This window comes from Methylocystis sp. H4A (assembly GCF_015709545.1).
Taxonomy (GTDB): domain Bacteria; phylum Pseudomonadota; class Alphaproteobacteria; order Rhizobiales; family Beijerinckiaceae; genus Methylocystis; species Methylocystis silviterrae.
Genome location: NZ_JADNQY010000027.1, coordinates 150,838 through 263,212, shown reverse-complemented (window position 1 = coordinate 263,212; position 112,375 = coordinate 150,838). Strand labels below are relative to the sequence as shown.

At 61.7% G+C, this 112,375-nt stretch carries 117 protein-coding genes, 2 tRNA genes and 1 pseudogene (2 of these 120 running past the window's edge); 68 read left to right on the top strand and 52 right to left on the bottom strand.

Going from position 1 to position 112,375, the window contains the following annotated elements:
* A protein-coding gene (locus IYW40_RS15940; RefSeq protein WP_196401285.1) for an alpha/beta hydrolase crosses the window boundary here: on the bottom strand, positions 1-774 show its 5' portion. Its footprint begins 192 nt before the window's first position; 774 of the gene's 966 nt are visible here — the first part of the coding sequence; the start codon lies at positions 772-774; its stop codon lies off the left edge, out of view.
* Positions 775-1,074: 300 nt separating this feature from the next.
* Here IYW40_RS15940 and IYW40_RS15935 point away from each other — a divergent pair, with 300 nt between their 5' ends.
* Entirely contained in the window at positions 1,075-1,413 is a 339-nt protein-coding gene (locus IYW40_RS15935; RefSeq protein WP_196401284.1) for a rhodanese-like domain-containing protein, read from the top strand.
* Positions 1,414-1,440: 27 nt separating this feature from the next.
* On the opposite strand, the gene coxB is transcribed toward IYW40_RS15935, so the two are convergent.
* Together coxB and IYW40_RS15925 are read right to left on the bottom strand one after the other, a co-directional pair.
* On the bottom strand, positions 1,441-2,415 hold the full coding sequence (coxB, locus tag IYW40_RS15930; protein WP_196401431.1) for a cytochrome c oxidase subunit II: 975 nt from the start codon (positions 2,413-2,415) through the stop codon (positions 1,441-1,443).
* 10 nt (positions 2,416-2,425) lie between these two features.
* Entirely contained in the window at positions 2,426-3,580 is a 1,155-nt protein-coding gene (locus tag IYW40_RS15925) for a c-type cytochrome (protein ID WP_196401283.1), read from the bottom strand.
* Between the two features lie 294 nt (positions 3,581-3,874).
* Between IYW40_RS15925 and IYW40_RS15920 the strand changes: the two genes are divergently transcribed.
* From IYW40_RS15920 to IYW40_RS15905, 4 genes are read left to right on the top strand one after another with little or no spacing between them, the layout of a single operon-like run.
* The gene (locus IYW40_RS15920; RefSeq protein WP_246720844.1) at positions 3,875-4,615 is read left to right on the top strand and encodes a class I SAM-dependent methyltransferase; all 741 of its coding nucleotides are present in this window, start codon (positions 3,875-3,877) and stop codon (positions 4,613-4,615) included.
* A gap of 54 nt (positions 4,616-4,669) precedes the next feature.
* A complete protein-coding gene (locus tag IYW40_RS15915) occupies positions 4,670-5,347 on the top strand; it encodes a transaldolase family protein (protein ID WP_196401281.1) in 678 nt (225 codons plus the stop codon).
* 57 nt (positions 5,348-5,404) lie between these two features.
* Positions 5,405-5,833, top strand: coding sequence for a hypothetical protein (locus IYW40_RS15910; RefSeq protein ID WP_196401280.1), 429 nt, complete (start codon positions 5,405-5,407; stop codon positions 5,831-5,833).
* A gap of 10 nt (positions 5,834-5,843) precedes the next feature.
* The gene (locus IYW40_RS15905) at positions 5,844-7,457 is read left to right on the top strand and encodes a GMC family oxidoreductase (RefSeq protein ID WP_196401279.1); all 1,614 of its coding nucleotides are present in this window, start codon (positions 5,844-5,846) and stop codon (positions 7,455-7,457) included.
* Positions 7,458-7,478: 21 nt separating this feature from the next.
* Here the strand turns inward: IYW40_RS15905 and IYW40_RS15900 are convergent, their stop codons facing one another.
* Positions 7,479-8,588, bottom strand: a complete 1,110-nt coding sequence (locus IYW40_RS15900; RefSeq protein WP_196401278.1) for a glycerol dehydrogenase — start codon at positions 8,586-8,588, stop codon at positions 7,479-7,481.
* Positions 8,589-9,038: 450 nt separating this feature from the next.
* Here IYW40_RS15900 and IYW40_RS15895 point away from each other — a divergent pair, with 450 nt between their 5' ends.
* From IYW40_RS15895 to IYW40_RS15865, 7 genes are all read left to right on the top strand, one after another.
* Entirely contained in the window at positions 9,039-9,686 is a 648-nt protein-coding gene (locus IYW40_RS15895; protein ID WP_196401277.1) for a heme-binding beta-barrel domain-containing protein, read from the top strand.
* Positions 9,687-10,091: 405 nt separating this feature from the next.
* A complete protein-coding gene (locus tag IYW40_RS15890) occupies positions 10,092-16,679 on the top strand; it encodes a hypothetical protein (protein ID WP_196401276.1) in 6,588 nt (2,195 codons plus the stop codon).
* Entirely contained in the window at positions 16,640-18,412 is a 1,773-nt protein-coding gene (locus tag IYW40_RS15885) for a hypothetical protein (protein ID WP_196401275.1), read from the top strand. Before IYW40_RS15890 ends, IYW40_RS15885 begins: the two co-directional genes overlap by 40 nt.
* On the top strand, positions 18,409-18,942 hold the full coding sequence (locus tag IYW40_RS15880) for an SCO family protein (RefSeq protein WP_196401274.1): 534 nt from the start codon (positions 18,409-18,411) through the stop codon (positions 18,940-18,942). Before IYW40_RS15885 ends, IYW40_RS15880 begins: the two co-directional genes overlap by 4 nt.
* Entirely contained in the window at positions 18,939-20,171 is a 1,233-nt protein-coding gene (locus IYW40_RS15875; protein WP_196401273.1) for a hypothetical protein, read from the top strand. Before IYW40_RS15880 ends, IYW40_RS15875 begins: the two co-directional genes overlap by 4 nt.
* A gap of 17 nt (positions 20,172-20,188) precedes the next feature.
* Positions 20,189-22,894 (top strand): caspase family protein, encoded by a 2,706-nt coding sequence (locus tag IYW40_RS15870; protein WP_196401272.1) that lies wholly within the window; start codon positions 20,189-20,191, stop codon positions 22,892-22,894.
* 11 nt (positions 22,895-22,905) lie between these two features.
* Complete coding sequence (locus IYW40_RS15865; protein ID WP_196401271.1) at positions 22,906-24,792, top strand: hypothetical protein; 1,887 nt, start codon at positions 22,906-22,908, stop codon at positions 24,790-24,792.
* A gap of 314 nt (positions 24,793-25,106) precedes the next feature.
* On the opposite strand, the gene IYW40_RS15860 is transcribed toward IYW40_RS15865, so the two are convergent.
* From IYW40_RS15860 to IYW40_RS15755, 22 genes are all read right to left on the bottom strand, one after another.
* Positions 25,107-25,472: a HypC/HybG/HupF family hydrogenase formation chaperone gene (locus IYW40_RS15860; RefSeq protein WP_246720843.1), complete on the bottom strand. Its 366-nt coding sequence runs from the start codon at positions 25,470-25,472 to the stop codon at positions 25,107-25,109.
* 22 nt (positions 25,473-25,494) lie between these two features.
* Entirely contained in the window at positions 25,495-25,722 is a 228-nt protein-coding gene (locus IYW40_RS15855) for a hypothetical protein (RefSeq protein WP_175093187.1), read from the bottom strand.
* Position 25,723: 1 nt separating this feature from the next.
* Entirely contained in the window at positions 25,724-26,314 is a 591-nt protein-coding gene (locus tag IYW40_RS15850) for a HyaD/HybD family hydrogenase maturation endopeptidase (protein WP_196401270.1), read from the bottom strand.
* 3 nt (positions 26,315-26,317) lie between these two features.
* A complete protein-coding gene (gene cybH, locus IYW40_RS15845; RefSeq protein WP_196401269.1) occupies positions 26,318-27,037 on the bottom strand; it encodes a Ni/Fe-hydrogenase, b-type cytochrome subunit in 720 nt (239 codons plus the stop codon).
* 10 nt (positions 27,038-27,047) lie between these two features.
* A complete protein-coding gene (locus tag IYW40_RS15840; protein WP_196401268.1) occupies positions 27,048-28,919 on the bottom strand; it encodes a nickel-dependent hydrogenase large subunit in 1,872 nt (623 codons plus the stop codon).
* 23 nt (positions 28,920-28,942) lie between these two features.
* A complete protein-coding gene (locus tag IYW40_RS15835; protein WP_196401267.1) occupies positions 28,943-30,025 on the bottom strand; it encodes a hydrogenase small subunit in 1,083 nt (360 codons plus the stop codon).
* 215 nt (positions 30,026-30,240) lie between these two features.
* Positions 30,241-31,692: a nickel-dependent hydrogenase large subunit gene (locus IYW40_RS15830; RefSeq protein ID WP_196401266.1), complete on the bottom strand. Its 1,452-nt coding sequence runs from the start codon at positions 31,690-31,692 to the stop codon at positions 30,241-30,243.
* The gene (locus IYW40_RS15825) at positions 31,689-32,696 is read right to left on the bottom strand and encodes a HupU protein (RefSeq protein ID WP_196401265.1); all 1,008 of its coding nucleotides are present in this window, start codon (positions 32,694-32,696) and stop codon (positions 31,689-31,691) included. Before IYW40_RS15825 ends, IYW40_RS15830 begins: the two co-directional genes overlap by 4 nt.
* Positions 32,693-34,075 carry an ATP-binding protein gene (locus IYW40_RS15820; RefSeq protein ID WP_246720842.1) on the bottom strand — a complete coding sequence of 461 codons (1,383 nt, stop codon included), beginning with the start codon at positions 34,073-34,075 and terminating at the stop codon, positions 32,693-32,695. The genes IYW40_RS15825 and IYW40_RS15820 overlap by 4 nt, the downstream gene beginning before the upstream one ends.
* Positions 34,062-35,504, bottom strand: a complete 1,443-nt coding sequence (locus IYW40_RS15815) for a sigma-54 dependent transcriptional regulator (RefSeq protein ID WP_196401264.1) — start codon at positions 35,502-35,504, stop codon at positions 34,062-34,064. The genes IYW40_RS15820 and IYW40_RS15815 overlap by 14 nt, the downstream gene beginning before the upstream one ends.
* A gap of 29 nt (positions 35,505-35,533) precedes the next feature.
* Complete coding sequence (gene hypE, locus IYW40_RS15810; RefSeq protein ID WP_196401263.1) at positions 35,534-36,586, bottom strand: hydrogenase expression/formation protein HypE; 1,053 nt, start codon at positions 36,584-36,586, stop codon at positions 35,534-35,536.
* The gene (hypD, locus tag IYW40_RS15805; protein ID WP_196401262.1) at positions 36,583-37,728 is read right to left on the bottom strand and encodes a hydrogenase formation protein HypD; all 1,146 of its coding nucleotides are present in this window, start codon (positions 37,726-37,728) and stop codon (positions 36,583-36,585) included. The genes hypE and hypD overlap by 4 nt, the downstream gene beginning before the upstream one ends.
* Positions 37,725-37,955, bottom strand: coding sequence for a HypC/HybG/HupF family hydrogenase formation chaperone (locus tag IYW40_RS15800; RefSeq protein ID WP_196401261.1), 231 nt, complete (start codon positions 37,953-37,955; stop codon positions 37,725-37,727). The genes hypD and IYW40_RS15800 overlap by 4 nt, the downstream gene beginning before the upstream one ends.
* Entirely contained in the window at positions 37,946-40,228 is a 2,283-nt protein-coding gene (gene hypF, locus IYW40_RS15795; RefSeq protein WP_196401260.1) for a carbamoyltransferase HypF, read from the bottom strand. The genes IYW40_RS15800 and hypF overlap by 10 nt, the downstream gene beginning before the upstream one ends.
* Positions 40,229-40,233: 5 nt before the next feature.
* The gene (hypB, locus tag IYW40_RS15790) at positions 40,234-41,169 is read right to left on the bottom strand and encodes a hydrogenase nickel incorporation protein HypB (RefSeq protein WP_196401259.1); all 936 of its coding nucleotides are present in this window, start codon (positions 41,167-41,169) and stop codon (positions 40,234-40,236) included.
* Positions 41,169-41,510, bottom strand: coding sequence for a hydrogenase maturation nickel metallochaperone HypA (gene hypA / locus IYW40_RS15785; RefSeq protein ID WP_196401258.1), 342 nt, complete (start codon positions 41,508-41,510; stop codon positions 41,169-41,171). The genes hypB and hypA overlap by 1 nt, the downstream gene beginning before the upstream one ends.
* Positions 41,503-42,588, bottom strand: a complete 1,086-nt coding sequence (locus tag IYW40_RS15780; protein WP_196401257.1) for a nickel-dependent hydrogenase large subunit — start codon at positions 42,586-42,588, stop codon at positions 41,503-41,505. The genes hypA and IYW40_RS15780 overlap by 8 nt, the downstream gene beginning before the upstream one ends.
* Positions 42,589-42,598: 10 nt before the next feature.
* Positions 42,599-43,123, bottom strand: coding sequence for a [NiFe]-hydrogenase assembly chaperone HybE (gene hybE, locus IYW40_RS15775; protein ID WP_246720841.1), 525 nt, complete (start codon positions 43,121-43,123; stop codon positions 42,599-42,601).
* Positions 43,107-43,325: a rubredoxin gene (locus IYW40_RS15770; protein ID WP_196401256.1), complete on the bottom strand. Its 219-nt coding sequence runs from the start codon at positions 43,323-43,325 to the stop codon at positions 43,107-43,109. Before IYW40_RS15770 ends, hybE begins: the two co-directional genes overlap by 17 nt.
* On the bottom strand, positions 43,322-44,179 hold the full coding sequence (locus tag IYW40_RS15765) for a hydrogenase expression/formation protein (protein ID WP_196401255.1): 858 nt from the start codon (positions 44,177-44,179) through the stop codon (positions 43,322-43,324). The genes IYW40_RS15770 and IYW40_RS15765 overlap by 4 nt, the downstream gene beginning before the upstream one ends.
* Positions 44,180-44,182: 3 nt before the next feature.
* The gene (locus tag IYW40_RS15760) at positions 44,183-44,620 is read right to left on the bottom strand and encodes a hydrogenase accessory protein (protein WP_196401254.1); all 438 of its coding nucleotides are present in this window, start codon (positions 44,618-44,620) and stop codon (positions 44,183-44,185) included.
* Positions 44,621-44,824: 204 nt separating this feature from the next.
* Positions 44,825-45,007, bottom strand: a complete 183-nt coding sequence (locus IYW40_RS15755) for a hypothetical protein (protein ID WP_196401443.1) — start codon at positions 45,005-45,007, stop codon at positions 44,825-44,827.
* A gap of 652 nt (positions 45,008-45,659) precedes the next feature.
* On the opposite strand from IYW40_RS15755, the gene IYW40_RS15750 reads away from it, so the two are divergent.
* Positions 45,660-45,836, top strand: coding sequence for a hypothetical protein (locus IYW40_RS15750; RefSeq protein ID WP_196401253.1), 177 nt, complete (start codon positions 45,660-45,662; stop codon positions 45,834-45,836).
* Here IYW40_RS15750 and IYW40_RS15745 read toward each other — a convergent pair.
* The 7 genes from IYW40_RS15745 to IYW40_RS15715 all read right to left on the bottom strand — a co-directional run bounded on the left by IYW40_RS15745 (position 45,831) and on the right by IYW40_RS15715 (position 54,397).
* Positions 45,831-45,907: transfer RNA gene (locus IYW40_RS15745), tRNA-Met, on the bottom strand. The two genes, IYW40_RS15750 and IYW40_RS15745, sit on opposite strands and share 6 nt — an antisense overlap.
* A gap of 512 nt (positions 45,908-46,419) precedes the next feature.
* Positions 46,420-49,602: a CusA/CzcA family heavy metal efflux RND transporter gene (locus tag IYW40_RS15740; RefSeq protein WP_196401252.1), complete on the bottom strand. Its 3,183-nt coding sequence runs from the start codon at positions 49,600-49,602 to the stop codon at positions 46,420-46,422.
* Positions 49,599-50,975, bottom strand: coding sequence for an efflux RND transporter periplasmic adaptor subunit (locus tag IYW40_RS15735; protein ID WP_196401251.1), 1,377 nt, complete (start codon positions 50,973-50,975; stop codon positions 49,599-49,601). The genes IYW40_RS15740 and IYW40_RS15735 overlap by 4 nt, the downstream gene beginning before the upstream one ends.
* Positions 50,972-52,168, bottom strand: a complete 1,197-nt coding sequence (locus IYW40_RS15730) for a TolC family protein (protein WP_246720840.1) — start codon at positions 52,166-52,168, stop codon at positions 50,972-50,974. Before IYW40_RS15730 ends, IYW40_RS15735 begins: the two co-directional genes overlap by 4 nt.
* 38 nt (positions 52,169-52,206) lie before the next feature.
* Positions 52,207-52,737, bottom strand: coding sequence for a FixH family protein (locus IYW40_RS15725; protein ID WP_246720839.1), 531 nt, complete (start codon positions 52,735-52,737; stop codon positions 52,207-52,209).
* A gap of 49 nt (positions 52,738-52,786) precedes the next feature.
* Complete coding sequence (locus tag IYW40_RS15720; protein ID WP_196401249.1) at positions 52,787-53,110, bottom strand: hypothetical protein; 324 nt, start codon at positions 53,108-53,110, stop codon at positions 52,787-52,789.
* 438 nt (positions 53,111-53,548) lie between these two features.
* A complete protein-coding gene (locus tag IYW40_RS15715; RefSeq protein WP_196401248.1) occupies positions 53,549-54,397 on the bottom strand; it encodes a sterol desaturase family protein in 849 nt (282 codons plus the stop codon).
* A 979-nt stretch (positions 54,398-55,376) separates the two neighbouring features.
* On the opposite strand from IYW40_RS15715, the gene IYW40_RS22295 reads away from it, so the two are divergent.
* A complete protein-coding gene (locus tag IYW40_RS22295) occupies positions 55,377-56,699 on the top strand; it encodes an adenylate/guanylate cyclase domain-containing protein (protein ID WP_196401247.1) in 1,323 nt (440 codons plus the stop codon).
* Here IYW40_RS22295 and IYW40_RS15705 read toward each other — a convergent pair.
* Positions 56,676-57,284, bottom strand: coding sequence for a TIGR04282 family arsenosugar biosynthesis glycosyltransferase (locus IYW40_RS15705; RefSeq protein WP_196401246.1), 609 nt, complete (start codon positions 57,282-57,284; stop codon positions 56,676-56,678). The genes IYW40_RS22295 and IYW40_RS15705 overlap by 24 nt on opposite strands.
* A gap of 2 nt (positions 57,285-57,286) precedes the next feature.
* Positions 57,287-57,955, bottom strand: coding sequence for a TIGR04283 family arsenosugar biosynthesis glycosyltransferase (locus IYW40_RS15700; RefSeq protein WP_196401245.1), 669 nt, complete (start codon positions 57,953-57,955; stop codon positions 57,287-57,289).
* A gap of 186 nt (positions 57,956-58,141) precedes the next feature.
* Between IYW40_RS15700 and IYW40_RS15695 the strand changes: the two genes are divergently transcribed.
* From IYW40_RS15695 to IYW40_RS15665, 7 genes are all read left to right on the top strand, one after another.
* Positions 58,142-59,140, top strand: coding sequence for a radical SAM protein (locus IYW40_RS15695; protein ID WP_196401244.1), 999 nt, complete (start codon positions 58,142-58,144; stop codon positions 59,138-59,140).
* Complete coding sequence (locus tag IYW40_RS15690; protein WP_196401243.1) at positions 59,137-60,564, top strand: FAD-dependent oxidoreductase; 1,428 nt, start codon at positions 59,137-59,139, stop codon at positions 60,562-60,564. The genes IYW40_RS15695 and IYW40_RS15690 overlap by 4 nt, the downstream gene beginning before the upstream one ends.
* Positions 60,561-61,256: a TVP38/TMEM64 family protein gene (locus IYW40_RS15685; RefSeq protein ID WP_196401242.1), complete on the top strand. Its 696-nt coding sequence runs from the start codon at positions 60,561-60,563 to the stop codon at positions 61,254-61,256. The genes IYW40_RS15690 and IYW40_RS15685 overlap by 4 nt, the downstream gene beginning before the upstream one ends.
* A 33-nt stretch (positions 61,257-61,289) precedes the next feature.
* A complete protein-coding gene (locus tag IYW40_RS15680) occupies positions 61,290-61,865 on the top strand; it encodes a carboxymuconolactone decarboxylase family protein (protein ID WP_196401241.1) in 576 nt (191 codons plus the stop codon).
* 868 nt (positions 61,866-62,733) lie between these two features.
* A complete protein-coding gene (locus tag IYW40_RS15675) occupies positions 62,734-62,886 on the top strand; it encodes a hypothetical protein (RefSeq protein WP_196401240.1) in 153 nt (50 codons plus the stop codon).
* A 164-nt stretch (positions 62,887-63,050) separates the two neighbouring features.
* Positions 63,051-63,908, top strand: coding sequence for a DUF547 domain-containing protein (locus IYW40_RS15670; RefSeq protein ID WP_196401239.1), 858 nt, complete (start codon positions 63,051-63,053; stop codon positions 63,906-63,908).
* 184 nt (positions 63,909-64,092) lie between these two features.
* Positions 64,093-64,692, top strand: coding sequence for a DUF3047 domain-containing protein (locus tag IYW40_RS15665; protein WP_196401238.1), 600 nt, complete (start codon positions 64,093-64,095; stop codon positions 64,690-64,692).
* Positions 64,693-64,979: 287 nt separating this feature from the next.
* Here IYW40_RS15665 and IYW40_RS15660 read toward each other — a convergent pair whose 3' ends face one another.
* Both IYW40_RS15660 and IYW40_RS15655 read right to left on the bottom strand, forming a co-directional pair.
* Entirely contained in the window at positions 64,980-65,561 is a 582-nt protein-coding gene (locus tag IYW40_RS15660; protein ID WP_196401237.1) for a carboxymuconolactone decarboxylase family protein, read from the bottom strand.
* 16 nt (positions 65,562-65,577) lie between these two features.
* Positions 65,578-65,793 (bottom strand): 4-oxalocrotonate tautomerase family protein, encoded by a 216-nt coding sequence (locus tag IYW40_RS15655; RefSeq protein WP_196401236.1) that lies wholly within the window; start codon positions 65,791-65,793, stop codon positions 65,578-65,580.
* 42 nt (positions 65,794-65,835) lie between these two features.
* Between IYW40_RS15655 and IYW40_RS15650 the strand changes: the two genes are divergently transcribed.
* From IYW40_RS15650 to IYW40_RS15615, 8 genes are read left to right on the top strand one after another with little or no spacing between them, the layout of a single operon-like run.
* Positions 65,836-66,303, top strand: a complete 468-nt coding sequence (locus IYW40_RS15650; RefSeq protein WP_348644291.1) for a helix-turn-helix domain-containing protein — start codon at positions 65,836-65,838, stop codon at positions 66,301-66,303.
* Positions 66,304-66,340: 37 nt separating this feature from the next.
* Positions 66,341-66,925, top strand: coding sequence for a sigma-70 family RNA polymerase sigma factor (locus IYW40_RS15645; protein ID WP_246720838.1), 585 nt, complete (start codon positions 66,341-66,343; stop codon positions 66,923-66,925).
* A complete protein-coding gene (locus IYW40_RS15640; protein WP_196401235.1) occupies positions 66,922-67,608 on the top strand; it encodes a DUF1109 domain-containing protein in 687 nt (228 codons plus the stop codon). Before IYW40_RS15645 ends, IYW40_RS15640 begins: the two co-directional genes overlap by 4 nt.
* A 45-nt stretch (positions 67,609-67,653) precedes the next feature.
* Positions 67,654-68,706 (top strand): methyltransferase domain-containing protein, encoded by a 1,053-nt coding sequence (locus IYW40_RS15635; protein WP_196401234.1) that lies wholly within the window; start codon positions 67,654-67,656, stop codon positions 68,704-68,706.
* A gap of 38 nt (positions 68,707-68,744) precedes the next feature.
* Positions 68,745-69,557 carry a phosphate ABC transporter substrate-binding protein gene (locus tag IYW40_RS15630; RefSeq protein ID WP_210327317.1) on the top strand — a complete coding sequence of 271 codons (813 nt, stop codon included), beginning with the start codon at positions 68,745-68,747 and terminating at the stop codon, positions 69,555-69,557.
* Entirely contained in the window at positions 69,514-70,392 is an 879-nt protein-coding gene (pstC, locus tag IYW40_RS15625) for a phosphate ABC transporter permease subunit PstC (RefSeq protein ID WP_196401232.1), read from the top strand. Before IYW40_RS15630 ends, pstC begins: the two co-directional genes overlap by 44 nt.
* On the top strand, positions 70,385-71,272 hold the full coding sequence (gene pstA / locus IYW40_RS15620) for a phosphate ABC transporter permease PstA (protein WP_196401231.1): 888 nt from the start codon (positions 70,385-70,387) through the stop codon (positions 71,270-71,272). Before pstC ends, pstA begins: the two co-directional genes overlap by 8 nt.
* Positions 71,269-72,132, top strand: a complete 864-nt coding sequence (locus IYW40_RS15615; RefSeq protein WP_196401230.1) for a phosphate ABC transporter ATP-binding protein — start codon at positions 71,269-71,271, stop codon at positions 72,130-72,132. The genes pstA and IYW40_RS15615 overlap by 4 nt, the downstream gene beginning before the upstream one ends.
* Positions 72,133-72,163: 31 nt before the next feature.
* Here the strand turns inward: IYW40_RS15615 and IYW40_RS15610 are convergent, their stop codons facing one another.
* The 3 genes from IYW40_RS15610 to IYW40_RS15600 are packed head-to-tail and all read right to left on the bottom strand — an operon-like array spanning position 72,164 to position 74,855.
* On the bottom strand, positions 72,164-72,871 hold the full coding sequence (locus tag IYW40_RS15610; RefSeq protein ID WP_196401229.1) for a glycosyltransferase family 2 protein: 708 nt from the start codon (positions 72,869-72,871) through the stop codon (positions 72,164-72,166).
* Entirely contained in the window at positions 72,868-74,250 is a 1,383-nt protein-coding gene (locus IYW40_RS15605; RefSeq protein WP_196401228.1) for a hypothetical protein, read from the bottom strand. The genes IYW40_RS15610 and IYW40_RS15605 overlap by 4 nt, the downstream gene beginning before the upstream one ends.
* Positions 74,250-74,855: a rhodanese-like domain-containing protein gene (locus IYW40_RS15600; RefSeq protein ID WP_246720837.1), complete on the bottom strand. Its 606-nt coding sequence runs from the start codon at positions 74,853-74,855 to the stop codon at positions 74,250-74,252. The genes IYW40_RS15605 and IYW40_RS15600 overlap by 1 nt, the downstream gene beginning before the upstream one ends.
* A 159-nt stretch (positions 74,856-75,014) precedes the next feature.
* Here IYW40_RS15600 and IYW40_RS15595 point away from each other — a divergent pair, with 159 nt between their 5' ends.
* Entirely contained in the window at positions 75,015-75,842 is an 828-nt protein-coding gene (locus IYW40_RS15595; protein ID WP_196401226.1) for a TIGR04282 family arsenosugar biosynthesis glycosyltransferase, read from the top strand.
* A gap of 2 nt (positions 75,843-75,844) precedes the next feature.
* Here IYW40_RS15595 and IYW40_RS15590 read toward each other — a convergent pair whose 3' ends face one another.
* The 8 genes from IYW40_RS15590 to IYW40_RS15555 form a co-directional block, all read right to left on the bottom strand.
* Positions 75,845-76,639, bottom strand: coding sequence for a YiiX/YebB-like N1pC/P60 family cysteine hydrolase (locus IYW40_RS15590; protein WP_196401225.1), 795 nt, complete (start codon positions 76,637-76,639; stop codon positions 75,845-75,847).
* Positions 76,640-76,669: 30 nt separating this feature from the next.
* Complete coding sequence (locus IYW40_RS15585; RefSeq protein ID WP_196401224.1) at positions 76,670-77,449, bottom strand: putative DNA-binding domain-containing protein; 780 nt, start codon at positions 77,447-77,449, stop codon at positions 76,670-76,672.
* Positions 77,446-78,291 (bottom strand): DUF692 domain-containing protein, encoded by an 846-nt coding sequence (locus IYW40_RS15580; protein ID WP_196401223.1) that lies wholly within the window; start codon positions 78,289-78,291, stop codon positions 77,446-77,448. The genes IYW40_RS15585 and IYW40_RS15580 overlap by 4 nt, the downstream gene beginning before the upstream one ends.
* Before the next feature lie 75 nt (positions 78,292-78,366).
* Positions 78,367-78,627 carry a hypothetical protein gene (locus IYW40_RS15575; protein ID WP_175095241.1) on the bottom strand — a complete coding sequence of 87 codons (261 nt, stop codon included), beginning with the start codon at positions 78,625-78,627 and terminating at the stop codon, positions 78,367-78,369.
* Positions 78,628-78,777: 150 nt separating this feature from the next.
* On the bottom strand, positions 78,778-79,692 hold the full coding sequence (gene mtnP / locus IYW40_RS15570) for an S-methyl-5'-thioadenosine phosphorylase (protein ID WP_348644290.1): 915 nt from the start codon (positions 79,690-79,692) through the stop codon (positions 78,778-78,780).
* A gap of 661 nt (positions 79,693-80,353) precedes the next feature.
* A complete protein-coding gene (locus IYW40_RS15565; protein WP_196401221.1) occupies positions 80,354-80,995 on the bottom strand; it encodes a pyridoxamine 5'-phosphate oxidase family protein in 642 nt (213 codons plus the stop codon).
* A 32-nt stretch (positions 80,996-81,027) separates the two neighbouring features.
* The gene (locus tag IYW40_RS15560) at positions 81,028-81,516 is read right to left on the bottom strand and encodes a nuclear transport factor 2 family protein (RefSeq protein ID WP_196401425.1); all 489 of its coding nucleotides are present in this window, start codon (positions 81,514-81,516) and stop codon (positions 81,028-81,030) included.
* A gap of 69 nt (positions 81,517-81,585) precedes the next feature.
* Positions 81,586-82,131, bottom strand: coding sequence for a peroxidase-related enzyme (locus IYW40_RS15555; protein ID WP_196401424.1), 546 nt, complete (start codon positions 82,129-82,131; stop codon positions 81,586-81,588).
* 126 nt (positions 82,132-82,257) lie between these two features.
* Here IYW40_RS15555 and IYW40_RS15550 point away from each other — a divergent pair, with 126 nt between their 5' ends.
* Positions 82,258-83,166 carry a LysR family transcriptional regulator gene (locus IYW40_RS15550; RefSeq protein WP_196401220.1) on the top strand — a complete coding sequence of 303 codons (909 nt, stop codon included), beginning with the start codon at positions 82,258-82,260 and terminating at the stop codon, positions 83,164-83,166.
* 125 nt (positions 83,167-83,291) lie between these two features.
* Here the strand turns inward: IYW40_RS15550 and IYW40_RS21915 are convergent, their stop codons facing one another.
* Positions 83,292-83,534, bottom strand: a complete 243-nt coding sequence (locus IYW40_RS21915; protein ID WP_246720836.1) for a GDCCVxC domain-containing (seleno)protein — start codon at positions 83,532-83,534, stop codon at positions 83,292-83,294.
* A 502-nt stretch (positions 83,535-84,036) separates the two neighbouring features.
* Between IYW40_RS21915 and IYW40_RS15540 the strand changes: the two are divergent.
* A pseudogene (locus IYW40_RS15540) lies at positions 84,037-84,423 on the top strand (helix-turn-helix domain-containing protein); the annotation flags it as partial.
* 550 nt (positions 84,424-84,973) lie between these two features.
* Here the strand turns inward: IYW40_RS15540 and IYW40_RS15535 are convergent.
* Positions 84,974-85,049, bottom strand: a tRNA-Phe gene (locus IYW40_RS15535).
* Between the two features lie 600 nt (positions 85,050-85,649).
* Between IYW40_RS15535 and IYW40_RS15530 the strand changes: the two genes are divergently transcribed.
* Genes IYW40_RS15530 through IYW40_RS15520 form a run of 3 tightly spaced genes read left to right on the top strand, consistent with a single transcriptional unit; the run spans position 85,650 to position 89,026 of the window.
* Positions 85,650-86,657, top strand: a complete 1,008-nt coding sequence (locus tag IYW40_RS15530; protein ID WP_196401217.1) for an ABC-three component system protein — start codon at positions 85,650-85,652, stop codon at positions 86,655-86,657.
* Positions 86,654-87,145: an ABC-three component system middle component 2 gene (locus IYW40_RS15525; RefSeq protein ID WP_196401216.1), complete on the top strand. Its 492-nt coding sequence runs from the start codon at positions 86,654-86,656 to the stop codon at positions 87,143-87,145. The genes IYW40_RS15530 and IYW40_RS15525 overlap by 4 nt, the downstream gene beginning before the upstream one ends.
* Positions 87,146-87,148: 3 nt before the next feature.
* Positions 87,149-89,026, top strand: a complete 1,878-nt coding sequence (locus IYW40_RS15520) for a hypothetical protein (protein ID WP_196401215.1) — start codon at positions 87,149-87,151, stop codon at positions 89,024-89,026.
* 254 nt (positions 89,027-89,280) lie between these two features.
* On the opposite strand, the gene IYW40_RS15515 is transcribed toward IYW40_RS15520, so the two are convergent.
* Both IYW40_RS15515 and IYW40_RS15510 read right to left on the bottom strand, forming a co-directional pair.
* Positions 89,281-89,556, bottom strand: a complete 276-nt coding sequence (locus IYW40_RS15515; protein ID WP_196401214.1) for a hypothetical protein — start codon at positions 89,554-89,556, stop codon at positions 89,281-89,283.
* A gap of 84 nt (positions 89,557-89,640) precedes the next feature.
* Positions 89,641-90,294: a S24 family peptidase gene (locus IYW40_RS15510; protein WP_196401213.1), complete on the bottom strand. Its 654-nt coding sequence runs from the start codon at positions 90,292-90,294 to the stop codon at positions 89,641-89,643.
* A gap of 57 nt (positions 90,295-90,351) precedes the next feature.
* Here IYW40_RS15510 and IYW40_RS15505 point away from each other — a divergent pair, with 57 nt between their 5' ends.
* The 33 genes from IYW40_RS15505 to IYW40_RS15355 form a co-directional block, all read left to right on the top strand.
* Entirely contained in the window at positions 90,352-90,717 is a 366-nt protein-coding gene (locus IYW40_RS15505; protein ID WP_348644298.1) for a helix-turn-helix domain-containing protein, read from the top strand.
* Positions 90,718-90,846: 129 nt separating this feature from the next.
* On the top strand, positions 90,847-91,053 hold the full coding sequence (locus IYW40_RS15500; RefSeq protein ID WP_196401211.1) for a hypothetical protein: 207 nt from the start codon (positions 90,847-90,849) through the stop codon (positions 91,051-91,053).
* Positions 91,050-91,901, top strand: a complete 852-nt coding sequence (locus IYW40_RS15495) for a ParB N-terminal domain-containing protein (RefSeq protein WP_196401210.1) — start codon at positions 91,050-91,052, stop codon at positions 91,899-91,901. The genes IYW40_RS15500 and IYW40_RS15495 overlap by 4 nt, the downstream gene beginning before the upstream one ends.
* Before the next feature lie 3 nt (positions 91,902-91,904).
* Complete coding sequence (locus tag IYW40_RS15490) at positions 91,905-94,022, top strand: DDE-type integrase/transposase/recombinase (RefSeq protein ID WP_196401209.1); 2,118 nt, start codon at positions 91,905-91,907, stop codon at positions 94,020-94,022.
* 117 nt (positions 94,023-94,139) lie between these two features.
* Entirely contained in the window at positions 94,140-94,946 is an 807-nt protein-coding gene (locus tag IYW40_RS15485; protein WP_196401208.1) for an ATP-binding protein, read from the top strand.
* Entirely contained in the window at positions 94,943-95,581 is a 639-nt protein-coding gene (locus tag IYW40_RS15480; protein ID WP_196401207.1) for a hypothetical protein, read from the top strand. The genes IYW40_RS15485 and IYW40_RS15480 overlap by 4 nt, the downstream gene beginning before the upstream one ends.
* Positions 95,578-96,027: a transcriptional regulator gene (locus IYW40_RS15475; protein WP_210327316.1), complete on the top strand. Its 450-nt coding sequence runs from the start codon at positions 95,578-95,580 to the stop codon at positions 96,025-96,027. Before IYW40_RS15480 ends, IYW40_RS15475 begins: the two co-directional genes overlap by 4 nt.
* Positions 96,020-96,433 carry a hypothetical protein gene (locus IYW40_RS15470; RefSeq protein ID WP_196401206.1) on the top strand — a complete coding sequence of 138 codons (414 nt, stop codon included), beginning with the start codon at positions 96,020-96,022 and terminating at the stop codon, positions 96,431-96,433. Before IYW40_RS15475 ends, IYW40_RS15470 begins: the two co-directional genes overlap by 8 nt.
* On the top strand, positions 96,430-97,284 hold the full coding sequence (locus tag IYW40_RS15465; protein ID WP_196401205.1) for a helix-turn-helix domain-containing protein: 855 nt from the start codon (positions 96,430-96,432) through the stop codon (positions 97,282-97,284). Before IYW40_RS15470 ends, IYW40_RS15465 begins: the two co-directional genes overlap by 4 nt.
* Entirely contained in the window at positions 97,262-97,795 is a 534-nt protein-coding gene (locus IYW40_RS15460) for a host-nuclease inhibitor Gam family protein (protein WP_154451596.1), read from the top strand. Before IYW40_RS15465 ends, IYW40_RS15460 begins: the two co-directional genes overlap by 23 nt.
* A complete protein-coding gene (locus IYW40_RS15455; protein ID WP_196401204.1) occupies positions 97,792-97,989 on the top strand; it encodes a hypothetical protein in 198 nt (65 codons plus the stop codon). Before IYW40_RS15460 ends, IYW40_RS15455 begins: the two co-directional genes overlap by 4 nt.
* Positions 97,986-98,180, top strand: coding sequence for a hypothetical protein (locus tag IYW40_RS15450; protein WP_196401203.1), 195 nt, complete (start codon positions 97,986-97,988; stop codon positions 98,178-98,180). The genes IYW40_RS15455 and IYW40_RS15450 overlap by 4 nt, the downstream gene beginning before the upstream one ends.
* A complete protein-coding gene (locus IYW40_RS15445) occupies positions 98,177-98,875 on the top strand; it encodes a regulatory protein GemA (RefSeq protein WP_196401202.1) in 699 nt (232 codons plus the stop codon). The genes IYW40_RS15450 and IYW40_RS15445 overlap by 4 nt, the downstream gene beginning before the upstream one ends.
* 100 nt (positions 98,876-98,975) lie before the next feature.
* Positions 98,976-99,197 carry a hypothetical protein gene (locus IYW40_RS15440; RefSeq protein WP_196401201.1) on the top strand — a complete coding sequence of 74 codons (222 nt, stop codon included), beginning with the start codon at positions 98,976-98,978 and terminating at the stop codon, positions 99,195-99,197.
* Complete coding sequence (locus IYW40_RS22155; protein ID WP_281432888.1) at positions 99,194-99,319, top strand: hypothetical protein; 126 nt, start codon at positions 99,194-99,196, stop codon at positions 99,317-99,319. The genes IYW40_RS15440 and IYW40_RS22155 overlap by 4 nt, the downstream gene beginning before the upstream one ends.
* On the top strand, positions 99,303-100,106 hold the full coding sequence (locus IYW40_RS15435) for a hypothetical protein (RefSeq protein WP_196401200.1): 804 nt from the start codon (positions 99,303-99,305) through the stop codon (positions 100,104-100,106). Before IYW40_RS22155 ends, IYW40_RS15435 begins: the two co-directional genes overlap by 17 nt.
* Positions 100,103-100,519, top strand: coding sequence for a hypothetical protein (locus IYW40_RS15430; RefSeq protein ID WP_196401199.1), 417 nt, complete (start codon positions 100,103-100,105; stop codon positions 100,517-100,519). Before IYW40_RS15435 ends, IYW40_RS15430 begins: the two co-directional genes overlap by 4 nt.
* A 107-nt stretch (positions 100,520-100,626) precedes the next feature.
* Positions 100,627-101,607: a hypothetical protein gene (locus IYW40_RS15425; protein WP_196401198.1), complete on the top strand. Its 981-nt coding sequence runs from the start codon at positions 100,627-100,629 to the stop codon at positions 101,605-101,607.
* 97 nt (positions 101,608-101,704) lie between these two features.
* On the top strand, positions 101,705-102,442 hold the full coding sequence (locus tag IYW40_RS15420; RefSeq protein ID WP_196401197.1) for a hypothetical protein: 738 nt from the start codon (positions 101,705-101,707) through the stop codon (positions 102,440-102,442).
* Between the two features lie 12 nt (positions 102,443-102,454).
* Positions 102,455-102,583 carry a hypothetical protein gene (locus IYW40_RS22150; RefSeq protein ID WP_281432887.1) on the top strand — a complete coding sequence of 43 codons (129 nt, stop codon included), beginning with the start codon at positions 102,455-102,457 and terminating at the stop codon, positions 102,581-102,583.
* Positions 102,584-102,679: 96 nt separating this feature from the next.
* A complete protein-coding gene (locus tag IYW40_RS15415; RefSeq protein ID WP_124739737.1) occupies positions 102,680-103,081 on the top strand; it encodes a hypothetical protein in 402 nt (133 codons plus the stop codon).
* A gap of 2 nt (positions 103,082-103,083) precedes the next feature.
* Positions 103,084-103,377 carry a hypothetical protein gene (locus IYW40_RS15410; RefSeq protein WP_246720835.1) on the top strand — a complete coding sequence of 98 codons (294 nt, stop codon included), beginning with the start codon at positions 103,084-103,086 and terminating at the stop codon, positions 103,375-103,377.
* A gap of 1 nt (position 103,378) precedes the next feature.
* Positions 103,379-103,957, top strand: a complete 579-nt coding sequence (locus tag IYW40_RS15405) for a phage protein Gp27 family protein (protein WP_196393210.1) — start codon at positions 103,379-103,381, stop codon at positions 103,955-103,957.
* Positions 103,954-105,579: a hypothetical protein gene (locus tag IYW40_RS15400; protein WP_196401195.1), complete on the top strand. Its 1,626-nt coding sequence runs from the start codon at positions 103,954-103,956 to the stop codon at positions 105,577-105,579. The genes IYW40_RS15405 and IYW40_RS15400 overlap by 4 nt, the downstream gene beginning before the upstream one ends.
* Entirely contained in the window at positions 105,573-107,255 is a 1,683-nt protein-coding gene (locus IYW40_RS15395) for a DUF935 family protein (protein WP_196401194.1), read from the top strand. Before IYW40_RS15400 ends, IYW40_RS15395 begins: the two co-directional genes overlap by 7 nt.
* A gap of 64 nt (positions 107,256-107,319) precedes the next feature.
* A complete protein-coding gene (locus IYW40_RS15390; RefSeq protein ID WP_196401193.1) occupies positions 107,320-108,531 on the top strand; it encodes a phage minor head protein in 1,212 nt (403 codons plus the stop codon).
* Positions 108,532-108,896: 365 nt separating this feature from the next.
* Entirely contained in the window at positions 108,897-109,850 is a 954-nt protein-coding gene (locus tag IYW40_RS15385) for a phage protease (RefSeq protein ID WP_196401192.1), read from the top strand.
* A 30-nt stretch (positions 109,851-109,880) separates the two neighbouring features.
* Complete coding sequence (locus IYW40_RS15380; RefSeq protein ID WP_196401191.1) at positions 109,881-110,261, top strand: hypothetical protein; 381 nt, start codon at positions 109,881-109,883, stop codon at positions 110,259-110,261.
* A gap of 23 nt (positions 110,262-110,284) precedes the next feature.
* Positions 110,285-111,247 carry a capsid protein gene (locus tag IYW40_RS15375; protein WP_196401190.1) on the top strand — a complete coding sequence of 321 codons (963 nt, stop codon included), beginning with the start codon at positions 110,285-110,287 and terminating at the stop codon, positions 111,245-111,247.
* Between the two features lie 8 nt (positions 111,248-111,255).
* Positions 111,256-111,468, top strand: coding sequence for a hypothetical protein (locus IYW40_RS15370; protein WP_196401189.1), 213 nt, complete (start codon positions 111,256-111,258; stop codon positions 111,466-111,468).
* Positions 111,469-111,571: 103 nt separating this feature from the next.
* A complete protein-coding gene (locus tag IYW40_RS15365; protein WP_196401188.1) occupies positions 111,572-111,805 on the top strand; it encodes a hypothetical protein in 234 nt (77 codons plus the stop codon).
* A complete protein-coding gene (locus IYW40_RS15360; RefSeq protein WP_196401187.1) occupies positions 111,805-112,272 on the top strand; it encodes a phage protein Gp36 family protein in 468 nt (155 codons plus the stop codon). The genes IYW40_RS15365 and IYW40_RS15360 overlap by 1 nt, the downstream gene beginning before the upstream one ends.
* A protein-coding gene (locus IYW40_RS15355) for a phage virion morphogenesis protein (RefSeq protein WP_196401186.1) crosses the window boundary here: on the top strand, positions 112,272-112,375 show its 5' portion. It continues 382 nt past the right edge of the window; 104 of the gene's 486 nt are visible here — the first part of the coding sequence; it begins with the start codon at positions 112,272-112,274; its stop codon lies beyond the right edge, outside the window. The genes IYW40_RS15360 and IYW40_RS15355 overlap by 1 nt, the downstream gene beginning before the upstream one ends.

Below are 112,375 nucleotides of genomic sequence, written 5' to 3'. Positions count from 1 at the left end.
CAAGGATGCGGCCGCGGCGGCGTCATCTTTGAGCGCCCGATAATAGTTGAATCCCGCCGTCATGCCGCCCTCCGAGGCGTAATGTTTGGCGAATTCTGCGATCGCGGCGTCTGGGACCGCGTCCTTCTTGTGGGACCAGGCGCGGATCTGCGCCGCGATATAATCGCGCTCGCGGCCCTTGGTCAGCATTTCCGGAAAATCTGGCGCCATGTGAAATCCGTAATGCCAGGCGCCGCCGCGCAACGCATCCATGTTCTCCGTGCCCGGAACCAGGCAATCCACCAGGACGAGCTTTTCGACATGCTCAGGGTGAAGATGGGCGAGCATGAAGGCGGCTTTCCCGCCCATATCATGGCCAACGACATGGGCGCGCCCCCCGGCCGTCTGGTCAATGAGCGCTCGAACGTCGCCAGCGATGGTTTGCTTGTCATATCCCGCGGCGGTTCGTTCGGACAGGCCGAGGCCGCGCAGATCGGGGGCGATCAGCGTAAACCGCGAGCAGAGGCGCTCCATCGTGGAGCGCCACGCAAACCAGGTCTGCGGCCAACCGTGAAGCAAGACCACGTTAGGGCCGACCCCGACGCGCACATAATGCAGCTTGACGCCATTGACTCGCGCGAAGAGGCTCTGGCCGCCATTGGGCGCCAGCGCGCCGTCTTGGTAATCCACCGCGCCCGGCGAACTCGTCTCGCTTGTCGTCGGCGAAGCGGTCGCGGCTGCGCCGGCCGCGAAAGTCGACGCTCCAAGAAGAAAGGCGCGGCGTTCCATGCTCATGATCCGTGTTTCCTATGAATAGGGACAATGGAGAGGATTAAGTCTCGGCAACCTAAAATGCCCGCCATGAGCAACATTTAAAAGTCAGACTTTTTTCGTGTGGCGGCTGGCCCGGCGGAGCGGCGCGCCAGCCAACCGGATCGTTTCTGCGCTGAAGAGTCGAGGACAACAAATGGCGCCCCAAACATGGTATAGATATTGCGCGTCATCAGACCGCAAATTAACAAGTTGGTCGCAGGGATTTCGGTTGGGCAGCGCCCAGGCATCTTACGCCGGCCATATCGGAGGGGGTTAAACGTCATGAGCGCAGGCAATCAGTTCAATGACATCAGTCTGGAAGAGTTGAAGTCAGGACTTGCATCAGGGCGGGTCTTGCTTGTCGACGTGCGAGAGGCTGACGAATATGCGGCGGGCCATATCGCCGGCGCGATTTTCAATCCGCTGTCGAAATTCGATCCGAGCCAGCTGCCGATCGCAGGCGAGGGCCAGCAAGTGGTCATCTATTGCCGCTCCGGCAAGCGTTCGGTGTCTGCGATGGAACAGGCGCGGCTCTTGGGCCGTCGCGACGCCAATACGCATTTTGGCGGTGGCATCCTCGCCTGGCTCAACGCCGGCGAACCTGTCGTCCAGGGCATGTAAAAGACGCGCCCGGACGGCGGCGCAGCTTCAACGCAGGCTCGCGAGATAGCGCGACAGGGCGAGCAGTTCGCTTTCGCTGAAGATGTCAAAGGCCGGCATCAGATTGCCGGGCTTGATGTCTTGATTATGCGTGATCCATCGCGCGATGGAGGCTTCGTCCGTCGCGAGGATCGCGGCGCCAATCGAGATCCTGCCGCCCACATGCGTAAGATCGGGTCCGAGCCGGCCGGCCGCAGGCGTTCCGCGGATTGTGTGGCACGCGCCGCAGCCGTGCGAAAGAAACAGCGCCTTGCCCTCTCGCGTCTCCTGCGTTGTGGGCTCCTGCGCAGGCTGAAACTCCCGTAATCGCCATTCGTCATATTCATTCTGCGGCATCGCCACGACGTTGAACGCCATCAGCGCATGCGCCCCGCCGCAATATTCCGCGCATTGGCCCCTGCTCACGCCAGCTGTCTCGGCGCTCAGCGTCAGCGCGGTCTTGCGGCCGGGAATCATATCGAGCTTGCCGGCCAATCTCGGCGCCCAGAAACTATGGATGACATTGTCGCTCGTGAGTTCGATCTCGACCGCGCGGCCGACCGGAATGCGCAATTCATTTGCGCTCTCCACCGCCGACGGGCCGTCCCGGTAGATGACGCGCCACCACCAGCGCTCGCCCGCCACCTCTATTCCAACCGGACTCGCCGCCATCTTTCCCGGCCCCGCGCCGAGCATAACCAGTCCGTAGACGAGGAGCGCGGAGAGCGTGACGACGGGGAAGATCAGCCCGCCGGCAAGCACGACAGTATCGCCGGCCAGGAACGCCCGGCGGCGCGGCGGCGCAAATAGCGCGATCGCCGTCAGGAGAGTGACCACGAGCATGATCGCGCCGCTTCCCGCGACCATGACCCAGAAGAGTTGCGCAATATGTTGCGCCTGCGGTCCGGTCGGCGCGAGCGTCGATTGAACGCCCTCGCATCCCGCAAGCATAAGGCACGCTGGAGCGGCGCGCGCGATGTGCAAGGATCGCTGTCTATCGCGCACGGCGGCCTCCACGACGAGGCGGTGGGGTCCGTTCTGACTTCTCCGGCGTTGTCCCCGCGACGCTGGCGAAATAGGCGGCGACGTCTTGCGCCTGCGCGTCGGTCAGACGCGAAGCGATCGTCCCCATGATCGCTCCATATCCCGACTTTTTCCTCAGTCCGCGTTTCCAGATTTCGATCTGGCCGACGATATAGGGCCCGTATTGACCGTCGAGCTTTGGAAAGGACGGCGCGCGTGTGTCGCCGTGGCAAACCAGACAGGGCGGGACGCCCGACTCCGCGACTCCCTTTGTCGCGATTTCTTTGCCGCGGGCGATCTGATCGGCGTTTGACTCTATCGGCGGCCCGCTTGGAGCGAGGTTCGGCGCGCCCGCGTAATATGCGCTCAGCGCCGCGATCGCGGCATCGTCCAGCGCCACGGCGATCGGCTCCATAATTCCGCTCGGCCTCAATCCGCCGGCGAAATCGCGCAGCGCGCGTTCAACATAGGCCTGCGACTGTCCGGCGAGGCGGGGCACGAGCGCGCTTCTGGGCTGCGCATCGCCACGATGGCAGCGCACGCATCGGGTCAGCGCCTCCATCGTCATGCCGTTCCGGGCGATCTCAGCGCCATCATTCGGCCGCGCCTCGGGGTCGCCGATGGCGAACAGCCGATATTGTCTCGCGCTCATCTGCGGAAGGGCGCGCAGAAAAGCGACAACGGCCCACACTTCATCGTCGCGTTGCTGCGCGACCCACGCCGGCATTCCAGTAAACTTCAGGCCATGCTTGACGATCCAGAAGAGCTGCTCTGTCGACCAGTTGGCTGCGGCGCCGCCGAGTTCGGGCGGCTCTGGGAGCATGCGATCAACGATCGGGTCGCTGTGCCCCCCCGGCGCGCCGTGGCAAGGCGCGCAGCCTCCGTCGAAATGGCCGGCGCCGAGGATCACCAGATTTTTATCATCGAGCGTCGGCCGAGTGATGGAGGCGCTGTGCGTCGCAACGGAACGCCGCAAACCAAACTCCAGGAACCAGCGCGTGAGCGCCCAATGAGGCTGGCTGGCCGCGACGTTGTAGAGACCCGACCACGCGAAAAACAGGACGGCCAAAGCTAGAACGAGGGCGACCCCGACGCCGGCGAGTAGAGCTTTTCCGGCGAACGCCACCTGGCGTCACCGCTGCGCTGCGCCGGCGCATCGGGGGCCAGCTGCATTTGACTGTTCGGTTCTCTCCATACCGATCTCCCCACTTGGCGCTAGCCTAGCAGCGTCGCCGACACAGTAGCGTCCTAAGAGAGATAGGGTTGGAACACGAAGCGATCAGCTCGCAAGCGCAGGCCTCGCCAAATTGCCTCAAGAGGCCGACGCGGCAGTGTTCCTTGGCGAACCCATGGCCACTGTCGAGCTGAAGGAATAAGTTCCAAATCTTGAAGCCTAGCAGCGACTTTCCGGGACATGCGCATGAGCGACCAATATCGAACAATCAGCCGGCAATATTCGGCGGCGCGGAAGGATGACCATACGAATTTCCTTGAAACGCCGACCGTCCAATCGGTTCTCGGCGATCTTTCAGGCGCGAGCGCGATCGACTACGCATGCGGGACTGGCCATTATTCCCGGCTTCTCAAAAGACTTGGCGCAAAGAATGTGCTCGGCGTGGATCTGTCGCCCGCGATGATTGACGTCGCCCGACATGAAGAGATCCAAAATCCACTTGGCGTCGCCTATGAGGTCGGCGACGCCGCAACGATGGCGGTCTTGGGGGCATTCGACGTCGCGACCGCCGCCTTTCTGTTCAACTACGCCGAGGACGAGCAGACGCTTGCGCAAATGCTCAGGTCTGTAGCGGCGAATGTGATTCCCGACGGCAGATTGGTCGCCGTCGTGCCCAATCCGGACTTCGTCAACGGTCGAGATGATACGCTCCCGTATGGATTCTTTCTCGAAGAGATCGGGGAAGGTCCCATGCGCCTGCGCGTTCGGATGACGTTTGTCGGCGAAGAAAAATTCTGGATCGAATTCACCCAGTGGAACCGTCGCGCTTACGAGGACGCGCTGACGCAGGCAGGGTTTGCTGACGCCGAATGGACGCCATTCGCCGTGTCTAAGGAAGGAATTGAGCGTTACGGACAAAAATTCTGGGACGCAATTCTCGCCAATCCGAAAAGCGTCGTATTGAGCGCAAGGAAAAAGCCTGCGTGAACACGTCCGCAGCGAGTACGGTCAAGATCAACAATATTCCGATGTGAGGGCGCGATGCTTCTCGTCGATACGGCGGATCAAAATGCTATCCTGGACGCGCTGAAATTTCCGGGCGTGCAGGGATTCACCACCAATCCGACATTGATCGCCCGCGCCGCCGGCGCGGAAGCTTTGTCATTGGATGAGTACGTCGCCGCGGCGCGCAAGCTCTGCGGAATGTCCGCCGACGTCGGCGCGATTCGCCAGCTGATGATTCAGGCGGTTGGAGGTCCGGACGAGACCCGGCGGCAAGCAAGTCTCTATCTCGACGACCTAAAGGCTGCCCGCGAAAAAAAGCTTTGGATCAAACTTGCGCCGACTGCACCGAGCCTTGCGTGCTGCCGGGCGCTGAAAGACATAGGCTGCGCATCTCTGGCGACAGCGGTGTTCACGGCGGCGCAGGCCTATGTCGCAATGGAGGCGGGCGCGGATGGCGTCGCGGTATATCTCGGCAGGCTCATGCGGCGTGAAAGAGATTGGGAGAAGCAGCTCGAAAGCGTCGCCGCGATCGTCAAGAGCGCCGAACGGACCTTGCTGCTTGCGAGTTTCCCCGATCGACAAACTGTCGAAGCTGGGCTGCGGTATAGTCACGACATCACGGCGCCGCCGTCTGTTCTCGACGACTTGCTGACGTCCGCCCTGTCGCAGGAGGCGATCGAAGCCTTCGACAAGAAGATCGTATTGGAACGCTAAAGGGCAAACGAGCTTATCGCAGCCAGGCCGAAGGGCCCTTCGAAAAACGAGAATGCCATGCGCGCAAAGAATCGTGACGTCTCGCGTCGGAAGCTTCTGATCGGCTGCGCGCTCGGCGCGCTCACGCCCTGTATTGCAGATCGGCCCGGTTTGGCCGAGACCTCCGATCTCGCCGATTTTCTTCGCCTCAGCGCCGAGCTAACCGGACGCACGCGTCTTCAGGTCGATTCGGCTCGGATTTATCTGCAGAGTCTTGGACTCGATCGCGGCGCATTGAGCAGCATGGTTCCTCTACAAGACAAAAACTCGGAGGGTCTTGCGCGAAGAATTGTGGCGGACTGGTATTCCGGTCAAACCGTCGACTCTGGACGCATGATTTGCGTGGATTACACAGGCGCGCTGATGTGGGACGCGATGGGATTTGCGCGGCCAGGCGGCGTTCCCGGCGAAGCCGCGAGTTGGGCGCTTGCACCGACCAAGGAGTGAGGCGTTCCATATGGATCTTCATGCCGACGTCTTGGTCATAGGCTCTGGCGTCGCCGGCGCATTGGTCGCCTCTCGCGTCGCGCGCAAAGGCGCGACAGTCATTATTATGGAGGCCGGCCCTCGCGTCGACCGCGCCGCCTCGGTGAGACGATTCCAGAGCGCTTCTGCAAAGACTCCCGAGTCGGCCTATGAGCAGGCCGCGTTCGCACCGCATCCCGAAACCGACAAGCCCTATGCGTTCTATGCGCAAAAAGGGCCTCGCCCGTTCAACTCGACCTATTTGCGACAGGTGGGCGGCACGACGTGGCACTGGCTGGGAACCGCCATTCGACTGGTTCCCGATGATTTCCGGATGAAATCGCGCTTCGGGCTCGGCGTTGATTGGCCGATCTCATACGCCGATCTCGAGCCATGGTATTGCCAGGCGGAACAGGAGCTCGAAGTCGCCGGAGACAATGACGACGATCTTGGCTCGCCCCGCTCCGCGCCCTACCCCTTTCCGCCGATCGCCCAGAGCTTCCTCGATCGCGCATGGCGCAACGCGTTGCAGAAGTCCGACTATAAGGTCCGGCCGACTCCGCAGGCGCGCCTCTCGAAGGCGTCCGGCGACCGACCGGCCTGTCACGGCAGCGCCAGCTGCATTCCCATCTGTCCGATTCAAGCGAAATATGACGCGACCATTCACGTCGCGCGCGCCCAATCTCTCGGCGCGAGGCTGCTGACGGAGACCTGCGCCAATTTCATCGAATGCCGCCCGGACGGGCGCGTCGAAGCGGTCAGGTTCATACGATCCGATGGCGCGACCGGACGCGTGTTCGCGCGCGCCGTCTGCGTCGCCGGCAACGGCGTCGAGACGCCGCGACTCCTGCTGGCCTCGGCCTCCGAGTCATTTTCTGGCGGCGTCGCCAATCGCTCGGATCAGCTCGGCCGAAATCTGATGGACCATCCGATCCAGCTCAGCTGGGCGCTCACGCGCCAACCCGTCTGGCCCTATCGGGGACCTGGAGCGACATCGGGGATCGAGAATTATCGAGATCTGAAAGACCGCGGCGCAAATTCGGCTTTGAGATTCGAATTTGGCAATGAAGGGTGGAATTGGCCGACGGGAGCGCCTGAATCGACCGCGCGCGAGCTGGCGCTGAGCGGCCTGCGCGGAAAGGCGCTCGACGCCGCGCTCAGGGAGCAGACGTCGCGGCACGTTCGCGTGGCCGCATTGACGGAGCAACTCCCTTTGGCCAGCAACAGGGTGACGCTGGATCGTACGCAAATCGAAAAGACCGGTCTGCCGCGCCCAGCGATCTTCTTTCAACTCGACCGCTACACAGAACGCGCGCTCGGCAACGCCAAACATCTGCATGAAGACATGTTTGCACGAATCGGCGTGGAGGCGTTTTGGCACAAGGACGACGCCCAAGCCGCAGGCCATATCATGGGCACGGCGCGCATGGGCGCGGACCCGGCGACGTCCGTCGTCGACAAAGACCTGCGCGCCCACGCGCACCGCAATCTTTTTCTGGTTGGCGCCGCCGTGTTCCCGACCGGCGGAACCGCCAACCCGACGCTCACCATCGCCGCGCTCGCCCTGCGCGCCGCCGAGGCTGTTCTTTCATCCTTGAAGGAATAGTCGCGCGCTGGAGCCAGCCTGCTATGAAACGCGCGCCTTGAAGGCGACGCCCATGGAGTCGGCGGCATATATCGCGTCCATGAGAGTCGCGGCGGTCACCTCAAAGGGTTCATTATGCGCGCTCTCGCCGACGGCGACGGCGCGCTCGGCGATCGCCCGCGCCGTCTCGCGCGACAGATTTGCGAGCCCGAGTTCCGCAAGCGTCACAGGCAAGCCGACCGAAAGGCAAAATCCCATCGCTTCGGCGACCGTCGAACGCGGCCGTCCTTCCAGAACGAGCTGCACCAACGTGCCGAAAGCGACCTTTTCGCCATGCAGCCGATCATGCGTTTCCGGCGCGGCCGTCAGCCCATTGTGCACCGAATGCGCCACCGCAAGGCCGCCCGATTCGAACCCAAGCCCGGAGAGAAGCGTGTTGGCTTCGATGATGCGTTCCAGCGCCGGCGTGATCGACCCTGCCCGCGCCGCAGCGACGGCGGCTATCCCGTCGTTGAGGAGCGTTTTGTAACAGAGCTCGGCAATCGCGGCCGCGGCGATTGTGCTCAGGCCCCCGGCGACGTTCTTGCGATGCGCGCGGATGGCGGCGTCCGCTTCGAAAAAAGTGGCGAGCGCGTCGCCCATGCCCGAGATCAGCAGGCGCACCGGCGCGCGCGCGATGACCGCGCTGTCGACAAGCACGAGATCGGGGTTGCGCCGGTAAAAGAGGCATTTCTCGAACACCCCATCCTCGCTGTAGACGACCGAAAGCGCGCTGCAGGGCGCGTCGCTCGACGCCGTCGTTGGACAGCAGGCGACGGGAAGCTCAAGTTCCGCGGCGACGGCGCGTGCGGCGTCCAATGTCTTGCCGCCGCCGGCGCCGACGATCGACGCGGCCGAGACTCGGCGCGCCTCTTCCTTGCCCCGGGCAATCTCCGCAAACGAACATTCCCCGCCGAAATCCATAATCGCATGGTCGAGTCCGGCGGCCGGGAACGTCTCGCGCCACACCGGCTCCAACGCCTTGCGGGCGGTCGGACTCGCGATGATCAGCGCTTTTCCTGAAATGCCGAGCCGCGAAAGCTCCGATGCGAGCGACATCGTCGCGTCGCGGCCCTGAACATATCTCGCGGGAGCGCAGAAAACCTTCAACATGCGGGAGATCCGATCTGATGCGTGAGGGTTGCGATTTGAGAGCAAATGACGTCGCAACGCAACGCATCGGCTTGAGATCAGCTATCTTCAGGCTGGTTGCGGCAGCTTACCCGGACGCTGCGCTCAAGAGGCCGAGCAGGCGGCGCAAAAAAGGGCCGGCCCCAGCGGCCGGCCCTGACCCCTTCGAAAAGCTATGGGTGTTTGCAACGTTCGGATCATTGCGCGTCTCGTTGAAAGGCGCAGTGCGCCGGCGCACTTGTGCATGCGGCACGGCCCATGTCCGAAGCGTCCGCCAAGCCGGCGTCCATGCGCATCGATGATCGCCCTGTCTCCTTCGCAAGCCGCTGCGACGAATGTCGGCAGCAGATTGGGTAAATTTGCCGCTTGAAATCAGGCCGCGCACGCTTCTCAATCACCAGCGCGATCAGATGAGCGGAAAGGGACACAAAAGTGTGCAGCATTCCGGACGATATTTTTACCGAGCCTGAGTTCTCCCCCGATACGCTGGCTAATCTGGGTCCGTTGCGCCGTTTGGCGGGCGTGTGGCAGTCCGATCGAGGCGTGGACGTCAATCCCAAGGCCGAAGGGCCCGAAACGCGGGCGTACCGCGAGCATATCCGGATGGATCCGATCGACCCGCAGACGAACGGGCCCCAGCTCCTCTATGGTTTGCGCTATCACATCCATATCAACACCCCGGAGGAGGCGATAACCTTTCACGACCAGGTCGGTTATTGGCTCTGGGAGCCAGCCACGGGCCTGATCATGCAGACCATCGCGATTCCGCGAGGACAAGTCGTGCTGGCGGGTGGAACGGCGAAACCCGATGACGCGCGCATTTCAGTCGAGGCGCGGCGTGGCGACAGTCGCTTCGGCATTTGCTCGACGACCTTCCTGGAAGAAGCGTTTCGCACCGACTATTACCGAATCGACATCGCCTTCAACGACGATGGCAGCTGGACCTATGTGACGCGAACGGATCTCGCCCTGCGCGGCGTCACGCCAGCATTCAACCACCACGACACAAATACACTGCGGCGGATCGCGCCCCCGACGCCAAATCCGCTCGTCGGCCTGCTGGACGGCAAAATGGGTTAGCTCTGCTTGGCGCGGCGATGACGCAGTTCACGAAGGAAACGCTCAGCTCTTCGATCAGCGGCGCACGTAACCCAGTCTAATGAACTGGGGGCGCGCTCAAATCGGATAATGAATCGGCTAATCGCGTGAAGCGCATCCGAGGCTGCGAAACTGTTGTGGCCGATCGCGTTACCGATCCGGTTCGCCGAACTCAGCACAATTGAGGTTGATCGTCTCTGCTGAGCAACGGGCCAGCCTTCCGCAGACCAAAAGTCGCGCCTACACCAAAAGCCATGGACACTTAAAAAATTTCGGCATTCGGCGTCGTCCGCGCTCATGTGTTGACAACGCCCCCTGCCCCGTGCGTTCCTGAGCCGTTAGATAGATGCGGCTTTTTAGCGGTCAACCAGAGTAGGAATGACTGCGATGAAAAAGATATTTTTACTGAGCGCCATTCTTTTCAGTGGCGTGATCCTGTGGGCTATTTCGAAGCCTTTGCCGGCCAAAGAGCCCTCACCGCTGGCAGGACGCGATGGCGCTCTAATCATCGCAAATGTTGTCGCGCTCGACCAGCTGCTCGTCTACAACCGTTTTGGGTCGTTCAATCCCTTCGGGATGATCTACGCGCTACGCGAAGATGTCGTGCCGGTCGACAAGGCTGTCGCGTACACGTCCGCCTCAGACTGCGAAACGCCCGAAGCCGAAACGAATTCCCGCGCGATTGGCGCAGCGCTCGAGCCCGGAGCGGTTCGGCTGCGCGACTGCAAACGCCCGCGTCCTATGGCGTTGAGGGTCAACGTCGGCGACACGCTCGAGGTCCATTTTCAAAATCTGCTCAGGCCGCTGCAGCCGGGACTTACGAAGGACTTCTGTCCGAACTCTTTCCGCGAGCCGCCTGCCGGTAAAGACAATTTGAACGACGCCGTATGGAAAGACGAATTTCCAAATGGCCAGTCGTCCGCCCGGCAACATTGCAAGGCGAAGAAGGAAGAAGCTGGCGGCGAGCCAACCAAGCCTGAAATCGATAAGGATTGGCCGAAAACGCGATTGGCAAATTTCGCCGTTGCGGGTCTCAAGCTTGCGGCCAAGCAGACCGACGGATTCGACCGCGACATCTGTCTCGGCGTCTCGGCGCTGCCGCCGGGCGGACGTATTGTCGTTTGTCGATTTGAGATCAATCACGAGGGGCCCTTCTTTGCAACGTCGAATGCGGCGATGTCCGGCGGGGAAGGCGACGGCGGCTCGCTTACGCACGGGCTTTTCGCATCCGTCATCGCAGAGCCCAAAGGCAGCGCGTGGTACAGGAGTCAGGTCTCGCACGGCGTTCTCGACGCCGCCTGGCCAAAGGAAGGCGCGACCGAGCCGCACGCGCGCAAGGGCAAGCTCGACTACGAAGCGAAAGACGGAGCCGGCTTCCCCTATCTCAACATGCTGAGCGCGGAGGAGAGCAAGGATGGCGAAGCGCGTTATCGCCTTGCGCATAGCGATCTGAACGCAATCGTGCGCGAGCCAGCCAAGGATCGTGGGCGCTTCTCCGCCTTCCGCGAATTTACCGTCGTGCTCCACGATGAGATGAAGACCTACTACGCGGAAGCCTACCGAATGCTCGGCGGCGCCGATGCGCAGTTCAAGCAGCTCGCCGGCGTACGTGACGGGTTCGGAGTCAATTATGGCTCTGGCGGCATGGGCCCCATGCTCATCGCCAACCGCAAGAAAATGGGGCCGGCCGCCGATTGCGTGGAATGCCTCTACGAAGAATTCTTCCTGCAGTCATGGGCGAATGGCGATCCGGCGCTGCTCGAACAGTTCCCGGACGACCCGTCCAATGTCCATCACTCCTATCTGAATGACCGCGTCGTTTTCCGAAATTTCCATGCAGGCCCCAAGGAGACGCATGTCTTCCACCTGCATGCGCACCAGTGGTTCGCGGGCAATGATTCCGGACGCGGCGCCTATCTCGACAGTCAGACGGTCGGGCCCCAGCAGGGCTTCACCTACCGCATCTATCATGGCGGCCTGCGCGATCAAGGGCCGGGGGGATGGTGGGAGACGCATGGCGCCGGCAACCGCAATCGCGCGCCGGGCGACTCGATTTTCCATTGCCATCTCTATCCGCATTTCGCGCAGGGCATGTGGGAGCTCTGGCGCACGCATGATGTTTTCGAGGACGGCTCGCGCAAACTGCCGGACGGACAGAAGAGCCCGGGACTGTCGATAAATCCGACCGCGTCGGACGATGAACACAAGACGCGCGCGGGCACCTTGCCGGATGGTTCGAATCTGGCGAACGCCGAAGGCACGCCGATACCTGCGCTTGTCCCGCTGCCGGAGGAGCCGCTGCCGTTGCTGCCGACCTATGGCGACAAGGGCATGCCAGGCTATCCTTTCTACATCGACGGCAAGCCGGGCCACCGTGCGCCGCAGCCGCCGCTCGACATGGCGCTGGACAATGGCAAGCCGTTGGATGCGGGCCTGCCGCGTCATGTCGTGAAGGACGGCGAGCGCGAATTCGCGGCGGGGGCCGCGCCGATTATTGACGGCGCGCAAAATGTTAATGCGCTACTCGCCCGCTCGCTCGCCATCGGCGATCTCTCGGCGGATTACACGAAGTTGCATCTCAATATTCTGCCATATGACGGCTCCGACGTTGAAAAGCGCGGCATGGCTTTTCATCATAATGGGCTTCTCGCCGGCGCGTCGGGCGAGACGCAGCCGCTGCGGCTGCGCCAGATCGACGGATCGCCGGCGCAATTCGACAAGGACAAAGGCGGGTATTCAACGGTCACGATTTCCGCGGCGACGGCCACTGCTGCTGGCGGCGCCGCGGCTCCGGGTTGGTTTTACGTTAATGGCGCTCCGCCACGTCCAGGCGCGCCCTTTGCCGACCCTTGCGCAATCGCCGATGGGCTAAACGCGGGCGCGGCGAAATCGGACCCGCTCACCAACGATGGCGTCGCGTTCACGCCCGATCCCAAGATGATCGGCTTCCGTCGCTATGATGTGTCCGCGGTCCAGTTGCAGAAGATGATCGTCAATCGCGCTGGCTGGCACGATCCGCAGGCGCGCATCGATGTGTTGAGCAGCGAGGCCGGAGATTACAAAAACAAGATCCGCGCAGACGCGGCGCCCTTCTTCTTCCGGGCGCGCTCGGGCGAATGCATCGAGCTGCGCCACACCAATGAAATGCCCAAGACTTTGGCGCGAGATGACTTTCAGGTCGAGACGCCGACCGACACTGTCGGGCAGCACATTCATCTCGTGAAATTCGACGTGACGTCTTCCGACGGCTCGGCCAATGGCTGGAACTATGAAGACGGCACCTTTGCGCCTGACGAAATCTCCGAACGCATCTGTGCGAGCCAGCCGTCTCATGGCGGCTCTGTAACAGGAGGATCGACCCAGCTGCGCGGTCGAGTCTGCGGCAAGAAGGATCACTGGAAAACGCCACGTCTTGGCGCCGGCGGCCAGCCGGGATGGTTCCAGACTACGGTCCAACGCTGGTTCGCGGATCCGATCCTGTCTGAGGAGATTGTTGGCGCGAAGCCGACGGACCGCACCATGCGAACAGTCTTCACGCATGATCACTTCGGTCCGTCATCGATCCAGCAGCACGGCTTCTACTCGGCGCTCGTCATAGAGCCGACACATGCAAGCATCTGCCCTGAGCATGTGACGAATAAGAAGGACTGTGACAAGCTGGCGAAAGAGGACGCCGGCATACAGCTCCGCATCGGGGATGAAAAGCTCGTCGGACCGCGCAAGCTCGTGCTCGAGCGAGGCGATCCAGACCGCAAACCTCATGTCGCCGATACGCGTGAATATGCGCTGGCGATTGCCGACTTCGCACTGCTCTACGATCCAAAAGCGCCGAAAGCCGAGATCCAGTATCGGGAGGAGACTCCTGCAAAAGGCCTTGTTTGTCTCGCGAAGGAGGCCGAAGCTTACGCCCGGGACAAAGCGGCCTATGACGACAAACTGAGTCTTGCTTCCACCTGCAGCGGACGCGATGGCGGCGGCGCGGACGGCGTTTCGGCGTCACCCATTCTGCATACGCACTACACGTCCGACGAAGCGCAGAGCGTCGCGGCGCAGATGCGCAGCGCAGCTCTGGAGCAGCGGCGCATCCATGGCCGGCCGATCGCCGCGCCGGAACGTCCGGAGTCGATTTCAGTCGATCATCACGATCCTTACCTCGTGAATTATCGCAATGAGCCTGTGCCGCTGCGTGTCGGCGCGCGCGCCGGACATGAGAACGAAGGGTTGGGTTACGGACCCTGTGGTTTTGCCGCGGCGGGTGATCGCAAGGAAGAGGATCGTAGCGTCGCCGCTCAGCGGATGGGCGACATGGGCGACTTCGGCGAGACTTTCCGCAGCATCATGCTCACCGGCACGCAAGCCGGGCAGACCCATGGCGATCCTTGCACGCCGATCCTTGACGTCTACGAGAATGAAAATATTCAGATCCGTCTCATTCAAGGCGCACAGGAGGTTCAGCACGTCTTCACGCTCGAAGGCGTAACCTTCCCCCGCAATCTCGATCAGCACTTTGTGTCGCATCGTGATTTCACGTCGCAGAACCAGGAAGCGGAGGCGAATCCGACATGGTGGCGCCGGTGTCATGACGCCACGGTGGCGCTGGCGGGCGTCGACAGGTCCGCGCGGGCTTCACTGCTAGCGGCGTGCGACAATGTCGATGGCCGAGAGACAGGGCAGGAGATCGGCATCTCGGAGCACTTCGAGTTCGAAGCGCCAATGCGCCGGGAAGGGGTTATGCAGGCGGCGTTGCCGGTGGTTGAATCGCTTGCGCGGGCCGCGCCACGAGGCAAGGTCGCGCGCGCCGCGCCCAAAGATCTGATGGCCGATCCGGTTTTCGCCAATCGTATGACGGCGTCGGACTTCCTCTATCATTTCGGCACGCTTGATGCGATCTGGAACGGCGCATGGGGGCTTCTGCGCGTGTATGAAGAGTCGAAACGGCCGCGCGTCGCCTATGACATCGGCGCATGCCTCGACGCGCCGAGCGACGACCCCAGCAAGGCGCTGAACTGCATCAAGGCTAATCCGCAGGCGCCTGGAAGCAAGTTGAGGCCTGCGTCTCAGCGGCTCACGTCGCTCACGACAGCGCGTGCGATCTTGGGAACCGAGGATGCGCGGAATAAGCCGCCGTCGGAAGCCGAAGAAACGGCGCTTGCGCCGTCTTTGCCCGCGAGGCGTCCGACGCCTAAATTCGGCGTGACCTGTCTGCCCGGCGCGCCGCATGTGCGGGCGACCGTGGCGGCCGTGGAGGCGACGGCGCTGAACGCCAAAGGCGTCGTCTATCATCCGCAGGCGCCTGTTCTGCGTGACCCCAATGGTCGCCTGCTGGTGCTCATCGACTCGGAGCAGAACGCCGAAATTTGGCCGGCGGCAAGTCTCGCCGCGTCTGACGCAAGTCAACCGACCATCATCCGAAAGGTCAAGGACTCGCTCTCTGCGAGCCAAAATTTTTCGGGCGAGCTCCCGACGACGGCGATCCAGCCGCTCGTGCTGCGCATAAACGCCGGCGATTGCCTGGATCTCACTTTGGTCAACGCGCTCGATGAGAACGGCGAAGACAAACCGGGCGACGCTCTCATGCCGAAGATCACGCCGCTCAACGTCGATACGCATGACGGATGGAATGTCGAGACAGGCGAATTTCTTGCGGGAAATGAACCGGCGGCGCGGAATGCGCGGCCGTCGAGCCATCTGGCGCTGTCCATCCCCCTCACCGCAACATCAAATATGAGCACGACGCCGAGCCCGGTCGGCGTTGACGCGGGCGAGAGCGTGACGCCGAAGAAAGCGGCGCGCATGTTCTTCTATGCCGGCGTGCTAAGCTCCAAGGATGAGTCGCAACAGAATTATTTTGACGAACTCGCACGGCAATTTGCCCAACCGTTCTGCGATGCAGAGGGGCTGCAGTCGGCGCGTCTCGCAAAGTATGACCCCGGCAAGAATGAGCAAAATTCCTTCATCATAGACGTTCTGGGACGTTGGTTTGCCCTCTCCATGAATGGCGACGCGCTTCCTGACGCTGCGCATCATCGAGCCCTGGCCCAATGCATCAGCGACACGATTGCGAAATTTGAAACGCAGAAAAAGGGATTTCAACCTTACGCTTTCGGCGCGCTGCCGATACGGCCGCTTGGCGATGTTTTCAACCAGCTGCCGCATGGCCTCGCGGGCGCGCTCATCGTCGAGCCGCAGGGCGCCTGCTACGCCGGACGCAATCAGCCTGGCGTTTGCGTCGATGGCAAGCCAGCGACGCAAGCGGAGCCTGGTCAAGCCGTCACGCTGGTCCCGTCGCAGATGAAAGCGAGCGCGTCGATCAAGCTGAAGCAGGGGTTCGACAATGCCGGCGAGCATGTGCCGCCCCCTGAGGCCGCGTTGAGCGAGCATGTGTTACTTTGGCAGGATGGGCTCAACCTTCACGCCGAGAATTCGGACGGAGGCATGCCCGTCGCGGACTGCCGCATCTGCGATGACACATACGACTTCGGCAAGAAGGGCGTGAACTATCGATCGACGCCAATCTTCGCCCGAAAGAATCTTAGAGGCGAAGCGCCCTATACAGAGGGCGTGCTGAATGGCGCCGCCGACGCCAATGCCGTCGAACTTGGCGAGGATATTTTCCATGTGAAGGGTAAAGGCGCGGAGCGCACGCCGATCGTTCTGAGCGCAAGGGCCCGGGAGGAAGTCATGTTTCGTGTCGTCCATCCCGGCGGGCGGGCGCGTCAGCGCGCCTTCATCATCACGGGCAACGGCTTTGACGATCTTTTCCCGGGGTTCGGGTTCCCGAACGCGGCGCTGCTCGCGCCTGGCAAGTCGATCACCGCCGCGCTGCGTCGCCCGCTCGGACCGGGATGCCATTTCTGGCACGACGGTCCGCGCCTGATGGCTGGCCATGGCGCGTGGGGACTCCTCGAAGTAACAGATGAAAATGGCGAGGGCGCATGTCCCGGTTCGGAGCGGCAGCAGGCGTTTTCGCACTGATTATCGGCGCCGTCGACTTGGCTCAGACCGAAGAGCTGGTGACGCCGATCGTCCTCGAAACGACCTTTATCGATCCCACGACCGGACGGGAAAGTGAGGCCGTGTCCGGCACGCCGCTGCTACTCAAGGCGGCGTTCCGCAACGCGTTGCTGGACCGTCCGCAGAGCCTGCAGCAACCGCGCGGATTGCTGAGGCCGACGGACGGAGTCGGCGGCGATTGCGCCGAAACGGCGCGGGCGCTCCGCGCGACCGGGGCTCTCGCGCGCGGCGATATCGCGCTCGACGGGCAGTTTCTTGCGCTGCTCTCGAAAGATGGGCGTATCAGCGTTGTCGATCCGCAAATTTCGCTCGCGACGAGCAACATTCTACGCATCATCGACCTGAAGGAAGCGCCGTCCGACCTCGTCGTAAACGCGCGAGGCGCACTCTACGCGATCCTGCCGAAGCGCGACATTCTCGCCCGGATCGACGTCGCCTCGGGCGTCGTCGCGCCTGTTGATGGCATTTCCGCGCCACGCGCGATCGCGCCGACGCCGGATGGCGTTGGCGTCGTAACGCGCGACAGCGCAGCGTTACTCCTGCGCAACGACAAGGTTCAGCGCATTGCACTGACGTTCGAGGCGCACGGCGTACGTGCGACCCAAGACGACGCGCTGCTGTTTGAGGGCGCGCAAACGATTGCTCTCGTCAATGCGCGAGGGCGCGTGGTCGCTACGGCGCCGTTCGAGACCGCGAGCAAGATAGCCTATTCGCCGCTCGCAAATGCTGTACTCGAGCTGGACAGAACCGCGCCAGTCGCGATGCTGCGCTATTTTGATGGCGCGCCCGCCCAAAAGATCGCGCTCGCCAATCGAGCCGACATGCTGACGCTGACGCCCGATGGCCGCTATGCGATCGCGGCGCTCCGCCGCGAGGGGAAGGCGAGCATCATCGATCTGGCGCTCGGGCAGATGGTCCAGGCCATTGCGTTTGGCGTCGCGCTCGAAGACCTCAGCTTCACGGAGCATTCGATCGCAATGATCCTCGAGAGCCGCGGAACCGCGGCGCTCATTGCGCGCGACAGCATTCGCAAGGGACAAGAACCGATGGTGCGCCGAATTCCGCTCGGTCCGCAAGACGGCGCGTCGGGTGAAGCGGATCGGGGGCTCGTGGCGCATGCTCCCGATAGCGAGACGCTTCTGATCGTTTCGCCATCGCGCGACGCCGTCCTGTTCCTTGCTGACGCCGGAGTCCACGACAGCGCCTCGCTACACTCGGTCAATCTCAAGGGCGACCCGCCCGTGCGCCTTCTTGCCGTGCCGCGTGGCCTCCGCGAGACGGCGCCCGGACAGTATGAGGCGCTGGTGACCTTTGCGCGCGGCGGACCGCATCGGCTCCTCATCTTTGACGACGCCAGGAGCCCGCTGCTTTGCCGCGATATTGCCGTGCGGCCAAGCGCGGTAGACGCGTCACAGGCGCAGGTTTCCCAGGAAATCGGCCTCAATATCGAAGTTCTGCGTCGGACTGCGCAAGGCCTGGAAGTCGACTTCACGCTCGAATCGGAGGGGACGGCGGCGCATGCGTTGATCGCGCAGGGTCTTCTCTCTCCATGGCGCGCCGAGGCGCCGGTGACGATTGCGGACGGGCGACATCATGTGGTTCTTCGTAGCGCGGGCCCAGGGCCTCTCGTGCTTTATGCTATCTATGGCGACGGCATGAAGACGTCGCCAAAGCTGGTGGAGTCGGCGCCATGATGGCCTTGCAGCGTATTGCCGCTGCATCGCTCTTCGTATTTTTAGCAGCGGGCGCATCGGCGTTTCAATCTTTTCACGTCACATTGCCATCGGTCGAGCTGTCGGACCAACTTGGTCGCCACGTGGACCTCGGGCAGGAGTTGATGGCGCCTGACGGCGTCGCCGTGCTCAGCTTCTTTTTCCAGGGCTGCAAGGCGGCCTGTCCCGTCACTGAAGCAGAGATGCACTTCCTCGATACGCAGCTTGCGCCGCACGCGCGGCTCCTGACCCTGACGCTTGATCCATTGCGCGACACTGTAGAGCGCCTGGCGCGCCATGCCGCACAGACTGGCGCAAGCGCGCGCTGGCGGTTCCTGACAGGCGACCGCGAAGCGGTTGACGCATTGCTCGACCGGCTCGATGTCCGCTTTGGCGCGCTCGACGAGCATCCGACAGTCATCTTCCTCGCCGTGCATGGACAGCTGTTCCGCTTGAACGGCCAGCCGGACGCGCGCGAGATTGTCGCGCTTATCAAACGTCTCACGTCATGAAAGCTCCGAGCGTCGCAATACTGCTTTGTGTCTGTCTTTGGGCGTCGCAAGCCTGCGCGAGCTATGCGCGCGCGCTCTTCCTGCGCGGCGAGCTTCCCGGCGGAGGCCACACGCAGCCTTGTGCAGGCTGCCATGGACTTGATGGCGGCGGCCGGCGGGAGGGAGGCCTGCAGGCGCCGGCGCTCGACACGGAAAGTCTGACTGATCGTGCGGGACCGTCCGGATATGATGGCGGCGCGTTGGCGCGTCTTCTCGCGGACGGGCGCACGCCTGACGGACGCAATATCGATCGCGTCATGCCGCGCATCGTAATCGACGCGCCGCTTGCGGATGAGCTTCTGGGGTTTCTTGGCTCCTTGCGCGCCGAAGACAGCGCCGGAGTTGAGCAGGAAGGTATCCGCATTGGCGTATTCGTGGCGCGTGCGGATGACGCGCTTCCCGCGCTCTTCGCCGCGGCCGTTGTGAGATGGAGCGAAGGCGGACAAATTTTTGGTCGACGCATTCTGGTCGAGCCCGTGAATGAAGCGGACTTGCGCAAGAGGGCGTCGTCACTTTTCGCAATTGTCGGCTTGACGGCGGCCCAACGCGAGATCGAAGCCACCCTCACGAAAAATGGACTGCTGAATCTGTTCCCCCGCCATCCGTTCGAGGGAGATGAAGACGCCGATCGCAATCGTGGCCTCACCCCGGACTTTACGGCGCTCGGGCAGGCGCTCGGCGCGGCGGCGTCGGAGTGCGGTTCTGTATCGATCGACGATGACGACGCCCGCCGCGCGCCTTCGCTTTTTGCGGCGATGAAGCGGGAGCTTAAACCCGGGCCGTCCATGACACGAAAATGTCGGATTGCGCTCGGAGGCGTTCCATTGCTCGCCGCAGATGAACATCTCATCGCGCCGTTGGATGTCGTCGCGGGGCGCCTCGACGAAATCAAGGCGCGTCCGGCGGGCGCGACCCTCATCGATATTCGCCCCGCGTCCAGCGAGGATACAACGGTCGAGATCAGAGTGCTTAGCGATGCACTGCGCTTTGCCGATGCTGGCGCGCTCGTTCTTGTTGATGGACTCATCAGAGCCGGGAGACGCCTTACGCGTAGTCGATTCATGCAGGCGCTGGATACCGCCGTCCTTGCGCCGCCTGGATGGCGAAAGATCGATTATCGGCAGTATCGCCTCTCGGGCGTCGTTGAAACGAACAGGATCGAGTTGGGCGCCGGTGCGGCGCGTCATTGACGTTTTGAGATGAAGAGATGCCATTCCATCGAATCGATATTCATGAGTTCAAGCGGCTCCTCGACGACTGGTTTCCAAACCGGCGTCGCTCCATCATCGAAGTGCATATGCATCATACATGGGGGCCGAATCTTGCGGCCTTCGAGGGGCGCGCCTCGATCGAAGAGATGTGGCGGCGCGACACGGAGGAGAAGGGCTGGTCCGATATCGCGCAGCACGTCACGATCGACCCCGAAGGCATGATCTGGACGGGCCGCCATTGGGATGCGCCGCCCGCTTCGGCGAGCGGGCGCAATGGTGATGCTAAGGCAGGCCCATTCATGGTGAGCGTCGTTGGCGACTTCGACGATGGGAAGGAAACGTTCGACGGAGTGCAACGAGAAGCGACGCTGCGTGTCATCGCGCTAGTTCAGGACCGATTCGAGCTAGCGCCAGAGTCCATGCAATTCCACAATATGCTGGGCACATCCAAGACCTGTCCGGGATCTGGAATTTCCTATCCGGAGATTGTCGTCGCTGTCCGCGCCTTCCGAGGAACAGCGCTACCCCGCGCGCGCCGCAGCCAGTCAGGTCCAAGTCGCACGGCTTTGCGTGACTGGCTCGGCGCGGCCCCGCAGATTGATGCGCATATACATTTGCATGAGCCTAACTGCTGCAAGCTGGCGCCACGCGACAGCGCTATGCGGGGCAGAGAATTGGATCCCGACATTCTGCAGCCGCATATGATCAACATTTGGAATGGCAGATTCTCCTCTGGCGGCGCCTATTCGAGTTCGGCGGAACAGGTGACGCGCATCTTTTCGCACCATTTGCCTGCCGCGCTTCACTCGCTACCTGCCGGCAAGACCCTCCCGATCGTGCTTTATGCGCATGGCGGACTTGTTAGCGAGGAAGCAGGTCTGCACATTGCGCAGAATCAAATTCCCTGGTGGAAGGCGTGCGGCGTCTACCCGATCCATTTCACTTGGGAGACCGGACTGCTCGAAACCATTCTCCGCTTCTTTGGCGTCGCACGCGTCACGAGAGATCTACCTGACATATCGGACGCAATTGTCGAAACCGCGGTTCGCGCAGGCGGGGGTGGCGCGATCTGGGGAAAGATGAAGGAGTCCGCGTCGAGCGCATTCGAACCGGGCGCCGCCGGGACGTTCGTTCTTGAGCACCTTGCACGATTTGTCGCCGCGTTCGCGGCGAGAGTGAAGGTCTACGCGATCGGCCACAGTGCGGGCTCCATCTTCCATGCACATCTGCTGCAACGCATGCAGGCGCTCAACGCGCCCGCTCTCGACGCAATCTATTTTCTCGCTCCAGCGATCACGGTCGACGCCTATTCGCGTCTGATCGATCCACTTGTCGGCGACACCGTGAAGCGCGTCGATGTTTTCACCATGTTCGATAGGGCGGAAAGAGACGACACGGTCACCTTCGCCTACCGCAAATCGCTGCTCTACCTCATCCATAATGCGCTCGAGGCCGAGCCCGGCGAACCTGTTCTCGGGCTTGAGCGATCATTGAGAGGAAATGCGACGCTCGCGCGACGCTTTGGCCTCAACGGTTCGTCCGCGACAGGATCGGTCGTCTTCTCGCCGACGCAGGCAATAACGGGGATGTCCGCGAGCCGTTCCGACACACATGGCGGCTTCGATAATGATCCGCCGACGATGGAAAGTATTGCGCGGCGGATCCTCCACGTCGCAGACGGCGCGCAACTGCCGGCGCCATTTCCACCAGACACGGAGAGTCGGTCGTTTGCGACCCTAGAAAAGCAACCATTTTTTTTGCAAGGAGAAATTGCCATGACGAGCGATACGAAAATGGCAGGACGTCGCGCCGCGCTTTGTATTGGGATCAATAAATATAGCCACCCCGATGATCGTCTCTCCGGTTGCGTCGCTGATGCGCAAGAATGGGAAGCAGCGCTGAAACGACTCGGATTCGAGGTGCAGGCGCTGCACGACTCCCGCGCGACAAAGCGCCATATTATCGAGGAACTCGGAAAAATGATCGCGAATAGCCAGGCCGGCGATGTGCTGGTGCTGCAATATTCTGGACATGGCACTTTTGTGCCAGACCAGGATGGCGACGACGAGGGCGGTAAAGACGAGGCCATTTGTCCGGTCGACTACGATACTGGCGAACTTCTTGTCGACGATGAAATCCGCGCCGAACTGGAAAAGTTGCCTCAGAACGTTCATCTGACGATGTTCATGGACAATTGCTATTCCTATTCCAATGGTCGCTTTGCGTTGGGCCGCGTTTTAGAACCTTCGGCAAACGGCAAACCTCGCTTTGTCAAACTGCGTCGTTCAGTGCTCGACCGTTACCTCGAGATGCGTCGAGGATCGAGGCGCACGCGCGCGTTCAGTCGCGGCGGGACACAGGAAGAGATGCGCTGGGTTGCGTTCTCGGCATGCAAGGACAATGAACTTGCATGGGAGACTAATGGCCGCGGCGACTATTCGCGGATTGCGATTCCGCTGCTCTCGCAGGCGGGGCTTACAAACCGCGCGTTCAACGAAGAGGTCATTGCGGGCTTCGGAGCAAATCCCAGACAGACGCCGATGCTCGACTGCCCCGTTGCGATGAAGCAGTCTCAACTCCTCGCTGGCGCCAAATCCGGGGGCGCAGTCGCACTCAAGCCGGAATTGCTGGGAAGCTCGAGCGCGCACCGGGCCAGCGCTGTCGCCGACATGCTCGAAGCAATCGCGCGCGTCATCCGCTAGAGGAGGAAACGATGCGCGAAGGCGAAGACGATGGCGGCGTCGCGAGCGAGGCAGTCCAGACTCAGGTCGAGCAGGACGCCGCAAATCGCGAGGAGGACGTGGGACGGGCAAGCGGGATGTTTCTTGCGCGGGTCGGCCGAGACTATCACTACGGCGACAATCTGCTCCGCGCCGCGCGCTTCAATCGAAGGCGGACCAAGAAAGGAGAGCCGCTCTACCGTCCCCTGCGGATATTCATGTCGGAGCCCGTGCGTAATGGCTATACGGGCAATGCGGTTGTGCTGACCGTGCCGTACGAGCCGCTCGAAAAAGGACCAAAGGGGTCTGTGCTGCACGTAATGTGTAGCGATCGTCCCGATTCGGGCGCGGTGGGCGTCGATCTCGAAGAGAACCAGATTCTGATCACGCAGGGCTATACGCCGTCGGCGTCCAGTCCGGAATTTCGACAGCAAATGGTATACGCCGTGTGCAGCGACGTGATCGCAACCTTTGCTGTCGCGCTCGGTCGTGAGCTTTCTTGGGGGTTCGACGGAGAAAGGCTTATAATTAGGCCCCACTTTACTGAAGAGCGCAACGCATATTACGATGGCCATGCGGGCGAACTGCGCTTCGGCTATTTTATGGCTGATCCTAACGCGGGGCATGGCACGCTCCCCAGCAGCACAATCTACACATGCCTTTCACGTGATATTATTGCGCATGAAATGACTCACGCGCTCGTTGCCGGATTGCGGGCTCATTTCGATGAGCCGACGAACCCGGACGTGCTCGCGCTGCATGAGGCGTTGGCCGATCTCGTCGCGATTTTTCAGCATTTCGCCCACAGCGCATCCGTCGAGGAAGCGATCATTCGCGGGGATGGAGAAATTGGACGTGACAAGACGATTTTTGCGCTCGCCGAGCAGTTTGGACACGCGACGGGAATGAACGGGCCGGCGCGAATAGCGATCGACCAATTTCAAGATGAGTACGAATATGGCGACGCTCTCGAGCCTCATAAGCGCGGCTCGATCCTCGTCTCCGCCATTGTCGAAGCGTTTTCGCGCGTTTTCGATCGCCGTGCGGAAGCGATACAGACGATCTACGCCCAATCCACCTGGACCGGCGCACCGCGCCATCCGTCTTATGTGAAGCTTCTGGCTGACCGCGCGGCTAAGACAGCTGAGCAAATGCTGTCGCTCTGCATCCGCGCCATCGATTATTGTCCACCCGTGGATGTGACCTTTGGCGACTATCTCAGAGCCATGATCACCGCCGATCAAGAACTCATCTTCGACGACCGATACAAGTTTCGCCAGGAGCTGATCGCGGCCTTTTCGCGCCGACGGATTTTTCCCGAAGACGTTCCCGATATTTCCGAAGAGTCTCTGCGCTGGAACAGTCCGAAAAGGCCGATTGAACGGGTTCACGCGCTCAGTCTCGCGACGCTTCGTCTTCAGCAAGATCCTGGATCGTCGCCTGCAGCGGATGAGATCATGCGACAGGCGGCGGCGCTTGCAGATGCCGTATTCAACCCAGACAACATCGACGAATTCGGCCTAAAAACGGGGCCAGGTTTCGCACGACCAACAATCGATTCCGTGCGCGTGATTCGGCGTGTGGGTCCTGACCGGCAAGTACAGTTCGGCGTCGTCGCCGAGGTGACGCAATCCGGTCGGATCAGGCTCGATGGAAGCGAAGTCGACGTGATCGGAGGGGCGACAGTCATCTTGAATGGCGCAGGCGAAATCGAATTCGTTATCCGCAAGCGAATCGACAGCGAGCATCGAGCGCGGCGCACAGCGAAATTTCTTGAAACCTGTGTCGGCGCCGAGCAACGCACGTTCAAGGTCGACAAAGGTTCGTTCTGGGGCAGCGTCCATAGAAGGTATCTTTGGAGAGCTGATCGGCATGCTTGACGACTGCCGAAGGAGCCCTCTCTCCGAGGTAGACAATAAAACCCTGCGCCGGAGCTCCTCGGTGTTACCAACACGCGGTTGCCCTCTACACCGCTCTCGGCGGCGGCGGCTAGATGTGAGCTTTCTATATGTTGTCCATCCGGACGAGACCGAGGAAAGTGGAGTTGTGAAGCTTCATCTTTTCCCGGAGGTCCGGATGAACATCCATAAGAATGCCCGTTTGACGCCGAGCGGTCGAGCGTAATTGGCGCGGATGGTCCTGGAAGGCCGCCACTCGATTGCGCAAGTCGCAAATATCTTTTCGAAGCACAAACTTAAGTCGCCTGCGTCGACGATGATTCTGATACGAGTTGTTTCGGTGCTGGAACATCACGATCGGGTTCGTCGGACGGCGCCAGATGGGCGGGCAATTGCGGCTCGCGGTCGATAAGATCGGCGAAATGCGCTTCAAAGGTCCGTCCGGCAAGCGCCGCGTCAAGGCCCGCGAGCGCGGCCGTGATCAGAGCGGCTTCTTCTTCCTCAAGCACGCGCATCGCCGTGCCGAGATGAACGAGCACATGCGCGCCGGGAGGCTGCGCGCCGATAAGCAGCATGGAAATGCGCTCGGTGCGGCCGGCGCCTTCGCAGAGCGCCGACATGTCGTCGCCGTCGATCACGCGCATCGGAACGCCAAGGCACATGGGAATCCGTCCGTCCGATGCTTCAGTCGTGCGCGCGCAAAGCCTTGCGGCTCGCATAGGCGACGCCAAGCGCGCCCGTCGCGACGATGGAAATCCAGCCGAAAGCGACGGCAAGCGCGAGAAGGTGATCAGACTGGGTGGCGATATGCGTGAGGCTCTCGGCGAGCCCATATGGATGCGCGCCCGGATGCGCCTCCGCCATGACAGGCGCGAGCGCCGCCGCGACGAGGATCATTCGCAGGAAGCTCATGTCAATCCCTCCATTCGCCGGCAGCGTTGACGCCTCTCCGGCTCTCATAGCTCTGATGATCGATGTCATGCCTTAACAGCCCCAGTTCCGGCGACAGCGGTTCGGCGCGCCGGACGCAATCGACGTCCCATTCCAACAGGATGTCATGCGCCGCCGTGACAGCGGCGTCGATCGCGCCGCGCACCGGCTCGGTGAGCGGACCGCCCCAGTTTTCGAGATCGAGCGGCTGGCAGCCGACGAGCGCGAGGCGCGAAGGATAATCGCCAAGGAGATCGGCGGCGCTCAGCACTTCCTGAAAGCCGGTCTGATGCAGGCTCATCTTTTTTGAACCGGTGAATTTCGGCACTTCGCCATCACGCACGATCTTCAGCGTTCCGGGCGCAAGGCCGTAATCGATGGCGTCGAAGACAAGAAGATCGTCGGCCTCGCGGACAAATTGCACGAGATAGAGCCCCTGCGTTCCGCCGTCGAGAATTGTGACGTGTTCCGGAAGGGCGTAGCGACGGTGAAACGCCTCCACTGCGCGCACGCCAAAACCTTCGTCGCCCCAAAGTATGTTGCCGATGCCAAGGACAAGCACGCGCCGCGCCACGGATCAGGCTCCATCCTTGAAGTGACGTTCGCCCGAGATCATCGAGGAGATGATGCTCTGGCGCGACATGATGTCTTCGCGCACGGCCGCGTAGATGTGGATGATGATAAACGTGACGATCACATACATGCCGAGGTGATGCCAAGTGTGCACTTCCTGGCTGTTCGGCCAGATATAGAAGACCCAGCCGAAGAGCTTCGCCTCCCAACTGTCGGCGCCTTCTCCTTCCGAATAGAGCGCGAAGCCCGTGACGATCATGAACGCCGACATTAGCGTATACATGGCGAACATCGCCGTCTGCGCCAACGGATTATGGCCGACATATTTCTTGGGCGCCTTTTCGAGGAAGGCATACCAGCGGATTTCATGCGCGAGCTCTTTCCAGAAGGAGGCGCGCCAAACCGGCACGTAATAGATCTGCCGCGAATGCTCGTTGCCCATGAAAGCCCAATAGCCGCGCAGCAGAAAGCCGACGGCCATGATCTGGCCCGCGGCGAAATGGGCGAAGCGGATGTAGCCCATGACGAAATGCTGCGACGCCTCGCCGGCGACAGTCGGCAAGGGAGAGCTGATTAGATAGCCGGTGACGATCAGAACCAGGATGGCGAGGGCGTTGACCCAATGCCAGAGCCGCACCGGCGCCTCATAGACATAGACGGTCGGCTGCGACACGACCCTCTCGCCATGAGAATCGGCGACATCGATTCGCGAAATGTCGGTCATGACCCTCTCCTCAGCGCACCTGCACCTTCGCCATCTCTTGTCCGTCCTCACTCATCACATGCGTCGAACAGGCGAGACAGGGATCGAAGGAGTGGATCGTGCGCAGGATTTCGAGCGGCTGTGCGGGATCGACCATCGGCGTGTTCATCAGCGAAGCCTCGAAGGCGCCGATATTGCCGGCGGGATCGCGCGGCGAGCCGTTCCATGTGGTCGGCACGACGCACTGGTAATTGTCGATCTTCCCGTCCTTGATCTTGATCCAATGCGCCAACGCGCCGCGCGGCGCCTCTGTGAAGCCGACGCCCTTCGTCTCCTTGGGCCAGCTTTTGGGCTCCCACTTCTCGACATTGGCGGTCGCAAGATCGCCGGCCTTGATATTGGCGATCAGCTTGTCGAAGAAATGCCGCATCTGATAGCCGGCCCACTGGCTCTCTAACGCGCGCGCCGCCGTGCGGCCAAGCGTCGAGAAGAGCGCGGAAGTGGGCAGCCCGAGATCGTGCAGCACTTTCTCGACCGGCTCCTTGAATTGCGGCTTGCCCTGCGCATAGCCGACGACCCAGCGCGCCAGCGGGCCGACTTCCATTGCGTGACCGCGCCAGCGCGGCGCCTTGATCCAGGAATATTTGCCGCCCTCGTCGAGCTCGATGATATTGGTTTTCGTGCCCTTGGCGTTCGGTCCGAGTTCGTAATGCGGCTCGGTGACGCCATCCCAGGGATGCAGGCCCTTGGTTTCGTCACCGTATTTATACCAGGAGTGCGTCACGAACTCCTGTATCTCCTCTGGATCGCGATGATCGACGGGATGGATCTCGTCGAGCTTGCCGTTGATGATCGCGCCGCGCGGCAAGAGCAGGTTCTTGTCCGTATAGTCGTTGGCGTGTTCCGGCACGTCTCCATAGGCAAGCACGGATGTGCCGGAGAGGCCGCCGCCATAGAGCCAGTCCTTGTAGAAGGAGCCGATGGCCATGATGTCGGGGATATAGACCTTGTCGTTGAATTCGATCAGTTGATCGATGATGCCGTCGACAAGGTTTAGACGCTCCATATTGATCGCGCCGACCGCGCCGGTTCCGTCAATATTGATCGCGCATGGAACGCCGCCGACGAGCCAATTGGGATGCGGATTCTTGCCGCCGAAGATCGTATGGATTTTCACGATCTCCTTTTGGAAGTCGAGCGCCTCGAGATAATGCGCGACAGCCATCAGATTGGCTTCGGGTGGCAGCCGATAGGCCTTGCTGCCCCAATAGCCGTTCTTGAAGGGACCGAGCTGGCCGGACTCGACAAACTTTTTCAGGCGCGTTTGCAAGTCCTTGTAATAGCCGGGGGAGGACAGCGGCCAGCTCGAAATCGATTGCGCGAGAGCGGAAGTGGCCTTCGGATCGGCGCTGAGCGCCGAAACCACATCGACCCAGTCGAGCGCATGAAGATGATAAAAGTGCACGATGTGATCGTGCACCTGCAGCGCGAGCTGCATGAGATTGCGGATCGAATTGGCGTTCTCCGGGATGGCGATCCCGAGCGCGTCCTCGACGGCGCGCACCGAGGTAAGCGCATGCGTGCCGGTGCAAACGCCGCAGATCCGCTCGGTGAAGGCCCAGGCGTCGCGTGGGTCCCGGTTCTTCAGGATCACTTCGATGCCGCGCCACATCGTTCCGGTCGAAACCGCGTTGCGGATGACATTGTCGGAGTCGACATTCACTTCGACACGTAAATGGCCTTCGATGCGCGTCACCGGATCGACGACGACGCGCTTGCCGCTGTTGTCGAGCCTGAAGCCGTTGGGCGTGTCGACGCCGGCAGAAGCCGTTGCGGCGACGGCGGGAGCGGCGGCGGGGGTTACTTCGGCCGCGCCATTTTGTGAGATGCGCTGCTGCGTCATGGCTGTTATCCTGGAGAGCGGCGTCAGGCCGAATGATCGTTGTTCTTCGAGAGGATGCGCTTAACCGCAGTCGCGGCTGCATGCGTCGCGACCGCCGCGCCGACGACGCCGGCAGCCGCAAGCCCGATCTCATCCGCGTTCTTCTCGACGCCGAATTGATGGATGTTCGTCAGCCGTTCGTAGAAGGGGCCCTTGTCCCAGAAGCCGTCTTCCGAACAGCCAATGCAGCCATGGCCCGACTGGATCGGGAAAGACACGCCGCCGTTCCAGCGCACCGTCGAACAGGCGTTATAGGTCGTCGGCCCCTTGCAGCCCATTTTATAGAGGCAGTGGCCTTTGCGGGCGCTTTCGTCGTCCCATTGCTCGACGAACTGGCCGGCGTCGAAATGCGGACGGCGGTAGCATTTGTCATGGATGCGCTGCGAATAGAACATGTTCGGCCGGCCTTGCCGGTCGAGTTCGGGCAATCTGCCGAAGGTCGTAATATAAGTGACGACGCCGGTCATGACTTCGGCGATGGGCGGGCACCCCGGCACCTTGATGATCGGCTTGTCGTGGATGACCTTGTCGATCGGCGTCGCCTGCGTCGGATTGGGTTTCGCCGCCTGCACGCAACCCCAAGAGGCGCAGGCGCCCCAGGCGATGATCGCCATGGCGTCCTCCGCCATCCATTTCAGCTTTTCGACGAAAGGCTTGCCGCCGTCGATGCAGAACATGCCGCCTTCGTTGAGCGGCGGATTGCCCTCGACGGCGAGAATATATTTGCCTTTGTATTTTTCTTTCGTCTCTACGAGGATCGCTTCGGCCTGATGGCCGGCGGCGGCCATGATCGTATCGTCGTAATCAAGCGAGATCATCGACAGAACGACGTCTTTGACCAGCGGATGCGCCGAGCGGATGAAGCTTTCCGAACAGCAGGTGCATTCGAGCCCATGCATCCAGATGACGGGCGTGCGTTCCTTGGTTTCGAGCGCATTGGCGATCTTCGCGGCGCCGATCGGACCCATGCCGAGACTGGCGGCGGTCAGGCTGCAAAACTTCGTGAAGCTTCTGCGCGTCACTCCCTGTCGGCGAATGACGTCGTAAAAAGTCTCGATTGCGGCCATTCCCGCTCCTCCTGATGGCGTCTTCGTCCCTTCGTCGCGATCTCGCGTCGCGCTTTGTTTTCAAAGGGTGAGCAAGGTCCGGGCCAAGCGCGCCGGTTGATTGAAATTGATTTAATTCCAATAAGCTAGGAGAGTTCGAGGCGCGTCTCGATGAGAATTTTCGCGCGAGAGCGGCTAGTCGATTTTCAATCGCCGGAAAGGCGCTTGCCAGCCCCTCAATGCGCCGTGCAGACCATGCAGGGATCAAAGGAACGGATCACATGCTGCACGGAAGCGGCGCGCGCGCCATGGCCTTCGAGCGGCGCGCCGACGAGCGCCTGCTCGACCGGACCGGCCACGCCGGAAGCGTCGCGCGGCGAGAAATTCCATGTCGTCGGCGCGATGATCTGATAGGCGCGGATCTTTCCCTTCTGTGCGCCGAGCCAATGTCCGAGCGAGCCGCGCGCGGCTTCGACGAGGCCAACGCCCTCGCCGTCCTCATCGTGCGGAGCCACAACGCAGAAGGGCTCGTTCAAAGCCAGCGCCTTCGCCCAGCCTTCCGCCGCCTCCGCCACTAGCGCCAGTTCGATGAGGCGCGCGACGACGCGCACGAAAACATTAGAGCCACGCGAACGCTCAAGAAGGGCGCGCACCAGCGGATGGCCGTGAACCGCCAGCCGCGCGAGCGCGCCAACCTCCGCCGGCCGCCCCTGAAGACGCGGCGCCTTCGCAAAAGAATATGCGCCGGGCTTCTCGACATAAGGCTCCGTGCGCGCGAGCGCCGGCTCTTCCGGGCCGTCACGCATATAGGCGTGCGACACGTCTTCGCGGATCGCATGGGCGTCGAGCGGCAAGAGCGCGCCCGTAACGGGATCGAACACGCCCGCGTTCAGAAAAGCGCCCGCTTCGCCACGATAGGCGCCATAGCTCATCAAGGGATTTGCGGCGCGGCCGAGATTTTCGAGATCGAGCGCGCGCGCGATACGGCAGAAGGCGGCAAAATCGCCATCCGCGCCGCGTCCTTCGCAAAAGCGTTCCAATTCCTCGGGCGTCTTGAGGCCAAGGGGGGCCTCAAGCGGGGCCGCGAACACCGCGGCTTCAAGAAAATGGCGAAAGTCGCGAGCGATTGCGACGAGCTGCGCCTTCTGCCCAAGATCGACGGCGCAGGTCGTTCCGCCCGGCTGAAAGGCGAGACTATGCGGCCATTTGCCGGCGAGTATCCCCATGATTTCGAGAAGACGCCGGCGCGCCTGCAGAACCTCGTTCGCCGCCGGGCCTTCAATCGCCTTGAAACGTCGCCTGGCGGACTCATGCCAGCTCCGCCCCGCATATTGCGCGCGCGCGAAATCCGGCATGAAGAAAATGTAAAAATGCGTGAGATGATCGGCCATGTTCTCGGCCGCATGCGCGAGATTGGCCGCGACGACCCCATTACGCGCCGGCGCGACTCCATAAAGCGCGCGCAACGCCGCCGCGGCCGCCATGGATTGCGAGACGGAGCAGATGCCGCAGATGCGCGGCGCTATGGCGAGGGCGTCCGCCATCGGACGGCCAACCAGGATTTGTTCGAAGCCGCGATAGAGCGGCGTCGTCACGCGCGCCGAAGCGACGGCGTCGTCTTCGATGTCGAGCGACACTTCGAGATCGCCCTCGACGCGATTGAAGGGTCCGACAAGAAGGCGTGTCATTCCTTTGGCCTTCTCGCGCCGCGCGGCGGCACGACGACATGATCGGCCGTGGCGTTCTTTCGCACGCGTTGCGGCGTCGCCGATTTCGACAAGGCCGCGAGCGCCATGAACCAGGCCTTCGGCATGTCGAGCGGCAGACCTATGGGCACGCCGCCGATTTTCGGCGTGCGGTGATAGTCGCGAATATCCTCGAAGCCGGGAGACGTGCAGGCGATACAGGCGAAGCCGCCTTTGGTGCAGGAGCCGGAACCGTTCCAGCCCCGCTGATTGCAGTCGCCAGCAGCCTGCGTCGCCTTGCAGCCAAGATGCTCCATCAGACAGCCGCGCTGCGACAAGGTCTCCGCGCTCGCCTTGAATTCATAAAATTCGTTGCGGCTGCATCCGTGATGCGCGAGATGATCGACATAGAATTTCGGCCGTCCGAGCGCGTCAAGATCGTCCGCCGTCAGCACGTCCAGCGCCAGCGCCGCGAGCGTCTCCATAATCCAGCCGGGATGCGGCGCGCAGCCCGCGACATTGATGACGGGCAGGCCGCGCCGCGACCGATAATCGGCGCCGAGCGCCCCGCCCGCCACGGCCTTGCGATATTGCAGACCGACGGCGTCAGTGGGATCGGGATCCGCGGCGGGAACGCCGCCAAAGGTCGCGCAGGAGCCAATGGCGACGCAATAATCCGCCTTGGCGGCGAGAGCACGCGCCCAATCGAGCATGGCGCGTCCCGTGCCGGCGAGACGATTGAAGAAACCCGTTCCGTCGGGTCCGCAGAGAATCGCGCCTTCGATGCAAAGCGCGTGAAGCGGCGTCTCCCCGGCCTCGACGCGCTCCAGAACGACGCGCGCTTCCGTTCCGGTCTCCTCGCTGACGCTTGGATGCCAGAGCAGGTTGACGCCGAGCGTGTCCAACTCGCGAAACCATCCGCCCGAGCCATGCTCAAGCATGGACATGGTGCAGCCGCCGCAACTTCCGGCCTGAAGCCATAATATGTTGAAGGCGCCCGCGCTCATCCGCCTTCGTCCGCCCGCAACTGCTGTTGCGCGCTGTTCATCGGAAACTGCACCGTAAACATTGCGCCCCCGCCCGGCTGATTGGCGACGACAATGGAGCCGCCATGTTCCTTGACGATGGAATAGCTGATCCAAAGACCAAGGCCCGTCCCTTCGCCGACCACTTTGGTGGTGAAAAAAGGCTCGAACACCTTGTCCAGCACCACATCTGACATTCCGCGCCCATTATCCTCCACGATGATTTCTGCGTGCGCGCTCGTCTTACGGATCGCGACGCGAATGCGAGGCGTAGCGACATCCTTCGTCGCATCGAAGGCGTTGTCGATCAGATTGACGAGCACTTGATGAATCTGCCCCTCATGCGCTTCGACAACGACGCTCTCTTCACAATCGAAAATGATTTCTGCGCGCGTCTTCTTGCTGCGCGCCGCCCAATTTGCCGCCGTGCGCGCGATGCGTTCAAGATCGACGCGCTGGGTTTCGGCGGGCCGGCTGAAGGAGAGGCGCCGCAAATTCCTTACAATGTCGCTGATGCGAACGGCGCCGTCCATCGTCCCTTCGATGAGCGATGGAAGATCGGCAAGAATAGCGTCGATCCTGTAGCGGCGCCGTAACGCGTCATTCTGCGCCTTCACGCTAGACTTCTCGAAATATTCAGCGAGCGCCCCGCGATATTTGTCGAGCGTATGGATATTTCCATAAATGAAACTGATGGGATTGTTGAGTTCATGCGCGACGCCCGCGACGAGCCGACCCAGGCTCGCCATTTTTTCCTGCTCGACGAGTTTGCGCTGCGCCTGCTGCAATTCACGATGCGCGCGGTGCAGCGCCTCATAAGCGCGTTTCAACTCACCGATCGGGCGTCCAGTGAGCACGGCGCCGACGCGCCGCCCCGTATGATCGAACCGAGCAGAGCAATTGATCGCCATGAGATCGGAGGCGCCGTCCGCGGCGAAAAAACGCAGCTCGCATTCCGTGACCTTGCCAGCGACGCCTTCGGCGATCTTCTGCAACGCGCTCGCGCGGTCCTCCTCGACCAGGAAATCCGCAAGGCTCGCGCCGCGCAAGTCCTTCGGGCTCAAACCGGTGATGCGCTGAAAGGCGGGATTGACCTGAAGAATGCGGCCCTTCTCGTCGCACACGACAAGGATATCGGAAACCGAAGCGATAACGCTTGAAATGAACTGCTGCGCTTCCTCAAGCTCGGCGTTCTTGATTTCGAGATCTGACTCATAACGAATGAGATCGGAATAAACCTCGTCGACCTTATGAATGACTTCGAGCCACATATTCTCCGTCTGCGCGTCGTCCGGCAGCCCCGCGCTCTCCGAGAGGAGATCGATCATGTTGGTCGGACGGTGATTTTTACTCCTCGTCATCGCGCAGATCCCGCTCGACGCCATAGCGTTCGATCTTGTTGCGCATTCCGACACGGGAAAGGCCAAGGTCTTCCGACGCGCGGCTGATATTGCCGTCGAAGCGTCGCAACGCGTCCTCGATCATCTCGCGTTCGAGCGCCTCGACGCGCGTCTTGAGCATACGGGCCGCGCTTACGGCCCCGTTCGTCAGTCGCGGAGCGAGAATGCGTGGCGACAAGAGGCTTGCAGGCAGCAGTCCGTCATTTTCCGAGAGCGTCACCATGCGCTGAATTTCATTATGAAGCTCGCGCACGTTTCCTGGCCAAGCGTAGCTCGAAAGGCGCGCCAGCGTCTCGACCGTGAAGCCTTTGACGCCGCGCCTGAAGCTACGGTTGACGTCGGCGAGAATGCGCATCGCGATCAGGTCTATGTCCCGCGGGCGCTCGCAGAGCGGCGGCAGATGAATCGGGAAAGCGGCGATGCGATAATAGAGGTCGCGCCGGAACCGTCCCACCGCGACTTCGTCTTCAAGACTTCGGTTCGTCGCCGCGATCAGGCGCACATTGACTTTGCGCTGTCGTTGCGCGCCGAGCGGGCGGATTTCCCCCTCCTGCAATACGCGCAGCAATCGCACCTGAAAGGCGGCGGAGGTTTCGCCGATTTCGTCGAGGAAGATCGAGCCCCCATTGGCGAGTTCGAACAGACCGACGCGATCCTGATAGGCGCCGGTGTAAGCGCCCTTCTTGCAGCCGAAGAGTTCGCTCTCCAGCAGTTCGTCGGGCAAAGCGCCGCAATTCTGCACGACAAAAGGCTTGTCGGCGCGATCGGAGCCGTAATGGATCGCGCGCGCGAGAAGCTCCTTACCGGTTCCCGACGCGCCGGTGATGAGGACCGAGATGTCATATTCCGTCGCCTTGCGCGCGAGCGCCATAACGGGCGCTACGGGGCTTTCGGGGTGGTGAATGATGCGGCTGAATTCAAAGAGCCGCTTCTCCTTACGGCGACGAGTCACGATCTGCTCTTTGAGCAACTCCGCAGCGGGCTTATTGTCGAGACCTGCGCCGACCTCCTTCTGGTAGCGATAGAGCTGCGCCGCGTCGCGCACGCTGGCGATCAGCTTCTCCGGCTCCCAGGGCTTGGTGATATATTGATAGATGCCTGCTTCATTGACGCCGGCGATGATATCTTCAGACTCGGTATAGCCGGAGATGATGATGCGAATCGGATCGGGCCAGGAGATGCGTGCGCGCTTCAGGAAATCGACGCCTGATTCGCCCGCCATTCTGTGATCGCAGAGAATGACCTGCACGAGTTCGCCGTCGAGGACGCCTTCCGCCTCCTTCGCTCTTGAGACGCAGATCACGTCGAATTCGTCGGAAAGGACGCGTTGCAGCGCCTCGCGCGAGCGAAGCTCGTCGTCGATCACCAGCACGGTCGAAGAAGAAGTCATTGCGTCATCCGGTCCGCAGGTCGCGCGGTTTAACATATGCGAGGAAGCTGTTCTCCCGACAGCCAATCGACGATGCGCCCGCCGCCGAAGCGCGTCGTCATCTCGACGAAATTGCGCTCGTCCTCGACGACATGTCCGATCAGGGCTGCTTCATGTCCCAACGGATGTGCGCGCATGGCGTTAAGCAGCATCTCTGTGGCCTCAGGCGCGCATATCGCCATCAGCTTTCCCTCATTGGCCACATAGAGGGGATCGAGACCCAGAAATTCGCATGCGGCGGCGACCTGCGGCTTCACCGGAATCAGCTCCTCGTCGATCATGAAGCCCACGTTCGACTGATGCGCGATTTCGTTGAGCGCCGCGGCGAGGCCGCCACGTGTCGGATCGCGCATCACGCGCAAAGCGTCGCCCGCCGCCCCAACCATCGCGGCGGTGAGTCCGTGCAGCGCCGCGGAGTCGGACAGAATCTCGACGCCGAATTCGAGATTTTCGCGCCGTGACATGATGGCGACGCCATGATCGCCCATGGAGCCGGAGATAAGCACCGCATCTCCAGGGCGCGCCTTGTCGCACGACAGCGACAGGCCATCCGGCAAGACGCCGACGCCCGCGGTCGAGATAAAAACGCCGTCCGCCTTGCCGCGTTCGACGACTTTTGTATCTCCGGCGACGATAGGCACGCCAGCGGCGCGCGAAGCGTCGCCCATGCTCTGGGCGATGCGTTTCAAATCTCCGAGCAGGAATCCTTCCTCAATGATGAAGCTTGCGGAAAGATATTTCGGCGTCGCGCCGGCCATGGCGATATCGTTGATCGTGCCGTGGACGGATAGAGAGCCGATATCGCCGCCTGGAAAAAACAGCGGCGAAACCACATAGCCGTCGGTCGTCATCACGAGACGGCCTTCCTGCGCATCGAGCGACGCCTGATCGTCATTGCGACGCAGCCAGTCATTGTCGAAGGCGTCATGAAAAATATCGGCGATGAGATGCGCCATCGCGCGCCCGCCCGAGCCATGCGAAAGATCGACGCGGCCGTTTCTAGTATCGAGCTTGCGCCGAACGGGTTTCATGACGATGCTCATGAGGCCGCCCTTTCCATCCGCGCGCGGCTGCGGTCCCGGAACCGGCCATAGGCGTAATGCGCCGCGCAGGAGCCCTCCGACGATACCATGCAGGACCCCATCGGCGTCTCCGGCGAGCACAGAGTGCCGAAGAGTTTGCAATCCGTCGGCTTCTTTGCGCCGCGCAGAATTGCGCCGCATTCGCAGGCCGGATTGTCGGCGGCGGCGACCGTATGAATGCCGAAGCGCTTTTCAGCGTCGAACTCGGCGAAAGCCTCGGCAAGGCGGAGCGCGCTATGCGGCACCATGCCGAGACCGCGCCACTCGAAGCTTTCTTGCAATTCGAAGACTTCGTCCATCTCTTTTTGCGCTCTTGCGTTGCCGTCACGGGTCACGGCGCGAACATATTGATTTTCGACGGCGCAGCGGCCCTCGTTGATTTGGCGGACGAGCATCAGGATCGATTGCATCACGTCGAGCGGCTCGAAGCCAGAGATGACCACGGGCTTCCCAAATTCATTCGCGACGAATTCGTAAGGCCGCGCGCCGATCACCGTGCTGACATGCGCGGGACCCACGATCCCATCGAGCGCCGTCGCCTCATCGCTCTCGCCCGCCAATATCGCGCGCATGGCGACGGGCGTCAGCACATGATTGCAGAAGACGGAGAAATTGCGCAACGCTTTCGCCTTCGCTTGTTTGATCGCGAGCGCCGTCGGAGGCGTCGTGGTCTCGAAGCCAATGGCGAGAAACACCACTTCGCGCTCGGGCTCCGCCTCGGCGATGCGCAGAGCGTCGAGCGTGGAATAGACCATGCGGATGTCGGCGCCCGCCGCGCGCGCTTTCAGCAGACTCGCGCCGCGAGACGCCGGCACGCGCATCAGATCGGCGTAAGTGCAAAGCGTCACGCGCGGATCGGACGCGAGTCTGATCGCGTCGTCAATGCGCCCCACCGGCAGGACACACACCGGGCATCCGGGACCGTGGATCATCGCCACGTTTCGCGGGAGCATATCCTCGACGCCATAGCGCGAAATCGCATGCGTGTGCCCGCCGCAAAACTCCATGAAACGGTAGTCTCTTGCCGCATCGACCTCGGCGGCGATCCTCGCCGCGACGCCCTTCGCGAGTTCGGGATCGCGATATTCATCCACATATTTCATGACGGCGTCTCCATCGCCGCGGCCTCGCGCAAGAGCGCCAGGGTGAGTTCGGCCTCCTCTGCGTCGATCCTCGACAGGGCGTAGCCAACGTGAACGACGACGAAGTCGCCGACCGCGACATCATCCACGAGCGCGACGCTGATCGCCTTGGATACGCCGCCCATGTCGATGCGGGCCATGCCGTCGCCGAGAAGCTCCATCACTTGCGCGGGGATCGCTAGACACATCGAGCAAGTTCCTTGGGAATTCGAGATTGCGCGAAGGCGCGCGCCAGGGCCGCCTGCCCAAGCGAAAGACCGCCGTCGTTCGGCGGCAGCTTTCGTGCGAGCAGAGCCCGCAAACCGAGGCTTTTCAGCCGTTCCGTCAGTCCTTCGGCAAGAACGCGATTCATCATGCAGCCGCCGCCAAGCGCGATCATATCGAGCCGCTGCTCTGTCGCGAACTTCACGACGAATTGCGCAAGCCCTTCGATTAGCGCGCCGTGAAAAAGCTCCGCGCCTTCGCGAGGGCTCATCCGCCCGTCGGCGAGCGCGCCAAGAAGCGGCAGAAAGTCGAGCTCATCGCCGTTAATGCGAAAGCCGTTATCCATCGCGCGCGGCGCGACGACCAGCGCTTCCATCTCCATAGCCGCTTGCGCTTCATAATGCTGGCGCGTCGAAAGTCCGAGAAGCGCCGCGCCGGCGTCGAAGAGGCGGCCCATGCTGCTCGTCACGGGCGGCGCATATCCTTGCGCGATAAGGCGCGCCATCTCCAGCGCGCGCGGCTCGTGCGCGAAGAGTCGCGCCGCCGCGTCGAGACGCCCGAGCTTCGCGAGCGCGCCGACGCCCATTCGCCAGGGTTCGCGCGCGGCTCGGTCGCCGCCCGGCGCTGGCAGCGGCGCGAGTCCACCCAGTCGTCGCCATGACGCGCCGTCGAGGCGCATCAATTCGCCGCCCCAGGATTGCCCGGCGTCGCCAAGCCCATGTCCATCGAGCGCGAGACCGAGCGCGGGCGCCTCGATGCGATGCTCCGCGAGAATGGCGGCAAGATGCGCCGCGTGATGTTGCGCGCGAACGAGCGGCAATCCCAACTCTTCGGCCCAGCGCGTCGAATGATAATCGGGATGGAGATCACAGGCGACAAGCTGCGGCGTCACGTCGAGAAGCTCGATGAGCCGCTGCGCCGTCTCGCGGTAGAAACGCCCCGTCGCGGCATTCGAGAGATCGCCGATATGCTGCGAGATGAAAGCCTCGCGGCCGCGCGTCACCGTGATCGTCGCCTTAAGATGCGCGCCGGCGGCGACAACGCAGGGGCCGTCTCCGGCAAGTTCGATCGGCTCGGGCGCGAAGCCGCGCGCGCGGCGCAAAAAGGCCGGTGCGCCAGCGACGACGCTCATGACCGAATCGTCGACGCGCGTCACGATCTCGCGATCATGCGTGACGATCAGATCGGCGATGGCGCTGAGGCGCTCCTGCGCTTCCCTATTGTCCTTCACCAGCGGATCGCCGCCGAAATTGGCGCTTGTCGCGACAAGGACCAGCTCTTGCGGCGCGTCGCGCCAGCCGCGCGCCACGGGCGCGCCCGCCGCCGCGTGAAAGATGAGATGATGGAGCGGCGTATAGGGCAGCATGACGCCGATGCGATTCAAGCGCGGCGCGACGGCGTCGGCGAGGACGCCTTTACTTTGCGTCAGCACGATGGGCCGCGCCACATCCTCGAGCAAAGCGAGTTCCTGTTCGGTCGCGCGCGCGATCGTCGCGACGGAGGAGACATTGGCCGCCATGACGGCGAAGGGCTTCGCGTCCCGCGCCTTGCGACGGCGCAGTTCCTCTACCGCCGCGCCAATGCGCGCATCGCACATCAAGTGGAAGCCTCCCAACCCCTTCGTCGCGACGATCTTGCCGGCGCGCAGCGCCGCGACGATCTCCGCCGGCGAAGTGGAAAGCTTTGGTCCGCAGGCCGGACAGCAGAGGGGCTCGGCGTGGAAGCGCCGGTTTGCCGGATCGCGATAATCGCGCGCGCAATCGGAACACATAGCGAAGGGCGCCATGGAGGTCCGCGCGCGATCATAGGGCAGCCGCCGCGTCAGCGTGTAGCGCGGCCCGCAATGCGTGCAGGTGACGAAGGGATAGAGATAAAAGCGGCTCGCAGGATCGAAGAGGTCATCGAGACAGTCTTCGCAAACTGCCGCATCTGGAATGATGCGAGTCTCGCTCTTGCCGTCAACAGAGTCGAGAATGACAAAGCTCGAAGAATCGCGCGCCGCGAGTTCTTCGACCTCGATCGCGTCGACGCGCGCGAGCGGCGGTGGACGGCGCGATAGCGCATCGAGAAAAGCGTTGATGCGCTCGCCCTGAACTTCGAGGAGGACGCCAGCCGCGTCATTCTTAACGAAGCCGTCGAGCCGCATGCGCGTCGCAAGATCATAGACGAAAGGCCGAAAGCCGACGCCCTGCACGGCGCCGCGCACGCGCACCCGCAGGCGCTGCGTCGCGGCTCGCACGGCGTCGGCTTGAGCCATTCGCCTTACTCCGCGATCGCCATGCGCGCGGCGCGCGCTTCGATCCAGGCGTAGAAGGCCTGCATGCCTTCGCCGCTTCGCGCCGAAACGACAAGCGTCTGCAGATCGGGATTGACCGTGAGCGCCGCCGCGATACAAGCGCCGACATCGAAATCGAGATGCGGTAGAAGATCGGCCTTGTTGAGTAGCATCAGATCGGCGGCGGCGAACATGTCTGGATATTTGAGCGGCTTGTCCTCGCCTTCCGTCACCGACAGCACGACGACCTTATGCGCTTCGCCAAGATCGAAGGCCGACGGACAGACAAGATTTCCGACATTCTCGATGAAGAGCAGCGCATTCTTTTCCGGCGCGAGCGTATCGATCGCATGGCCGACCATATGCGCGTCGAGGTGGCAGCCCTTGCCGGTGTTGATCTGCAAGGCGCGCGCGCCGGTCGCGCGAATGCGCTCCGCGTCGTTCGATGTCTGCTGGTCGCCCTCGATCACGACGATCTCGCGTCGCGCCTTCAAATCCTCGATTGCGCGCACGAGGAGACTGGTTTTTCCCGAACCGGGACTGGAAACGAAATTCAGCGCGAAATTGCCGTTGGCCGCGAGGCGATGACGGTTTTCGCGCGCATAGGCGTCATTCTTCGACAGAATGTCGCGCTCGATCTTTACGATGCGCTCCTGGCTGAGGCCGGGCGCATGAACGCCGGCCAGTCCGGCGCCGTAATCGATCGAGTCGTCGCCATGGCTCTTCACGCCATGGCGCTCCGCGCCATGTTGGTGATGATGGTCATGGTCGTGATGTTCATGGTCAGGATGATGGTGATCGTGGTCGTGTCCATTATGATGATGACGGCCATGGCCAGCGTGATCATGCGCCTGAGCATCGCGTTTTTGGGTCTTGTCCTTGTCTTCGACGACGCTTGTTCCGCAACCGCAGACAGTGCACATCAGGCGACCTCCAGTTCGATGAGGCGAAAATCGTCGCCGCGCGTCATTTGAACGCGATGGCGTCCGCATTCGGGGCAAGCTCCGAAGCGCTCGGTCAACGCGACTTCCTTGCCGCAGTCGAGACACCAGCCGGCGCCCGGAACATCCGCCAAATCCAGGGCGGCGCCTTCGCACATCGAGCCGCGAACCACGGCCTCAAAGCAAAAGCGCAAGGCGTGCGGATCGACATGGCTCAGCGCGCCGACGGCGACGCGCAGGACGGCGACGCGGCGCGCGTCGGCCTTGCGCGCTTCCTCCTCGGCGAGATCGATGAGGGCTTCCATCAGCGACATTTCATGCATGCAGCGCCTCGCGAAGTCTGATCTCGCAGGATGCGCAGGGATCGAACAATGCCGCAAGCGTCGCGACGAACCGCCGGGGCTCGGCGACGTCGAGCTTAGTCGCCGCAAGCGCCTGGGCGAAAGGCCCAGCGGGATGGAAGTTCCATTCCGTCGGCGCAAGAATATCATATCTCGTCACGGCGCCTGATGCGTCGATTTCGACGCGATGGAACAAAAATCCGCGTGGCGAGTCCACCATGGCGAAGCCTTCGCCAAGCCGTCGCGAACCTGCAACGACGAGATCTCCCTCGCCCGCCAAGAGTTCCCTGCTCGCCAACGCGTCCAGAGCCTGGGCGATGTCGTGAAAGCGCGCCTGAAGCCTTGCCGCGAGCAGTCCGACATTGCGGCGCAGGTAAGCGAAGTGACGCGCGAAGGGCCCGGTTTCGACGACGCGCCCCGGCAGATGCGGGCGGGCGAGAAAATTCGCGTTTCGCTCACATAGGGCGCGATGCACGGACTCTATGTCGTCAATTGCTAGAAAGTCGACGCCGCTTAACCAAGGCGCGATCTGCGCATATTGCAAGGCGTCTCGCCATAACTCAGCGAACCAGGCTGTAGGATTCTGACCCGCTTCAAGCGGCGCGCCGACTTCGCATGCCGCCTCCTTCAAAGCGGCGTGGAGAGAATTGTCGTTCCCTTCGCCGGCCGCGCGGGCGGCCCCAAGCGCCTTGCGCAAGGCCGGCAGATGCGCAAGACGACGGGGATCGCTTTTCTCGCCGGGCCAATCCAGCAGACTCGCGCGCAAATGTTCGGCGACGCGCTCGGCGTAGAGCATGCGTCTCCAACGCCAACGCAAGGCGTCAGGCGTGGGTCGCGCCTGCGCCGCCGCCATCGCCGCTTCGCTTGCGATGCGCTGCGAGGCGGCGCAGAGGGTGAAGACCGAGCCGATCAGACTCGGCGCGGCGCTCGCCGCCTTCCCATAGAGAATTCGTGTGGCGTCGACTTGTCGTCGCGGCGTGACCTTCGCCTCTTCCACCCTGTCCTCAATACGCGTCACCTCGACGCCAATGCTCGTCGACATCTCCCGTGACTCGCTCATGGACTGGCGCTCATGGCGCGACATGCGTTTCGTCGCGCTTCGCGCCGAAAATAAGCGAACGGCGATCCAGCAACGCGGGTCTCCGCGCCGCCGCGGCGTGTGCGTCCGCTAAAGCGGGATCGAACAATTGGTCGAGCGCGGCGAGAGCGACGGCGCGCGCCGCGGCATGATCGGCAAAATCGTCCATCGGAGAAAAGAGCGAGCAGCTGTCGACGCGGCCGAAGCCTTCGAGCCGTCCAACGACAAAGCCCACGCGCCCGGCGGTCAGCGGCCAATAGGCCGTTTCGCCAAGAGCCTTCGGCGGGAGCTCCTCGGCGTCCGCTGCGCAGATCATAAGGTTCATGAACCAGGGCGTGAGAATGACGCCGACCGCATGGCTGACATAGGGCTGGAAGCCGACCGCTTCGATCTCCAGCGCCGGATTGCAGATCGGCAGATCGCGCATCGCTTCATGGACGCGCCGGTAGTGATCGGCGAGCCGCGCGCCGGCGAGCGTCGCCGCCGCTTCGCGCGCGGGATCAACCATCGCGCTCATCGGCGAGCCTCATGAATTTCGCCCGCGGCGCGTCGCAATTCGGACAACGCCAATCCGCAGGCAATGCGCTGAAGGATACGCCAGGCGGAATCTGCCAGACGTCGTCGCCAAGCGCGGGATCATAGACATGCCAGCACACGCCGCATTCCATTTTGGCGCTGCCGTCTAGATCGCGAGGCGCATCGAAATTCTCGAAGCTCATTGGAAATAGGCCTCATGGATCTCGCGGAGCCGCTCGCTCGAATCATGAAAATCCTCGGTCGCCGCCAAAGCGACGACAGGCACGCCGCCGATTTCGAGCGTATCGAGAATGATCTCGTCCATGGCGTTGAAATATTGCACGGACCAGACGTGGCGCGTCGCCGTCGCATGAATGCGGCACTTGCCGTAGCCGCGCGACACGAGACCGACAGGCCCCTCTCCGAGCGAAGCCTGCAGGAAGCTCATGTCTTCCGGCGCCATCGGAAACAGCATGAAATTGACGATGTGAGACTTGGCGCCCGGCGCGAAGGCCGCGACGCGCGCGCGAATCTCCGCGAGCAGCGGCATGACGTTCATGGCGCCATCGGGCGCTTCGCCAAAGGAAACGTCGCGCGCATTGACGATCGCCGCGCGCTTAACGATCTCGGGAATGTCGCTGACCTCAAGATAATCGCCGACGAGCCGATCGTCGGCGTCGCTGAAGCGCACGCGCCAGAGGCCGGCCATGGTCGATTCCGCGATTTGCGCCGTGACGCCGTCCGGCAACGCGACGACGCCGCTCACCTCGCCCGCGCCGAGCGCCTGGTCGAGGAGTTCGCGCTCGTCCGCGGTGCGATCGGTAACGTCAAAGAGACGGCCCTGCTCTTCCGCCTTCTGAAGGGCGAGCGCCTCCGCGAGTTCGAGGAGAAGGATTCCAACGCCGGCGCAACGACGAACGAGGTCTTCCGACTTCTTATTCGCAAGACTGCCGAGACGTAGACTGAGGCCCGCGGAAAAGACGTCGTCGAGGCCGATCAGCACGACCGGCATCGCCTCGTCCGCGCCTTCTGGCGCCGCCCAAAATCCTGCTTTCACGGGTCAGGCTCCCGCTCTGAAAGAAATCTCGACCTGCGGCCTTTTCGGTCCGGCGAGCACAGGCGCGCAAGGGTCGAGAAAACCCTCGATCTTCGCGATGTAATCGGCCCAGTCCCAGATTTTCGGCATGACGCCGACGGGCTCGCGTCCCCGCATGACGACGAGGCTTGGCGACACATAGGCGTGAAGCCGCGGACGCAGTCTTTCTTCGGCTTCGGGGGCGATCACGGCGCCGCGCAGGCGATCCGAAAAATGCGACAACAGTTCGGGCAGCACGACCGCGACATCGCCCGTCTCGGGACGATTCGCGCCATCGCCGGAAAGGAACAGCAGGGCCTGCGCGCGCTCCTTGGACACGCCGTCGAGAAATTCTTCGAGGCTCAACTCATCCACGAGCGGCAACCGCGCCCGTTCGATCAGGCGCCGCAGCAAAGGCGACATCGGCAACTCCTCCCAACTTTCTTTTTTGGAGAAATTGCAATGAGGGCGCCAAGGCGGAGCCACAGCGCATTTATTTACTACACATTGAATTCAATGCATTTTTAAAGACTTTAAACTCATGCGCCGCTATTGGGATGGAATCTTCCTTTTCTTTTTGATAATGAAGTTTCCACATGAACAAAGTTCAAAAATAGGCGGGCTCGATTAAATATCAGCCCGCCATCGCCGACCCGTCGTCTTCAAGTCGAGCCCGCCCACGAAGGCGTCAATGAAGCGGACCGGGACGTCGGCGGTGACGTAATCGTCGATTGCCTCGGGCAGGAGCAGCAACTGCGAGCGATCAGAACCGGGAATGTGCGTCATGCCCGATTCTACTATGACGCTCACGCCCGCAGAATCCCCCTCAGCTAGAGCTTTCACACGGCCTGAATGTGCTTTCGATCCCAAAAACCGCAAGAAAGCGATTTGGGCTGATCAAGAAGCGTCTTGGCGCCGCGTTTCATGAATTGGCGCGGCGGCGAGATCCGCCCCATCAAAATGTCCACAAGCGATCAGGGGGGTCTTTTTCGCACCGCTTACAACCAGTGCGGTCGAAGTTCGTTGCGATGGTCATTGCGATATGTCGCGGACGAAACTGCTCGAACCGCAAAATTCTTTATCTCGACGAGATCGAGAAGGCCGTCCTCACTGGTCTGCAACAGCATCTCAAGGCGCCAAATCTATTGAAGGAGTTTGTGAGGACTTACCAGGAAGAGCGCGAGCGGCTGGCGGCTGATAAAGTGAGATAGCGTAGCAAGCTCGAGAGCAGGCTGGCGGAAGTCCAGCGTTCGCTCGACAGGATGTGGTCCGATTACGAGACAGAACGGGTCCCAGTCGAAATTCTGGGGCCGAGGATGAAGGAAGCCCAGGCGGAAAAATCGCGCTCCTGGCTGAGCTGGAGGCACAGCCTGAGGTAGAAAAGATCGTCGGACTGCACCCCGCCGCGCTTCAGCACTTCGAAAAGCTGGTCGGACAGTTAGGCGAAGTTTTCGGGCGCGGGGTGACGCCTGACAACGAGGAGGCGGCGGAGAAAATCCGTGAACTGGTGGCGAAAGTCGTCGTCAAGCCGTCCGATCATGGGTTCAAGATCGAGATTCAGGGACGCCTTACTTTGCTTATGGGTGCCCCGAATGTCTACCCCAACATGCGCATCGCCGCGTCGGGGGAAAGGTGGTAGCGGAGGAGGGACTCGAACCCCCGACACAAGGATTATGATTCCTCTGCTCTAGCCGACTGAGCTACTCCGCCCCGACCCGCCTCAGCGGTCTGGAAGAATTTGCGATATAGGTCGGCGTCCCCGCGCAAGTCAAGGCTGCGAATTATAGCGCGACAATCACATTTGTAGCGCGACAAAAAACGATAAAAGCCCCTAGGGGCGGGGTCGGGGGCGGAATCGACCACCGACACTGCGATTCTTCAGTCGCGACGCCGGATTCCTCGGCCTTCCTCGATCCGTCGATCGAATTGGCTGTCCGTTTGATCTCTTTGGCGCCGCCCGGGAGAAGGGTGTTGCCTCGGCCAAGGCTGGCCTTGCGAAAATGAAATTATCGCACAGGCCTGTTTTGGAAACCTTTTCATGAAGGGTCCCGACGTGCTTAGGGGCCTGCGCCGGCTGGGATTTCGTGGTCCGCATTTGAAGTAGAGCTCGCGTGAGGAGGCGCGGCCGCCGACGAATTCCTTTCACGGATCGAAACGGGCGCTCACTGTCGCGATACTTGCAGGGCTTGGCGCCGAACTATTGTCCAGCCCTTCGTAATAGCTCAGACGTTCAACCCAGCTTGCGGCGGCTCGGATTTCAAAGCCCGCATCTCTTGGCTCTTTTCAAGTCCCGTTACGGGCAGTCCTATGCCTTTGATCAGCGCATAAATCGCCGGGATCACGATGAGCGTCAGAAATGTGGAGGAGACCATGCCGCCGATCATCGGGACAGCGATACGCTGCATCACCTCAGAGCCGGCGCCCGTGCTCCACAATATCGGCACGAGGCCCGCCATGATGGCGACGACCGTCATCATCTTGGGGCGCACCCGTTCAACGGCGCCGAGCATGATGGCTTCGCGAAGATCCGCCTTTGTGAACGCCTTACCCTGATTGGCGCGCGCGTCGGCGACTTCATTCATGGCTGCGTCAAGATAAATCAACATGATGACGCCGGTTTCCGCGGCGACGCCGGCGAGCGCGATGAAGCCCACGCCCACAGCGACGGACATGTTGAATTTCATGAGCCACATTAGCCAGACGCCGCCGACGAGGGCGAAAGGCAGGGACAGCATGACGATCAATGTCTCGGTAATTCGCCTGAAGTTCAGATAGAGCAACAAAAATATGATTGCGAGCGTGACCGGAACGACAATGCGCATGCGTGTCTCGGCGCGCTGCAGATATTCGAACTGACCGCTCCAGACGGCATAGGAGCCCGCTGGAAAATCGATTGCGTCACTAACCGCCTTGCGGGCCTCGGCCACGAAACTGCCGATGTCACGGTCTCGGATATCGACGAAGATGTAGACGGCGAGCTGTCCATTCTCCGTGCGGATGGAGGTGGGGCCCCGGACCAGCTCAACCCTTGCGACCTCGCCAAGCGGAATGGTTCCGCCGCCGGGAAGCGAGATGAGGACATCGCTCGCGATCGCTCGAGGGCTTGAACGAAAGTCCCTGGGGTAGCGGATGTTGACGCCATAGCGCTCGCGTCCTTCGACCGTGGTGGTCACGACTTCGCCGCCGAGCGCCGTCGCAATTGTGGCCTGCACGTCGTCGATCATCAGTCCATAGCGCGCAAGCGCCCCGCGATCCGGCTCGATGTCGAGATAATACCCGCCCATCACGCGCTCGGCATAGGCGGACGCGGCGCCACGCACGCCCCTAATGACTTTTTCGGCCTGCCGCGCGAGCCCTTCGAGCTTCGAAAGATCATTGCCCATGATTTTGACGCCGACCGGGGTCTTGATGCCGGTTGCGAGCATATCGATCCTGTTGCGGATCGGCATGGTCCAAGCGTTGGAAACGCCTGGGAACTGCAATGCGGCGTCCATCTCCGCGACGAGGCTGTCGATCGTGACGCCTGGCCGCCATTCATCCTTCGGCTTGAGATTGATGATGGTCTCGAACATTTCGAGCGGCGCGGGGTCGGTCGCCGTCGATGCGCGGCCGGCCTTGCCGAAAACTGACCTTACTTCGGGAAAGGATTTAATGATCCGATCCTGCGTCTGCAGCAGTTGCGCAGCCTTGGTCACGGAAAGACCTGGAAGGGTCGTCGGCATATAGAGCAGCGCGCCTTCGTTGAGCGCCGGCATGAACTCCGAACCGAGCTGGCGCGCGGGAAGGATCGTGACGACAAGAACGCCGACAGCCAGAAGGATCGTTGGAATCTTCGCGTTCATGACTAGGCGGATGATCGGCCGGTAGACAGATATCAGCGCCCGGTTGATCGGGTTTCTTTCCTCTGAGACGATCTTGCCGCGCACGAAAACAACCATCAACGCCGGCACGAGCGTAACGGATAGCAGCGCCGCTGACGCCATGGCGAAAGTCTTTGTAAAGGCCAACGGGCTGAACAGCCGGCCCTCCTGAGACTCCAGCGTGAAGATCGGCAGGAACGAGACCGTTATGATCAGCAGGCTGAAGAACAACGCCGGACCGACTTCAGTCGCTGCGTCGATCAGAATGTCGAGGCGCGGCGTATGGGGCGCGGCCCGCTCCAGCCGCTTGTGAGCGTTCTCGATCATCACGATCGCGGCGTCGACCATCGCGCCGATGGCGATGGCGATGCCCCCCAGGCTCATGATGTTGGACCCGAGCCCGAGCGCCTTCATCGCCGCGAAGGCCATGAGCACGCCGACCGGCAGCATGATGATCGCGATCAGCGCGCTGCGGAAATGCAAAAGGAAGACAACGCAAACGAGCGCGACGATGACGCTTTCCTCGACAAGCGTGCCGCGAAGCGTTTCGATCGCGGCGTGGATAAGTTCGGAACGGTCGTAGACCGGGACAATCTCAACGCCCTTGGGAAGGCTTGGCGCGATCTGCGCCAGCGCCGCCTTAACATTGTCGATGACGGTCAGGGCGTTGGCGCCATAACGCTGCAAGGCGATTCCGCTCGCCACCTCGCCTTCGCCGTTGAGCTCGGTGACGCCGCGCCGCTCATCCGGTCCGAGCTCAACGCGCGCGACATCCTTGAGAAGGAGCGGCGTTCCCTCGCCGGCGCGCAAAACGATATTTTCGAGATCGGCGAGGCTTTTCAGATAGCCTCGTCCGCGAACGATAAACTCGAATTCCGAAAGCTCCACCGTTCGGCCGCCGACATCCGCGTTGCTGGCGCGAACAGCTTGACGAATCCTTGAAAGTGGAATGTTGAGGGCGCGCAGCCGGTTAGGATCGACGACAATATTATATTGTCGCACGTAACCGCCCACGCTCGCCACTTCGGCGACCCCTTCGGCCTTCGCGAGGCCGTAACGCAGCGTCCAGTCTTGAAGCGAGCGCAATTCGGCAAGCGTCATTTGCTTTGCGACAAGCGCATATTGATAGACCCAGCCGACGCCCGTCGCGTCAGGACCGAGAACCGGCGAGGCGCCGGCCGGCAAGCGATTTGTCACGGCGCTCAGATATTCGAGCACGCGCGAACGCGCCCAATAGACATCCACCCCGTCTTCGAAAATCACATAGACAAAGGAGACGCCGAAAAAGGAGAAGCCGCGCACCACCTTCGACCGCGGAACCGTCAGCATGGCGCTCGCCAATGGATAGGTGACTTGGTCCTCCACGACTTGCGGCGCCTGTCCCGGATATTCGGTAAAGACGATCGCCTGCACGTCCGAAAGATCCGGGATGGCGTCGAGGGGCAGAGTTCGCAGCGAATAGAGGCCGGCGGCGATCGCAAAGAAGGTCCCAACCGACACCAGCACGAGATTGCGGGCCGACCAGGAGATGAGCCGGCCGATCATTTGCCCGCCTCGCCATGATCGAGCGCCTCTAGCGCCGCTTTCAGATTGCTCTCCGCATCAATCAGGAAGTTGGCGGAAGTAACGACGCGGTCTCCTTCGGCGACGCCGCTTTCGATTTCCGCATAGCCGTCTCCGTGACGGCCGATCTTGACTTGTCGCGGCTCGAAGCGGCCTTCGCCTTTGTCGAGAAGCACGACCTGTCGCTTGCCTGCATCGATAATCGCGCTTTCCGGCGCGGCGAGGACCTTCCCCTTGCCGCCGGTTTCGATCTCTACGTCGGCGTACATATCGCCGAGCAGCAAGCCCTCCCTATTCGGTAGCTCGATGCGCACGCGCGCGGTGCGCGTTTCCATGTTCAGATGGGGATAGATAAGCGCGACGCGTCCCTTGATGGGCCGATCCGGATAGGACCTCGTGCGGATGATCACCGTCTGACCCGCGGCGACGGATTCCACGTCTCGTTCGGGAATATCCGCGAGCACCCACACGACGCTATGATCGACTATGCGAAACAGCATCTCTCCGGGCGCCGCGCGCATGCCGCTTAAGGCCTTGCGTTCGATGACGTGGCCATCCTGCGGCGCCGGCCATGTGACGACGCGGGGAACGCGGCGGCTCCGTGCAATAGCGGCGATCATGGCGTCGTCGAGGCCAAGATTGACGAGTCGCCGCCGTGCGCCTTCGATTCGCGCCGAGGAATGGGCGTTCAGCACCGCGACATATTCGGCCGCGGCGTTGGAGAGGTCGGGCCCGTAGATGCGCATGAGCGGTTGGCCCTTGCGCACATAATCGCCTTCCGCGAACTTCTCGACGGATTCGACGAATCCCTCGAAACGAAGCGACACGACCGACATGCGTCGCGGGTCAAAGTCCACGCGGCCAGACGCCCGAACAGGAACGGCGATCATCCGCCGCTGGACAGGCTCCGAACGTACGCCCGTCTTTTGCAACTTGGTGGCGCTGATGACGACCGTGGAGGCGTCCTGCGTCTCGTCTTCATAGACGGGCACATAGTCCATTCCCATCGGGTCTTTCTTTGGAACCGGCGACGTGTCGGGGAGGCCCATCGGGTTGCGGTAATAACGGATGCGACGGCCGCGGCTTTCCTGATGGCCTGGCGCAGGCGGCTTGTCTTCGAAGGAGACGTCTTCGCTGGCGCGGACGGCGACATAGTCGTTGCCCGCTGCGTTCTTCTTCGGATCGGCGGAATAGAAGGGCCCGTCCGGATCCCGGTAGTAGATCACCGGCCCGGTGCCGGCATGGAGCTCGGTAGGCGCGCGCATCGGCTCCTTGGCGCGCCAAAGCACGACGCCAGCGCCGACGAATGCCGCCACAGCGAGAGCCGCCCCGAAAAGAAGTTTTGCGCCCTTCATAGCGAACCTCCGGCGAGGCGTTCGAGGTCGGCGTATCTGCTCTGCTCCTCGATTTTCAAGCCGAGGAGCTCCAGCTCGATGGCGCGCAAGCGACGCTCAGAGTCGAGGAGCGCGGCCAAGCTCGTCGTGCCCGCGTCGAATCCGCTGCGCGCCGTTTCGATCGACAGTTTCGCCGGCGGGAGCTGTCGCTGTTCGAATATCCTGATCGCCTTGCGGACGGCCTCGAGCCGGAACCATGCCTCAGCGACTTCGCCGTCGAGGCGGATGCGGAGCGCCTCGTTGCGCGCCTGCGCGGCTCCAACACTGGCGCTCGCCGCCCGCTGTTCGGCGTCCTTCGCCTCATATTGCAGCGGCACAGTAAAACCCAGCATAAACATGCCGCTGTTTTCGCCGGTCTGGCGTTGCACGAAATTCGCGCCAGCGGTGATGTCCGGATAGTAATTCAGATCGGTGAGCTTCTTGGCCGTCGTTGCGGATCGCACTTGAGCATGCGTGGCGGCGAGCTGCGGGTTGGACGCGCGTGCGAGGTCCTGAACGCCCGCAAGCGTCAGTTTTGTTTTGAGAGAGGGAAAACCCTTGGGCGCGCCAAGCGGCGAGCGCGCGTCGCGCCCGATCAAAGCGTTCAATCTGGCGGCCGTCGATTTCGCCTCCCCTTCACGGCGCGCGACATCTGCGGCGGCGTTGGCGGCTTCGAGCTCTGCCTTGATCACATCCTCCTGCTCGACTGAGCTTGCGCCATAGCGCAGGCGCAACAGCTCAAGCAGTTGGTCGACCCGTTGCTTCAGCGACTTCGACAACGCCACTGCGCGCTGCGCGGCGTTGTATTGAGCGAAAGCGGTCTTGACGCGTGCGACGAGGTCAATCTCAATTGCATGACTGCGGTGCCAGGCGGCGTCGGCGTCCGCTTCTGCGACGCCCCTCTCCAGATCAGTCTTCCCCCAAAGCCTGAACGTCTGCTGGGCGCCGATCCACCGCTGACCAACTCCACGACTGTTCACGTCCCAAGCTTGTAACGTGACCACGGGATCTGGCTGGACGCCTGCCGCGCCGACGCGCTGGGCGGCGGAATCTGCATCGAGAACCGCGGCCGCCATCTCGGGGCTGAGTTTTTTCGCCAAAGTAACGACGCTCTCGGCGGTTACGCCGGGAAGGTCACGATCGGCCGCCGAAGCAGACGCGATTGATAGGTTCAAGAGCAGGGCTGCAACGAGAGGCAAACGGAGACGTTGCATCATCGCGTAACCCGAAAGACAAGACGGTTCTGAAGCGTTCCGATCTCTCCTTGAAGCTTCGCCGCAAGGGAGATGCGCCAACGTCCCTCGTCGGTTAGGTCGACCTTAAATCGATAGAGACCAGGCTGCGGGGCTCTTGTCGACTCAATGGCGCTTGTCATGGCTTCCATGTCGTCCGGCGCCATGTCGAGCCTCATGGCAAAGATGACGGCGTCGGACACGAGTTTCCCGTCCGGCTTGTGAATCAACCGCACGTCAATGACTCCTTGTCCCCTCTTGAGTGTCGACTGGATCAGCTCAAAAGCATAGTCGTCGATGGCTGCGCGGGCGTGTCCTACGCCAAATATGAGGAGCGCCAGCAGCGCGCCACTGGCAAGCTGCCTGTTTTTCTTTGGGATTAGCGTCATCTCTGGCTCCCTCTCGGAAGCTGGTGCTGCTGGAATAGCTGTCGCGCGACGATGCTGCGCAAATGCGCGCGCGGACGGGCGGAGGCCGATTTGAACAGCGCAAAGCAAGGGGGCCGGCGACATGGCCGTCGACGCGCCAAGGCGCGCTGGAAAAATTGGCGCTAGTACAGCTTTAGAAGATCGGAGGACGAAGGCTGGGCGGGCTCGACACGCCTCGATGTGTCGCGTCGTCGGAAAGCTGCGTCCGCAGCCCTACCTCCGCCATGCGCGCCAGCGTGAAGGTTGCGTGAGGCGCGAGCTGAATCGCCCCGCAGATGAGAGAATCGCAGTGTCGCAGCGCCGCCGTGTGGTCGACCGGATGGTCCGGACAATCCTCTGCCGCCGACATTCCCACACATGAATTTGCGACTGGCGCGGCAAAACTGGACGCCGCGCCCGAGAGTGCGGCGACGACAACCATCGCGGAGACGATTAGGCGCAGCCAGTTCTGCTTCATTGTCGTCCTCTGCGCGATTGATATCACGGACTCCCCCGCCCGCAAAACTATGGCGGACGCCAGTTCCGCTTGACGCGGCGACGAGCGTGTACGGCAAGGCGCTCTTGTGGCCCATGATGCGGACTTCCCGTGGTCCACCTCATGATCGCGGCGGTAACCGCCTTTTGGCGTCTCGCTTGCGCTTGGGCCGGCCAGCCGAAGGTGAGAAGCGCCTATGAGGTGAAGGTCGGTCCGTCCGTCGGGACCTTCGCACGCCGCCTGTATCAGTGCGCGATTGAGCGCCGAAGCCGTCAACTCGGGAGTTGCCAGCGTCGCATCCCTTCAATCCTGAATGTTGCGCCGCCGCCAGGCGTGCACGCCCATCGAGCGCTCTGTACTTCGGTTGGCGATTCGGGCTCCTCGAACGCTGCTAATACACTCGCACGTGAATCTACGGCGTCATGAGGCAGGGCCCCGCCGGCCCAACGGATAGCTGCTGTCGTCATCCCGGAACGGCTGCAGAAGCATGCGGTCGAGGCGCAGTTCGCTCGGGTCGCGGAACTGCTCGATGCCGATTATCATGCCCTCGTGACCGGCCGCCGGCTGGTCGCGATAGGTCCCGAGCAGCCGATCCCACCAGGGCAGGTTGAAGCCGAAATTGCTGTTGGTTTCATGTGGCGCCTCCGAGTGATGAACGCGATGCATGTCGGGCGTGACGAGAATCCAGCGCAGCGCTTTGTCGAACCTCCTCGGAAGGCGGACGTTGCCGTGATTGAACATCGAGGTCGCGTTGAGGAGCACTTCGAAAAGCAGCACGGCGACCGCCGGCGTCCCGAGCGCGGCGACGACGCCGATCTTGATCACCATCGAGAGCAGGATTTCGACCGGATGGAACCGCGCGCCGGTGGTCACATCGAATTCCAGGTCGGAGTGATGCATGCGGTGTAACCGCCACAGCGCCGGCACGGCATGGAACAGTACGTGCTGCAGGTAAATGGCGAGGTCCAGGAGAATGATCGCGGCGGTGAGCGCGAGCCAAGCTGGCGCACCTAACGCCCGGAACAGCCCCCAGCCGCGGTCGTCGGCAACCAGAGCCACGCCGACAGCGGCAACCGGAAAGGTGAAGCGAACGAGCAAGGTGTCGATCACGACGATGCCGAGGTTGCTGGGCCAACGCTGGAGGCGGCCAACGGCTTGGCGTCGCCGCGGCGCCAGCAGTTCCCAAAGCGCCATCGCGGCGAGGACGCTGGCGAAAGCCCCCAGGCGGATCGGGGGTTCGTAGGCAAGGAGGAACTCGACGAAGGTCATGTCTGGCACAAGGAGGCCCTGAGGCGTGTCGATTGACAGTTCAATCCGAGACCAGAAATGCTCGGCGCCACTCACGGCATTTCATTTGAGACTTGGGTCTCGATCGAACTGAAACCAAGAGGAGCGTCGAGAAGATCATGTCAACATCCTCCTCACCGCGTAAGGGCGCCTGACCCAGCGCTTGACGAAGTACAATTTCGGCGACGCTTTGTCAGCTAATTTCGGGATCCCGCACGCGTAGAGGGCGGATGAGAGGGACCGTTAAATTGATTGGGCGTTACGTTACTCTGAGGAGCGGCGGCGACGGCTTGAACAGCCAATCCAAGTGCGAATTAAAGGTCGGCGGCTGATAGGACAATGTCGTCGATAGAGGTGACGACCCTCAAGTTCTCGAAATCTCTTCAGAAAAGAATTTCAGTCAGCTCCGTAACCAAGAACCGGCCTATTTCGAAGAATGTTTTAGACCTTCCTATTGGCGCATCTTCGTAACGGATTCGCAGTCGCGTCCTGATCCTGCTTCACGATCAGAGCACGCACGCCCGTAGGCGGAATTGTGGGGCGCGCCGACGCGCGAATACGTTACAGCGCGAAAGGGTTTCATGCCTCAAGGATGGAGCCAATAAGGGAGGACGACATGAAAAAGGCAGCTCAAATCGCGTTGCTCGCATTCCTGCTCTTCATTGGCGTCGCAGGCGGTAGCGCAAAAATCGTCAATTCACTCAGGTCCGGCGCCAGCGACCCCTGCCTTGGCTACGCAATTTGCCAGTGACCCGAGCCTGACGGAATCGCTTGGAACTGCATGGGAGCAAGCAAAGGCCCACAATTGGCCGAAAGAACATTAAGCCGCTCACCCTCCATGAACTCCTTGGCTCACACAACGACGATGTTCCGACACGCAATTTCACAATTCTGGCGCTCGTTAGCGGCGGCTCCACTCGGCGAGCCGGCGCCGGCTCATATTCCGTCACGGTTGAGAGGAGTGATTGCGCAGGAACATAAGCGGGGAGAACTGCTTATCGCTTGGGCGCAAGGCGCATTGCTGCTGATTTGGAGCGCGCTCTATGCGCTCGCGCCAAGAGCTTTACCCTCGCAAGCATTCGAGTCCGTTCCGTGGACGCTGGCGGCCTATGGCGCGTTCATCATCGTCAGGCTTATCCTGATTTATCAAAACCGACTGGCGGATTGGCATGTGGCGCTTTCGATCATCGTCGATATAGGCGTGTTGATGTTGCTGATTTGGAGCTTTCATCTTCAATATGGTCAGCCGCCAGCTTTTTACTTGAAGGCGCCAACGCTGCTTTATGTCTTTATCTTTATAGCTTTGCGCACATTGAGTTTCGAGGCGCGATGGGTGTTGCTCGCAGGAGCGGTCAGCGCCGCCGGCTGGGGCGGTCTCTTACTCTACGCCGTCGTGGCGCAATCGGATAATCCACCGGTCACTCACGACTATGTCCATTACATGAATTCGTCGAGCATTCTGCTCGGCGCGGAATTTGACAAGATTGTCTCGATTCTCATGGTTACGGCGGTGCTGGCGTTAGCGTTGCGGAGAACGCAGCAACTTGTTCTGCGTTGCGTCGTCGATCATGCTGCGGCCAACGAGTTGTCTCGCTTCGTCGCAAGAGGCCTGGCGCAGAGAATCGCGCGCGCCGAGGCGCCGATCGAGCCCGGTCAGGCGGAGCTGAGATCGGCTGCCGCCCTCGTTATCGACTTGCGCGATTTCACAAGGATTTCTCGCCGCCTGACGCCTCAGGAGGTGATGCAGCTGCTCGGCGAATATCAAAGACGCGTTATACCGCTCGTTCAGCGTAGCGGAGGATTCATCGACAAATTCCTCGGCGACGGCATCCTCGCGAGTTTTGGCGCTGTGATCGTAAACGAAACTTATGCCGCTGACGCGCTCCGCGCTGTCGATGCAATCGCGTCGGAGCTTGAGGCGTGGCGCGCTACGCGCATCGAGGCCGGCTTAGTGGCGCCCTCGTTTGGCCTGGCGGTCTCAACGGGCGATGTTTTGTTTGGCGCGGTTGGCGACAGCACAAGGCTCGAGTACACGATTATCGGCGACGCCGTCAATTTCGGCGCCCGGCTCGAAAAGCACTCCAAGATTGAGCGGGTGACGGCCGTAACGGATTCGGCGACGTTTGAACTTGCTCGGTCCCAAGGTTACGCATCAACCGAAAGGTGGCGTTATCGTCTTGGGCGCGAAATTGCGGGCGTCGACTATCCAGTGGATCTCGCGGTTCTAATCGAGGCGGGGCGTTCCTCCAATGGAGCTCGGTTACCGGTGGCGGCGACCGTATAGAAACTCCCAACCGGAAAGACGCGCGAGCGACGCGGCGTCGTCGACGTCCTCGTGCATATTGAGCATCGCGACCGAAGCGCCGGCTAAATTCGCCAGACTGTCGGATAACGCATGTTCCGTCGACCACCGCACGTCGCGGAAGGGATCAACGAAGCGGGGTCGGCGGCGAAAGCCAACGGCCCAATAGCCACCGTCCGCTGCAGGGCCAAAAACCGCGTCATGATTGCCCAACGCCCGAAAAGCGCGCGCCACTTCGGCAATCGTGACCCGCGGCACATCGGAGCCCATGATGAGTACGGGTCCCGCCGGCAACGCCTTTGCGACCCGCGCCATGCGCGCGCCGAGGTCGCCCTTGCCCTGCGGCAAAACGCCAAAGCGAGGCGGCCAAGGTCCAGAGCGATCGGGCGTCACCGCGAGCCATGTTGTCCAGCGCGGATCGGCGCCGAGACGTTGAAGTGTCTGCGTGAGCACAACGCGCTGAAACCTCAACGCCTGCATAGGCCCTATGCCTGCCTCGAGGCGCCGCTTGCCGGCGCCGTATCGCGGCGCGCGCGTAAAAATGACAAGATGCGCGCGAAGACCCATCGTCAGCCGTAGACGCGCTTGATGAACTTCGTTGGAACGCCTGCGAAATATAGCGAGAGGCAAAGGAGGTTGCGGGCGCTGCGCCGCAGCCATCCCTCCCGGCGCCACCGCGCGGCGGAGGTGCGCGCCGTGACGGGAAGCGCTACGACGCGGCTCCGACCGATCCGGCGCGCGAGGTCGACATCCTCCATCAGCTCCAGCGGCCTATAGCCGCCGACAGCGCGATAAAGGTCGCGATGAATAAGCAGGCCCTGATCGCCATAGGGCAAGCCCAGTCTCCTAACGCGCCAGGCGACCATTCGCTCCAGACGTCGCGCTTGCCGTGATGGATCATCCAGAGCGAAGCGGAAGGTCGCCGCCTTCGTCCGATTTGCCGGGTCCTTGCAAAAATGGGTCACGGCCTTCCGCCAGCCTTCCTCCAGCAAAGTATCGGCGTGAAGAAACAAGAGCCAGTCGCCCCTTGCTTGCTCGGCGCCCGCGCTCAATTGCGGGCCGCGTCCTCTCGGCGCGACAATGACCCGCGCGCCCCGGTCACGCGCCATGTTTGCGCTATCATCGGTTGAGCCGCCGTCGACGACGAGAATTTCGCCGTCGACGCCAGACAGCGCCGCCAGCGCTCCTGGCAGCGTTTGCGACGCGTTCAAGATCGGAATGACAATCGATAGGCTCATGCTGACCGCCTATTGAGGCCTTCGTCGCGACCCGGGAAAGGTTACTTCCGTGCCGGAGATTAGAAAACATCCTCGAGGAAGGCCGTTGGCCGACTATATAGCTGCGGCGCGACATATCCGCCGCAGCGGTGAAACCTTTTGTAGCGCAGATTCGAATTGCTTAACTGAACATCAAGGAACCGTCGTATGAGAGTCCCTTCGGTCAGTGTCTTGAATGGGGAAGGCGTTCGCGCAGACCTTTCCCGGGCGGCGGCCCAATTCGCTGATCCAGACGTCACGGCCAAGGGCGAACGCCGCGCGTCGGTTCCCTTTCACCGTCTTGAAACCTTGTGGTTCAACACGGGGACGCTTTGCAATCTCGCCTGCGAGGGGTGCTATATCGAATCCTCGCCGCGCAACGACCGCCTTTCCTATCTGACGCGCGCCGAGGCGGCGGCGTTCCTGATGGAAGCGGCGGGGCTCTCTGGTGAACCGTTAGAAATCGGATTCACCGGCGGCGAGCCCTTCATGAACCCCGATACGCCGGGAATGCTCGAAGATAGCCTCACCGCGGGCCATCGGGTTGTTGTCCTCACGAATGGGATGAAACCGATGCAGCGCGCGAAGGCGAAGCTACTCGATCTCAGCGCGAGATTCCTAGACAGGCTGACGATACGCGTATCGCTCGACCATTACGAAGCGGCCGGCCATGAAAAAATTCGCGGACCCAACAGCTGGAAGCCAGCCATCGACGGCCTGCGCTGGCTCGCATCGAATAATTTTGATCTGACCATCGCTTCGCGTCTCGTATGGGACGAGACCGAAGCCGAGACGCGACGCGGATTTCGCGCGCTGTTCGACAGGCTGGGGTTGCGCCTCGACGCAGACGATGCCGCTCGATTGGTCCTCTTCCCGGAAATGGACGCGCGCGAAGATGCGCCGGAGATCAGCGAAGGCTGCTGGAGTATATTGGGCCGCTCCCCCATGGACATGATGTGCGCGACTTCGCGGATGGTGATCAAGCGCAAGGGAGCGGAGCGGCCTGTTGTTGTGTCCTGCACGCTTTTGCCGGACGCGCATGGCTTCGAGTTGGGGACGACGCTCGCGGAGTCATTTCGCTCGGTCAGTCTCAACCATGTCTTCTGCTCGCGTTTTTGCGTTCTTGGCGGCGCTTCGTGCAGCGCGAAGGGAGACAATGGATCGTGAGCGAACAAGTCACGTGCGACATTTGCATTATCGGCGCCGGCTCCGCCGGTCTCTCCGTCGCCGCGGGCGCGGCGCAGATGGGCGCCCAGACGATTCTTATCGAGGCAAACCGCATGGGCGGAGATTGCCTGAATACGGGCTGTGTGCCGTCGAAATCGCTTCTCGCGGCCGCCAAGGCCGCGAATGCGGTTTCGCGAGCGACGCGCTTCGGCGTTCATGGCGGCGAGCCCCGCGTCGATTTCGCGGCTGTCAACGCCTATGTGCATGACGTGATTGCATCGATCGCGCCGCACGACTCGGTTGAGCGCTTTGTTGGGTTAGGCTGTACGGTAATACAGGCGCGCGCCCGGTTTATAGATGAACGAACGATCGAAGCCGGCGGCAAAATCATCCGCGCGCGGCGCTTCGTGCTCGCGACAGGAAGCCGCGCCGCGATCCCCGACATTCCGGGAATCGAAGACGTTCCTTATTTCACGAACGAGTCGATCTTCGAGAATTCGGTCCTACCGAACCATTTGCTCATCGTTGGCGCCGGGCCGATCGGCTGTGAAATGGCGCAGGCGCATCGGCGCCTCGGCGCGAAAGTCACCTTGCTCGATATTGGTCCCATCTTGCCCAAAGATGATCCGGACGCGGTCGCCGTCGTGCGCGAGACGCTCGCCGAAGAGGGCGTCGACATACTGGAAAACACAACAATCGCACGGGTAGAGAACGGAAATCACGGCGTCGCGCTCGTGATTGAGACGGAGGCTGGAGAGAAACGCCTCGATGGCTCGCATCTGCTTCTTGCTGCGGGCCGCAAGCCAAATATCGAAAATCTTGGCTTAGAGGCGGCCGGCGTGCGCTACTCCGCCAAGGGCGTCGAGGTCGACGCGCGCCTGCGCACGACGAACAAACGCATTTTCGCCGCCGGAGATGTGATTGGCGGACTTCAGTTCACGCATATGGCGAACTATCACGCCGGCATCATCATTCGTAATGCGCTTTTCCGGCTGCCAGCGAAAAGCGAGCCATCGCCCTTTCCGTGGGTCACCTATACCGACCCCGAACTCGCTCAGGTCGGTCTCAACGAAGAACAGGCGCGGGACCACTATGGCGACGGCGCGCAATTGCTGCGCGCCGAATTTCGAGACAACGACCGCGCGCGCGCCGAGGGGACGACTCGCGGTTTTCTCAAAGTCCTTACGACCAAGCGCGGGCGGGTGCTCGGCGCGACGATGGTCGGCCAGAAGGCCGGCGAATTGATCGCGCCCTGGACGTTAGCGATCTCTCAAGGCCTGAAAATCGGCGCCATCGCCAATCTCATCGCTCCCTATCCGACGCTAAGCGAAATCTCCAAGCGGGCCGCTGGGAGCTACTACACGCCGACGCTCTTTTCTCCGCGCACGCGCAAACTCGTGCGCTTTCTGGGACTTTTCGGATGAACCTTAAACGCGTCGCCCCTCTCCTTGTTCTGGTGGCGCTCGTCGCGGCCGCTTTTGCGTTCCGGCTCGATCGCTACCTGACGCTCGAAGCTCTGAAAGACCATCGCGCCCTACTTCTCGTCTTTGTCGAGTCTCACGCGTTTTTGGCGGCGATCGGCTTTGTTCTTGCCTATGCCGCCGTTGTCGCGCTTTCCCTGCCGGGCGCGACAATCATGACGCTGGCCGGCGGCTTCCTCTTTGGCGTGCCGCTTGGCGCGACGCTGACCGTCATTGGCGCGACGGTGGGGGCGACGCTCCTGTTTGTTATCGCGCGTTCGGCATTTGGCGATTTGCTGCGTCAACGCGCTGGGCCGTTTCTTGCCCGCATGGCCGAGGGCTTTCGCAAGGACGCCTTCAGCTATCTGCTGTTCCTGCGCCTTGTTCCGGCCTTCCCGTTCTGGGCCGTCAATCTGGCCCCGGCGCTGCTCGACATGCGACTTGCTCCCTATGTTGCAGCGACCGCTCTCGGGATCATCCCGGGGACTACGGTCTACACAGCCTTTGGCGCAAGCCTGGGGCAAGTATTCGACGCCGGAGACGATGTGCGGCTGAAGGACGTATTCAGCCCGACCCTGATCGCCGCCCTTGTTGGGCTCGGTCTTTTATCGCTATTGCCGGTCGCCTTGCGCAGATTGCGCAAAGCGCCGTCTTGAGCCTCATCTCTCTCACTGATGGGAATCCCGCAAATGTCCGTTGTGCCGGCGAAAGAGATAACCGACTATCCGTGGTTCATTCGACTTTTCTTCTGGAAGCAGCGGCGAACCTATGGCCGCGTGCTCGATCCCGGTCTGCTGTGGGGTCGCTCGCCTTGGGTTTTCGCGGCTGTCGCATTACTTTATGGCGCGCTGGATCGGCGGTCGTCCCCGCTCTCGCCTGCACTACGATCTCTGGTGACAGTACGAGTCTCGCAAATCAATCATTGCGCGTTTTGCGTCGACATCAATTCGGCGACGCTGGCGAAGCGCGGTGTCCCAATGCAGAAAATCGAGGCGCTCGCCGCATGGCGGGAGAGCGCGCTCTTCACCGCGGACGAAAAGCTCGCTCTTGAATACGCCGAAGCGATGACGATCACTGAGCCGGGCGTAAGCGACGACTTGCGAGCAAAACTAAAACTGAGGTGGCCCGACGACGCCATCGTAGAATTGACCGGGTTAATCGCGTTTCAGAACCTTTCATCGAAATTCAACGCGGCGCTCGATGTCCCACCTCAGGGCTTTTGCGTCGCGCCGGCGCAATCGAGCGCGAGTTCGCTTTCCCCATAGTCCTAGCCGTCGCTCGACGCTCATGAGTCACTGCGCGCGCCATGATCGCGATTCGAGCGACGGAGGCTCGTACGCGCCCAATTCAGTGAGGGGATTGCTGAACGCTGAATGTTCGCCGAACGCGCGCATCGCAATTGCGACGCTTCCACGGCGTTTGTAACTTTCAGACAGTTCGTTCGAAGATTCCATTGTCGAATGCGGCCAACGCTTCGAGGCGCGAGATCTAAGCGCCCGTTTCGCCGCGCAAGACAGGACGACGCTCATGAACGCCATCGCCGCTGCTCTTTCGATCTACGCTGCGGCGGCTGTCGTCATCCTTGTCGTCACCCTCATCGCCGTCGGTTGAGCGCCATCGTAGCGCATGGTCGATAGCTTGCGATCCTTTCTCGACGAGAGCGGCAACACGCAGCGCCGCATTCTAACTGTGCAATTTCGTCTGAACAGGTGGAGCGGCGAGCGCTTCGCCGCGTAACGAGTCGCCGCAGCTGATACATCGTCGAAAAGCAATCCGCGTGAAGCGTCGTGGCGCGTCGGTTCATTGTCTTCCAAGACAGGCCTTGAACCGGCAATGACGAAAGCCCTGGCCTTGCATCGCTGATCGCCTTCGCATGAGACATCGCTTACGCTAGCGCTTCGTTTTGATCTTTCCGTTTGACGACATGCGTCGCAGTATTTGTAGGACATGTTCCATTTGCCGCCGTTCTCGCATCAATGAATTCGTCCACGTGTAACTTTCCTCTTCGACCTTGCGAACTGGGAAACATGGAAAGCGTTCGCCGCTAAAGTCACTTCGTGACCGGCGCGCAAATGCAGTCGATGCAATAAGGCCGCGAGCTCCAGATCAAAACCAGTACGAAGGAACGGCAAGATGAAGCAGCCTCTCTACACCAGTCTGAGCAACAACGGCGGAAACGCATATTTTGCCGGCAATCGCGGGGACACACGATTTCACACCGTCCGCGCGGGCGTGAATTATCGCTTCAATCTGTTTGCGCCCGCGCCGATCCTGGCAAGATTCTAGTCGAGCAAGCAATCAAGCAAGTGCGATCCCGGCGCTCGCCGCCGGGCCGACGATGTGATCTCCGCGAGACCCGCGCACATCGCGAGGAACGTCAACTCTTAAACGTATGCCCTGGAACGGCCGCCAGAGTCGACGGCGGAATTGCCGCCTAGAAGGAGCCACGAATGCAAAGAATTGCCGAAGTGATTGACGTAGCTTTTTGGGGGGGTGTGCGCGTGGCGTCACTTCTCGCGCTTATATCTTACGCGGCCGCGGCGACAACCGAGCCCGCGGATCTCTTCCGCGTAGCTGCAAATGATCCTTCCGTGATTGTCGATCATTCGGCGTGGGACCGTCTGTTGCAAACCTATGTGCATCCGGGCGATGACGGACTGAACCGGGTGGACTATGGGAGCTTTCAAGCGAATGGCCACGCGGAGTTAAAGCAGTATCTTGAAAGCCTGCGCGCCGTCGACCCGCGAACGCTCAGCCGTTCGGAGCAATTCGCCTTCCTCGCTAATCTTTATAATGCAAAGACGATCGACATCGTGCTGGATCACTATCCTGTCTCATCGATCAAAAACGTCTCGCTCGGCGGCGGGCTCTTTGCGGCGTTCACCGGCGGCCCCTGGAAGGCCAAAGTGCTGACATTGCAGGGCGTCGAATTCAGCCTCGACGACATCGAGCACGGCGTGCTGCGGCCGCTGTTCAAGGATCCGCGAGCACATTATTCCGTAAATTGCGCATCGGTCGGCTGTCCCAATCTACAGACGCACGCCTTCACCGGCGCCCGCCTCGACGCGCAACTCGACGCGGCGGCGAAAGCCTATGTCAACAACCCGCGAGGAACGAATTTCTCCGGCGGCCGGCTCGTGGTTTCGTCGATTTACGAATGGTTCAAGTCGGACTTCGGCGGCGATGATGTGGGCGTCCTCAGACATCTCCGCAAATATGCGACTCCGTCTCTCAGGTTAAAACTCGACTCTGTAAGATCGATCGGCAGTCATCATTACGATTGGACGCTCAACGATGTCCTGCGGTGAAGCGGGGCTCCGCTATTCCGGCAGGACGCGCGTCGGCACGCAAATTTTTCATGAGCGGCATGTCGCCGGTCGTCAGTCATGACTGGTTCATGGAATAATGGCTCGTCATAGGACGGGGAGCGATACGAAATTGACAAAAGCGAAGCTCGGCGCAGGAGCTATTTCGCTATTCTGGATGACGTGGATGGCCTTGTCCGTCGCGCGGGCGGAAAGTCTCCTGCTAGATCCTGCAAAAGCGCTGGCTAGCGCGAAGCGGATCGACTTCGTTGGCCGAAACGATTTCAGCGTCGAGGAGAGCGCGCAGGGCGCCATGCTACGTAGCGTCCCTCATAAATCCGCATCCGGTCTCTATCATCCAGTTGAACGGCACGGCGCTGAGCTGACGCGCGTTCGGTGGCGATGGCGCGTCGACCAACTCCAGGCCACGGCAGATTTGCGCATGCTCGCAACCGAAGATTTTGGCGCAATGATCATGTTCGTTTTCGGCAAGCCGTCGTTTCTCAATCGCGACGTTCCGACGTTGGGCTATGTTTGGACGGCGACGCCCCTGCACAACGGATCGATCATCCGCTCCCAGCGACACCAAAGCCTCGCCTATATCCAACTCCGCGGAAGCGCCGACATCGGTCTTATGCGCGTCGAAGAGCGTGACGTCGCCGGCGACTATAGAAATGTGTTCGGCAAGGAGCCAGGCGAGTTGAATTTCATCGCCGTGTTCAACGACAATGATCAGACGAATGAGCCCGCATCCGCCCTGTTCGGGCCGATAGTGGACGGACGCTAGTAGTCACTAAGAGTTGAATCTCTGATTGCTCTAATTTCGCAGCTGAGGGCTCGACCAGGCGGCGCAATTTGCGTGCTAAGGCGGTTTCCCGGCGTGAGCACGTCCGAAATCGAACGAATAAAGGAATTCTAGGAATGCATAGCGGGGAAGTCGGTGAGGATCTGCCAAATCCTGGTCGGTGGCGCTTCGACAGTGATTTGTGTTTCAATCGATATCTTCATTGTCGTTTCCTCGAAATCGGCGTGTCCCGTCCATGACGGAACACGCCGACGCGAATATCAATCCCCTTACGCCTGCGCCATCTCCCACACGCGCGTGGCGAAGACCTCGTCTACCGGCGTGTGAAAGACGTGGTTCGCATAATTGCTGATCGTCTTGACGCTGATGGCGAGGATGATCCCGAGAATATTTCTCTCGCTGTATCCCGCGGAGAAGAATGCCTGCGCGTCGGCTTCGTTTGGACGCCCTCGCTTTTCGAGCATGATCCGCGTGAACTCCGCGAGCGCCCGCAGCTTGGCGTCGGAAATTGGCCGGCCGTCGCGGATGGCGTCCGTCACATCGGGTGGCACCTTCGACATCTTGTCGGCGACAAAGCTGTGCGCCGCCATGCAGTAGTGGCACTCGTTCCAGCGGCTGATGACGAGAAAGATCACTTCTTGCTCGATGGGAGTAAATCCGCATTCCTGACGAAAGGCCGCATAGCCGGAGGAATAGGCTTCGTATAGCGCCGGCTCATTGGCCATGGCCCCATACATTTTTGGCGTGAACCCCATTTGTTTTTTAGCGGATTCGAGCAGGCTCCGGGCTTTTCCCGTCGCCGTCTCGATCGTGAGGAAGGGGACGTCTTTAATTCGATAGGTGTTGCTCATTGCGTTCGCTCTCCGACTAACGATTCGCCAGACGACGAAGATCGGCGTCCGTCATAGGCTGGCCGCCGACCCCCCAGGCGCCGGGGGCCACGTCCTCGACGATGACCCAGGTCACGTCCCTCAGGCCCTCGCCTTCCACCGCCAGTACGGCCTCCGTCACCCCCGAGATGAGTTGCTTCTTTTGATCAAGCGTCAGATAGCCGCTGATTCCCTTGATGTTCACGAGTGGCATGCCGCTGCTCCTTTGGCTTAGCGTCAATGGAGCGATATCCACATGTATTTGCAAGCTGCACAAGTAGGCACTAATATTAGCTATAGTGTCCTTTTTGATACCAATGGAGCGTGCATGAGGAAACAGCGACATCAGACCTACACATGCTGCCCGCTCGAAGCCGCCCTGGACGTGATGGGAAGCAAATGGAAGGCGACGATCCTGTTTCGCCTTCTCGACGGCACAAGACGCTTCAATGAACTTCGCAGGCTGATGCCAAATGTTACGCAGAGAATGCTGACCCTCCAGCTACGCGAACTCGAAGCCGACGGCATGATTCTGCGTAAGGTTTTCGCCGAGGTGCCGCCCAAGGTCGAATACTCCCTGTCCGATCTCGGCAGGACGCTGGAGCCATTGCTGCGGGAGCTGTACCAGTGGGGCCAAACGCACATACAGCGAAAACAACCTGAGGCCAGTCCGGAGCCCGCCTCAAGCTCGATTGAAAAGAAAATCCTGCGCTCAAGCAATTAAGCAGCGCTCTTCTTTCTGCGCCGAGGGTCAAAACGGCATGTCTACCCCCCGAGACGACCGCGCGAGGTTGGAGCGCGAGGAACGCTGGCGGCAACTGATGCGCGCCGCTCAAGACGGCGACACCGCCGCCTATGCTGCGCTTCTCTCTGAAATTCTTCCCGTCCTTCGCAGATTCGTCGCTTACAGATGGCCAAGCGCGCCGGACGTAGAAGACATCGTCCAGGAGGTTTTGCTGTCGGTCCATACCGTCCGACACACTTACGACCCCGCTCGCCCTTTCATGCCCTGGCTGATGACGATCGCGATGCGCCGGACGATCGACGCCGCGCGTCGGCGTACAGCTCGATCCGCGAATGAAACAACGGTCGACATCATGCCCGAAACCTTTTCGGGAAACGATACGAAGAACGAACAGGAGACCAGCGATGATCAAGAGGCGATACGGCGCGCCCTGGCGCAATTGCCAGACGGGCAACGCCAAGCGGTCGAGCTGATGAAAGTGCGAGGTCTGTCGCTCCAGGAGGCTTCCGCCGTGACTGGCAAGAGCGTGGCGTCGTTGAAGGTCAGCGTGCATCGGGGGCTCAAGACGATGCGTGAAGTGTTGAAAAGAGAGACGCAATGAATTCGGAAGAACTTATTCGTCGCCTCGCCGCAAGCGCCAAGCCCGTCCGCCGTCTACCGCACCCCATATGGCGCGCAATGATGTGGTTTGCTCTTTCTCTCGCCTATGCCGCGGGCTTGGTGTTCGTCGTTGGGTTGCGCGCGGATTTCTCGGTTCGGATCGCGGAACCGCGCTTCTTAATCGAGCTCTCGGCCGTCATTCTGACGTCGATGATGGCGGCGGCGGCCGCGTTTTGCTCGACCTGCCCCGGCCGGCCGCTGTGGGAGCGCCTCGCGCCTTTTCCGTTCTTGCTGGTCTGGCTAGCGTCTCTTGGCGAAGGCTGCTGGCGCGATTGGACGCTCCATGGAGTGCAGGGTCTCGCCATTCAGCTGGAATTCAGTTGCTTCTGGAAAATCGTTGCGACAAGCGCGGCGCCGCTGATCCTGATCCTGCTCATGGTTCGCCGAGGCGCGCCAATTGCGCCCTACCTGACAACCGGGCTCGCGACGCTCGCGGCGGCGGCGCTGGTCGCGGCCGGCATGCTCCTGTTCCATCAGCAGGAATCAAGCGTCATGGTGCTTGTCTGGCAGTTCGGCTCGGTCCTTGTCCTCTCAGGACTTGCTGCGCTCTTCGGTCGGCATGTCCTTTATTGGCGAACCGTCGATATGCGTTCGCTCGACAATCAAACGACACCTCACTGCTAACGGGATTCCGCCGAAAGGGTGACGGTCGGCTAAAAAGGCGCGCTCATGAACATCCAGGTCGTCAAGGACTATTACGGCAAGATCCTTCAGGGATCGCAGGACCTCAAAACCAAAGCCTGTTGCACGCCGGACAATATGCCGGAGCGCGTCAAAGCGCTCCTGTCGAACGTCCATGACGAGGTGCTGGCGAAATATTATGGCTGCGGCCTCGTCGTTCCGGAGCTTTTGCAGGGACGCCGCGTCCTGGACCTTGGTTGCGGATCGGGTCGCGATGTTTATGCGCTTGCCCAGCTCGTCGGACCGTCGGGCGAAGTTGTTGGCGTCGATATGACGCCGGAGCAGCTTGTGGTCGCTGAGGCGCATCTCGAGTGGCATATGTCGAAATTCGGCTTCGATCGGCTGAACGTGCGGTTTCTCAGAGGATATATCGAGGCGCTCAACACGCTCGGACTCGAACCGGGCAGCTTCGACGTCGTCGTATCCAATTGCGTCGTCAATCTGTCGATCGACAAGCCGGCGGTGCTCGAGGGCGTCTTCGACCTGCTCAAGCCTGGGGGCGAATTTTATTTCGCCGACGTCTATGCCGACCGGCGGCTTGATGAGGCGGTGCGCGGCGATCCCATCCTGTATGGCGAATGCCTCGGCGGAGCGCTCTATTGGGGGGATTTTCTCGCCCTGGGAAGGTCCGCGGGCTTTGGCGATCCGCGTCTCGTGACAAGCCGGCCACTTGAGATCACTGACCCGGGAGTCGAAGAAAAAATTGGCGCGGCGCGCTTCTATTCGGCGACATATCGCCTGTTTAAGATTGATGCGCTCGAGCCCGCCTGCGAGGACTATGGTCAGGCGGTGATTTACAAAGGCGGCGTTCCGGAAGCGCCGCATGAGTTCTCGCTCGACAGCCATCACGCGATGGAAAAGGGGCGGATTTTCCCGGTCTGTGGCAATAGCTGGCGGATGCTGAAGGAAAGCCGCTTCGCGCCGCATTTCGAGTTTATCGGCGACTTCTCCCATCATTACGGCGTGTTTCCCGGCTGTAGGACGAACATCCCCTTCTCCCCCGACGCCAGTCGCGGCGGCGAATTCGGCGACTGCTGCTGATGTCGGTCTCTTGGTTCCGCGGAAAGGACCGATGCGCGTTGGCGTCTATCGGCCGCATTTGCGCGGTCTATATCGCTTTTTTCTCGTCGTCTCTCGGGCATGCGGCCGACAACCGGCTCGTGCTGACTGGCTCGAGCACCGTGGCGCCGCTCGCGGCGGAGATCGGCAAGCGGTTCGAGGAGCAAAACCCCAGCATCCGCGTCGACGTGCAATCGGGCGGTTCCTCTCGCGGCGTCGCCGACGCCCGCTCAGGCCTCGCGGACCTCGGCATGGCGTCGCGCGCGCCGAACGCCGACGAGACGGACCTGCAATTCTTTACGATCGCGCGCGACGGCGTCGGGATCATCGTGAATACGAATAATTCGGTCCGGTCTCTGACGGACGAGCAGATTGTCGCGATCTATACGGGAAAGATCACCGATTGGAGCAAAGCTGGCGGCGCAGCCGGACGGATTACGGTCGTCAACAAGGCTGAGGGCCGGTCGACCCTCGAACTGTTCCTCCACTATTTCAAGCTGAAGGGCGGCGACGTGAAAGCGCATGTCATTATCGGCGAGAATCAGCAGGCCATAAAGACGGTGGCCGGCAATCCTGGCGCCATCGGCTATGTGTCGATCGGTTCGGCGGAATATGAGGCGGATCACGGCGCTCACATCAGGCTCATGCCGATGAGTGGCGTCGCGGCGTCGGTTGAGAATGTTCGAAGCGAATCCTTTCCGCTCGCCCGTCCGCTCAATCTTATCAGCAAGGGAGGGCCCGGGGCGGTTGCGAGACGTTTCATCGATTTCGCTCGATCGAGAGGCGTTCATGACATTGTCGAATCGCAGTTCTTCGTCCCGGTCGCGCCGTGATACGCGACTTGTCGCGGCGGTGGCGACGGCCGCGCTGGGCTCGTCCGCCATATTCGTGTTGATCGTCGGCTTCCTTCTGAAGGAATCGTGGCCGGCGCTATCCACGATTGGTCCTGCGCGATTTCTCTTCGACCCGGCGTGGCGCCCGACCGAGGGCCTCTTCGGCCTCGCCCCCATGCTGTCCGCGTCGCTTGCGGCTTCGGTCGGCGCGGTCATCCTCGCCACGCCGCTCGGAGTCGCCTCGGCGATTTTCTGCCGCCATTATGCGCCGCCTCCGATCGGATGGATTCATCGCTGGTCGATGACTCTGTTGTCTGGCGTCCCATCTGTCGTCATCGGACTTTGGGGGTTGACCGCCATCGTCCCGCTGATCGGCCGCTTCGAGCCGCCCGGCGCCAGCCTGCTCGCCGGGATTCTGATCCTGACAGTGATGATTACGCCGACCATCGCTCTGACGAGCGGGGCGGCGCTGGATTCCCTCCCCGATGCATATGGGCGGGGCGCTGTGGCGCTGGGATTGTCGCGCGAGGCGACGCTGGCGCATGTGCTGCTTCCCGCCGCGCGCGGCGGCGTCGCCGCCGGCATCCTGCTTGCCGCGGCGCGCGCCCTCGGCGAAACGATGGCGATCGTCATGGTCAGCGGCAATGTCGTGCAGGCGCCGTTGAGCCTATTCGACCCAGTGCGCACGCTGACGGCCAATATTGCGCTGGAGATGGCTTACGCGACCGGAAGCCACCGCTCCTCGCTGTTCGTTTCCGGACTGATCCTCACAGCTCTTGTCATCGCACTGGCGACGGCAGCCTGGCGCCTTTCGGGGGACCGCTGTCATGGATGAGGTTGCAAGACCCCAGGCGGCGTCGACAACGCTGCCGACTCCTTCCCTGCGTGACGCGCTGTACGGCTTCGGCATTTGCATCGCCGCCTTGCTTGTCGCCGCGATATTTTTCTGGCTGCTCGCCGATCTGGCGCGGCAGGGCGTGGGCCGCCTCGACTGGACCTTTCTCACCACTCCGCCGCGCAATGCGGGGCGCGATGGCGGTCTCGCGCCCATCCTCGTCTCGACATTTCTGATTGTCTTTGTGGCGATGTCGATCGCGGCGCCGCTCGGCGTCGCCACCGCAATTTTCCTTTCGGAATTCACGCCCGCAGGCGGACGCTTGGCGCGCTGGATGAGTCTCAGTCTGGACGTCCTCGCGGGTACGCCGTCCATCGTATTCGGTCTCTTTGGCGGCGCATTCTTTTGCGTCTTTCTGGGCCTCGGTTTTTCGATTCTCTCGGGCGGCATGACCCTCGCGTGCATGGCGCTTCCTATCCTGATCCGCACGGTCGAATCAGGACTGCGGTCTTCGCCGATCGAGTGGCGCCTCGGCGCCGCCGCCCTTGATCTCTCACGCGCGACCCTTCTCTGGCATGTCCTGCTGCCCGCCGCCGCGCCGTCGCTCGCCGCCGGCCTGAGCCTTGGAATTGGCCGGGCGGTGGCGGAAACGGCGGCGCTCATTTTCACAAGTGGCTATGTCGATCGTATGCCGTCATCTCTCTTCGACTCCGGCCGAGCGCTTTCCGTCCATATCTATGATCTCACGATGAATGTCAGCGGCGGCGACGCCAACGCCTATGCCTCGGCGCTCGTTCTGATCGCCTTCCTGATCGCCGCGAACAGTCTCGCATTTTGGTTCTCAAACAGAATATTCGGCCGAAGGATGGCCCGCGCATGATCGCGTATATTGCAGACACAGACGCAACAGCCGGCTCCGGCCGCGCCGCCTATACCCTCGGCCCGCTGGCGGCCGGGCCTGCCTGCTGCGAGCCGAGGCCACAGATTAGCGTCGAGAATCTGACGCTGGCGTATGATGGACGCGCGGCCCTCAAGGAGGTGAGCCTCGATATCTTCCGCGGTTGCGTCACAGCGCTGATCGGTCCGTCAGGCTGCGGAAAGACGAGTTTCCTGTCGAGCCTCAACCGGCTGAGCGATCTCATTCCGGGATGCGAAGTCGAAGGGCGAATTCTTTTCGATGGCCAGAATATTCATGATCAGCTCACCAATGTCCGGGCGCTGCGGCGTCGCGTGGGAATGATCTTCCAACGGCCCAATCCATTTCCGCTCTCCATCCGACGCAATCTTGAGATGCCGCTGAAGGAGCATGGCGTTCGGCGCCGCGCCGATCTCGATGCGGCCGTGTGGCGGTCGCTCGTCGACGTCGGCCTTTGGGAGGAGGTCAGGGATCGGCTCGACGCCCCCGCGCTCGCGCTGTCCGGCGGACAACAACAGCGTCTGTGTATCGCCCGCGCCCTCGCGCTGCAGCCGGACGTCCTGCTGATGGACGAGCCGTGCAGCGCGCTCGATCCCGTTTCCTCGACAATCGTCGAAGATCTGATCGCGAGTCTGCGAGGTAGCTACACGATTGTCATCGCCACTCACAATCTGGCCCAGGCGCGCCGCGTCGCCAATTATGCCGGCTTCTTCTGGGTGAAGGATCGCGCCGGCGTGCTGATCGAATTTGATCATTGCCAGCGAATTTTTGACTCGCCACGCCATGAACTGACGGCGGCTTATGTTGGCGGGCGAAGGGGTTGAGGCGCGCGCTACGGAAGGCCGAGCGAAGCCGTCAGCCTTGCCGAAGGGCCTCCCGGCCGATGACGTAGAGTATCTTGACGCCGGCGCCGATGGCGCCCCTAAGCGTGCCCGAAACCTTTGACGCCCCGATGCGTCTTCGGTAGCGAACCGGAACTTCGAGCGTGCGCAAGCCATGTTTCGCCGCGCGCGCCTGCATCTCCACCGTCCAACCGTAATTCTCGTCGGTCAGCGCCAGTCGGCTGAGGGCGTCGCGCCTTATGGCGCGGAAAGGTCCGAGATCCGTATAACGCGCGCCCCAGATCCACCGCATCAGCAGGCAGGCAAGCCAATTTCCAAACATTTGCTGCGGCGTCAACGCGCCCGCTTCCCGTTTTCCCAGCGTTCGTGATCCAAGGACAAGATCGGCAGCGCCATCGGCGATAGGCGCGACGAGCGCCGACATGTCGGCCGGATCGTCGCTTGCATCGCCGTCCATGAAAACGATCACATCCACGGATGGCATGACCGAGAGCGCGGTCAGACACGCGCGTCCATAGCCGCGGCGCGGCTCCATGACGACGACCGCACCCAGATCTCTTGCAATCTTGCCCGAACCATCACTCGACTGGCCATCGGCGACGACAACGATCTTCACCCAATCCGGAATCGCAGACAACACCACCGGCAAGGCGGCGGCTTCGTTCTTCACCGGAATGACGACCCCGATGGAAAGATCGCCCGGCGCAACGGCGTTGTTCATGTGCGGCTCGCGCAGTGCGTCTTCTGGTCATGAATTCGGCGCCACAGAAGCCAAGCCCAGACCGGCGCCGCGTGCAAAATTGCGACCCCGTTCTGAAACAGCGCGCGCTCGCCCATGGCCGCCATCGGAAAGAACAGATAATATGCAGGAAGCGTCACGGAAGCCAGAAGCAGCGGCCAGCACTGTACAGCGGCTGCGAGCGGTAGGAACCACAGCGCATACCAGGGGAATTGCGCCGGGGACAGATAGAAAACGGTTGCGGCGACGATGAGCGCGCGGCCGAGAAGGTCACGCAAATCCTCGATCGGACGCATTGCGATGATTACGGCGACGGCCGCGGCGGAGACGCCAGAAAGAGAACGCAAGGTTTTTGCCGTCCAGCGAGAAGCGTCGCCGCTGACGCAGTCGAACAGCCCGCACAGCCATGTAAAGGGCGCATTGTTGATTTGCCAATGCGCTGCATAGGCCGCGAGACCTGAGCGATCCGTGAAGGAAGCGGCGAATAGCGGCGCCAGCAGAATTGCCGCTGCAATCCCGAAGACAAAAATGGCGATGACTGGATAGCGCCGCCCGTCGAGATGCGCGCGCGCGATGAGAGGCGCGAGAAGTATGGGCCATATCTTGACGCCGACCGCCAGCGCTAGCAACGCCGAGCACGCAGTGGACCTCATGCGATAGGCGGCGAACATTGCGCCGAGAACCAGCGGGCCAAGCAGAAGATCGACATGAACAGTCGCGGCGCCCGCAAAAACAACGAGAGGATTGCACCAGTAAAGCGCCGCCAGCATGCGCGGTCGGTTCAGTTCGTCCAGAAGCCGAAACATGACGCCGAGCGTCGCAACGTCGGCGATTGCAAAAACGAGCCGAAGGCCGTCGACGCTCCAGGGCGCGACAAGGTGCGCGGCGCCAAAGGCGAGTTGCGCGGCGCCAGGATAGATCGAGGTATATTCCGGGAAATTGATGCGTTTGAGCGTCGAGCGCCCGGTCTCGGCCAGCAGGTCGAAGGGCGGCGTCCCGTTCTGACCTGTCGCCGCCTGTGCCGGCGAAAGCGCGTAGGGGCTGCGACCCGAGGCGACGGCGGCTCCGTCCCAAAGATAGCGGTAAAAGTCGTCTTCGAGCGGCGGCGCCGTCGCGAACCAGACGAGCCTCATGGCGAGGCCAAGTCCAACCATCGGCCAAATAGGCGACGCACGACTCAGCCTCGCGGATATCGCCCGACTATGCATATAAACGAGCCCGACCGCCGCCGACGCCGACAGAAGCCCGACGAGCGGCGCGACGCCGGCGAAATCCCTCACCGCCGCATGAGTCAATCCAGGGCTCAGGACGACGAGCGCAATCTGGCTTGCCGCCAGCAGAGCGCCTACCCAAATGCTCATCAATCGCGCGCCTTCATGGCGCGCTGAAGCAATCCGCCCCATGACTCGTCGTACGGGTGTATTCGATTGACGGACCCGATCAAATCGACGACAGGCCGCCCTTCGCTGAACCAGCCGAAAATCCCTCCTCGGAGATTGTAAAGCGCGAGGGATTCATGCGCTGCGGCCGCCTGCGCGATGCGCTCCACCATGATTGAGCTGCGCACGCCAACGGAGCAATAAAAGATCGCGACGCGCCCGCGCAGCTCCGCTGCATGTTCGGCGAGGAAACGATCTGCCGATTCGGCGGGATCAACATGGACCGCGCCAGGCAAGTGCCCCGCGTCGAATTCGTGACTCTCGCGAACATCAAATAGAACGGCGTCCCCGGACGCGATTAGTCGAGATGCTTCAGCGCTTACGATGTTGGGCACATTGTACTTTGCTGCAACGGCGCGCTCTACGTCCGCCAAAGCGACGTTCTTCGATGCAGGATTTGGGATCGATACAGGGCGACGTTCAACAAAGGTAACGCCGCTGACTATTCCGACAAGCGTAAGAGCCCAGAGGAAATTAGAGGATTTCCAGAGCCGCCCCCTACGTTGGATTGCCTGCTTTGACGCCATTCATCCTTATCCGGTTGGACAGTCGAGAGCTAGTTCGAGCCGCTAAGCGAAAAGTTACATTCACCATGGCGAGAGCCGACGAAATAGAAGGCGCAGAGCCCCGTAACTTCGGGGTGCTCCAATGCGAATAGCCTCGCATAACCGAGCGAAGGAGCTGAAATGCCTCAGGCGACCCCGCCGATATGGTCCCTGCCCCAAGCTGAGGCGATCGCTGTTGGGCTTATGTGCAAAGCGCCGCGTCCCGGTCACGCGAAAACTCGCCTGGGTCGCACGATCGGCGCGGATTTCGCAGCCGCGCTTTCTGAGTGCTTCCTGCGTGACGTTGCGAAAATTATCGAGACCCTCCAACCAAGCCACAACTTGCAGGGCTATGGGCTTTACGTCCCGATCGACGCCGCCGCCGAGATCGCGGCGTTGCTTCCCCGCTCATTTCGTCTCGTTCCGCAACACGGCGATGACTTCTCGTCAATCGTCCATGGCGCAATCGCCAGTCTCCTCGAACGCCATCGCGGCGGCGCGATGCTCATTAACTCTGACAGTCCGACGCTTCCTCCGCAGATTCTAGCGATGGCGTCGGACGCGCTCCGGCGCCATGAAGATTGCGTCGTTCTTGGCCCGGCATTCGATGGCGGATATTACTTGATCGGACTCAAGCATGCTCACTGGGAGCTGTTTCGAGACATCCCCTGGAGCACGAATGAGGTCGCGCGAATGACGCGCGACCGCGCGCGGGAATTGGATATCCCGACCGTCGAGCTTCCGATGTGGTACGATGTCGATGACGCAGCCGACTTTTCGCGCCTGCTCGAAGAAATCGCAGGCGTGCCGCCAAGCTTCGGAAGTTCTGGAGCTGGTGCGAATGGGCATTCTGGTGAGCTGCACGCTGCTCCCGCGCTCGCGACCCGCGCCATGATCAAGAAGTGGAGCCAGAACCGCGAATTTTATCTGGAGTCAGATCATGATTCGAGGCATTGGCCGACACGCTAACGTCAGGGATGCTTGAAAACGGCGTTGCGCGCAGGCGACGCGCCATCGTCCCAGCGCAATGCGCGGAAGTCGAATTCACCATCGATGAGAGGTTTGACGATCTGAAAATAGGGAGAAACATCGAAGTCCCTCGGCGTGAACAGCCCGTGGTGGCGAATGGTGAGGATCTCTTCAATGCATCCCGGGCAATCAGGCGCGCTCATATCCCGAGCATTCACGATCGGCAGAATCGGATAGCGGATCGATTGGAACGCTTGCGCAATCAATGTGGAGCAAATGGCCCGCGTAGGATCGCCGCTGCCCAAGGCGATCATGCGACGACGGAACCGCTGCGGAACCGGCGGGTTCGGCAACAGATAACGCGCAAGATCGATGATGTTGCGAAGATCATAGTGATTGCCCAAACGCTCGATGACATAGGACGTCACCTTGCGGCGTTCGGTTTCGTCGAGCCCTAGTGGCCGGCAAATACGTGTCTGGACATTCTCGAATTCGCTAATCCCGACGGTACGCACGCCGTCCACCAAGTCGACTTCGACGAAGCAGTGGTCACGGTCCGTGGCGGTCTGCGTGAGGTGCGAACCCACATAGAGCGCCGCATGCGACCACGGGGACTGTGTCAGATATTTTATTGCTGCGCTGACTCGGCTGTTCCCCTCTATGAGCAAAACGTCGGCGGGACGCAGGCATGCCAACAGCCGCGTCGGGTTCGTTACGGGCCCGGAGCTATGAACATGGGTCGGGGTCGTCAGGAAGCGCGCCAGTCCATCGCCGAACCATCCGAGAGTCTTTCTCATCGCGATCGGCTCTGCGCGAGACATGGCGGTTCAGTCATCGAGCGCCAGACAGGATATGATCCCTGCCGCGAACCACTGCGTGAGGAACTCCCCGGCTCGGGCAGCGACGTTCTCGCCGGACCCCTGGAATTGGAGAAGCGAACAGATCTCGGCAAACGACTTTCCCGCCGAAGCTTCAATCAGGGCAAGCCGCTCGTCGGGCGAAACGAGACGATAAGACGACTGATGATCGCTGCTACGCCAAAACAGGATGTGCTCTTCCCCCTCATCGATGAGTGGCAGCTCCTGCCCGTCACGCGCCGCTTCATATAAGGCCGCGGTTCCGACGGCGAGATCCAGGAGTTCGCAGCTAGGGTGGAATTTGAAAGAAATCGATGGCGAGCCTTCCGCAGAAACAGCGGCTAGCACGTCGATAGAGAGGCGTGGCCCGTCGGCGGCGTCGAACGCATCGGCGAGCGCACGCTCGAAGCGCGCGAGGTCGATCGCTTGTATGTCGTTTTCCAAACGCGCATGCGTTCTCATGAATTCGGGGAGTCGCGCTCCGTACCAGCGCGCGTTTCGAACGCGCGACGGCGCCGCTGAAATATACGCCTCGACGAGAGATCCGAATTCCTCGTCCTCAAGATAATTTCGCAGAACCGGGTAGTCGTTCGAAAGAAACTCTGCGAGGCGAAGTCGGTAAGCATTATGGTAGACGGCAAAAAGCGTCTCCGCGTTCGTCCTTTTCGAATTCACGACGAACCGAGGAGCTATTGCTTCTTCGCTCAATATCCCGGCCTGAAATCTGTCTTGCAGCTCGGCGAGCGTCATGCAGCCGTCTCCTCTCGTGAGTGGACGACGGCGGCGTATATCGACCTTGCACGGTCGAGTTCGGCGACCAGTTCATGGAATGGCGGAAAGTTGTCATCGCGCTCGATCATCGTCGAGACCTCGCCGAATTGGCGGCAAACCCGTTCGTAAAGCTTCCACACGTCAGCGCAAATTGGCTGATCATGCGTGTCGATCTTATGCGTTCCGGCGTCCGAATGGCCCGCGAGGTGTAGTTGCACCACACGCTCTGCTGGAATTGCATCGACAAATTGGCGCTCATCGAAGCCATGATTGAACGCAGAGACGTAAATATTGTTTACGTCGACAAGCAGCCAGCAGTCGGCGCGCTCCGCCATCTCTCGGACAAAGGTCCATTCGTCCATTTCGGATTCATGGAACGTCACGTAGGTGGACGCGTTCTCGATCGCGATCCTTCGTCCCAGAAAATCCTGCACGCGATTTATCCGGTCGACAACGTGTTGCAACGCCTCGAAAGTATACGGAACGGGAAGTAGATCGTGCATGTTCACGCCATGGACGCCCGTCCAGCAGAGATGATCGGAAATCCAACGGGGCTCGATACGATCAGCGAGTTTCTTGAGGGTTTTGAGATAATCGACATCGAGGGGATCGGTGGACGCCAGAGACATCGACACGCCATGCATGACAATGGGATAGTCGGCTCGAATGCGTTCGAGCATGGCGACCGGCCGTCCTCCCGGAACAAGATAATTTTCCGTGATGATCTCTAGCCAGTCCACATTCGGCCGGCTTTCGAGAAGCTCTCGGTAATAGACTGGCCGCAGCCCGAGACCAAAACCCAATGACAAAGGCTTGCTCATGGCGAATGTCTCAGAGTACGTGGGCAGCAATGGAGAAGCGGGCGGATGGCGAGTCCGCCCGATTATCCTGATCCGTCAGCCGACAGTGCCGCCCTGCGCCTCGCAGGCGCCCTTCGATTTTGCAGGGAGCCAGCCCTGGCCTTTGCACGCGTTTTGGCCCTTGCAACCGCTACTCGCTGTCTGACAGGCGCCCTGGCCCTTGCAGGCGTTGAGGCCCATGCAATGAACGGATTTCATGCCCTTTTTCGCGGCAGCTGGCGTCGAGGCCGCGCCGCTAAGCGCCAGCGCAATCGCCGCGGCGGCGAGAGTCGAGCCCGAAACGATACTGACCTTCATGTCAATCTCCCTATTGGTTCGCTCAATTGGCGAACAGCGGTGAGGACCCCTCACGAGCCTCACGAAACATGTTTCGCGCGGAGCGCGCCTAAAGTTACAGAGAATGTATCCGTTGGAGTTGCATGCAATTAATCGGGCGCCAGCTCGTAGCTAGCTCGCGGGCTCGCTGGCTTTCTTCAGGCGACGACCACAAATAGCGTCCAATTTCGATAGGAGGTTTGTATCCCACACCGATGGATCGCTGATGACAACAGAATCCAGGCAGCTGTCGATCGGCGAAGGCGCCCGGGGATTGCGGAGTCGTTTCGCGAGTTCGACGATCAGACGTTGGGCGCCTCCCACGTTCGCGCGCATCACCGCCAAAATGCTCGCGACGTCCACCTCGGCGCTGTCTTCGCGCCAACAGTCATAATCCGTGATCATGCAAAGATTGGCGTAAGGAAGCTCCGCCTCCCGGGCGAGTCGAGCCTCCGGCATCGCGGTCATGCCAATGACATCGCAAGCCCAGCTTCGATACAGCCGGCTTTCCGCGCGCGTTGAAAACTGCGGTCCTTCCATTGCCAGATAGGTCACGCTCTCGATCAGTCTCAGGCCTACCTGGCGGGCGGCGTCCTTGGCGTAGCTGGACAGGCGAGGGCAAACTGGGTCAGCCATGGAGACATGCGCGACGAAGCCTGCGTCAAAAAACGATCTCGCTCTATTTTCCGTTCGATCGACGTACTGACCGACGGTGGCGAACATGCCTGGCGCCAACTCCTCCTGCAGCGACCCCACAGCCGAGACCGACAAGATGTCTGTGCAACCAGCCCGTTTCAGGACATCGATGTTGGCGCGCGAGTTTATGGCGCTGGGCGGAAGTCGGTGACCCCGCCCATGCCGCGGCAGAAAAACCAAACGAGTCTCTTCTACCACGCCAAAGAGCAATTCATCGGAAGGTTCGCCCCATGGGCTGTCGACCTTGACCCAGCGGCGATCCATTAGGCCTTCGAATTCGTACAGGCCCGATCCACCTATTATTCCCAATGTCCAGTGCGTCAAAATCCTCTCCTCAGTGGGGCGATCCATGATTGCTGTAGCATGACGCCTTCGGGCCGTTCATCAACACTGTAGCGACAGAGACGCGCGAGCTATGCGTCGAGACACGCCAGGGACGCGCGTTTGGCGCTCCGCGCAACTACCCGCGCCTCGGATGTAACCTCGCGGCGCTTTACAGCGAAAATGAATTCGTATCGTGTGAACAGCGTCGAACGGCCGAAGACTCAAATGAGCGATAAGCCGCTCCCCTTTCCAAAAAAATCAATCGCCAGCATTTTGACTGCCCGACAGTGGACCTGCCGTAACCTATTTGCCTCCTGCATCGAAAGATAAGTCGGCTCCTGAGATCATCTGCCCCACCGTACTGAGTATCTTGAGAGCTGCTTTCCGGGCGTGGTCGCGGCGAAGGTGAACAAGAAGCGTCTCATCGCGCTCGGGAAGCTTGTTAGGCATGTGGGCTACGACCATGCGCGCGCGTACGCCCTGTTCTTGGTCTCGCTCTCTGATCTCGCCGGAAGCTCAAAGGAATAAAGGTGATGGCTGCGCCATCGTCGATCGCGGGGTGGCTCGTTCACTTTGCGATTGGCGCGATTCTGTGGGGGTCTGTTTGCATGACTCGATCCGCACCAAATCTTCGGGGCGGTGTTCGGCGGCGTTTACGGCTCGAGCGGCCTGAACCGGCGCCGCATCTTCAATTTTCGCGCCGAACCTGGATTGCGCTCGCAGCGCCGGCCGCCTGGGCGAGTTGCTGCTCGAGTTCGGCGATCCGCGCGGTGAGCGGCGCCGTCATCGCGCGCATCTCGTCGAGCGTGTAGCGCTCGACGATGTGTTGCGGACAGTTCCAGTCGAACCCCTCGACCCTGATCAGAAAGCCGCGCTCGACGCGGGCCCGGTAATCCGAGGTTTCGAGTCGAGACAAGGTCGCCTCGTCGTCGAGACCGATGATCTTCGCGCGCCCAAAGAGCTTCAGCCGCGTCTTGTTGGGGTAGTCCATGAAGAAGAGCGACACGCGATCATCGGTCATGAGATTGCCAAGACTGATATATTGCCGGTTGCCGCGGAAATCCGCGAAACCGATCGTGGTCTCGTCCAGCACGCGCGCGAATCCGATCGGCCCGCCGCGATGCTGGATGTAGGGCCACCCGGTCTCGCTGACCGTCGCCATGTAGAACGAATCTCGGGCGCCAATGAATTGGGCCTCCGCCTCGCTCAGGCGATGGTTCCTGGGCTCCGGCGCTCCCTCCATGCGCGCATAAGCGTTGCGGCTGCCAAATTGCTCCTGCGCCTTCTTCACCGTCGGGGTGAAGGCGATGTCAGCGTAGCGATGCGGCATGGCGTCCTCCTGCAGGCTCGCGCCCGAGCCTTTTAAAGTCCGAGATCGGAAAGACCCGGGTGATCCGCAGGCCGCGGGCCTTGCGGCCAGCGGAACTTCCGTTCGCTTTCGCGGATCGGCTGATCGTTGATGCTCGCGAAGCGCAGTCGCATCAGCCCGCGCGCATCGAACTCCCAGTTCTCATTGCCATGGCTGCGGAACCAGCCGCCCGCGTCATCGCGCCACTCGTAAACAAAGCGCACCGCGATCCGGTTCTCGGCAAACGCCCAGAGTTCCTTGATCAGGCGATATTCGATCTCACGCGTCCATTTGCGCTTCAGGAACGCGACGATGTTGGCGCGGCCCACCGGGAACTCCGCGCGATTGCGCCAACGGCTGTCCTCCGTATAGGCGAGCGACACGCGCTCTGGGTCGCGCGTGTTCCAGGCGTCTTCGGCCATTCGGACTTTCTGTATGGCGGTTTCGCGTGTGAAGGGCGGCAGCGGCGGACGGACGCCGGCATCTTGGGTCGTCTTGGTCATCTCGGTCATTGAAAGCTCCTCTCGCGGTCAGGAACCGGCGCAGGGTCCTCCGCGCCGGTCCCGAGTCAGTCAGGCGGCCTCGTTCAGCTGGATTTCCGGGAAGTCGATCTCGATCTGGGTCGCCTTGCCCAGAAGATTCGTGAAGATGTTCATTGCGACATGCGTGATGATCTCGATGATCTCGCCATCCGAATGGCCGGCCGCGCGCACGGCGTCGAATTCGGCCTTGCTCACCTGTCCGGCATGCTCGACGAGCGCGCGGGCGAAGGCGAGCGCGGCTTCCGCCTTGGCGTCCGACGAACGGCCCATGCGGTTCGCCAGCATCTCCTGACTGTCGAGGCCGGCCTTGCGGCCGATGGCCGTGTGCGCAGAGACGCAGTACTGGCAGGCGTTCTGTTCGGCGACGGCCAGCGCGATACGCTCGCGCGTTTTCGGATCGAGAAAACCCGCGCCGGCGATCCCGTGGATGCCGAGGAACGCGTTCAGCGCCGCCGGGGAATTGGCCAGCACGCGGATGAAGTTGGGGACCGCGCCAAGGCTGGCCTGGACGGCGTCCAGCAATTTCTTGGCTTCGCCAGTGGCGGATTCGGGGTCGATGACGGCAATTCGAGCCATAGGGTCAATCCTTGTTTCGTTGACGGCGCGGCGCACCTCGGCGCCGCTCCTCCAGACAATGGCTGGTTATTTTTCTTGTAAGAATATCTGACGTATGGAATTCATTATTCCGATTATAGGAATAAAATGGATCGTCTTCACGAGCTCGAGGTATTTGTCGCCGTCGCCGACGCCGGCAGCTTCGCGAAAGCGGGAACGCGTCTGCGCCTGTCTCCCCCCGCGGTGACCCGGGCGATCGCTGCGCTTGAAGAGCGTCTCGGCGCCCGCGTCTTCAACCGCACGACCCGCAGCCTGACCATCACAGACATCGGTCAGCGCTTCCTGGAAAGCGCGCGGCGTATCCTGACCGATCTCGATTCCGCCGAGAAGGATGCCGTCGGCGAAACAGCCGTTCCGAATGGCCATCTCACGCTCACGGCCTCAGTGACATTTGGTCGGTCGGCCCTCACGCCCGTGGTGTGCGCGTTTCTTAGCCAGCACCCGCGCGTAACGATGTCGGTGCTGCTGCTCGATCGCATCGCCAACCTCGTGGAGGAAGGGATCGATCTTGCGGTCCGCATCGGTCCGTTGCCGGATTCAAATTTGGTCGCGAAGAAGATCGGAACCGTTCGAAGGATATTGGTTGCGAGCCCGGACTATCTCGTGCGGCGGGGCGTTCCGCAGACTCCCGCCGATCTACGTCTCCACTCAATCATCGCGTTCACTGGCCTTATGCCGAACAGGGAGTGGCGTTTTCTCGACGGCAAAAAAGGCAACAGCGTTTCATTTGTCCCGCGGCTCGAGATCAATGACGCGGCTGCATCCATCGCCGCGGCGGAAATGGGGGATGGGATCACCGTGGCGCTGTCGTACATGGTCGCCGACCAGATTCGCGACGGCCGACTCGCGCCTCTTCTCGACAATTTCACGCCGCCGCCCGTCCCAGTTCACCTTGTCTATCCTCAGAGCCGCTTGGTCTCCTCCAAACTGAGAGCTTTCATCGACTTCGCCGCGCCGCGCCTGCATGCGACGCTCGATGGCCTTAACATCTCCTAAAAAGGTCTGCTCTGATTGCAGCTCACGCGAGCCGATCGAGCACTTACGTCTGCTGTCAAAGGGGGCGGCCAACATAGTGGCAATCTTGACGCCGACGATGCTTGTAACCGGCCATCGAACCGATTTCATAAACTCCCTTGCTGCATGCCCGAACAACATCCGGCGGCGCGGCCATGCTCTCTGGCTTCCTGAATCGGGGGGCACGGAACGTCGCCATAGGAGCAGAACACGCAGCAATCCCCCGCCTTCGGCTTGAGGAGGGCGCCGCAGCCCCTGCATTCGTAGAAGAACTGACAAGCGTCGGTCGGCATCGTCTCCGCTGATTCGTAGCCGCAGGACGGGCAAGTAATGGTCGAGACGAGTTGCATTCAGCGGCCTCTAAAAAACTTGAGCAGCATGGGGTCGATATAGCTCCAACTTGCCGCCGCGATTACGGCCGTCGACGCGCAGAGAAGCAGCGCTATCGTCGCGCGTGAGCGCGTGGACGATCCGCAGCTTGCTCCGGAAGCGCAGGCAGCGGGACGCTTCAACCACCACGCTCCCCAGCCCCCGACAAGCGCCAGGGCGCTGACAGAGAGCAGCGGAGCGCGCCACATCGCGACCGCTTCAAGTCCGCCCAGCAAGCTCGCGCCAGCGCCGAACGTAGACAGCCCGAGGGGAATGACGCAGCACGACGACGCCACGACCGCGCCGAGACCCGCAACAAGTCCAAAGGCTGCGAACCATTTTGGCGCCGCGGGCGCGGCGGAGGAAGACGAAGCGTCTGGGGCGCCTTTTTGTGCGGCGTGGTTGACGGTCATAGCTTGGCTCGCCCTTTCTCGACGTAGCGGCTATTCTGCAACCCGTAGCAACTACGGGTGCAAGCGAAATATGCAGCCTTTCACCATTGGGCGACTTGCGGCGGCGACGGGCGTCAATCTCGAAACTGTGCGCTACTATGAGCGCATCGAGCTCATGCCGTCGCCGGCGCGGACGGCGAATGGGCGCCGCGCCTATGAGGACGGCCATATCCGACGGCTGGCCTTTATTCGCCGCGCTCGCGAGCTGGGATTCAGCATCGAGCAAATCCGCGCGCTTCTGGCGCTCGCCGAGCCGTCCCGCGCGTCCTGCGCCGAAGTAAGAGAGATTGCGCAAGCGCATCTCGACGAGGTTCGTGCGAAGCTCGCCGACCTCGCCAGACTTGAGAATATTCTGGCCGAGACAGTCTCCCGCTGCTCGGGCGACCCCGCGCCATCATGCCCCGTGCTCGACATGCTGGCCGCATCGAAAGGCGCGCCAATCAACCGATCGGCGAAGATTGACCACCGCATCAATGGTCGATCTGACGCGCTGACGCGCCGCCGTCGATGAATTTCCATACCGGGGATGCCGAGCATTCGCGCCTTATCGGCGAGATTGGCGGAGATGCCTGACCCGGAAAGACGATGACGCCGATTGGCGGCGTCGCCAGCATGTAGTCGTTTCGCTTGAAACCTTGCGATTTTTGGACCCGGAGGAAGAAGTGCGTCGATATCGGCGCGACGTTTGGCGGCGATAAAGCCGGGACTGACGATGCACGGCTTAAGGCATATGCTGGGGACGAGGCTGCGGGAGGTCACGTCAGACCTCGATCTGATCCGCCGCAGTCTTGGTCAGCAGACGCTCAGCATGGGCCAGCATTATTCGGAGACGGCTGACGCTCGCCAAGCGCGGCGGGCGCTAGGCAAGCTCGACTTTACCGGGAACACATAGCAGTCAAAGTTGTCAACATTGGCCGAAAAAAGTGTCGACACGCCTTTGGCGCCCAGCCTTAACTCATTGAATTTAATGGTGCCCAGGGGCGGAATCGAACCACCGACACTGCGATTTTCAGTCGCATGCTCTACCAACTGAGCTACCTGGGCTCGCGCGAACGCGATGTGTCGGGCTTATAGAAAGCGCGCAACGACTTGTCCAGAGCCGCTAGGGTGGCGAGACCGTTCAGAGATGTAACGCGACAGAACAGATGGCCCAGACGGGTTTAGGTGGGGTTGCGCGGGATTGAGTGGTCATACGGCCCGGAAAAGCGGGCGATGGCGCGTTCCGCAGGGATTTAACAGCGGTATGCGCCGCGACAGATCAAATGGCCTAAAATCTCGCGGGGCGCGGCGCCTCGAAAATCGAAAAAGCCCGGAAAAGCGGGAGCTAAAGTTTGGCCTGGCGCGCGAACTCGGAAGTCAGCGCCGATCGAGAGTGCAAGCATCAAGGCAGCTGAAACGTCCAAACATCTAAGGAGAGCGCCCAGTCTGAAATAGTCTAGCGTACTTGTAAACTAGGAACTGGAATGGGGGCTCTTAAGGGCGGTCGTCGGTCGATTTGAATTCCGCTAAGCGCCATAATCGGACCTTGGCCCCTGACATCCCCGTGGAAATGCAACGACTCTTCGCGGACTCGACCTTGGTGAGGCGGTCCGGCCGGATTATCTTGCCGTCTCTCATCACCGACCTAACCATTCAGAGCCTCCATTGACCAGCCTTGCAATCCGTCTTCTCGAACTGGAGGACGACGAACTCGAACAATTCATCGAATTCTGGGCGGAAGGGCTCACGGAACGCGGGTACGACACGGTCGAGCGGATCGGAAAGGCTAATGACAAGGGTCGCGACGTAATCGGCTTCAAGACGACGCAACGGCACGAAGGCGCTTGGGATCTCTACCAATGCAAGCGCAAGACACGCGGCAGCAAGCTGAGCGTCGCGGAGATGCTGCTCGAATTAGGCAAGATGTTCTTCCACCACGACGACGGTGCCTACAGGACCTTGCCCGTCAGGTACTGGTTCGTTGCCCCGCGCGGCATTGTCGGCGATGCGGCTGACCTCATCAATAATCCCTCGACGTTGAAGCAAAAGCTGATCGACGAATGGGACAATCATTGCGCCAAGAAGATCACGGCGCGGAAGACGGTGTCCTTGTCGGACCAGATCCGTTCCGCCATTGACGGCTATGACTTCGGACGGATCGCATGCTTGACGGCAAACGTGATTTCCAAGGCCGAGGCATTCAAACCGGCCATGACTAGGGTTCTCGGCCTTATGCCCGGCGACGCACCGCCCGGTATCGTGCCGCCTGCGGTCCAGCCGGACGAGATGGAATACGTGGACCAACTGCGCCAGGTGTATGGCGAAGCGCGTGGGGTGCCCTTCGCCACGGCCGACGATGTCCTGGCCGATGCTGACCACGGCGACCATCTGCGTGACCAGCGGGTACGGTTCTGCGACGCGACCGCCTTCCTGCGGTTCCATCGTGACAGCGTCGCGCCTGAATATCTCACGGCTTTCAAGGACGAGGTCTACTACGGCGCAATTGACGTCCACCGCGATCGCCACGACAACATGCTCGCTCGCGTTAACGCCGTGATGAAGCATGCCTCGACGATGACGGCCGCGCTGAACGGAAAGCTCGCCCGCGTCACGGTTCGTCAAGGGATGTGTCATCACCTTGCGAACGAAGGAAAAATGAAGTGGGCGCCATGAGCATCGAAACGTTCGGTCACCTTTTTAACTCCCCGCTTGAGACGGGCATCCGTGCCGTTGCGGTCCTGGAGGAGTTACGTCCCAACCAGATCGACCTAGCCGAGATGGTGCTGTTCGACCACTTGGTCGTCCACACCGCCGACCTCGACGGTCCCCCGAGCCTTCATCCAGACCTGCCCGGCCGCCAAGGTGAGTTGCTGGTCCGGCGGAGGCTCGTCGAGGTGAGTCTCGAACTGATGCGGCGGTGCCATCTCGTTGAGCGAGAAAGTACGACGGAGGGGATCTATTACCGTGCCTCGCAGGAAGCGTCGGCCTATCTTGACCTTTTGGAGTCGCCCTATTCAGTCGAGTTGAAGGCCTGCGCCCAGTGGTTGGCCAGTCAAGTGAAGGAGCACACCAAGGAGCGTTTCATAGCCTTCGCGCGCGAGCGGATTGGGCATTGGAACGACGCCTTCAGCACCCTCGGCGGCAACTCGCGGGAAGCCTGAACCGTGCCCAAGGAAACGACGCTGCCCGAGCATTTTTTCATCCGAACCCTTGCATTCTCAGGGCCGAATGTCCCGGTTGCGCGCCTCGACTTCTGCCCGACCGTGAACGTAATCTGGGGTGCTTCGAACGCCGGCAAGTCTTTCATCGTTAAGGCCCTGGATTTCATGACCGGTGCCGGCAGCCCGCTTCCCGACATCGAGGAGATCAACGGCTACGAACGCGGGTGGCTGGGCCTCGATCTTCCGATGAGCGGCTCCGTTACGCTCACGCGCGCGATCAAAGGCGGCGAATTTGGGCTTTACGAGCCGGCCGTCGAGCCGGGCACTAAATCCGAAACGAACCGCGTTCTGTCAGCGGACCACAAGGCATCGGGCAACAGCGTATCGGCTTTCCTGCTGGCCGAATTGGGCATCGCCGACAAGCGCATCGCTCGGACCCTGACAGGAGACAAGAGCACCTTCACCTTCCGCCACTTCGCTCCATACATGCTGACGGAAGAGACAAACATGATGGCGGAGTGGAGTCCCATCCGGATCGCGGATCGCAGCGGCGATACCTTCGACAAGAACGTCCTGAAGTTCCTGCTCACCGGCGTCGATGACGCCGCCGTCGTCGCCACCAAGAGCGTCGATGCGCAGAAGGACGCCAACGCGGGCAAGATCGAGCTCATCGGTGAAATGATCGCCAGCGCCGAACTGGAACTTCAGCGCCGCTTCCTCGACCATGCTGAGCTTGCCGCACGCGACGAGAAGATTTCGAAAACGATCGACGACCTGCAAACGAGGTTGACGGGCCACCAGGACAATCTTGACGCCTTAAGGAAAGAAAGGCGCACCCTCGTCGACTTGATGGCGGACGCCAACGAGCGACGCACCGAAATCGAGATCATGCTCGACCGTTTCGAGACCCTGCGCCGGGTGTACGAGAGCGATGTCGCGAGACTGATGTCGTTGGCTGAAGGAAGCGCCGCGCTGCTGGCAGGCTCCCGCCGGTCATGCCCGCTCTGCGGAGCGGACCCGGAGCATCAGCGTCACGAACACGGTTTCGACGAGATCGAGATGACGCAAGCCTCGGTCGTCGCGGAGATCGACAAGATCCACTTCGCGAGGGCTGAACTCATGAAAGCGACGGCCTCCCTCCGCGCTGAGGCAGAAGGGCTCACAACGCGTGCGGGGCGCTCGGGCGAGCGGCTCAAGGACGTCGACTGTGCCATCGAGAAGGCGAAGCCCTTGGAGGCATCGAGCCGGAAAAGCTACGAAGATCTGGACAAGATCCGCGACCACGTTCGACAGGGTTTGGAACTGTCGGCACGCATTGCCGACATGAAGGCGCGCAAAACCAAGCTCGAAGCTTTCAAGGCGTCGAGACCGAAGCGCGGGAGCGTGCAGACGGGCGTCGGAGGCGTCGTCGGCCACGAACTCGCCATGCATGTCCAGTCCGTTTTGCACGCTTGGAACTTCCCAGGCCTCCAGACTGTGTCCTTCGATGACAAATCCCACGACATCCTCATCAATGGGAAGGGGCGCAAGGGTAACGGCAAGGGCGTGCGGGCTTTGATGAACGCCGCCTTCAAGATCGGCATTCTCTTGTTCTGCAAGGAAAAGGGCCTGCCGCATCCGGGTGTGATCGTTCTGGACAGTCCCCTTCTCAGTTATCGAGACCCCATAAAGTCAAGGCATGGTGCCTTGGCCAACGACGAGAAAGAAGTCGTCCGCACGGGCCTCAACGAACACTTCTACCGCTTCCTCTTGGACAAAGCGTCCATCGCGCAGTTCATTATCATCGAGAACTACGAACCGCCCATAAATCTGGGACCGACATCCCGGGTAGTTGCCTTTGTCGGCCCCGGAGGAGAGGGAGATAGGAAAGGGTTCTTCTGATCTCTCAACGGCACCTCGTTGATCGCGCACAGTATTGGCACCGCCGCCGCACGCACCGTGCGGACAACTACCTTGCTTCGACAGCCTGACAGACAAGCCCGAAAGCCGACGTTCCAAGCGTCCGATATGGGTCACAACCTGAATTCAAACTGACCCACCTCCCCGCGTCCCTTTGGCTTGCCTATGGCGAGATAATAGGCGTCGTCAAACAAGGTTTCAGGATCGAGGAGGCCATTGGGCGTAAGTGCTTCGCGTCATTCTGGATTTGAATGACGGATTTCACGAGCATCCCTGAAAGCCCTGTTTAGGAACGGGCTCGAAGCGAGCACGTGAGGTTGGTTGGTCAGTCGGGCTGTTCCAACAGAGTGACCATTGCGGTCACGCAAAGGCCGTTTGTCGCCAGGCACCAAGCCTTGGTCCAACAAATCCGCAGCGACGGCGATTAGAATGTTGGCGAGCTCCTGGCTGCGCGAGATTGAATCCCCGCCAAGCGCCACAGTGCTACATTCGATTTTGATCTGGAAATTCATGAGGCAAGCCTCCTAATTATTCAGACAACGCAATGCGCTCGGCGACAAGCGCGAGCATCTTCAATTATCTCTCTTCGAAACGCCTTACAATCGATTGTCCCACCAGATCACCCGGCCGAGCACTTTGAAGTCCTGTTTGTGCAGGAATTCCGGGTCATAGGCCGGATTATCGCTCAACGCGATCGTCGCGCCCTTGCGGTCGACGCGCAGGCGCTTCACGCGCAGTGCGCCATCCTGCAGAAAGACATAAATATTATTGTGATCCGAAGCCTTTCTCGGCTTTGGCGATCGTCGATGATCGGAGTCGCTCTCATCGACCAGCAGCAACGCGCCGGGTTCGATTAGCGGCTCCATGCTGTCGCCGAGGGCGCGCATGAAGCGCAGGCTCGCGACCTTTCCACGCGCGGTTTTGGTGAGCTTTTGCGCCATCCAGAGCGGGAATTCCAGCGCTTCAGCGACAGGCAGTGCGTCATTTGTCGCGCCCGCGCCTGCGGCGGGAAGAACGTCAAGTTTCTGAATTTGAATGATTTTTTTTGGAACTTCGTTAAAAAATGAAGCCGGATCACGCCCGACCTCCTCACAAAATTCCAGGAACTGCCCGAGCTTAGGCAAGGTCGGGCCTTTCACCCAGCCATCGATTGTGGTCCGCGGAATGCCTTTCTTTCCGACCTTCGCAGCGCCGCCGATAGCATCGCTAATGCGCTCTCTCAAACGCTTTTTCTGATCCTCTACCGTCATCGCAGCAGCGCTCCACGACGAAATTTCGTCAACGAAAGCGAAACCAGCTTGACTGTTATGCCGAAATCTCGGCATATTCCTGACATGTCTGATTTGAACTTGACGAACTTTCGGCAAGCCAGAGCCACAGGTTGGCATCCGGCGGAGGTCATTTGCGCTGTGAAAATGAAAGGCGAGTCATTGGCCGGTCTTGCCCGCAAGGTCCGTCTTTCGCGCAAGACCTTGAGTTGGGCGCTTACGAAGCCGCACCCGCGCGCCAATCGGACGATCGCCGAATTTCTCGGCGTGCCGCTCAACGAGCTTTGGCCGCAGTGGTTCGACTCAGACGGCAAGCTGATCTCCCGCGAGGCGACCCCTCGCCCGGAAATCAAGCGTATCCCGCGCGGTTCCAGGGCGTCCAGACCTCGCAAGAGGGCGGCTTAAGACATGGTTAACCACCACATCGGGCGGTCTTTCCCCTTGCTCCCGCCCGATTGCGCGGCGGCCGTGTTCCCGGCCTCCCACAGGCTTCTCCGGCCGCCGCGCTTTTTCCTTCCCGATGGAGCTTTGACGATGTCGCATAAGGAGTTGCTTAAGCAGGGTCTACGCCGTCAACTGGCGGATGGAAAAACACTCGCCGACATCATCGTAGAGTTGTCTTTAGGTCTGCTCGTCGATGTCGACGCGGGCGAGCTCAGCACATCCGAAGCTCTGGCGATCTTCAACCTTTACCACAAGGCGCTGCGGGATATCGCGAAGGATGAGGGTCGCGCACTATGACCTCCGCGCAGACCGTCCAAATCGCGCAAATCGACGCATCGGGACGAAAGCGTCCAGTCGATCCGATCCGCGTCGAATTTTACAGATCGATTGCGGACCAGCGGCTCGCCGAAGGCCTATCGCCGCTCGTGCAACCGATCGTCATCCGCTCCGTTGGCGATGGTTATAAGCTCACGACCGGCGGCCATCGGCTTGAGGTGCTCAGGGGCCTGGGAAGAGAGACGTTGGTCATCGGCGTCGACGTCGTCATTCGCGACGAAGACGAGGAGGGCGCTCGCGCTTCCGAGATTTTCGAGAACATCGGCAACGCCGGGCTGACGGCGCTCGATCGCGCGATTTTTATCGCCGAAGCGAAGGATATTTACAACAAAACACGTCTGAAAATCAGGCAGTCAAAACGGAAAGATATTCAAGTTCAATTCGATAAAGAGAGTCCGGAAACCGGACTCTTTCTGTCTGAGAGATTTACGGATCAGGTCGCGAAGAGGGTCAATCTCGGTCGGTCGCAGATTTTCGAAGCCCTCGCGATCGCCAAGGCGCTCAATCCTGAGGTCATCCCGCAGCTGCGCGGGACGATGATCGAAGACAATCAAAATGAGCTGAAACAGCTTGCCGCCCTCGACGCCGGACATCAGCGCAAGGCCGTCGCCGCGATCTTAGACGGCGAGGTCAAGACCGTCGCTCAGGCGCGCGTCGCGATTGGCGTCGACAAGCCCAAAACCGATGATCTGCAAGCGCGCATCTACTCCGACCTACTCGATCGCTGGTCGAAAGCGACAAACAAAACCAAGCGGCAGTTCATGGCCGACGTCGGACTCGTCTACGCCGAGAAGGACGAGAAGGCCTGATCGATGCGCGACTGGCTATCGGCACAAAATCTCGCATCGCTCGCGCTTCCGGGCCTTCCGGCCACGGAGCGCGGCTGGCGTGACTATGCCGAGCGCGAGGGCTGGCTTGCGCAAAAGGACAAGGTGCGGGCGCGCCAGGGTCGCGGCGGTGGGCTCGAATTCCATATCGATCTTCTGCCGCCCGCGACGCTCGCCGCCTATGTCTCGAAACACATCGGCGCGGTCGATCTCAAGGCGGAATGTTTCGCGCCACTCGAAACGTCGGCGGCGCAGGACGCGCAACTTACGCTTCCCGCGGCTGAATCCCGCGATGCCCGTCTCGCACTGCTCACCGCCGCCGATCGGCTCGCGCGCGACGGCAATCTGTCGCGAACAACGGCCGACCGCCTATTCGTCGCACGCTACAACCTCGCCAAGATCGACGTTGAAACATGGGTGCGCCAGGCGTGCCCGAAGATCTCGCCGCGCTCGCTGCGCCGCTGGCGGAGTCTCAAGTCATACCAAGGAATTTCACGGCTCGGCGTCGACAAGGGCGCCGCGCGTAGGGGTAAGGGTGCTCTCGAGTCCGGCGAGCAGGGAAAGGTAAGAGCGTTCCTGCTCGCCGCCATCGCAAAACAGCCGCATCTGACGAGCGATCATCTCAAAGCGCTTTGCGAAGATCGATTTGCGTCGATCAAAGGCGTCTCGCTGCGCTCGTTCCAGCGCCTGCGCGCCAAGATCGAGCGGGAGGACAAGGTTCTCCTCACCAAGGCGACGAATCCAGACGCCTTCAAGAGCAAATACAGGCTCACCGGGTCAAACTCGCATCCCGTGTCGCGGCTCAACGAGCTTTGGCAGATCGACGCGTCGCCGGCCGACGTCATGTGCGTCGACGGTCGCCATTCGGTCTATCTCTGCGTCGACATCTTCTCGCGTCGCCTTATCGTTTACGTCTCGAAGACGCCGCGCGCCGAAGCCGTGGCGCTGCTGATCCGCCGGGCGATCCTCGCCTGGGGCGTTCCCGAGCGCGTTCACACCGACAATGGCTCGGATTTCACCGCCAAGAGCACGCAACGCCTGTTCGCGGCGCTTGGCATAGAAGTCGAGCTGTCGCGGCCCTTCCAGCCTCAGGAAAAAGGCCATGTCGAACGGGCGGTGCGCACCTTTCAGCATGATCTTGCGCCGCTGATCGCAGGCTTTATCGGCCACAACGTCGCAGATCGAAAGGTGATCGAAGAGCGCCGGGCGTTCTCGCAGCGGCTCGGCCTCGACGACGCCGGCGCGATGAAGCCTCAATACGCCGGCGCGGAGCTACAGGCGATCTGTGACGAATGGGCGGCCGGCCGATACGCCAATCGTCCGCACAGCGGCCTGAACGGCGCGACGCCCTTCCAGATCGCCGCCGCGTTCGACGGCGTCGTGCGTCGCATCGACGATCTGCGCGCGCTCGATCTGCTGCTCGCGCCAATCGCCGGCGGCGACGGCACGCGCATCGTCACCAAGAAGGGCGTGCGCATCGATCATTCCTACTATCTCGCGCCGAACGTCATGCCCGAAACGCGCGTTTTCGTGCGCATGGACCCCGAGGATTTGGGACGCGCCTGGCTCTTCTCCGAAGACGGCGCGGAATTTTTGGGCGAAGCGATCTGCCCCGAACTCGCGGGAATTGATCCCAAGGCGGCGGTCATGGAAGCGCGCGCGCAGCAGAAACGTCTGCTCGAAGAAAGCGCCGCGCAGCTGCGGGCCGACATGCGGCAGATCAAGCCGCGCGACATGGTCGACGTGATTGTCCGCAAGGCGGCGAAGGACGCCGGCAAACTCGTCGAGTTTCCCAAGCGCGAAGAGAGCTACACGACAGCGGGGCTTGAGGCGGCCAGCGAGGCGGCAGGAAACGTCCAAGCGTCTCGGCTTCCGAATTCCAATCAATTTGTCGACGCAAAATCGGAAGTCGCCCCCGTTCATCAGCTTCCTGAAACGCGCCAACAGCGATTCCGCCGCGCGCGCGAACTGGAAGCGCGTGTCGAAAACAATGAGCGTCTCTCGAACGAAGAGGCGTTGTGGCTCGGCGGCTACCAGGTCGGCGCCGAATATCACGCGATGAAGGAGATGTTTGAGGAGTTCGGCGAAGCCGCGTTGCGGTGAGTTCCGCCGTTCGCACAGCGGCGGCGGCAAATGCGTTGAGTGCATTCCAAAAAGAAGGGCGCGACCGCTCGCAACGGTCGCGCCCCTCAAGGACAGAAATAATCAGACGAGGACATAATGTCAGACGCCATTCCAAAAATCAAACCCCCGCCGCCGAGGACGAGCTCATCGAATTTCGCGGCGCTTAAAAACGTCTCAGGCTTTCGGGAACTGGTGGCGCGAGTCACCGATCGGGCGCCGAGCCTGCCCAACATCGGCGTGATGCATGGCCGCTCCGGAGACGGCAAGACCTATGCGTCGATTTACGCGCAGAACAAGACGCGCGCCATCCGCGTCGAGGTTGGCGACACCTGGACCCGCAAGACGCTGCTGACGGCGATCCTGCGCGAAGGCGGCGTTGCGCGCCCGCAGGGCTCGATTCCAGAACTTGCCGAACAGGCGATCGCCATGCTCGCCGAAGAGCCCAGGCGACCGCTGTTCATCGATGAAGCCGACAAGGTGGTCGACAAGGGCTACGCGGAACTCATGCGCGAGATCGCGATGAGCAGCAATGTGCCTGTCCTGCTCATTGGCGAAGAGGCGCTGCCGCAGAAGCTCGCAAGTATCGAGCGACTTCACAACCGCGTGCTCGCCTGGTTCGGAGCCGAGCCGTGCGATCTCGAAGACGCGCGCAAGCTTGCCGACCTGCTGCTGCCGGTCGCGATCAGCGACGATCTCCTGGAAGAGATCCGCATTCAAGGCGACGGCCGCGCGCGGCGCATCGCGACTTCACTCGACGGCGTATCGCAATGGGCGCGCAACGCCGGCGCAAAGGAAGTGACGCGCGCGAATTACGCGGGCCCAATCTATACCGGCGAGCCGCCAAAGGCCCGCGCCTCACGGCTCATCGTCGCGCGCAGCGCTAAGAGCGGGAGAGCGGCGTGACCCGCAAGCCCGTCCATATCGAAGTCGCAATGCCTTCCGGGCCCGCGCATTACTGGCGCGAGATGATCGCGCGGCCGAAAGGCTTCACCATCCGGGAAATCGCCCTCTGCGCTGAGGGCGTCGCCTATACGACGGTCAAGCGCTACGTGTGGTTTCTGGAGCGCCAGGGCTATGTCGTGCGCATCGGCGCAAAGCGCGACGGCTACGCGCTCCAGAACCTCTACACCGTCAAGAAGCGTCAGACGAAGGCGCCGATCGAGCGCCCGAATCCGCAACGCGCGCCGCTGACCGCCCGCGAGGCGATGTGGAACGCCATGCGCGCGCTGGAGCAATTCAGCGCAAGGGAGCTGGCCGTCAGCGCTTCGACCGAGGAGCGTCCGGTCTCGCAACGCTCGGCCAATCTCTACATTCAGAGGCTCGTCGCGGTCGGCGCGCTGCAAGTCCTGGAACGGCCGCAAAGGGCGCTCGGCAAGGCCGGAAACACGCCTCTTGGCGCGACTGCCGGCCGCTATCGGCTGGTCAAATCCGCCAACACCGGACCGCTAGCGCCCAAACTCTGCGTCGCCGGCTTCGTCTTCGATCCCAACAGCAATCGCGTCCTCGGCGACGCCGTCGTTTCGGAGCTTCGCGCATGAGCACGTCCGTTAACGTTAATTCTTTACCATCAAAATTAACCGATGCGGTGGGTGCTGGATCGAGATCGACTGATTTCCTCGCCAATGCGCGCGAAGCCTATGGCGACGCCCTTCCGGAGTGGGTCGAGGCGCTCGCGAGCGAAGCGAACCGCACCACAGGCGCCGCCGCCGGCAAGCGCATCGGCTATTCCGGCTCCGTCGTCACCAGCGTCTGCAAGGCGTGTTACGCAGGCGACATTGGCGCCGTCGAAGCCAAGGTGCGCGGCGCGCTCATGGGCGCGACGCTCGAATGCCCCGTGCTCGGCGAAATTGGCCGCGACCGCTGCCTCGACGAACAGAAGAAGCGCCATGTGGGGACGAGCGCCGTTCGCACCGCGCTCTTCCATGCCTGCCGCAGCGGCTGTCAGCACTCGCGCCTCAAAAACGATGGAGGCCACGATGCGTGAGCCTCATCTTTCCGCCGACATCGACGCCGTCGCCGAACTGATACGCCGTTTCCAGCTTGGAGGCCTCCATATGACCCCGCAGAACTGTGGGTTCATCGCCGGCGCCCTCGACAAGCTCGCTTTCGAGGCGCGCACGCTGGAAGCCGAACTCGAGCGCGAGGAGAGTTGGCGTCAGGCCGCCGACGCTCGTGTCGAGGCGCTGACGACTCCCGACCATCTCACCAAAACCCGGCGAGAGATCGCGATCAATGAGGGCCGCCGCGCCGGCGTCGTCGTCGATCTGCGCCCCTACCTCGACCGCGAATGGACGCGCGCGCCAAACGACTCCGTGGCCGATGTTTCGGGCGACGAAAAAGACACCGTGGCCGCTGTTGCGAGCGACGGCGGAAATGGAGACGCGGCATGAGCGCGCAGGTCCAAATCGCCGACATCCTGGACGTCGTCTGCAGTCGTTACGGCGTTCGGCCCGAGGAGATCAAGAGTCCGCGGCGCAAAGCGGAGCTGAAGACGCCGCGGCAGATCGCAATGTATCTTTCGGATAGGCTCGCGCAACGCAACCTGGTGCAGATCGGCGCGGCGCTTCTTCGCGATCGCACGACCGTGCTGCACGGCGTTCGCAAAATCGAGGCGATGCTCGAAGAAGACGCGGCGCTGCGCGCGACGGTCGGAGAGCTGGAGATTGAGGCGCTCGCGATCGCCGGCCTCCGTGCGCAGGGCGTGTTACCGCAGCGCGAGACCGTCGATGCGTTCCTGCTCGCTGAAAAGATCGTTCGCTCCGGCGATCGCTTCGCCATTCAAGTTTCCGTCGAGGAGACGCGCGCGCTGGCCGAGGCGCTTTTGGCGCAGCGCGCGGCGCAGGAAGCGCCTTGCGACGAAGAACAGCCCTGCGAAGGGGATGACGACCGAGAACCAACAAGCGCGCCGACTGCGCCCGCGATGCTCGATGCGCCGATTCCACTGCCGCCGACGCTCACCGAAATCGCTCATGATTTCCTCGCCGCTGAAGCCGCCTATCGGCGACGCCCATCACTCAACGTGAAGGCGGCGCGCGAGCGGGCGATCGCGCCACTGCGCATGCATGCCGACGATTCAGCCGTCGCCGCGCTGCTCAACGCCTATGACGCGCTTGTCAGAGCCGAATATTCGCTCGGCGAGCGTGACGCGCAGGAACGCTTCCAAGCCGCCGTAAGAGCCCTTTCAAGACGCTTCTCAGAACTCGTTAAGGAGCCCGCCAATGTCGAAACCGCCCAAGGCTAAAACGCGCGGCGCCAATGTCCCCGTGCCGCAGTCGCGCGAGGAAGCCGCCAGCTTCATTCACGACATCGGCGTGCGCCAGCGCGAGATCGCGCGCATTGAAGCCGACATGAACGATCGCATCGCCCAGGCGAAGAAGGACGCCGAAGCCGTTGCGACTCCCCTGCGCGAACAGGTCGAGCGCTTCACCGAGGGCTTGCGCAATTGGGCTGAAGCGCATCGTGCGGCGCTAACGGAAAACGGCAAGCGCAAATTTGCCGATCTCGGCACCGGCAAGATCGAATGGCGGCTCGCGCCCCCGCGCGTGTCGATCCGGGGCGTCGACGAGGTCATCGGGCGCATCAAGACGCTCGGCCTTTCGGTTTTTCTGCGCACGAAAGAGGAGATCGATAAGGAGGCGATGCTCCGCGAGCCCGAGAAGGCGCGGCTCATCGCCGGCGTTTCGATCGGCACGGCCGGCGAGAATTTCTCAGTCGAGCCCTTCGAGGCCGAGATCAAGGGAGCGGCTGAATGAACACGCCCGCGAAAGGTTCGCCTATCGAGATCGTGCTCGCAGACAGCGCTGGCGAAGAGGACGTCCTTCGAGGCGTGCTGCTGGGCCGATTCGACGGCGATCATGTCGAAGTGAAATTCGACGATCTGCCCTTCAAAGCCATCGTCGATCGGCGTCTCGTACGCAAGCTGCAGGCGGAAGGAGAGGCGTCATGAAGATCAATCTGCGCAAGACGCAGCTGGCCGCCCGCTATGCGCTATGGCTGGCGCTGTTCTTCTTCATCAGCGTCCCGGCGCTGGTGTTCGACGCGATCGCCGCCGTCGCGCGGCGCATCGCCGATCGGCTTTGCGATGTGGCCGATTTCGCCGTCGTTCGCGGACGGAAACTACGGGAGCAACTGCAATGACAACGGCCGCGCAGACTCGCGCCATCCACGCCCTGCTGCGGCAGATCCCGCACTACACGGACGATGACTATCGCGCGCTGCTGAAGCGCGAGTTCCACGGCGTCTCGTCGTCGTCGCTCCTTTCTCAGGCCCAGGCCGCGAAGCTCATCGAGATCCTGAAGGTCCTCGCCGGTCAGCACCCGGAGGTAAAGCGCGGAAACGCTTCGCGCCGTCCGGCCGAGACGGTCACCGGCCCCTATGGCGCGAAACTGCAGGCGCTGTGGATCTCGGCGTTCAATCTCGGCATCGTCGACAACCGCGACGATCGCGCGCTGATCGCCTTTATCGAGCGGCAAACGAAGATCGCGCATCCGCGCTGGCTCAACGAGCACAAGGATGCGAAGAAGGCGATCGAGGCCTTAAAGGACTGGATCGCGCGCGAGGCGCATGTCGAATGGCCGAGCGAATCCCAGGCGCAAAAGCGCGGGATGGATGTGAGCATCGCCTCGAAGCGGGCGGTGATCGCGGCGCAAGCGGCGCGGCTAGCTGTCGTCGAGGCTTTCAATCTCGACGACTTCGTCAACGGCTACATCATTTCGAACAAGATCTCGGGCTTCAGCATCGGTGCGCTCAGCGATCGCCATCTCGACAGCCTGATCGCACTGCTTGGCGGGCGGCTACGTAAGCGCGCCAAAGCCAAGAAGGAGGCGGCGTGATGGCCCATAGACTGCTCAAAGGCGACGGCGGCTACGACCGCGCCGCAATTGTGCTCAACGTGCCGGCGCGCCGCAAAGGCGCGGTCCCAAAGATCGCGGCATGACCGACGCCCTGCAGCTCGATTTCTTCAAGCGCCCAGCCGCCAAGCGGGCCGCGATGATGAGCTTCGCCGATCGCGGCTGGAACGGGCGCGGCGAGCAGATCGCTCTGTTCAAATGTCCGCAATGCGGAAGTCGCAGCTCCTGGATCACCGTCGCGTCGCACGAAGAGGAGCTGAGAGGCGTTCCCTGTCCGAAATGCAACAAGGAGCGCGCGCGATGACCGCCGAGCAGTCGATCGGCGGCGGCCAATATGCGGTTATCGTCGATGGCGTGAAATTTTGTTGCATCAACGACCGCATCGTCACGGTGATGACGGGAGACGAACGTGACGCCGTCGGATAAGGAGCTGCGCCGTCTCGAACTCTTTCCGACGCCGCCCTGGGCGACGCGCGTGCTGTTTGAATTCGTGCTGCCCATGATCTACGGCGAGCGTGGCCCCATACGTATTGAGAGCTGCCGGGAGCCCGCCGCGGGCCTTGGCCACATGGCCGAGACCATCAAGGAATATTGCGCCCATGTGCTGATGAGCGACGTCGCTGATTATCCGCTCGAAGACGGGTCGCGCATGAGCGAGCACGGACTCGTGGTGGAGGATTTCATTGATGCGCCGGATGAAACGTCGGCGGAGGGATGCGAGTGGTATATCACCAATCCACCCTTTAAAGAGACTGAGGAATTTCTTCGACGCGCTTTGAAACTGGCTTCAAGGGGCGTGGCGCTGTTGCAAAAACAGACCTTTCAGACGGGCGGCGAGCGCTACCGCGAGGTCTATGTCGAAAGTCCGCCCGATCTCGTCGCGCAATTTGCCGAGCGCGTGCCGATGTGCCTTGGCGGTTATGACACGCGCGCCTCCAGTGACATGGACTACGCCTGGTTTATCTGGCTTGCGCCGGGCGAACGGCGTTTGTTCTGCAACTGGCTCAATCAACGTCGCGTCAATGCGCCGACCGGCTGGCTCGATGTGCTGCTCATCCCGCCCGGCCAGCGCGAAGCCTATTTTCGCGAGAGCGATCTCGAACTCGCCGAAAAGCGCCGGCTTCCCGGCTGGATTCCAAATCAGAAAATCAGAAAGCTGCGCCGCCTTATTCATGCCGAGCGTGACGCGCGCATGATGGGAGGGGAGTCGTGAAAGCCGACGACTCTCATCTGCCGCCGCTCCTCGCCGAGATCGCCGAAGTGGCGGGACCTGTGGCGGCGCTGCAGTTGGCGAAAGCCAAGGGCGGAACCGAGTGCTACATACCCGCCCGCGCGCCGGACGATCACTGGCTCGTGCGATGCGTCGGACGCGAGGCGGCCGACAAGCTCTGCGCGCATTTCGTCGCGGCGATCGAAAGCGACTCGGGCAGATCCCGGCATGGCGTGAAGATTCTGCTGCCGCTCGGCGATTCGGGAACGGCCGCCGAAGCGCGCCGCCGCGCCCGCGAAGCGCTCGACAATGGCGCGAGTCTCAGTGAAGCTGCGCGGCGCTCCGGCCTGCATCAGCGCACCGTGCAAAACATCCGCGCGCGGATGAGAGACAAACGACAAGGCTCGCTCTTTTAGCCGCCGAAAAATCACTCTCCAGAAGGTCTTCGGGGCCAATTCGGGACACGCCCGCGCGTAGCGTTTCGTCCCATGAAGGCCTATCTCGAAATCATCGGCGCGCTGCGATGACCGACTGGAAGCGCGTGCTGCGCGCGATCGCGCCCAAGGGCAAGAGCTGGATCATCAACGGCGTCGCCGACGCCATGCCGCAGATGATTCAGATTGCGAAGCTGACCACGCTGCTGCGCCAAGCGCAGTTTTTGGCGCAATGCGCGCACGAGAGCGACGGCTTCCAAACGACAAAGGAATACGCGAGCGGCGCCGCCTATGAAGGGCGCGCCGATATTGGGAATACGCAACGCGGCGACGGCGTTCGCTTCAAAGGCCGAGGAATTATCCAGAACACCGGGCGCGGCAGCGCTAAAAAACCTCTGTCGGGCTACAACCTTGTAAGCGCGGCTCTGGGCGTTGATTTGGTGAGCAAGCCTGAGCTTCTAGAAAAGTTCCCCTATGCCGCATTGGCGGCGGCGGTCTTTTGGACCTCTAAGCGTCTAAACGCCGCCGCCGATCGCGATGATGTCAATGAGGTCACGCGTCTCGTTAACGGCGGTTACAACGGGCTCGCCCAGCGTAAGGCTTATTTGAAGGCCGCGAAGCGCGCGCTTGCCGCGCCGCAGCCGAAGGCCGCGCCCTCCGAAGAACAGGTGACAGCGCAGGATCTCCGCAAGACCGGCTCGCGCACGATGGCCGGAACCGACCAGATCAAGAAAAACCTCGCGACAGGCGTCGGAACCGTCGTGTTGTCCGGTGGGGCCGACTATCTCACGCGGGCGGCGGACGCGACGCAGACCGCATCGAATGCGGCGCAGAACGCCTCTGATATCGCCGCGCATGTCCAAAACATTCACGAGGCGACAAAGTCAGCGCCGACCATGTTTGTGGTCGTGCTTGGCTGGGTGCGCGACCATCCTGGCGTGATGGTCGGCGTCAATATCGCGCTCGCCATCGTCCTCGCCTATTGCGTCTGGCGCATCTTCAACGGCGTCGGTCACGTCGAGCGCGCCAAGGTCGATGACGTCAACGCCGAGCTGGCTGGAGGAGAATAGCGATGTGCGGAGGGATTGATCCCCGGCCGTTGCTGCGCTTCTGGCTCGGCGTCGCCGTCTGTCTCGCGCTCGCCTGGAAACTCTGGAGCATGTGGCGATGATCTGGCTGCTCTCGAAGCTCTTTGAGCGAGTCTCGGAGCATGTCGCGCCGGCGTTCGATTTCGCCAGCGATCATCGCTACGGCGCCATCGCGCTTCTGTTCGCGATCGGCGCGGCCGCGGCGCTGTTTTTGATGCCGGTCTTCAAAAGGGAGGCGGCGGCGCTGCTCGCCGTCGTGGCGCTGGTCCTGGCGATTTTCGACGGCGGCTATTCGCATCGCGCGGCGATCGACCGCAAGGCGTGGGCGCAGGCGGAAGCGACGCGCAAGGCGGCCGTGGACGCAAAGGTCAGCGAATGGGAGACGGCGGCCAAGGACGTCGCCAGAGACGCCACGGCGCGCGTCGAGGAAGACGCAAGAGCGGCGCAGGCGAGCGATCATTTCATATCCAACCTGACTGGAAGGGACGCGGCTCATGAGCCTGATGCGATGTCGACCGATTTTGGCGCTCGGCCTCTGTTTCTCGATCGTGATTACATTGCCATCGTGCGCGCGCTCGACGCCGCCGGAAATCGCGGCGCCGACCCTGCCCGATCCGCCCAAGGACTTCGGAAAGCCGGTTCCCTTGCCAAGTCCGACCGCTGCGCAGCGGTAAAGGTTTTTGCGCTCCTCAATCGCGCCGCCGCCATAAAGGCGAATCGTCGCATCGTCAGCGGCGGACGCTTCTATGAAGACGTGCTCCGCAAATTCAGCGCGGGGAGCCGCCGCCGCGCCGCCCCTGCATTCCACGAAGAATAGGGGCGCGGCGCCGTGAAGGAATTCTTCGTCTCCGGCCAGCCGGACGTCAACGGCGTCCATGCGCTTGTTCGCTTCGCCCTGCTGCTCATCGTCTTCGTGGCGATCGTCTGGAAGCTGAGGAGGCAACGCGATGCGACATAAAACGCGCGACGCGCTCGGCATGGCGCTCGTCGCCGCGATCGGCCTCTCGCCGGTCTGGATCACTTTCTTGGCGTTTCTGTTCTCTGGGAGGTTTTGGTGACGTTCGAATGGGGCACGGCGGGCCAATGGGCGGGAACGGCGGCGGCGATCGTCATCGCAGTCTGGGGAGCGCTGACAAGGCGCGATCAAAAGGCGTTCGACGAATTGAAGCTCAGCGTCAATGAAGCTGTCCGCGATCTGCGCGACGACGACGCGCGGCAGTTTGAACGGATCGACAAGCTCGAATCGGATGTGTCCGCTGTGCAGGTGGAGATCAAGCATTTGCCGACCCGCATCGAGTTCCACGCGGTCGACGTGAAGATCACTGAGATCGGCTCCGTGATCAAGGCGCGTTTCGAGGCGCTGGCCGACAAGATCGACACCGTCATCCAGCAGAACGAACGCGCCCAGGACCGCCTTGCCGAGCGTGAAGACCGCGAGCGGGAGATGCGCCGATGAGCATGGGCGACGTCATTCGAGAACATGCGCGCCTGATTATGCTGCGCGATCTCGCCGAACAGCCGGACGGCCGCTGGAACAGCGAGGCGCTGCGCGAGGATTTGGAGCTGCGCTGGGCGATCAACCGACCGCGCGCCTTCGTCCACGATGAGCTGCGCTACCTGGAAATGGTGGGGGCTGTGACGCTCGCCGAATCCGGCAGTGTGCTGATCGGCTCCATCACCCAGAAGGGCCTCGACCATGTCGAGCGCCGCATCCGCATCGAAGGCGTGAAGCGGCCGAGTCCGGAGGCCTGATATGGCCTCCGCTCGCGGTCGGCTTTCTTCTCTCGATCTCGTTCCCGAAGAGGGACAGGAAGACATCCGCTGGGCCTTCTCGGAGCTGAACAAGCGCGAGCGGTCCCAAAAAGAAATCCTTGACGAACTGAACGGCCGCCTCGTCGACAAGGGGCTCACCGATTACATCATCAGCAAGAGCGCTTTTAATCGCGCGAGCGTTGCCGCTCATCGCGCTAGCCAGCGCCTGCAGATGCAACGCGACATTTTTTCAGGCCTCGCGCCGCATCTGACTCCAGAGAAGATCGACGAAGGCAATATCGCGCTGGCCGAGTTCATCAAGGCGCTCATCGGCGAGATCATCAGCGAGGCCGAGGGCGCTGGACTGTCGGCCGACGAGGCGATGAAGCTCTCGCGCGGGTTCCTCGCCGTCGTCACCGCGCAAAAGCTCTCGCACGACCGCAAGACGAAGGCCGAAAAGGATCTGGCGACGAAGACCGAAAAGGCAGCCGACGCCGTCGCCAAGGTCGCGCGCGAAGCGGGACTCTCGGCCGACCAGGTCGCGAAAATCCGGCGCGACGTGCTGGGCGTGCGCACATGAGCGAAGGAACGGGCATGGCGCCCATTCTCCCTCGCGATCCGGCGAGCCTCCCGGAGGAGCTCCCGCGCGGCGCGGAGATCCCTGAAGATCACGATCCGCTCGCTGCTGGCGTGCTGATGGCGCACCAGCTCGACTGGATCGAAGACGAGAGCGACCTGAAGGCCGCCGAGAAAGGGCGTCGCACCGGCGTCACTTACGCCGAGGCGCTCGATGACACCCTGATCGCCGCGAAAAAGAAAAGCGAAGGCGGCCAGAACGTCTTCTACATCGGCGACACCAAGGACAAGGGCCGCGAATTCATCGGCTATGTGGCGCATTTCGCCAGGATCGTCGCCGGTGAGCTGGCGCGGATCGAAGACTTCATGTTCGAAGACGAGCGCGAGGACGGCTCTTCAAAATTCATTTCGGCCTATCGCATCCGCTTTTCCTCGGGCTGCCGCGTCGAAGCGCTGTCGTCGCGCCCCGAAAACATTCGCGGGCTGCAGGGCGTCGTCGTTATCGATGAGGCTGCCTTTCACAAGGACGTGCGCGCCGTGCTCGACGCGGTGAACGCCCTCCTGATCTGGGGCGGCAAGATTAGGGTCATCAGCACCCATAATGGCGTGCTCAATCCGTTCAACGAGCTGATCCGCGAAGCGAAGGCCGGAAAGACCCCGTTCAAAGTCCATTTTATCCCCTTCAAAAAGGCCGTGGAGAACGGCCTGTTCAGACGGGTCTGCCTCATCACCGGCAAGACCTGGTCGGCCGAAGCGGAAGTCGAATGGGAAGAAAAAATCCGCAGCTCCTATGGACCGCGCACGAGCGCCATGGAGCAGGAACTCGACGCCATTCCGTCGGAGGCGGAAGGCGCGGCGCTCACGCGCGTGCAGATCGAAGCCTGCATGGAGGGCGGGATTCCGATCGTGCGCTGGTCGTTGCCCGACGCCTTCAAGAACTATCCCGAACATGTCCGTAAGGCCGAGTGCAAGGCGTTTTGCGAACGCGAGCTGAAACCGCTCCTCGGCGCCCTCGATCAGCGCCGGCCGCATTATCTCGGCCAGGACTTCGCGCGCAAGGGCGATGCGTCCGACATTCTCGTCGCAGCAACGGACGCCATGCTCACGCGGCGGACGCAGTTCATCGTCGAGATGCGCAATGTCCCCTTCGATCAGCAGCGCGACGTGCTCTACTATGTCGGCGACGGCCTGCCGCGCTTCTCCGGCGCGGCGCTCGACGCCACCGGCAATGGCGCCTATCTCGCCGAAAAGGCCGTGCAGCGCTGGGGTGAGCGCGCGCTCGAAGTGAAATTCACGGTCGAATGGTATCGTGTGAACTCGCCGCCCTATATCGAGGCCTTCGCCGATCGCACGATGGTGTTGCCGCGCCATGAGGACGTGCTGCGCGACCATCAGGCGCTCGCCTATGTCAAGGGGATCATCAAGGTGCCCGACGACATGCGTTACAAGGGCGCGGACGGCTTCGAGCGTCACGGCGACACGGCGATCGCCGGCGTGCTGATGTGGCACGCTTCAACGCTCGGTCCTGTCGAATATGGCTATACGCCGGCGCCGCGGATCGGCAGCGAGCAGCCCGGCGATTGGCTCTTTCCGGAACGCGCGAGCAAAGGACGATCGATATGGTAGAGACCCGCCGCTCGTCCATTCTCGGACCGGATGGCCAGCCCATTATGGTTCCGCTGCTCAAAGGCGAGACGGCCGCGCCCGAGCGCTATGGCGCGCGCGCCCTCATCCATTATTCGGAAGCTTCGGGACTAACGCCGGCGAGGCTCGGCGAGATCATGAAGGGCGCGAATATGGGCCTCGCCAAGCCCTATCTGACGCTCGCGATCGACATGGAGGAGCGCTACCTCCATTACGCCTCGCAGCTGCAGACGCGCCGCCTGGCGCTCGACGGCGTGACGATCTCCGTCTCGGCGCCCAAAGGCGTCAATCCGAAAGCTGTCGATTTCGTCGAGAGCCTGATCGCCGATCCGATGTTCCCCGACATGGTCGCTTCGCTCCAGGATGGCGTCGGCAAGGGCTATTCGGTCGTGGAGCCGATCTGGGAATATGAAGGCAAGACGCTGCGGCCGGTCGTCTATCAGCATCGCGACCCGCGCTATTTCCGCTACGACGAGGTGGGCTTGCGCGATCTCTGCCTCCTCGACGACTCAGGACTGCCCGGCCCCAGGATCGAGGCGCCCTATTTCATCAAGCATGAACCCTATCTGCGCGCCGGATCGCCGGTGCGGCGTGGCGTCGCGCGCTCGGCCGCCTGGGCTTTCGTCATGCAGACCTTCGCCCTGCAGGATTGGGCGGCCTTCTGCGAGATCTACGGCATTCCCTTCCGCATCGGCAAATTTCATTCGAGCGCGACCAACGAGGACAAGGCGACGCTGCTGCGCGCCGTTCGCGCCATCGCCAATGACGCCGCCGCCATCATTCCGCAGGGCATGGAGATCGACTTTCAGGAGACCAACGGCAATCGCGGCGAGGCCGTCTTCGGCAATTTCATCAGCTATCTCGACGGGAAAGTCTCTCTGATCATTCTCGGTCAGACGATGACCGCCGAAGTCTCCAAGAGCGGCGGCTCGCTCGCGCAGGCGAAGGTGCAGGAGAATGTCCGCATGGACATCGTGCGCTTCGACGCGCGGCAGAACTCGGCGACGGTGAATCGCGATCTGATCCGCCCGGCCGTCGCGATGAATTTCGGCCCGCAGGATATTTATCCGACGGTCCAGATGGAACTCGCCGAGAACGAGGACCTCGCAGCGCTTGGCGCGTTTCTAGGGCAAGCCGTGCCGCTTGGCCTCAAAGTGAGCCAGAGCTATGTGCGCAAGCGCGCCTCCATTCCCGAGCCGGACGAGGACGAGGAGCTGCTTGGCGCGCCTGCCGCGCAAGCTAACGCGAGCCAGCAGGAAGCGGAGAAGCGGCAATCGGCAGTCGGTGATCGGCAGTCGGAAAAGGGCGCCAAAAAGAAGGACGCTACAGGCAAGAAGGTCGCGGCCGAGCAGCTCGCGGCGCTTGGGACGCGCTGCCCGAGCTGCGGCGACGTTCACGGCGCGCGTTTTGCGGCCGACCGCCCCGAGGATGTGACGGCCCTCGACGACACTGACGCGCTCGTCGATGCGGCGCTTTCCGACTGGCGCGAGATCCGCGATCCGTTGCTCGCCGGTCTGCTTTCGGCAGCGGGACAGGCGACGACATTCGAGGAGGCCCTCGCCAATATCGAAAAGGCGGGAATCGATTCCGCCCCGCTGCAGGAAGCGCTGGCGCGCGCAACCGCCAAGTCGCGTGGCCTTGGCGACGTGAGGGATTGATGTTCGCGCCGCGCGGAAAGGTGCGCAGCGGTTTCCCGTTCAGCGACGCGCAAAGGACAGAGCCATGAAGCCGGCGACGCGTGGGTTCCAGACGCCGCCGGAGATCACGCGCTACTTCGAGCAGAAGAGCCTCAAGCCGGCGTTCTCCTGGCAGGATGTCTGGGGCCAGGAGCATGCTTACGCCTTCACCGTCGCCAAGGCGGTCGACCTTGAATTGCTGACGCTCTTCAAGACCAGCATTCAGCGCGCGATCGACAAGGGCGAGGGGTTTGAGAGCTGGCGCGAGAAGCTCATTCCAGAGCTGCAGGCGCTCGGCTGGTATGGCAAGCGCAAGGTCGACGATCCGACCGGCAAATGGAAGAGCAAGATCGTCGACTTCTCACGGCCGGCGCGGCTCGAAAATATTTTCTGGTCGAACGTGCGCACGGCCCGCGCCGCCGGCCAGTGGGAACGCATTCAGCGCACGAAGTCGGGTCTCCCCTATCTCCTTTATGTGAGGACTGCGAGCACCAATCCGCGCGAGCAGCATCTCGCTTTCGTCGGAATCATGCTGCTGGTCGACGATCCCTTCTGGTCGACCCATTTCCCGCCCAACGGCTGGGGCTGCAAATGCAGCGTCCGCCAAATCACCCGCTTTGAATACGAGCGGCTGGCGGCGACGGGAGACTATCTGTTAGAGCCGCCCACGATCGAAACGAGGCCTTTCATCAACCGCCGCACTGGCGAGGTCACATATGTGCCCGTCGGCATCGATCCCGGCTGGGGAACCAATCCCGGATTGTCGCGCGCGAAGACGCTCGTCGACAATGTCGCCGCGCGGCTGGAGGCCGCCGGCGAGGACGCAGCGCGCAAGCGCATCGCCGAGATCGTCAATTCGCCCGCGCCGAAACTCCTCATGGGAATCGGAGAGCCATTAGCCTTGCCCGTTGCGACGGCTGGACGCTTTCTTGAGGACATGCGCGCGAAGTCGCGCCTCATTGTCGCGTTCAACGCCACGATGTCTCGCAAGGTCAAAAAGCACGAGCATGTCGATCCTGACAGCTTCCGGCTCGTGCAGCAGATAGTCGACGGTGGCGAAATCATCGACGAGGATCGGGGAGAGGATTTTCGGACTCTCGTCGCTGAGATCGAGGGCGCGTGGTGGAAGCTCGTCCTCAAACGATCGGCGCAGCGCTTCTTGCGCGTGCAAACGTTCCTGCGAACCAACTCGCACGAAATTGGGCGGCTCCGCCGCAAACAGGAGCGGATTGGCAAAACGAAGGCGGGAGAAGCGTGACGGGGAGGACGACACCCCTCCGCGGCCTAGAGGCGGCCGGCTGCTCGGATTTTGCGCCGTCACGACCTCCGATATAGGCCGATCGCCGCGCCCCTTCAACGGCCCGAAATGAGAACCCCCAGAAACGGCCCGCCGGCGCCCGAGTCCAAAAATCCGCTGCGTTGCTCCCCGCGGTTTCAAAAAGCGCGCCCACGGCGTTCAATGGGCCTTTAACGTCGATTTTAGGGGGAAGGGATTGGGCCCGGCGGGCCTCGGCGTTCATTTCACGCCGCTGAGGGCAAAAATCGCTTCGCGGGTTCGGCGCGTCGCGTGATCAGAAAATTTTCGTAGCCAAGCAGCCCGACGCGCAAGCGCAGTGTGCGCGCATGCAGAACGCTCCGCAAGCCGATTTCGCAATCCACGCGCTCGCCGCCGCGCTCCCCGTCGGGGACGCGCCGCCGGAGTGGATCGCGATTTTTCCGCAGGTCGGCCGGATCGATACCCGCGATGGGAGAACCTACGATGTAGACGCTGCGGCGCTGATTGCGCGCTTCAAGGCGGATGGCGTCGCCGTGCCGATCGACGTCAATCATTCAACCCATCATGCGGCGAGGACCGGCGCGCGCGCCGACGCGGTCGGCTGGATCAATGAGCTGCGCGTCGAAGGCGGCGCGTTGCAAGGCAAAGTCGAATGGCTGGCCGAAGGCAAGTCGCTACTTGCCGCCAAGTCCTATCGGTTCATCTCGCCGGACTTCTTCCACACGTCTGAAGGCGTGACGACTTGGCTGCGCTCGGTGGCGCTCGTCACGGCGCCCGCCCTCGGCGGCCAGAAGGCGCTCGCCGCCGCATCTTCCCAGGAGTCGAAAATGGAAAAACTTGCCGCCGCGCTAGGCGTGACCGCCGGCGCGAATGAAGCCGCGCTGCTTACCGCGCTCAACGCCGGCTTCGTGCCGAAGGCGGTCCATGACGAGGCTGTCTCCAAACTCTCCGCATCCGAGACGAAGCTCAAGGACATCGAAGACGCCAACCGCAAGGCGCACGTCGACGCGCTGATCGAAAGCGCGCTGAAGGACAAGAAAATCCTGCCAGCGGAGAAAGATCATTACGCGCAGCTCTGCGCGACCGACTCCGGCTATGAGAGCGTCAAAGCGCTGCTCGCGGCGAAGTCTCCGGCGCTGACCAAGTCCGGGCTCGGCGAGAAGAAGGAGCCCGGCGACGGCGCGATGCCCGCGCCGGCGCTGCTCGCCGCCGAAGCGCAAAAGCTCGTCGCAGACGGTAAGGCGCTCAACATTTTCGACGCCGTCGCGGCGCTCGAAAAGAAATATTCCGCCGCCGCCTGACGCGGCCCGCTCCATCTCGAAGAGGCGATCATGAGCGCGAACTCAATCTCCCGCAGCTATGTGGCGGCCGGCGCGATCGGCGCGCGGCTGATCACGAAATACACGAATAATCGCGGCGAGGTCGCGCAGGCGTCGGCGGCGACGGATCGTCTCGCCGGCGTCACCGAACTCGGCGCGGCGGCGGCCAAAGACATGGTCGACGTCGCGCGCGAGGGCATGGACAAGGTCACAGTCGGCGGGAACGTCGCCGCCGGCGACTACCTGACAAGCGACGCCAACGGCAAGGCCGTGAAGGCGGTCGGCATCGCTGGCCAGACGGTTTTCGTCATCGGCCAGGCCGAGGAGCCGGGCGTCGCCAACGACATCATCCATTACACGATCGCGCCGTCGGCCATCGTGCTGCCGGCGTAATCCCTTAACTTATCGAGGTCTCCATGTCTGTCGCCCGCCCCTTCGTCCGCAACGCCGCGATGACCGCCATCGCGATCGGCTACAGCAATCCCGATGTCGCCTATATCGGCGACCGCCTCATGCCGCGGGTGCCGGTGCCGACCGAGCGGTTCAAATGGCTGGAATATCCGCTCGGCCAGGCGTTCACCGTTCCCGACACCAGGGTCGGCCGCAAGGGCAAGGTGAAGGAAGTTGAATTTTCGGCGACGGAGAAGGACGGATCGGTCGAGGCCTATGGCCTGCAGATCGTCGTGCCGCGCTCCGACATCGACGCCGCCAAGGCGCAGCGCGACCAGGGCCTCTCGAACTTTGATCCGCTGCACTATGCGACGGGGACGCTGACCAACATCATGCAGCTCGACCGCGAGCTGCGCGTCGCCAAATTCGCGCAGGACCCCGCGAATTACGATCCGGCCAACGTCACCACGATCGCCAGCGCCGGAGATCGTTTCGACGACCCGGACTCCGATCCCGAGGATGCGATTCACACGGCGCTCGTTGGCGTATTCATGACGCGGCCCAACACCTGCGCGATGAGCGACGAGGTCTGGCAAAAGCTGCGCCGCCAGCCAAAGTTGGTCAAAAAGATCAAGGGGACGAACTTTGCCGAGGGTCAGCTCACCCAGCGCGAATTCGCCGAATATTTCGAGCTGCTCAATCTCCTGATCGGCACGAGCTGGGTCAACGCCGCTCGTCCCGGACAGGCGCTCGACATGAAGCGCGCCTGGGACAAGCACATCGCCTTCGCTTTCATCGACCGTTCGGCGCGGCCGGAGGGCGGCGTGACCTGGGGCTTCTCGCCGACATTCGGCACGCGCTTCGCGGGCAGCATGGTCGACACGGACGTCGGCCTCGAAGGCGGCGAGGTCGTGCGCGTCGGCGAGCATATCAACGAGCTTGTCGTCGCCAGGGCCGCCGGCGCGCTCATCGTCAACGCGATCAGCTGAGGCACCTGATGGCCACGAACAACGAACAGGACGCCGCCAAGGCGGTCGCCGCCAAGAAGGCCGCCGAAGACGCGGCGGCGAATAAGAAGCAGACCTTCGTCGCGACATTCAGGTTGCTGCTCGACGGCTCTTATGCGGCGCCCAGCGAGAAGGTGAAGCTCTCGCGCGAGCAATATGAAACGCTCAAGCGCCTCGGCGCGATCGAGGGCGACTGGAAGTGAATTCGCGCCGACGATCGCCGGCGCCCGTCATGCCCGAAGACCAAATACCCAGGGCGGCGCGGGGTCCAAACTCGCGCCGCGAACAAGGGCGCGAGGAGGAGCAATGAAGCCGACGATCGGACGCATCGTCCACTACTATGTCGAGGACGCCCACAAGCAGACGTCCGGCATGGGTCAAGGTCCCTATGCCGCCATCATCACCCGCGTCCATAGCAACGTGATCGTCGATCTGATGGTGTTGCAGCCGGCCGACGTTCGCCACGCCGGCAGCGTGATCAAGCTCGAAGAGGCTTCCGAAGATTCGGTGAGCTACTGGACCTGGCCGCCGAGGATCTGATGGCTGAACCCTTCGCCACGACCGCCGACGTCCAGACGCGCTATCCAAGCGACGCGGCGCTGCTTTGCGCCGATGAGGCGACACGCGAGCCGGACTGGGCGCGCTTCGACGCGGCGCTCGCCGACGTCTCTATGGAAATCCGCATCATCCTGCAGGCCCGCTATACGAGGGCGCAGCTTAATGATCTCGACGCCGAGTCGCTTGGCGCATTGAAGCTCTTCGCGATCGACATGGCGATGTATCGCGTCGCCGTGACGTTTGCGCGCTCGACCGAAGAGATCAAGACACGCTACGACATCGCGGTCACGCGGTTAGAGGGCGTCGCTTCCGGCAAGAAGGGCTCGCTCACGTTCAACTCCTCGGGCAGCGGATCGGTCGACGGCGCGACGACGACGGGCTCGCCTGGCGAAGCGATCGTCATCGCCCCCGAGCGCCAGTTCTCGCGCGCCTCGATGAGGGACTGGTGATGGACTTCGGCGTCAAGATCGAAGTCGACAAGCATGATCTCGCCGCGATCAACGCGCTGGTGACGGGTCTTTCCGACTTCGACGCTGCCCCGCTCGTCGAAGA

Coding starts and splice junctions, on each gene's coding strand:
- IYW40_RS15830 (WP_196401266.1), bottom strand. CDS start 31,692: ATGACACGCCTTCTTGTCGGACCCTTCAATCGCGTCGAGGGCGATCTC.
- IYW40_RS15735 (WP_196401251.1), bottom strand. CDS start 50,975: ATGAAGGGCGCAAAACTTCTTTTCGGGGCGGCTCTCGCTGTGGCGGCA.
- IYW40_RS15935 (WP_196401284.1), top strand. CDS start 1,075: ATGAGCGCAGGCAATCAGTTCAATGACATCAGTCTGGAAGAGTTGAAG.
- IYW40_RS15580 (WP_196401223.1), bottom strand. CDS start 78,291: ATGAGCAAGCCTTTGTCATTGGGTTTTGGTCTCGGGCTGCGGCCAGTC.
- IYW40_RS15645 (WP_246720838.1), top strand. CDS start 66,341: ATGTCTACCCCCCGAGACGACCGCGCGAGGTTGGAGCGCGAGGAACGC.
- IYW40_RS22155 (WP_281432888.1), top strand. CDS start 99,194: ATGACCGCCGAGCAGTCGATCGGCGGCGGCCAATATGCGGTTATCGTC.
- IYW40_RS15670 (WP_196401239.1), top strand. CDS start 63,051: ATGCAAAGAATTGCCGAAGTGATTGACGTAGCTTTTTGGGGGGGTGTG.
- IYW40_RS15900 (WP_196401278.1), bottom strand. CDS start 8,588: ATGTTGAAGGTTTTCTGCGCTCCCGCGAGATATGTTCAGGGCCGCGAC.
- IYW40_RS15685 (WP_196401242.1), top strand. CDS start 60,561: ATGAACCTTAAACGCGTCGCCCCTCTCCTTGTTCTGGTGGCGCTCGTC.
- IYW40_RS15560 (WP_196401425.1), bottom strand. CDS start 81,516: ATGACCAAGACGACCCAAGATGCCGGCGTCCGTCCGCCGCTGCCGCCC.
- IYW40_RS15760 (WP_196401254.1), bottom strand. CDS start 44,620: ATGTCGCCTTTGCTGCGGCGCCTGATCGAACGGGCGCGGTTGCCGCTC.
- IYW40_RS15915 (WP_196401281.1), top strand. CDS start 4,670: ATGCTTCTCGTCGATACGGCGGATCAAAATGCTATCCTGGACGCGCTG.
- IYW40_RS15465 (WP_196401205.1), top strand. CDS start 96,430: ATGAGCGCGCAGGTCCAAATCGCCGACATCCTGGACGTCGTCTGCAGT.
- IYW40_RS15855 (WP_175093187.1), bottom strand. CDS start 25,722: ATGAGCTTCCTGCGAATGATCCTCGTCGCGGCGGCGCTCGCGCCTGTC.
- IYW40_RS15740 (WP_196401252.1), bottom strand. CDS start 49,602: ATGATCGGCCGGCTCATCTCCTGGTCGGCCCGCAATCTCGTGCTGGTG.
- IYW40_RS15600 (WP_246720837.1), bottom strand. CDS start 74,855: ATGGCGTCAAAGCAGGCAATCCAACGTAGGGGGCGGCTCTGGAAATCC.
- IYW40_RS15715 (WP_196401248.1), bottom strand. CDS start 54,397: ATGACCTTCGTCGAGTTCCTCCTTGCCTACGAACCCCCGATCCGCCTG.
- IYW40_RS15575 (WP_175095241.1), bottom strand. CDS start 78,627: ATGAAGGTCAGTATCGTTTCGGGCTCGACTCTCGCCGCCGCGGCGATT.
- IYW40_RS15585 (WP_196401224.1), bottom strand. CDS start 77,449: ATGACGCTCGCCGAGCTGCAAGACAGATTTCAGGCCGGGATATTGAGC.
- IYW40_RS15880 (WP_196401274.1), top strand. CDS start 18,409: ATGATGGCCTTGCAGCGTATTGCCGCTGCATCGCTCTTCGTATTTTTA.
- IYW40_RS15635 (WP_196401234.1), top strand. CDS start 67,654: ATGAACATCCAGGTCGTCAAGGACTATTACGGCAAGATCCTTCAGGGA.
- IYW40_RS15610 (WP_196401229.1), bottom strand. CDS start 72,871: ATGAACAACGCCGTTGCGCCGGGCGATCTTTCCATCGGGGTCGTCATT.
- IYW40_RS15390 (WP_196401193.1), top strand. CDS start 107,320: ATGAAGCCGGCGACGCGTGGGTTCCAGACGCCGCCGGAGATCACGCGC.
- IYW40_RS15695 (WP_196401244.1), top strand. CDS start 58,142: ATGAGAGTCCCTTCGGTCAGTGTCTTGAATGGGGAAGGCGTTCGCGCA.
- IYW40_RS15590 (WP_196401225.1), bottom strand. CDS start 76,639: ATGAGAAAGACTCTCGGATGGTTCGGCGATGGACTGGCGCGCTTCCTG.
- IYW40_RS15680 (WP_196401241.1), top strand. CDS start 61,290: ATGTCCGTTGTGCCGGCGAAAGAGATAACCGACTATCCGTGGTTCATT.
- IYW40_RS15555 (WP_196401424.1), bottom strand. CDS start 82,131: ATGGCTCGAATTGCCGTCATCGACCCCGAATCCGCCACTGGCGAAGCC.
- IYW40_RS15835 (WP_196401267.1), bottom strand. CDS start 30,025: ATGGCCGCAATCGAGACTTTTTACGACGTCATTCGCCGACAGGGAGTG.
- IYW40_RS15375 (WP_196401190.1), top strand. CDS start 110,285: ATGTCTGTCGCCCGCCCCTTCGTCCGCAACGCCGCGATGACCGCCATC.
- IYW40_RS15515 (WP_196401214.1), bottom strand. CDS start 89,556: ATGAATTTCCAGATCAAAATCGAATGTAGCACTGTGGCGCTTGGCGGG.
- IYW40_RS15510 (WP_196401213.1), bottom strand. CDS start 90,294: ATGACGGTAGAGGATCAGAAAAAGCGTTTGAGAGAGCGCATTAGCGAT.
- IYW40_RS15605 (WP_196401228.1), bottom strand. CDS start 74,250: ATGAGCATTTGGGTAGGCGCTCTGCTGGCGGCAAGCCAGATTGCGCTC.
- IYW40_RS15365 (WP_196401188.1), top strand. CDS start 111,572: ATGAAGCCGACGATCGGACGCATCGTCCACTACTATGTCGAGGACGCC.
- hybE (WP_246720841.1), bottom strand. CDS start 43,123: ATGAGCGCGATGGTTGATCCCGCGCGCGAAGCGGCGGCGACGCTCGCC.
- IYW40_RS15490 (WP_196401209.1), top strand. CDS start 91,905: ATGCGCGACTGGCTATCGGCACAAAATCTCGCATCGCTCGCGCTTCCG.
- IYW40_RS15770 (WP_196401256.1), bottom strand. CDS start 43,325: ATGAGCTTCGAGAATTTCGATGCGCCTCGCGATCTAGACGGCAGCGCC.
- IYW40_RS15360 (WP_196401187.1), top strand. CDS start 111,805: ATGGCTGAACCCTTCGCCACGACCGCCGACGTCCAGACGCGCTATCCA.
- IYW40_RS15420 (WP_196401197.1), top strand. CDS start 101,705: ATGATCTGGCTGCTCTCGAAGCTCTTTGAGCGAGTCTCGGAGCATGTC.
- IYW40_RS15595 (WP_196401226.1), top strand. CDS start 75,015: ATGCCTCAGGCGACCCCGCCGATATGGTCCCTGCCCCAAGCTGAGGCG.
- IYW40_RS15780 (WP_196401257.1), bottom strand. CDS start 42,588: ATGAGCGAGTCACGGGAGATGTCGACGAGCATTGGCGTCGAGGTGACG.
- IYW40_RS15720 (WP_196401249.1), bottom strand. CDS start 53,110: ATGAAGCAGAACTGGCTGCGCCTAATCGTCTCCGCGATGGTTGTCGTC.
- IYW40_RS15870 (WP_196401272.1), top strand. CDS start 20,189: ATGCCATTCCATCGAATCGATATTCATGAGTTCAAGCGGCTCCTCGAC.
- IYW40_RS15455 (WP_196401204.1), top strand. CDS start 97,792: ATGAACACGCCCGCGAAAGGTTCGCCTATCGAGATCGTGCTCGCAGAC.
- mtnP (WP_348644290.1), bottom strand. CDS start 79,692: ATGGATCGCCCCACTGAGGAGAGGATTTTGACGCACTGGACATTGGGA.
- IYW40_RS15400 (WP_196401195.1), top strand. CDS start 103,954: ATGAGCGAAGGAACGGGCATGGCGCCCATTCTCCCTCGCGATCCGGCG.
- IYW40_RS15820 (WP_246720842.1), bottom strand. CDS start 34,075: ATGACGAGGAGTAAAAATCACCGTCCGACCAACATGATCGATCTCCTC.
- IYW40_RS15910 (WP_196401280.1), top strand. CDS start 5,405: ATGCGCGCAAAGAATCGTGACGTCTCGCGTCGGAAGCTTCTGATCGGC.
- IYW40_RS15405 (WP_196393210.1), top strand. CDS start 103,379: ATGGCCTCCGCTCGCGGTCGGCTTTCTTCTCTCGATCTCGTTCCCGAA.
- IYW40_RS15475 (WP_210327316.1), top strand. CDS start 95,578: ATGAGCACGTCCGTTAACGTTAATTCTTTACCATCAAAATTAACCGAT.
- IYW40_RS21915 (WP_246720836.1), bottom strand. CDS start 83,534: ATGCAACTCGTCTCGACCATTACTTGCCCGTCCTGCGGCTACGAATCA.
- IYW40_RS15385 (WP_196401192.1), top strand. CDS start 108,897: ATGCAGAACGCTCCGCAAGCCGATTTCGCAATCCACGCGCTCGCCGCC.
- IYW40_RS15840 (WP_196401268.1), bottom strand. CDS start 28,919: ATGACGCAGCAGCGCATCTCACAAAATGGCGCGGCCGAAGTAACCCCC.
- pstC (WP_196401232.1), top strand. CDS start 69,514: ATGACATTGTCGAATCGCAGTTCTTCGTCCCGGTCGCGCCGTGATACG.
- IYW40_RS15615 (WP_196401230.1), top strand. CDS start 71,269: ATGATCGCGTATATTGCAGACACAGACGCAACAGCCGGCTCCGGCCGC.
- hypE (WP_196401263.1), bottom strand. CDS start 36,586: ATGAGCATCGTCATGAAACCCGTTCGGCGCAAGCTCGATACTAGAAAC.
- IYW40_RS15860 (WP_246720843.1), bottom strand. CDS start 25,472: ATGTGCCTTGGCGTTCCGATGCGCGTGATCGACGGCGACGACATGTCG.
- IYW40_RS15445 (WP_196401202.1), top strand. CDS start 98,177: ATGACAACGGCCGCGCAGACTCGCGCCATCCACGCCCTGCTGCGGCAG.
- pstA (WP_196401231.1), top strand. CDS start 70,385: ATGGATGAGGTTGCAAGACCCCAGGCGGCGTCGACAACGCTGCCGACT.
- IYW40_RS15505 (WP_348644298.1), top strand. CDS start 90,352: ATGCCGAAATCTCGGCATATTCCTGACATGTCTGATTTGAACTTGACG.
- hypD (WP_196401262.1), bottom strand. CDS start 37,728: ATGAAATATGTGGATGAATATCGCGATCCCGAACTCGCGAAGGGCGTC.
- IYW40_RS15370 (WP_196401189.1), top strand. CDS start 111,256: ATGGCCACGAACAACGAACAGGACGCCGCCAAGGCGGTCGCCGCCAAG.
- IYW40_RS15725 (WP_246720839.1), bottom strand. CDS start 52,737: ATGTCGCCGGCCCCCTTGCTTTGCGCTGTTCAAATCGGCCTCCGCCCG.
- IYW40_RS15550 (WP_196401220.1), top strand. CDS start 82,258: ATGGATCGTCTTCACGAGCTCGAGGTATTTGTCGCCGTCGCCGACGCC.
- IYW40_RS15450 (WP_196401203.1), top strand. CDS start 97,986: ATGAAGATCAATCTGCGCAAGACGCAGCTGGCCGCCCGCTATGCGCTA.
- IYW40_RS15485 (WP_196401208.1), top strand. CDS start 94,140: ATGTCAGACGCCATTCCAAAAATCAAACCCCCGCCGCCGAGGACGAGC.
- IYW40_RS15890 (WP_196401276.1), top strand. CDS start 10,092: ATGAAAAAGATATTTTTACTGAGCGCCATTCTTTTCAGTGGCGTGATC.
- IYW40_RS15885 (WP_196401275.1), top strand. CDS start 16,640: ATGTCCCGGTTCGGAGCGGCAGCAGGCGTTTTCGCACTGATTATCGGC.
- IYW40_RS15920 (WP_246720844.1), top strand. CDS start 3,875: ATGAGCGACCAATATCGAACAATCAGCCGGCAATATTCGGCGGCGCGG.
- IYW40_RS15425 (WP_196401198.1), top strand. CDS start 100,627: ATGACCGACTGGAAGCGCGTGCTGCGCGCGATCGCGCCCAAGGGCAAG.
- IYW40_RS15700 (WP_196401245.1), bottom strand. CDS start 57,955: ATGAGCCTATCGATTGTCATTCCGATCTTGAACGCGTCGCAAACGCTG.
- hypA (WP_196401258.1), bottom strand. CDS start 41,510: ATGCATGAAATGTCGCTGATGGAAGCCCTCATCGATCTCGCCGAGGAG.
- IYW40_RS15905 (WP_196401279.1), top strand. CDS start 5,844: ATGGATCTTCATGCCGACGTCTTGGTCATAGGCTCTGGCGTCGCCGGC.
- hypB (WP_196401259.1), bottom strand. CDS start 41,169: ATGTGCACTGTCTGCGGTTGCGGAACAAGCGTCGTCGAAGACAAGGAC.
- IYW40_RS15665 (WP_196401238.1), top strand. CDS start 64,093: ATGGCCTTGTCCGTCGCGCGGGCGGAAAGTCTCCTGCTAGATCCTGCA.
- IYW40_RS15660 (WP_196401237.1), bottom strand. CDS start 65,561: ATGAGCAACACCTATCGAATTAAAGACGTCCCCTTCCTCACGATCGAG.
- IYW40_RS15815 (WP_196401264.1), bottom strand. CDS start 35,504: ATGACTTCTTCTTCGACCGTGCTGGTGATCGACGACGAGCTTCGCTCG.
- IYW40_RS15705 (WP_196401246.1), bottom strand. CDS start 57,284: ATGGGTCTTCGCGCGCATCTTGTCATTTTTACGCGCGCGCCGCGATAC.
- cybH (WP_196401269.1), bottom strand. CDS start 27,037: ATGACCGACATTTCGCGAATCGATGTCGCCGATTCTCATGGCGAGAGG.
- IYW40_RS15800 (WP_196401261.1), bottom strand. CDS start 37,955: ATGTGTCTAGCGATCCCCGCGCAAGTGATGGAGCTTCTCGGCGACGGC.
- IYW40_RS15675 (WP_196401240.1), top strand. CDS start 62,734: ATGAAGCAGCCTCTCTACACCAGTCTGAGCAACAACGGCGGAAACGCA.
- hypF (WP_196401260.1), bottom strand. CDS start 40,228: ATGGCTCAAGCCGACGCCGTGCGAGCCGCGACGCAGCGCCTGCGGGTG.
- IYW40_RS15565 (WP_196401221.1), bottom strand. CDS start 80,995: ATGCCGCATCGCTACGCTGACATCGCCTTCACCCCGACGGTGAAGAAG.
- IYW40_RS15495 (WP_196401210.1), top strand. CDS start 91,050: ATGACCTCCGCGCAGACCGTCCAAATCGCGCAAATCGACGCATCGGGA.
- IYW40_RS15460 (WP_154451596.1), top strand. CDS start 97,262: ATGTCGAAACCGCCCAAGGCTAAAACGCGCGGCGCCAATGTCCCCGTG.
- IYW40_RS15865 (WP_196401271.1), top strand. CDS start 22,906: ATGCGCGAAGGCGAAGACGATGGCGGCGTCGCGAGCGAGGCAGTCCAG.
- IYW40_RS15395 (WP_196401194.1), top strand. CDS start 105,573: ATGGTAGAGACCCGCCGCTCGTCCATTCTCGGACCGGATGGCCAGCCC.
- IYW40_RS15440 (WP_196401201.1), top strand. CDS start 98,976: ATGACCGACGCCCTGCAGCTCGATTTCTTCAAGCGCCCAGCCGCCAAG.
- IYW40_RS15470 (WP_196401206.1), top strand. CDS start 96,020: ATGCGTGAGCCTCATCTTTCCGCCGACATCGACGCCGTCGCCGAACTG.
- IYW40_RS15500 (WP_196401211.1), top strand. CDS start 90,847: ATGTCGCATAAGGAGTTGCTTAAGCAGGGTCTACGCCGTCAACTGGCG.
- IYW40_RS15875 (WP_196401273.1), top strand. CDS start 18,939: ATGAAAGCTCCGAGCGTCGCAATACTGCTTTGTGTCTGTCTTTGGGCG.
- IYW40_RS15380 (WP_196401191.1), top strand. CDS start 109,881: ATGAGCGCGAACTCAATCTCCCGCAGCTATGTGGCGGCCGGCGCGATC.
- IYW40_RS15410 (WP_246720835.1), top strand. CDS start 103,084: ATGGGCGACGTCATTCGAGAACATGCGCGCCTGATTATGCTGCGCGAT.
- IYW40_RS15650 (WP_348644291.1), top strand. CDS start 65,836: ATGTATTTGCAAGCTGCACAAGTAGGCACTAATATTAGCTATAGTGTC.
- IYW40_RS15825 (WP_196401265.1), bottom strand. CDS start 32,696: ATGAGCGCGGGCGCCTTCAACATATTATGGCTTCAGGCCGGAAGTTGC.
- IYW40_RS15640 (WP_196401235.1), top strand. CDS start 66,922: ATGAATTCGGAAGAACTTATTCGTCGCCTCGCCGCAAGCGCCAAGCCC.
- IYW40_RS15525 (WP_196401216.1), top strand. CDS start 86,654: ATGAGCATCGAAACGTTCGGTCACCTTTTTAACTCCCCGCTTGAGACG.
- IYW40_RS15655 (WP_196401236.1), bottom strand. CDS start 65,793: ATGCCACTCGTGAACATCAAGGGAATCAGCGGCTATCTGACGCTTGAT.